Origin of the sequence: Marinobacter sp. M-5 (assembly GCF_032911545.1) — a bacterium.
GTDB classification, from domain to species: Bacteria; Pseudomonadota; Gammaproteobacteria; order Pseudomonadales; family Oleiphilaceae; genus Marinobacter; species Marinobacter goseongensis.
This window is the reverse complement of sequence record NZ_JAWJEK010000001.1, coordinates 1,324,596-1,439,938: the sequence shown is the minus strand read 5'-3', so window position 1 is coordinate 1,439,938 and position 115,343 is coordinate 1,324,596. Positions and strand designations below refer to the sequence as shown.

Here is a 115,343-nt window from a genome sequence, read left to right as displayed (position 1 = left end):
AGCGTGTGGCGCCACGCCGGTTCACCTTGATGACTGGCTCTCGGCACAGGCGACCCCGAACAAGCTGCCCAGGCTGTCTTTTGCGCTGACGTTTGATGATGGCTGGCGTGACAATTACCAGTACGCTTTTCCTGTGTTGAACGAAGAACAAGTGCCGGCCACGATCTTTCTGGTTACCCGCTTGCTGGATACCAACCGGACGTTCTGGCCAGAGCAGGTGCTGAAATTAATAATCTCCCAGCCCCTTCCCCCGGATGCTCCCGAGTACCAGTGGCTGACGCCTTTCCTTCCTGATCAGCAGCCCGATTCAGCGCCGCTGGACCTCGAACAGGCCGACGATGTGGTCAACAGACTCAAGGTACTCGACGACGCGGTGATCCTCGCGCACCTTGAACGGATGTCTGCACTCTCCGCCTCAAAACCGCGAAAACCTTTATCGCGGGTCATTTTGAACAGCGGCGAGCTGACCGAGATGGCCAGTAGCGGGTTGATTAGGTTTGGCGCGCACACTCAGCATCACTATCGCCTGAACAGAGTGGCCGAGCCTGCCGCACTGAGGCGCGAAATTGTGGATAGCCTCACCGACCTGGACCCACTGGGCGCAGAAGCGGTTCCGATCTTTTGTTACCCGAATGGCGACATCACCGGCCGGGGTGAGGAGCTGGTGGAACAACATTACAAAGCCGCCTGCACCACCAGAACCGGCTGGAATCCTGTCACCAGAAATCCCTTTGATTTGCGCCGTTTCAACCTGCATGACGGTAACAGCTTCAACAACCTCAGATTCCTGGCGTCTCTGGGTCGTGGCATTGTATGACCGACGTTCCATCACGCCCGAAGGTTGTGACCCACGTCATCTCCGGCGACCTGTGGGCCGGCGCAGAAATGCAAATCTATCAGTTGTGCAAAGGCCTGATTGAAGAGGCCACCGTCACACCCACGGCCGTTGTTTTCAACGAGGGGCTGTTGAGCGCGCGGTTACGTGACCTGGGCATGGCCGTTGATGTCGCCGATGAGACCCGCCTTGGTCCATTGCAGATCATCAAGGCCATCAGGCACCACTGCGAACACTACCATTCTCAGGTTGTGCATACTCACGGGTTCAAAGAGAACGTTCTTGGCATCATCGGGAAAGATCTCGCTGGGGTGCCCGTTTCCGTCCGAACCGTGCACGGCAACCCGGAAACGGGATTCTCTCTGACAACCCTGCACAAATGGCTCGTCAAACAGCTAGACCTGACGCTCGGGCGTTATCGCCAGAACCGGGTCATCGCCGTGTCAACGCAGCTGGAGCTGCGGCTAGAGCAGCTGTTTCCCGGGAAAGTCGAGAAGATATTCAATTTCGTTGACGTTGACGTCATTCGAACGCAATGGCCAAAACCGGGCCGGGAAAGAACTGGAGAATACTGTCTCGCCATCGTCGGTCGTCTGGTGCCGGTCAAAAGGGTCGACCTTTTCCTGGAAACAGTCGCACGGTTGAATGCTGAGGGCATCCCCTGCAAAGGCAAGGTCATCGGCACCGGACCAATGGAGTACAGCCTCAAACAGCACGCGCAATACCTGGGTATCGCTGAGCGTATTGATTTCACGGGCTTCCTGGACCCTGTCTCAGACGCACTGAGCGGTGTGGACATCTTACTGATGACCTCCGACCACGAGGGGCTCCCGATGACGCTGCTGGAGGCTCTGAGCCTGGAAATTCCGATTGTGGCCCACGACACCGGCGGCATTCCCGAGGTTCTGGACGACGGGCGCTGTGGCTGGCTGGTCGGGGACCACTCAGCACAGGGCTACGCCGGTTCGGTCCGCGAGGTTCTGAACGCACCCGAGGAGACCGCGCGAAAACTGGCAGCCGGCCTGAATCGTGTGCGCAGTGAATTCGCACTTAACAAGAATACCAGCAAATACGTCGAGCTTTACCAACGCTGAACTATCTTTATTACTGAGTCTGAATTGCACATGGATGACAGAGAAAAAAAGCACATGCCGAAAATTCTCATGCTTTCTGACATAACCGGCCTCGGGCCGGATTATCACGTGGGTGATGAAGCGATGGCCGAAGTGGCCATTGAACGACTGGGCAAGCTGGTCGGCAAGAACAATCTTATTCTCGGCTGCGCTGACCCGGACCGTGTTCCGGAGACCTATGGCATCCGCGCCTTTCCCTTTTACCACATCCCTGACCAGCAAATGCGGCGGTTGCTCTGGAAAAGACCACTTTCCTACTTCAAAGCCAAAGCCATGGCCCTTTATCAGGTGCTGCGGGCAGACAAGATCATTATCTGTGGCGGCGGCAACATGACCAGTGTGTGGCCCCACGTTCTTGAGTCCAGGCTGAGGCTTCTGAAGCTCGCGGCAATGCTGGGCAAAGAGTTTTACCTGGTGAGTCAGACCATCGGTCCCTACAACGACGCCCATCGCAAACACATCGACCGGATACTGCCCAAAGCCAAATGGATCGGGGTACGTGACCGAAACTTCTCCAATACCCAGGTCAGCGCACCGGTACATTTCGCACTGGACGACGCCTGCTACCTCGAAAAACAGCACAACGACGACACCCGTGCAATCAGTGCCAAACATCGCCCCTTTGCCTGTGTCTCAATGCGTAAATTCGGTCCCATGGATGATGACGAAGTTCTGCGAATCGCTGCAGCAATTGAGCGTGCCGTCAGCGCCCGTGATTGCAGCACCGTGTTTATCCCCCACCATGCACCGAGAGGCTCCGGCGGCGACATCAAGCTGGCGCACCACATCCGCCCACTCTGGCGGCAGAAACCCTTTGTACTGGTCGACCCGATTCCGCTGGCATCCTCACTCAAAGCGTTGACGGCAGACAGCCAGTTCGTGATCTCGATGCGCTACCACCAGCTTATATTCGCGTTATCTCTGGGTATCCCCGCGGTGGGTATCTATGTCGATGAGTACACCGAAGCCAAACTTCGCGGATCTTTTGAGGCCCTTGGTCTGGAGCCGCTGGTGACCTCCACGGCAGAGGTCGAACAGACGCTGGAAACCCTCGTTAATATAGCTCTGGAGTCACGAGATCAATTCGAGCGCGCGGCCAACAGGATTCAGGAAGAGGCCCGACGCGACAATGAACGGCCCTATCTGATGCTCGCCAACAGAGCCAGTTCAACCGAACTATAATTTTATCGTTGATGTACCAAAGGAAGGTAATCTGTGAGCGGAATGATGGTGTTGTTTCATTGCGAGTCCAACCCCGGTTATGCGGCGTCCAGCCATGAACACACGTTTCTGGAGGTTGCCAAACACTTCACCGGGGATATCCGGAAGATTCACTTCGCCTACGCCAACCTCGATCGAGGCATGACACCCTCATTGCCTGATACCCTGACCAATATCATCCAGCTGCGAACAAGGTGGTCCGAGCCTGACCGACTCAGCTGGGTTGAAGACTACATTCGGGATAACAACATCACGCGGCTTCTCGGGTTTGACCAACCGGTATCCATGCCCGTCTTTCAGGCCCTGCGGGCCGGCGGCATCAAGACCTTCGTGTCTTATTGGGGTGCCCCCATGAGCTCGGTGAACCGTGGTTTGAAACTCTGGCTGAAAAAACTGGAGGTCTCTGCAAGACGCCACGGGCCTGATCACTACGTTTTTCAGTCAGAAGGCATGCGCAATACGGCAGTGAATGGGCGAGGCATCCCCTCTGAGCGGACCTCCATCGTAAAAACCGGCATTGATACGGTCAAATACGCGCCCGAGGATGCCAAACGTTTCTATGCCCACGACTGCTTCGACATACCCCGAAACCGCAAGCTCATTGTATTTTCCGGGCACATGGAACGACGAAAAGGCGTTCATATCATTCTCAAAGCAGCGCACACTCTGGTGCGCGAGTTCGGGTACACAGATGCGCACTTTCTGATACTGGGCAATCGGCCAGGCGAGAAGGAGAACTTTTCCGAGTATCTGCGTGACGACGAGGTCAACCAATACATCACCTTCGGGGGCTATCGACAGGATGTCCCCACCTTGCTGAAAAGCTGTGCGGCAGGAATGATCGCATCGACCGAATGGGATTCATTCCCCATGTCGTCTCTCGAGATGGCGGCTACCGAACTGCCATTATTGGTATCGGACCTGCCAGGACTCAATGAGGCAGTGACAGAGAGCACCGGTAGAACATTCCCGGTCGGCGATCACTGCGCTGCCGCAGTTCAGTTGAAAGCGCTTCTCGACAATCCAGAGCTGATGGCGACTCTGGGGCATAACGCCCGCAAGCGAGTGGTCAGATACTACTCCCGATCCGCCCAGGCATCCGCGCTCGTCAAAGTGTTTGAAGCTCTGGAAGCCAGTGTGGAGTGCTCTTCGTGAGCCAGGCCGAACAGATGGTCAAGCATTCCAGCATATATGCTGTCGGCAACATTTCGCGACAGCTTGTCGGCTTTATCATGCTGCCAATCTACACCCATTATCTGACGCCTGCAGATTACGGCGTGATTGGTCTGTTGGTATTCCTGGTCAGCCTGTTCGAGATCATACTGGGCGGCCACATGTTCCAGGCGGTGCCGAAATTCTACCATCAGGAAGACGATCCCAAACGCAAAAACGCAGTTGTCTCCACAGCCTTTCTGGTTACCACCTGCTTCAGTGGTCTTGCGTGCCTATTGATGGCCAGCTTCTCGGAAGCCTTGTCCATGGCCACCTTCGGAGACGAACAGTATAGTATTTACATCGTCATATTCTCAGCTTTGATCCTGACCCACGCTCTCGAAATCTACTCACTGACCTATCTCAGAATACTGAAAAAACCCTGGACATTTTTCAATTTCAATATGGCCAAGCTCGCCTTACAGCTGGGACTCAACGTCTACACAATTGTCATACTGGGCTGGGGTTTGATGGGACTGGCATTGAGCAGCCTGCTTTCGTCCGTCATCATCTCGTTGATTCTGATCGCCTACACGCTCACTAAAACAGGACTGGCCCTGAGCAAAGACATCGCTATCAGAATTATCAAGTTCAGTTGGCCCTTGTGGATATCGGGTTTGATTGGGCTCTATATCGGATCTTCAAACAGGTATTTCATCAGAATATTCTCATCACTTGATGAGGTGGGTCTTTACGAACTCGCCATTAAGTTCGGTTCCATCGTCATGGTTCTGATCTGGAGCCCATTCTCCCAATACTGGCAAACCGAGCGATTTGCCATAGCAAAACAAGATAACCCCTACCCCGCATACTCTTTGGCATTCAGGATGATTACTGCTTTACTTCTGATCTCAGGAGTTGGCGTAAATCTCTTTTCGAGCAGCATTATCAATGTAATGTCAGCACCCTCGTTCTATCCCGCGGTCAACGCCGTGCCCTTTCTGGTTGTTGCGTGCACCTTTCAGAGCCTTACGATATTCAACAACTTCAGCTTCATGTTCACAAACAGAACTTTTGAGATCACCAAGAACAATATATTCACAGCTGGGGTGATTACAGCGTTCTACTTCGCACTCATCCCGGGCTTTGGTTTCGTGGGCGCTTCTGCGGCTTTTGCCGCTGGCTCTGTTGCACAGTACATCTACGCGCTTTATGCCGCTAACAGGGTCTATCCATTGAAAATCCCTCAGAAGCCTCTGATTCTGGGGCTGTTGATATTGTCTGTGGGAACCATTATTGACTTCACGTTCATTGAGGTTCAGTTCGGTTTTTCCAGCCTTGCGCTGAAACTGGCACTTTCGATAGCCGTTTCGATTCTGATTATTCTGGCGCTGTTTGACCGGGAGGAACTGCTGTCCTCACGGAAATACATAGCTGACATTTTTTCCAGGGTCGCTTCGTGACAGTACGCTTCGACGAATCCGTAAGTCGTGCCCACTACCGAATGGTTAACCCGTCACTGCATGATGACGAATGCCCTAGTGACTGGCAAAATACTCTCCATAGAGACCATGTTCATGCCCCCCGCGTTTGCATACCTATACGGCACATCAGCAATGACTGAGCCACTAGTTCCCGATAATGAAGTCGCTCGGCGGCCTCGGCTTGGAGGAACTGCTGGTCCCGTCAGGCGGAGCGTCGTAGACTTTGAAATCGTCTATGTAAATTCTGGTCGCCTGTGAAAATCCTGAGTTTGACCACCCCAGAATATACCCGCCATTGATTCGTCCTTGATTGTCCGGCTCCCAGAACGGGAAATCGAGCCCATGAAAAAGCTTATCGTTGATCCAGACCTCAGCTCTGCCATCGTTTTTTACGCCATCGGAGCCGGCACTGTAGTGGATCATGACTTTCGTCCATCTGCCCGTCTGAATTGCGTAATCTGATGAGCTGCCAATAAAATTCCGGGTATCGAAGTCATTCACTGGCCAATTATTCGCGCCGCTGGGAGTTTGTGTCGTGGACAAGAATCTTCGCATCAAAGAGCTGCCCCCGCCCTGCACAGCGGACTCCACCGTCAGCATTTGCTTTGGTGCTCCGTTGTAGTTGTACTGAAAGAATTTATTATTGGACGAGCTGGACTGGGAGCGGTGATTGTAGTTGTCGGGATACAGTATCCAGTATTCTACCCAAACGTCTGATACCGCTTTTCCAAATCGAAAACCAAGTTCCCTCCAGGAATCCTCACCGTCAGCATTAGGTCCGAAAACAAACATTGCGGAGTAACTACCGCTGTTACTCGTTGCATTGGATGCGGAAACGTTGGATGCACTCCACCTGAAGCTTGTTCCATCCCGCATTGAATTCTTTGAGAAATCTCCGGATTCAAAACCATCTTCAAACCACGGCGCCCCCTGGGCGATGCTTGCACCAAGCATCGATACAGCAATTAGAAACGATAGTATGTTCTTCATTTTGGTCACCACATTAGTTAAACAGTATGTTGATGAAACCATTCACATAAGTTATCCATTGGCCTCCTTATCCAAAACAAAGTTTGGCTTCAAGGACTGGTTGGCCCAGGGGAAAAGATAATTCTCCCACCGGAAAGTTCGAGATCTGTTTCTCAATCTGGCACTGCGTGCGAAAACATCCAGGACTCTTTGCCTGAACAAACTTCTCCAAGCATCTATAAGGCGCCTCAGGAGATACAATACCTGCAACGTGAAGACGTTGTTGTGATGAACACTCAGAAATCGCTTGTACTCCGCCTTGAGTTGATTTGCCAGTGGCATCAGAAGCAACTCGTCAACCGTTGTTGCGCTTTTGGTTTGTCCGAATAGCTCTCGCGGAATACCCGCTTCTTCTGCAATTCGCCGCGGCACTGGCCGGTCATAGTCCCCTCCCACAGACCAGGGCTGCATGGCGACATCTTCACTGAGTCGCTTGATATCCCCGATGTGACGTATTCCCCAGAAGGGGACCGGACAGTGGATAACGCCTTTCACCAGACGGTGTTCGCAGAAACCCAACCCCGTGGAGTCCTTTCGCTTCAGATAATCCTCTGGCACCTTACCCCCGCTCCTCGACCACACCATGTCACCGTTAAATCCGGTGAACATGACCGACGGGCCCGCGGGATAATTGAAAATCGAGAAGTTCATGTCCTGCAGGCTTCCATTCGCGGCCCAGTACCAGAGCTCATCGCGAAATTTTTTCCGGCAACTGGTGTATTCTTCGCACTCCAGCCCGATTCGTTCAGCAATCTGTGCCCCTGAATCTTCTCTCGGGATCAGACTTCGGGCCGAGACGATGGTGAATGCTTTTCGCGCACCGGCTTTCCTGGCCAATAGCGATGCGACCGGGCTGTCGTAACCCCTGGATATCGTACTCAGGACATTGATCGGACGGCTGCGGGCGGCATCAGATGCGTTCTGCCCTATCAAGGACGCCGTATCGAGCAAAAAACTGGAATAGCTTTCATAGGTGGGGAAAGCGGCAGTATGTTCCGTTTTTGGTACGACCGTCAGTGTACCGCCGCATAACTCAACATTCTCGAAGTAGTGTATCTGCAGTTGCCCCCTGCTGACGGGGTAGTGTTTCTGGTAGCCCCGCCCTTTCACAATTGTTTCGACAGCTTTCGCATAGCTATTGTCATCACACACCAGATCCACTTCCGCGATACTGAGCAAGCAAGGAAGGGAATTTGATACGGTCACCATGCCATTGTCGTTGTGACACCAGATTCGATCCACGGTAGAGCAAGAGCTGACGAACCGAACAACATCACCAACAATCCGGACACCGCTGCCGTAGAACAGCTCCGAAGCGTCAAACCCTTTTTCCTCAAAAGGCCCGGGCCAGACCCCCTCCACAACAAAATCCGGTCCGAACTCCACCAGCTCTCCGCACCAGACGCTAAGGACATCGGGTTTTTCCGATTCGAATTTGGCAACCCAGGCCAAGGCGGGGAACGCCCGCTCCGAGACGCACTCGATCTCTAGCTTCATTTGGACAAACTTCCTTTGTTGCAGTCCAGTCGATGATTTCAGATTAGCTCAAAAAACCAGCAAATTGAATCTGCGCGGCCTTATCTTCCAGCGAATAAATTGATACCGGCACGGCGCGCCGGCACACCCGGATCAGCGATGGATGAGATAGTCGAGTGTTGTCGCTTTAGAGACCATATCGAAAAAAGGGTACCTGTTTGATTCGTGGTCTATTATTACTGCGTCCACAAGCTTCTGGTGATCCCAGAGTGTGCCAGACAGCAAGGGCCCCAGACTCTCTACCCAGCCTTCATTAACGATTTCCCGGAAATTGTTCCAGCCAAAGCTTCGGTCACCATACCTCGAAAATCTCCGGTAAAGGGTTGCCATAGCGGGTGAACTCTCAACAAGCTTCCGAGTCGCTCGGGATACTTCCTGAACCAGGAGGGGTCTTTGGGCATTCGCTAATGTCGCCGCCATAGGGAAATCAAGAAGCTTCGGGTTCAGCTTCTTGATGATTTCCTTGTTGATCTTGTTATGCGCACGCCGAGAAAAAGGCATTGTGGGCGCTGCCGCCAACAGCTCCCGGTTCGTAAAAATATTGCGGAACCGGTTCCCTTGAGCGGCATTGGTCAACTGCCGGTTTATGTACTGCCCTCCACGATGCTCGGTGTAGAACCTTTCGAACATGGCCTGGGCATCCTCCATGCCTTGCTTCTCGTAGGAATGGAACAGAGCTTCCAGGCGCTGATTCGACTGCTCAACCAGGTCTCTGGATCGGAGGTCGTCAGCTAACTGACCCTCGACGAACCAGAAAACCCGGTAATTCGACATACGCAGGTATTTAAGAACCGTTTTCTGATCATGCAAATGAAGGGCGTTATCGAGGAACGCACCCGCTCCGACCATATGCATCAGTAAAGACACATGCTTCTTCTTGCCGGGGAGCATGTTAAGGGTTCCATAGTGCCCACCGAGAACCTCGCCAAAAGTGCCTGCGGTCATCAGCAGCCCGTGCTGCGCTGCGTGAGAACCGGCCGCATGCCAGTGGGTAAACATGGCGGATTCGTTGTTGCGCAAATAATCGGAAAACAGTGCCGCATTAAAGTCGGCAGGGTCAAAACCATGCTCCACAACCGGAAGACCACAGGCCGATGCTAAGTCCCTGACAATGGCGATCTCACGGCTTTGGAGATTGCCATGGGTGTAAAGCAATGGTTTCTTGTGTTCAAGAACTGCCAACAGCAGCCGGGAGTCCCACCCGCCTGACATCATGATCTGTGTGTTCCCGAAGCCCTCGGCCTCATCACGGAAAATATCAATCAGGTCATCAGTGTTTGCAGGGCCAGAGTCGCGCCAGAAGTTCTTCAACGGAAACCGGGATATCACAGGTGCGCTGTTTTCATAACTCAGTTTCAGGCCATGGTTGGCCTCGAGGCGGGAGACGCCGTCAAAAAGGGAGTAGGCACCGAATACGTATCCAAGACTCAGGAACTGGTAAAACGATGCCCAATCGACGTTGTGGCCCGAAAAACTCCGCAAAGAGTCTGAAATGAGCGGCTCCCCTGCTTTGGGGGAATTGTTCACATATACCGGGAAAGTCCCATAGCCATCATTGAAAATGTGAATGCGGTCATCCGCTGGGTTGGCCGCGATCAGAATGCCGCGGAACCCCCACAACTCGGTCAGATGACCCGAGTCAAGCAAATCCAGCACGCGCTTGAAGTCCGGTTCGGCATTTGCTTCCCCGTACCAGATGAACGTCCAGGCCCCCAGTTCTGTACGCGTCGCCACGCTGTCGTCAAAGCGAATCGTCCAGTGCGCACCCACATTGAACCCTGCGCTTACGGAGCTTCGCGTCTTCGTCTGTGTTGCAGTGCCGGCGTCCACTTCAATGGAAAATACAGCCATAACCCATTCCTTGTTATCTGGCTATAATCTATAGGCTCGTTTCAAAGTACTGCTTCTTCTTCATTTCATTGACGAAACGATCGATATAAAGCGTTGAGAAATCAATATCGTCGCCGAAATACCTCTGTAACTGCAGCTCAATATCCTTTTGATATTGCTGGTTCGTCTTGCCCTCGATGAAGATTTTTACCTTGCCTTGCGTGTGCTGAACCGCCTTGTAGTTGAGCAGTATGTTTTTCTCGAGGGCAAGGTTCTTGAACACATAATAGAACGTCAGCGCCGGATAGGTCTGTTGGTCGCCGACGACATTGGCACCTTTTCGGCCCAGAATGTTTTTCAGGACGGGATGATTACGGCCGCAGGGACAGGTCTCGTCGCTCAATGTCACCATGTCTCCCAACCGGTATCGGATGACGGGAAACGAATAGGACAAGAGGTTGGTCACCAGAAGCTCGCCATCATTGCTCTGCTCGAGAAGCACGTTCTCAATATTCACATGAATGCCCCCATAGGGGCATTCGAACGCAATCAGACCGGCCTCGGCTGCGCCATATTCACTGGTGATGTTTTTGCCGAACGCTGCTCTTGATTCAGGATGATAAGCATCCAGAATCATTTCCGATGTGCCCTTCACCATCTTGAGAGGCAGCGGGCCCAGTTCGAGCTCGTTAACGCATTTGGCCACCTCGTAAATCATGCTGGAGTAGCCAGAAATGAAGCTCGAGCTCTGCAGCCTGTGGCAGAACCTCCGTATTTCCGATTCGGAATACCTGAACAACCGGAACCGGTTTTGAATCCCGTCAAGAAGAGCAACTTTTTTCGCCTGTGAGGCGCCAATATTGTACCCCCACAAGTAACCGTTCTTGTCCCACGGCTTTACATCGTACCAATCGTAGGAGCGCATCAACGCCGCACGAATTGCCGAATCCCATCGTTCATTCCGGTAAAAAGCCAGAGCTTCTCCGGACGTTCCCGAGGTCTCAGCCAGACGGAGCTTCTCATTGAGCCCGCTGGTATGAATGGCTGAATTTTCCCGGATCAGGGTCGCCTTATCCATTTCTGGCAATACGCTGAGATCTGCTGCTCTCGAAAACCGGGATGGATCAAAGCCGGTCGCCCGAAAAACCTGCTGATAATAGGGCGAGTGCTCACCACAAAATCTCAGGAATTTCTCAGCACTAGCAAGCTGAATTGTCTCTAGTTCAGCCCTGGAGAGCCATTCCGTTGATTTCAGATAGTCGTACTGTTGGAATAACGTTGGATTGCGGACCTTCGCTCCCGCCTCAAACACGCGCCGAGCAAGCATTGAATTCATCAGGCACTCCTTTGCCGGTATACGGGCTCCATGACCAGTTCGTCCAACGCCTCTGCGTAGTGTCTTCCGATTCCGGTGTAACTGTAACGGTGTCTGATCAACTCGGGGCCCGCTTTACGCAGAGCGGCTTCTCGCGCCGGGTTATCAAGCAGCTCCAGCATGGCGTCTACGTAGTTTTCGGGCGTTTGCGCATAAATCACGTCCACACCATCCCGGACAGCAATTCCCTTGCAAGCAAACGGATCAGCGAGGATGCAGCATCCGCTTGCCAAAGCATCCAGAATCTTGAGTTTTGTACCGCCTCCGGTACGGATCGGGCACAGATAGAATCGGGCGCGCCATAGATAAGGCCGCACATCATCAACAAAGCCGTGCACGCGAAACTGCTCATCCGTTTCGGCCAGCTTCAGCATTGCTGGCGTCGGTCCACGCCCGATGATATCGACGCTTGTATCGGGAATACGCACTTTTATCAGGGGCCAGATGTCGTGGATAAAATACTCGACTGCCTCACGGTTCGGGTACCAGGAGAGGCCCCCGACAATCACAATGCTGTTCTCCGCCACCGCAACGGACCGATCAGGATAGAAATAGTTGATATCAACGCCATTGGGGACCGACAGAAAATTACCACCGCCAATCGCAGATTTCATCGCCTCGGCATCGTCATCAGAGCAGGTCAGATTCAACCGCGACCGATGGCAAAATCGACTTTCACTTCTCAGCAGTCGCGATGCCTCGTATCTGTAATAAAGGCGTTTTAACGGGCTAGACTCAGTGTCTGCGCGCGACGTCAGCATTGCCGACTCAAAATTGTGATGGTTCAGAACAACGGGCAACCCTTCAAACAGATCGAAATATACACAAAGACTTATAGTATCGATGTGAACAACATCGAAGCTACCTCCCGAAACCAGATCACTGATGAGCTCTCGGGCTTTTGTCGATTTCAGCCACTCCATGTTGTAGGCCCGCCCGCTCAGTAACGCCCTCAACGCTGTCTGGTAGCGCCCCATTGGCAAGCTGTCCTCTGGAATATCGAGGACATGCATTGACGCCACGCTTTTCAGCAATTCCTGTTTCGCAACACGGAGTGGATCGTCATGATCTGGGAGACTTGCTGCCAGAAAGCCTCTCTGATTAAAGGCCACCAGGGTTACGTCATGGTATCGGCCCAACTCCTTGACCATGTTGAATGTGCGTTGTAACACTCCACCTTTAGGGGGATAAGGGATGAGGTGAGACAGCCAGAGTACCTTCATGATCGTCCTTGTCTTCGCTTGTGACTGGCCCGGAAACTGTTGGTAAGGGCCACGATCAGCGCGAGATGTATCCATAGAAACGGGTAATAGGCAACCGTGACGAACTGACCTGCCACCACAAATCCGAGCAGTGATAAGTTCGCACAGCGGCCAATAAGCACCTGCCTGTCATCGCAGCCCTCAGCTTTGAAACGCCTCCCCAATCTGAATGCGACCAGCAGAAAGCCGGAGAACACTGCCAGTCCGAGTAAACCGGTGTCTGTGCCAATCTGTATAAAAATATTGTGGGGGAGCTCAGCCTTCCCCAGCAATACATCCTCCGGGTAGTAGCGCTCAAAGTAAGGCGCAAAATTGAAATATCCGACTCCCAGGACCGGGTTGTCCTGAATCATTTCCACACCGTTTTCCCAATACAACAAACGCTGCCTGGAGGTGCCATCCTGCCCCATGGTTTCAAACCGTTGCTTTTGCTCGTCAGGGAGAAAGCTCCAGATAAGAGCGATAGCCAGCCCAATTGAAATCAGGATTTTTGGTTTGAAGACATACCGGTAGTTCATCACCAACAACTGGCATACCAGCGCTAGCTGGCCTCCGCGTGAACTTGCCCCGAGTATCACCATAATTGCGGTAATCGGCATGAGTAACAGCGCCAGATACCACCATTTGCTAATGTAAGGTCGGACTGAATGAGCGAAGGCCCAGGCAATAGGCCAGAACACCAGCATCTGTATTGCGAGCTCCCCGGAGTTCTGGAAGAACCCCGGTGGCCCCATGAGCCCCCAGTCTGTAAACGCAAATCCCCTTTGTGCCCACGTCATCGCCAGCGACAAAGAGAGCTTGAAAGAGGCCAGCATGAATATACAGATGAAAATGAAAAATCTTCGCCGGGTATTTACGATATTTACGATAATAAAATAGATTATCACCCATAAATAATATCGGTCGAGATTTTCGAATGAGACATGGGGGAAATAAGCAAAATAACTCGAGATCAATATCAGGATAAGAAATAAAATCAAAAGAACATTAATGGGCGAAGATACCCATCGCACGGTTTTATCGGTAAAGCAGCCAAGGATTGCCCCGATAACGACCCATTGCGTCCATGGCAGGACATCGATTACCGGGTAGATCGACTGAGGGCGAACGTATTCCAGGAACAAGTACCCACACACCATCCAGAAAGCAAAACTTTCTCTTCTGAAATGGCGCCACACTGGACCGACCTTCAGAGAATAAAACTCCTCGTCTGTGATCTCTTTCCGCTTTCTAACCACAGATCCCCCGCACCGCTTCCATCACCCTCTGCTCACAACGCTCAAAAAATTCGTCGCAACAATTATAGGGATCATGAATGTAGGGGTTCGGATTCGGACAGTAATTACCCGCAAGAACAACGGGAAACCTGGCACCTGATTTTTCGCGGAAAAGAGCCAGATGAGACGGTTCCATGACAACAATGAAATCCGAGTCTCTGAATTGGAAATCCTGGATGTTGATCGTCTGGTGTTTGGCAAGAGACAGGCCTTGCGAACGGGCAAAATCCATTGCTCTGGGATCTGCGGGAAAGCCGTCACCGCATCCGAAACCGCATGATGCCGTTTCCCAGCCAAGACTTCGACCATAGACCTCCGCGAGAGGGCTGCGGCAGATGTTACCGTTGCAAATAAAAACGAGCCTGCGTTGTCGTTCAGGACGCTCCAGCGTAAACCGGCGATAGATACCAATTCGTGCCAACAACCAATAACCCAAATAACGAACGAATCCGTTTCGCGAGCCAAACCGCTCATAAACCAACCGGTTCAACGTCAAATCTCCCTTTGGTAGACAACTCATCCTGACTGCAGGCACGCGCATTTGCCCGATATTCAGTACTGAATCCCCGAGCTCCCCCGGAGTGGCCGTAAACACGTGTATTTTCCACGCTGTGATTTTAGTTCACTTTCATAGAATTTACTCTGCTTATACCGGATAATTGCGCCGTGCTCATCAAAAATGCGACAAATCAGGACGTTGCTATCAATGGATCACCGAATTCTGATACTTGACGGGAATCAACGGGCCGCTCTGGCCTCGGTCAGATCGCTTGGCTCAAAAGGACTCTGGGTAGCGGTTGGTGAGACATCCACTCCATCTCTTGCGGGTGTCTCACGATTCTGCAGCAAGCAACTGCGTTACGCCGACCCCTTTACCTCTCCCCGAGAGTTTTTCGAGAATGTCCTGCTTCAGATTCGCGAACTAGGAATCACTTTTTTGCTCCCGGTCACCGAAGCGACCACCTACGTCATTCTCCGGTACCGATCAGAACTACCAGACTCTGTCGTGCTCCCGTTCCCGGTTTCCGAGGCGGTTGAAAAGGTCGCTAACAAGAACGCCCTGTTCGGGCTCGCCCGCTCGCAGAACATTCCGATTCCTGAGACCGTGGCCTGTAATAGCGTAGACGACGGTTTGAGCGTCTTGGAGACCATTGACAACTTCCCCGTGGTGCTCAAACCATTCAAGTCAAGAATTCTCCGGGATGACGCCATAATCTCCTCTCAGGTAATCGTGGCGCACTCAAAAGAAGAGGCCCAAGCAGCGCTTCAGTCCCATTCTTTCTTCCGATTTCCGTTTACGATCCAATCTTTTGTAGAGGGATTCGGCCAGGGCGTCTTCGCTCTGTTCGACCACGGACAGCCTCGCTGTTATTTTGCACACCGAAGGCTGCGTGAAAAACCTCCTGGCGGCGGCGTCAGCGTCCTCAGCGAGTCATCTCAGGTTAACGAAACATTAAAGGCTTCCGCTGAAAAACTCCTTCATACTGTGGGCTGGCATGGTGTGGCGATGGTTGAATTCCGTGTGGCACAGGACGGCACGGGCTATTTGATGGAGATTAACCCCAGGTTTTGGGGGTCGTTGCAGTTAGCGATTGATTCCGGTGTCGACTTCCCCTGGCTCCTCTACCTGGTCAGTGTCGGCGAGCGACTGCCGGAAGTAAAATCGCACTACGGACAGCTTCGCTGGTTACTGGGAGACCTTGATCGTTTGTATCTGGTTATGAAGGCGCCGGGTACCGTCTATTCGGCAGCTGCGAAAATTCTCGAGATTCTGCGTTTTCTGAAGCCGGGGTTGCGGACAAGACATGAGGTGAATCGGCTTAACGACCTACGTCCGTTCTGGTTCGAGTTGAAGCACTACCTTCTTGCTCTCAGGAAGTGATAATTTAATGCAACAGCCCTATGTTATTGTGCTTGCAAGCGGTCTTAATGGCCTCGGGGCCGTTCGATCTGCGGCTCATGCCGAACTGCGGACCTACACCCTGTTAACCGGTCAAACAGATCTGAGCGCATACAGCCGCTTCAGTCAATATCGTTTTCTTCTCCCAAGCTCCCCCTCTCTGGATGACGTCCGACTGATCCTGGATAATCTTTATACAACAGAATCCGGCTCCGGGGTGTTGATCGCATGCTCCGACTACGCGGCGGAAATACTGGGAAAGCTGAAAAACGAGGGTTACAGCAAGCACCATTTGATGGTGCCCGGAGGAGAAACAACCGACATCCTCAATGATAAAAAGCTTGAATGTGAATTCATGGCAGGAGGTGCTATCCCTCTGCCAAGAACCTACTTCGATCTGGCGGATTGCTTACCTGAAACCTTCCCTCTGATTATCAAACCGCGAACCTTCCGGGAATACCAGTTGCTCGGCGCAAAAAATGAAATCGTTCATTCCCGCGCGGAGTTCGAAGTTTTTCAGAAACGCTTTAGCGGCCATTTGAATCGTTTTATTGCCCAGCAGGTTATTCCGGGCAACGATGACAACCTCTGGGTCTGCAACGTCACGTTCGATCAGAACCATCTAATGACGGCATGCTTCGTATTCAAACGATTGGGAACCATGCCCTCTCATTACGGCGTCACCTCGCTCGCCATGAGCCTTGAAAATCAGCAGTTACGCGCGATCTGCGAGAAAATCGGCGGAATCCTCAAATACACGGGGCCGGCCATGATTGAGTTCAAGCGGGATCCGACAACCAACCGTTATTATTACATCGAAACCAATCCCCGCCTTGGCATGTGCAACTGGTTCGATACGCGGTGTGGGGTCAACAACCTGCTGGCCTCTACCCACGCTGCATATGGCAACAACATTCAGGTCGGTCCGCAGAAGAACAATCACGTCTACTGGAACTTTTTCGGGGATCTGATCGCGCGATTGGAGAACCGCGAACGGCTGCTGCATATTCTTCAACTCTATTTCGGTCTGCTCAAACATCGAAGAGTTGGCGCGCTGTTTTACTGGAGGGACCCGCGTCCGGCGCTCCATTACTCCCTCGCTTCAATGAAAGAGATTCTTTACCGGGTCAGTAAAAAGTTAGCCGGTAACTCCGGCTGACGGAGCACCCTTCGGTTCAACGCCTCAAACCGATTCACGATCTGTAGGAATTCCGACAGCCTCTCAGGCAGAGAGAATCTGGACAATTCATAGGGGTTCTGCCCCTGCCTCACGTAATTCGGCACGGTATTGAACGCCATCCTGAAACCCGACTTCTTGAGCTCTGCCACGTCGTTCTTGTCGTAGTCCGAACGCCTTCCCGTGGGGTAGGCAAACACGTCCGGCCGGTATGCCAGTTCGGTTTCCACTCGCTCAAGGGACTGGTTGATCTCGGCTTGTTTTTCCGCCAGCGACAGCGTTGAAAGAATCCTGTGAGAACAGGTATGAGGATAGACCCCATGGCCCCGCGCCCTCAGTGACCGGGCGTCATCCCAGGACATGGGTTGATACTCCGGCGGAATGTCAGTCGGGAAAGCAACATCAAGCACGGGGTAGAGCTGGTTTCTGAGCCAGTCATACAGGTGTTCCTGGTCCTCACGCTTCAGTTGGTTCCTGAGCTCTCGCGCCGCTTGCCTCTGGGTTTTGTTCTCCAGATCAATGGGCTGTATCTGCCCGGATGGCAGGACTATGTCGGCGGATACTTTCGAAGTGTGAGCGATGACATAGTTGATCTGATCATCCCAGGGCCACAGCTTACTATCCAATAAATCGGTGATCACAAAGAAATTCAGCGGAAATCCGAATTCGTCAAAAATCTTTCCGGCCAGGTCGTGATGATCCCGGAATCCGTCATCAATGGTGAACATGACGGATTTATCGGGAATGCACTGATTCTGTTCAACGACCGCCAAAAGCTCAGTCATGGTCAGTACATGGTATTGGCGGTCACTCAGGTAGGTCAGATAACGGCGAAGTGTGTCCGCAGGCATGGCTCCGGCAAGCGCCGTTGGCCCTTCCGTTATCCTGTGGAGCATGAACACGGGCATTCGATTGGGGCAAAGCAGGCGGTAGATACCCGTCTCCCCGATCAGATTCGCAAGCCTTACGATGAACGACTTCAACGCAATCCCCCTTCCCTGTTTGCCACAACCTGACGATTGCTGTCCGCCTCCCGCCCGAAATCCTAATGGCCGGTGTATCTCTTGTAGAGTTTTTGATAGCCACTCAGCATGCTGTGCAGGCTGAACCGCGTTTGGGCAATGGCCCGGGCTACCTCGGTGACCCGGCTCCGCTCTGCAGGATCCATCAACTTTTCAATCGCGCTGGCAATCGCCGCTGAATCTTTCACCGGTATGAGAAACCCGGACTGGTTGTCCTCAAGGATTTCCTCAGGCCCTCCGCTGCGCGTTGCGATAACCGGCACGCCGGCCATCATGGCTTCCACTGTGGCTATCGAAAAACCTTCCGATACAGAGGGCAGAAGAAAAACATCCGCTTGTCTGAGTATATCTGCGACATCCTCTCTGAAGCCCAGCCAATGGATATTGGGTTGCCGCGGTGCCCGATCAATCTGTGCTTCCAGTTCATCAAACAATGCCTTTCGCTGGTGGCCAACCACGATGAAGTGGATGTCGGGCGCGTGCTCTGCAAGCCTGACTGCCGCATCGACCAGATACTGATACCCCTTTGCCGGGCGGATATTGCCAATGGAAACAACCAGCGTCGCCTGCTCAGACAGCCCCAACTCAGCTTTGAGAGCACCGGCACAGGGCGACAAAAACGGCTCCGGATCAACCCCATTGTAGATCAGTTCAAGCTTATGTGTCGGCAAACTACTGCGTTCCGCAAGTTCTCGCTGCAGTCGCCGTGATACACAGACAATCGCGGACGCTCCCCAGCCGATGATGGCAAATTTTGCCTTCAGGAATCGCTCCCGGGCAGCCACATCGACGGCGCCGTGGAAGGTCGCAATCATCGGTTTTCTGCAGATCAACGCCAGCAGGGCTCCATACACATTGGAGCCCAGAAGGTGGGCATGAATCAGAGAGACATCGTGGGCCCTGACGAGATCACGCATTGCCCTGATGTACGCGAGGTTAAAACTCCCTTTTGAATCGATAATGTGCGGCGTAATACCCAGGCTGCGAACTCTGTCAGCCACCCAGCCCTCACCACGCAGGACCACCAGGTTGCGGAAGTCACTCTTCTGCAATTCGCTTAACAGGCCGGTAAACACGGTTTCCGCCCCGCCCGGGCCGGTGGTGTCGATCAGGTGGAGTACGGTTTTCATCTTGGTCCCTGACATGGTGGATCTACCCTCTCATCCAGTAAAGGGCGCGGAACAACAGACTTTTTACCAACATCACCGAGATAAACTGGTAGTTCTCGGTGGCGAAACGTGACTTGTAATCTTCGTTTTTGCCTTCGCCCGCCAGAAAATCGAATTTAACCGTATCAGCGCGTTGGAAGGCCTCCTCAATGGCGTAGCCTAAATGAAGGGATCCGAGCGAGAGTTTCTTATGAAAATTCTCTTCAAAACCCGCCTGGATGTTGTACACCACGCCCTCATACCTCACGTTGTACAGCACCGACACAATCTGCCCATCACAGGTCAGTAATGACAGCATGGGCTGCCCGCCCTCACCCATGACCCGGGCCAGAAACTTCATGTGGAACTCGCGACTGCGGGCTGTCACACAATCTTTTTTCCAACGCGCACGATGGAACAGGTTCAGTGCATCGAAAAATGCCTCTGCACGATCTGGCCAGGCGTTATCAAGGCGAATCTCTCCCCGGGTTTCCAGCAACTTTCGACGATTGTAGAGTCGCAGGCGACTGCTGGCTCCCAGTGACCCCAGGTACGCCTCGAAGCGGCCATCGGTAGCGACCGCATAGCCTTCATCCGCGGCATTTATACGAAATGCCCACTTGTGGGTGGCCGCGATGGTTACAAGTGCTGACAGCTCTTCGGACCCACTGAGCAGATCACTGAACACCACCTCGCTCCACGGATTCTGTTCCAGAACAGCAACCATTTCGGACAGCAGGTCCTTACCACTGACCTCCGCCGGGCAGAACCGGTTGTATTCGGTTCTTGGCGTGCGCAAACTCCGATAGCTGGTGCCCACGAACTGCATTGAGCGGACCGGAAGAACGCCCTTCAGGCGGTAACGGGACTCGTACAGCCCGGAGGTTTGGCCATCCCATGGGCGTATCAGGCGTAGCCCCGGCTCATGGCCCCAGGTTTCCCACCACGCGCTCTGCCACGCCCTGGATTGGAAAACACTCATCAAGGCAAAACCCTGACAATACGGGGACCAACGCGATTCGCAAGCCAGACCGGCAAGCGCTTCCATGCAGCGATCAGCAACCGGAATTTGGGATTGCCGGGGTTGAGCGCCGGAAGTGTCTCCCCCGTCGGCAGGATGTACTCCCAATACAGTCTCTGCGGCTGAGCTCCCCACTGTTGCTTGAAGCGATAGGTGCCTGCGTCCTCACTGCAGCGGCCAAAATCGAAGATCTCATAACCTTTGTCCATGGCGAACTGAAGGATCCGCCAGTACAGGATCATATTCACCGCGGTATGGCTGTGAGACCGAAGCGTCGATGCCCAGGGAATCTCCATACGGTTGCGGTAACCGGTGAGAAATGCACACCCGACGGCCTGACCGTTCACCCGCGCAATAACCAGCCAGGCCTGGCCGCCCAACGCGCGAAGCAGATTCCGGAAAAACACCCGGCCATAGACCGGGGTTCCCAGGTCCCGCATGGTGATCGAAAACACCCGGTAAAACTCATCTAGAAGCTCTTCGCCACCAACGACTAACTCGGTCAGCTCCCGCTCACCACGGCGTATCTGTGCACGGAGCTTGGGCGGAAAGCTATGCCAGAGGTCATTCGGGTCATTGGGTAATGGCAGCCAGAATGTGACCTTATCTGTTCGCTGAGGCCGGCCGGACCCAGTATCCTGGCTGAATCGCAGCTCAACATGCCCGGCGCCCAGCTCTTTGCGCCGCGTCGCGGCGATCTCAATCAGCCGATCCGCCACCTCCGCATGATCGGCCAACACGCCGCCGTAGTTGAAATACGGCAGGGAAACCAGGAAGTTGCCGAAAAGCCGGCTCCGCAACTGCACGAGTGGCAATACCCCGACGATCCGGCCGGCGGCGTCTGATGCGCAAAGGTAGCTCGTTTTGTGGCCGAATGTTTCCTGAATACACGTGGTGACGCCCGGGCGGTGCCAGATCGACCCGGCAGGGTGGTCTGCAATATAGCGGTCGGCGAGGTGAAGACGGTCAGGGCCACACTCCGAGACCGTGAAAGGCTCACTCAAGGGCCTCTCAGCAATAATGCCGGGCATTGCCGGGGGCTGGGGTGTCCATCCTGGCCGGGGCATTTCGTTGTTCTGCTGACTCTTGATGCGCTTCTGAATCCGCTTGATCTCTTTGGCCACCCGCTGCATTTCAGAAATCAGGTCGTCCGGGCGCGTGTCCTGTTGTCGCGCCTCATCGATCTGACGGCCCAGCCGGCCTTTCAGTGCCTTGAGCTCACTGAGCCGCGCTTTGACGCCGTCCAGACTGGCAGCAGGTACATCCGTTTCCATTTCCCTTTCCTTAACTGGTCCTCAGACCGCTACTGCATCGGTTGAAATGGCAGTTCCGGCCAGCACGTCTGAAACCGACCCGAACCGGAAGTCTCCCAGCAGGCGTTCAAGGCGCCCCATGCACTTATCGAGGTTGTTGTAGTGCCGGAATCGCGAGAAAGCCTTCACTTTCAGCCGCGGCTGCTCTGTATCGATTTCCCAGGGATGAAGGTAAAAAATGAACGGTTGCCCTGCCTTGTTGATCTTTCCCAGCCCCCAACGACTGATTCCATAGGGGAATAGCCGGAAATAGCCGCCACCGGCAATGGGAAGCCGGTATTGCCCGATGGGACATGTAGACAACGGAAATTCGGTGAGGGTACCGCCGTTAGGTGTCTGCAGGAGATAAGGCTCGTGAGGCGTACCCGGCATACCGTAACGATCGTGATGCACCGGAAAGATTGAGGAATCCCAGGTGAACCCCTCCTCACAAAGAATATCGAGCGCCCATCGCGATTTTGACGTGATCGAGTAACTGGCTGCGCGGTAACCCGTCACCGCATTCCCGGTGATGTCTTCGAGCACCGTCTTCGATTTTCGCGTCTCTTCGCGAAACACCTCAGGCGTCTGGGTGTAGATCAGCTGATGACTGTATCCGTGGCTGGCAATCTCATGCCCGGCGTCGCGAATACGGCGAATCAGTGCCGGCGACCGCGCGGCAACCCAGCCCAGGGTAAAAAATGTGGCTTTGGTCTGGTGCTCGTCAAACAGTGCCAGCAGACGGTCTGTGTTTGCCTCCACGCGATATTCCATCGAAGACCAATCGTCCCGGTCGACGGCCTCGGCCAGGGCGGCAACCTGAAAATAGTCCTCCACATCGATAGTCAATGCATTCTGAATCTTGCGTGTCATGGCGCGGTTCCCTGCCTCGCGGATACGTCGGGTGGCTGGCCTAGCGGAACTGGTAGTTCAGGCCAAACGACACCCAGTTCTCGTCAAATTCCCTGGAGTCTATCTCGCTCTGGCGCTGTTCGTGGCCGATCCTGCCAGCAAAAACGAGTTGCCGGTTTAGCTGGTACTCAATTCCCGCATTCAGCCGAATGACACCGTCCCGGGTGTCATCGTCGGAGTAACTCAAGCTGTCAAAGGCGTACAAAAACGTCGCGGTCATCTGCGAGGTAACCGGACGGCGATAGTCTGCCACAAAGCCTGCGCGATCTTCCTCAAGCCCCACATCAATATAGTCCGAGCGACTGGCATAGGCGCCCAGCGCAAGTGTAGACCCCGCACTGAAGGTTTTCAGCAATTCGCCACGGACAAGCGACACTTCAACAGCACTGGTCTGCTCCAGATTGAATACAAACTCGCCAAAGCGTATGTCGAAGTCCGACGTCACATCCGTGAGCTCCCGGCTCGCCTCCAGCGTCAGCTCGGTGGTCGGGTTTATGGCCCGGACAAGTTCAAAGTTCCCGACAAACCCATCGGTCTCATCCGTTCGGCCATCTGCCACCGTTTCTATCTGACTGAAGCCCACAGCCCCCGCAAAACTGGTCGCCGCCCACGTTTTACTGAACGTGGCGGACAGGGTTTCACGGTCTATCTCGTCATCGGTATCCAATTCTGCCTGGTCAGCGGTAGCGCTCAAACCACCGGTAAAGGAGGGATCAAAAAAATGATTCCAGCTTACGGTACCAATATAACGCTCGCTGTCTGTCTCATCCGGTTCGTCATACTCCGTGTTCTCATATTCCGCCGCGAACACGACCTGGTCCACCGACCCGAGCCTCACGGTCCACTCTGGCCCGGTGCGAAACAGGTTCTTGCTTGTTCGATTGTCCGGATTGTTGCTGACCCGACTGTCCTGAACGACCTCACGCAGGTAGTTCTCAGCTCGCCAGAGCAATCCTCTACCGATTCGGCAGTCACCCAGAAAATCCATATCGCCGTAGGGCTCCGGATCGAAGGTGTCGTCAAGCCAATACACATACGCGATGCGGGCATCCAGGTCAGAATTGCATCGGCCCGGATCCGAGGTGTGCTGGATGCCAACACTGACCTCGGATTCCAGGTCTGATTCCTCCTCAAACGCCGATTTTCGGGCATTGTCGGTAAACCGGGATTCAAAACCCCCGAAAATCTTTACTGGCTTGGCCATAGCGGTCAAAGGAAGCAACACAACCAGACCGGCGCACAGCATCTGTTGCCAGACAACGTCTCGACGCATCCTCGAATTACCCATTGATCACTGCCCCCACGAACTTTTCTGAGCTGAAAGCAGACGCAGCCTGCTCAATCACTCCGGGTGTGGTTTGCCCATGGGGCACCACCAACATGGCGTAGTCACAGAGCTCCGAAAGAATGCGTGCATCCGGGGACTCTGTCACCGCAGCCGTATCCAGCACGATAAACCGGTCGGGGTATCGACGTCTGACGGCCTGAAGAAACTGCTTCATCCGAAACGACGTGAAGAACTCTGATGGCGTCTCGCGGCGACTGCCCGCCGGAATCAGACGGAGCCTCGGAATTCCTGTGGGGTAAAGAATGCGTGCAATGTCGTAATCGGGATCATCCAGAAAATCCGTCAAGCCTGTCTCCGGCATGATATCGAGCGTCGTGTGCAGTGATGGATCACGCAGATTGCAGTCAATCACCAGGGCTGTTTTTGCCTGATCAAATGCGAACGCCGCGGCCAGGTTCAACGCGACAAACGAGGTGCCAGCGCCGGGGGAGGCTCCGCTCACTACGATCGTGAAATTGTTCCCGCCTGCGACCTCCAGGAGTTTGGTCCTGAGATCCCGGAACCGGTTCACCATCTGTCGGTTACGGGACTCAGGGTAGATGATCCGCCGTTCATCCATATCATCCGCTGTCAGTCGTCGCGGTTCCTGCATCCGTACGATCTGTTTGCTGATGACATAGCGGTCCACGGCCCCCGGGCCCAACTCCAGGGAGCTGGGCACCAGCATTCTGGAATCCTCCCACTCCGAGTAAGGCACGCCATCTTTACTCAGTTCATTGTTTTTCTTAAGCCAGTAACTTTCGTCACCCTGTTCCGCCTCATTGCTGCGGGCGGTTAACTGGTCATCAACGCTGCCCTGAGGCTTTTCCGCTTTGTTATTTTGCTCAGTCATCCGATCACCCCCATGATGGCCGCAACCACCAGTGCCAGATACGTGACAACTGCAACCACAGCGCAAAGACCGACTACAGAGGTAACTCGCCTGTCACGGCGTTGTTCAAATGGCGTTTTAACGTGTGGCAGCTCAACCAGTACCGGAAAATCGAACTCTTCCTCCAGCTGCTCCCTTGCCCGGATTCGCGGATCCACCTGGAGCAACCCCGCCGCCAAACCGAAAGGCGCGAGCGCTCCGAGTAACAGGCCCGCAGCCGCGAACACCGGGAAACCAGGGCCGGAGGCGCTAAGCGGGTACTGGGCGTTTTCATTGATCCGATAGCTCAGGCCCTGGCCTTCCACGTCAAGGTGCATCGATACCCGCGCCCGCTCACGACGTTTCAGCAGATCGTCATATATCTGCTTGTTGACTTCCATGTCTCGCGTCAAATCCGAGTACTCGGCTTTATTGTCCTGAATCCGCTCCATCCGCCTTGTCTGCTCGGCCAGTAATTGCGAGAACGAATTGATGCGGGTGTTGATTGTCTGAATATTCGCTCTCGTTCGCGACAATTCAGATTGGAGTTCCTGGTATACGGGATTGGAAACCTCCTCTCCCTCGGCCAGTCGAACCGGTTCATCGCCCTGATTTGCAATCGCCCGCTCTCTCTGCCTTCTCAATTCCTGAATCTGCTCACGCAGAATCACGATATCCGGATAGGTATCGTGGTAACGAAGGCGAAGATTATCCAACTGCTCTTGCAGTGAATTGATTCTCGATTGATAAGCATCTGCCGAACGGCCTTGTACGATCATTGGATTGACGCGATTCAGCTCGCTCTCAAGGGATCGCTCACGAGTCTGAAGTTCGGACCTTTCCAGTTCTGCCAGTTCCAGCTGACTTCTCAGGTTTGCCATCCGGTTGTTGGCTTCAGATTCGGTGCCGTCGACGTTCTCCGAAAGAAAGTCCTTGAGACGCGCCTCAACTTCCGCCAGCTGGTTTTCATATCCCTTGACCTGGTTGTTGATAAAGTCGTAGGCGCTGCGGCTTTCCGAACGTTTTCGCTGATTGGTTTCTTCGATAAATAGCTGGCCCATGCGCTGCGCCACGTGGAAGGCACGGGCCGGAGACTCTGCACTGAACCCGATAGAAAAATAACTCTCCCCGCGGGGCGCAACGGAAAGGTTGCTGCGCAGATAATAGATGCGCCCTTCTAGCCGGGCGGGTTCCACCGTGCCAGCGCCTTCGCCAAAGATCTTCTCGTCCTTCGCAATTTTTTCAATTACGCTCCGACTCCAGAGCAGCTCTTTCGCGGAGGACGCCCGTTTGTTGATCTCCGTGGTAACAGCACTCCCCTCCATCAGGGGTTGGATGATGTTCTGGTCATCAATGAAAATGATGGTTTCTGACTCGTATTTGTAGGGCCAGACAAACCCCGCAGCAAGAACGCCAAAACTCACAACGACGAACAGCAAAAACGCAAACCACTTTCTCGCGCGGACTTCCCTGAGTATCTCGGCAGGCAGATCTGATAAGGGCAGTGCCATGGCGCTCTCCCACTAGACTTGATCGGTGAATCGTATCGACGAAGGATCAGAAACTTCTTTCCGGGACGCTCAAGATGTCACCGGGTCGGATCGCGTAGTTTGTGCGCACATCGCCATCATTCAGGATGTCTTCGAGACGAATCGGAATGGCGACGACATCACCGTCAATTTTCCGATACAGCATGGCGTTGTTGAGCGAAGCGAAGGGCGTGGCCCCCCCTGCGCCGAGGACCACGTCGAGCACAGTCATACCGGCACGATGGGGCACCGACATAGGCTGTTGCACTGCGCCGGTTACCCGAACCCGGTCGTTGTACTCGTGGCTGCCCATAGACGTCACTACGACGCTGACATTGGGTTCCCGGATGTATCTGGCCAGCTGTTCCTCGATATCGTTGGCCAAATCCGTCGGCGTTCGCCCACTGGCCTGCACGTCGCCGATCAGCGGAACAGAAATCATTCCATCGGGACGAACCGGAACACTGACGCTCAGATCCTCATTTCTCCATACGGAAACCTGAACCACATCGGTGGCGCCCAGCACATACCGATCGACACTGGTGGACGTGTTCATGCTCAACGCACGCCGGACATCTTCGTCAGATGAGGGGCCACCGGCACAGCCAGCAATAAGTGCTAACGAGGCAAACAGCAGAGTGAGCCCTGGGAGGGTGTACATCCTTGACATTGTGAAACCTCTCTACAAGTCCATGCTTCATTCCATGTTTCGGGAAAAGCCGCCCCGAAACTACCTTGATCCTTTTTTAAACAATACCACTTCGACTGTTTGAATTATAATCAACAAATCCAGCAACAAACTCTGATTCTTGATGTAATAAAGGTCATAACGAAGTTTCTCGCGAGTGTCTTCTTCGTTGTCGGCGTAGGCGAAGCAGAGTTGCGCCCAGCCAGTCAAACCGGGCTTTACCCTGTGGCGCTCACTGTAGAAGGGAATTTTGGCGGATAACTGTTCTACAAACACCGGTCTTTCCGGACGCGGGCCAACAAACGCCATGGTTCCGTTGAGAACGTTGAATATCTGCGGCAGTTCATCGATTCGAACCTTGCGGATGAAGTCGCCAACCCTCGTCACGCGGCTATCATTCTGTTGGGCCCAGACTGCGCCATTCTTCTCTGCATCGGTGACCATTGAGCGGAATTTGTGGACGCTGAAGATACGACCGTTGAGCCCTACCCGCTCCTGACTGTAAAAGACCGGAGCCTTGAGACCGTCCTCGATCTTGATCGCAATGACCGTCAGCACCATTAAAGGCAGGCCCACCAGAAGCAGAATGCCCGCTGCAACGATATCCAGAAGGCGTTTTCCGTAACCGGAAACCGAAGACACCGTAAACCCGTCAGAGAACACCAGCCAGCCACGAGTCACCATCTCAAGGGCTACTTTTCTCGATTCCCGCTCATAAAAGCTGGCGCCATCGACAATGCGCACGCCTTCCATCTTGCATTCCAGAAGGTCTTCCATGGGCAGTCCCTTGCGCCGGTCATCAACTGCGACCACGATTTCCCGCACGGGATGACGCAGTATGTGGCGATGAAGACTGGCAAGCCGGAGTAACAGAGATTCGTCGCGTATCTGGACCGGCTCATCCGGAAGCGGCACAAAACCGGTGATAATGAACCCTTTTCGGTTAAACGGCGTTTTCAGGTCTTCCAGCAGTTGCCGGGCTTTGGCACCGGCGCCAAGCACCAGCACCTTGCGCTTGAACGCATCCTTTCCGGCAATGCCGAAGAAAATCCAACGGGAGATTCCCAACAGGAAAAGCCCGAATACCGACGCCGACGTCAGGATGTCGCTGAACCCCAGATACCAAAGCCATTCATTGCCAAGCAGAAAAATAAACGCAGACGCCGGCACGCCAATGATCAGGGAAAAGATGGTCCGCAACATCATGCCGGACATGCCCTCTTCCAGACGCGACTGATGAACGCCCAGGGCAATCATCACCACAAGGTTCGCCATACCGAACGCGATGGCTGAGGGAAGCAGATACTGGATGTTATCGAGAAAGAAGGAAACTTCGCCAAAATGCCGGAAAAAAACGGCGACACAGAAGCTGAAGGCCAACACAACCAAGTCGATAAGGCCCAGTATCACGAAAGGAACGTGAATGTAGTGCCGGAACAATCTGACGTGGGCCACGCCAACTCCTTTTGTTGCTCACTGTAAAAGCGCCTGCGCATCCGATGCGACAGAACTGACAATGAACAAAGTTTACTGCATTTTTACAATACTGCAACGAACTGTTAACGACTTTGACAATTTGCTACGTAAAGTTTGTTGACACCCCGGAACCATATCTAATCCCGGGGTGACATGGTCAGGCTGACTTGCTTCTGCGCGTCATACCGAAGCCCAGCAGACCGAGCCCAAACAGGGCCAGCGTGCCCGGTTCAGGAACAGCCTTGACGTCCGAAATGCCCACAATCAGATCGTTATAGTCGAAGTCGCCATCGATCAGGTCTTCAAAGCCCACGATCAGGGAACTTCCGTAAAAAGCAGTATTCTGGCTCGCTGTTACGTCGAAGATACGTGTCATATCCACGCCGCCGTTAAGACCGGCGTCAGAGTAAAAAACGTTGTCGCCACGCTGAAGATAAAAGCCGAAAGAGGCACCGATGTTTGCCCTACCGTATAAGGTCTCCGCGGTGCCGGCACCCAGATCAAACTCTACCTGGCGACCACCGGACGCATCGCCGCCGGAAAACACCTGCAGCATCTGACTGGCATCCTGTGCGTCATAGATGCCGAAGCTGTTGACGTTGGCAAACCCGGCAAATTCGAAAAGCAGGAAGGCACCCGCTGAATCCTGGGTACCATCGGTGTCGTGAAGGGTGGCGAAGATTGCGCCGTTATCGTAGAAATCGCCCTCTCCGAGTGTGTCGTTGAATACCGGATTGCCGGAATCGGTTTTCAGATCGAACACACTCATTGGCGCGGCATGCGCCATGGAGAAGGTTCCAGCCAGCAATCCTGCGACCAGAAGGTTTGGAGTCATTTTCATGTTACTGCTCCTGTGTAACTTGACTTTATGATCGTACAAGCGACAGGTAGCAAACAGTTTGCCAACTATTTTTGTTCTTATTTAACAATTAGTTATTTGTCTTCATTTATGAATGTGTAAATTTAGTCGACAAGCCCGGGCACGCGCACCCACCCCTCCATCAGAATTCGTGCACTGCGGCTCATGATAGCTTTGGTGGCTGTCCACTCACCATCCAGCTCTTGCGCTTCCGCGCCGACCCGCAGAGTTCCAGACGGGTGGCCGAACGTCACCTGGGTGCGGTTTCCGCCTCCGGCTGCCTGATTCACCAACGTTCCCGGAACCGCCGAGGCGGTTGCTATAGCAACGGCTGCGGTCCCCATCATGGCGTGGTGCAGTTTACCCATGGACAAGGCCCTGACCAGAACGTCCACGTCTCCCACGCCGATGGATTTGCCACTGGAGGACAGATAATCCGAGGGCCTGGCTACAAACGCCACTTTCGGCGTGTGTTGGCGGTTGGCCGCTTCCTCTGTGCTCTTGATCAACCCCATCCGCACCGCACCGTGTGCGCGAATGGATTCGAATTTCGCCAGAGCGTCAGCATCGGAATTGATGTCTTCCTGCAGTTCGGTGCCTTTGTAGCCGATATCCTCGGCGTTAACGAAGATAGTCGGAATACCGGCATTGATCATGGTCGCTTTCAGTGTGCCCACGCCCGGCACCTCCAGATCGTCCACCAGGTTACCGGTGGGGAACATGGAGCCTTCACCATCGGCGGGATCCATGAACTCAACCTGAACCTCCGCCGCCGGAAAGGTCACACCGTCAAGTTCGAAATCACCGGTTTCCTGAACCTCTCCATCTGTTATCGGCACATGGGCGACAATGGTCTTGCGAATATTGGCCTGCCAGATCCGGACCGTGCAGATGCCGTTTTGCGGAATTCGGTCTTTGGCCACGAAACCGCCGTTGATGGCAAACGCACCGACGGCCGCCGTCAGGTTGCCACAGTTGCCGCTCCAGTCGACAAAGGGCTTGTCGATAGACACCTGACCGAACAGGTAGTCCACATCGTGATCCGGTTGGGTCGGCGCCGCCAGAATGACCGTTTTACTGGTGCTGGAGGTCGCCCCTCCCATGCCGTCAATCTGCTTCTGGTAGGGATCCGGGCTGCCGATGACTCGCAGCAGGAACTTGTCCCGGGGCTCGCCCGGGACCTGCGCCTCGTCTGGCAGATCCTGCAACCGGAAGAAAACCCCCTTGCTGGTGCCGCCACGCATATAGGTGGCGGGCACGCGGATTTGTGCGGGATGGGTCATGCTGCACCTTCCGATTGCAGGAAGTCCTCAGCAAAACGCTGCAGCACACCGCCGGCACTGTAGATGGACACTTCCTCGGCGGTATCCAGGCGACAGATCACGGGTACCTGCTCGGTACTGCCGTTCTTGCGATGGATCACCAGAGTCAGTTCGGCGCGGGGCGCCGGAGTGCCCTCGACATCGTAGGTTTCGGTGCCATCGAGGGCCAGAGTCTGGCGGGTGGTCCCTTCCTCGAACTGCAGCGGCATCACCCCCATACCGATCAGGTTGGTGCGGTGAATCCGCTCGAAGCCCTCAGCGACAATGGCCTCCACACCGGCCAGCGCAACACCTTTGGCTGCCCAGTCACGGGATGAGCCCTGACCGTAGTCCGCACCGGCGATAATGATCAGCGGTTGCTTGCGCTCCATGTAGGTTTCGATGGCTTCCCACATGCGGGTCACCTTGCCCTCTGGCTCAATCCGGGCCAGTGAGCCCTGCTTCACATTGCCCTCGTCATCCCGCACCATTTCGTTGAACAGTTTAGGGTTGGCGAAAGTAGCACGCTGGGCGGTCAGGTGGTCACCCCGGTGGGTGGCGTAGGAGTTAAAGTCCACCTCGGGCACACCCATCTTGTGCAGGTACTCGCCCGCCGCGCTGTTCATCATGATCGCGTTGGACGGCGACAGGTGGTCGGTGGTGATGTTGTCCGGCAGAATCGCCAGCGGGCGCATGCCTTTCAGGGTTTTTTCACCCACCATGCCACCTTCCCAGTAGGGCGGGCGGCGAATGTAGGTGCTCTGCGGCCGCCAGTCGTATAATGGGTTGGTGTTGGTCTGGGCATCCCGGGTGACATCAAACATCGGAATGTAGGTACTGCGGAACTGTTCCGGTTTGACGCTGGCTTTCACGATCGCATCGATTTCCGCATCGTCGGGCCAGATGTCTTTCAGGGTGACCGGGTTGCCATCCTTGTCGTGACCCAGAACATCCTTCTCGATATCAAAACGAATCGTGCCGGCAATCGCGTAGGCAACAACGAGGGGCGGTGACGCCAGGAACGCCTGCTTGGCGTAGGGGTGAATCCGGCCATCGAAGTTACGGTTTCCGGACAGCACGGCGGTGGCGTAGAGATCCCGGTCGATAATTTCCTTCTCGATCACCGGATCCAGCGCACCGCTCATGCCGTTACAGGTGGTGCAGGCAAACGCCACGACGCCGAAGCCCAGCTGTTCCAGCTCGGACATCAGTTGGGCTTCTTCAAGATACATTTTTACGGTTTTCGAGCCCGGCGCCAGAGAGGTTTTCACCCAGGGCTTGCGGGTCAGACCCAGCTTGTTGGCGTTGCGGGCAATCAGACCGGCTGCCACCATATTGCGGGGGTTACTGGTGTTGGTACAGCTGGTGATGGCGGCAATGATGCATGCGCCATCCGGCATCTTGCCCTCTTCCTGCTCCCAGGCACCGGCAATGCCGCGCTCAGCCAGTTCCGACGTCGGCAAATGCGCGTGGGGGTTCGACGGACCCGCGAGGGTGCGATGAACGCTGGAGAGGTCAAACTTCAGTATCCGCTCGTATTCCGCGCTCCTCATGCCGTCTGACCACAACCCCGCCTCCTTGGCGTAGGTTTCCACCAGCGCGACCTGGTCGTCTTCACGGCCGGTCAGCTTCAGGTAATCGATGGTCTGACCGTCGATGTAGAACATCGCCGCCGTCGCACCGTACTCCGGTGTCATATTGGAGATGGTGGCACGATCGCCCACGGTCAGGCTGTCAGCACCCTCGCCGTAGAACTCGAGATAGGCCCCAACCACCTTTTCCTTGCGCAGGAATTCGGTAATGGCCAGAACCATGTCGGTGCCGGTGATGCCCGGTTGCAGTTTTCCGGTGAGCTCAACGCCCACGATGTCGGGCAGGCGCATCATCGACGCACGGCCAAGCATCACGCTCTCGGCTTCAAGGCCACCCACGCCCACAGAGATAACACCCAGGGCATCGACCATCGGAGTGTGGCTGTCCGTGCCCACACAGGTGTCCGGAAACGCTACCCGCTTGCCTTCGCCATCGGGCCGGTTCTGAACCACCGGGGACATCTTCTCCAGATTGATCTGGTGCATGATGCCGTTGCCCGGCGGGATCACATCCACATTCTTGAAGGCCGTTTTGGTCCAGTTGATAAAATGGAAACGGTCGTCATTGCGGCGATCCTCGATGGCGCGGTTTTTCTCGAACGCATCCGGATCAAAGCCCGGGGCCTCGACGGCCAGCGAGTGATCGACGATCAGCTGCGTGGGCACCACCGGGTTGACCTTGGCAGGATCACCGCCTTTCTCGGCAATGGCATCACGCAGGCCGGCAAGGTCCACCAACGCGGTCTGACCCAGAATATCGTGGCAGACCACACGGGCGGGATACCATGGAAAATCCAGATCCCGCTTACGCTCAATCAGCTGTTTAAGGGAATCCGTCAGCGCCTCGGGGGCACAGCGGCGAACCAGCTGCTCTGCCAGAATCTTGGACGTGTACGGAAGCTTGTCATAGGCGCCGGGCTGGATGTCTTCCACTGCCTGGCGCGTATCGAAGTAGTCCAGGTCAGTGCCCGGAAGTGCCTTACGGTAATCGGTATTCATTATGTACTCCCTCAGCGCTTGTCAATCGGCAACCATTCCGCGTGTTCCGGGCCGGTGTAATCGGCACTCGGGCGAATAATGCGATTGTTCTCACGCTGTTCTTTAACGTGGGCGGTCCAACCGGATACCCGCGACATCACAAAGATCGGGGTAAACAGCTCCGTCGGGATGCCCATGAAATGGTAGGCAGAGGCGTGGAAGAAATCGGCGTTACAGAACAACTTCTTCTCGCGCCACATCACCGCTTCGCAGCGCTCGGATACCGGATAAAGCACAGTGTCTCCCACTTCGTCCGCCAGTTTCTTGGACCAGTGCTTGATGATGGCGTTCCGCGGATCCGATTCCTTATAGATCGCGTGACCAAAGCCCATGATTTTTTCCTTGCGTTCCAGCATACCCATCAGGCCCGCTTCCGCTTCATCTGCCGTCTGGAAACGCTGGATCAGTGCCATAGCGGCCTCGTTGGCACCCCCATGCAGCGGGCCCCGCAGGGAGCCTATCGCGCCTGTCACACAGCTGTGGATATCCGACAGCGTGGATGCACAGACCCGAGCGGTGAACGTGGAGGCGTTGAACTCGTGCTCGGCGTAAAGAATCAGCGACACGTTCATCACCCGCTCATGCAGTTCACTGGGCTTCTTGCCGTGCAGCAGCTCCAGGAAGTGACCGCCGATGGAGTCCACATCACTCTCGGTTTCCAGGCGAACACCCTCATGGGCAAAGCGGTACCAGTAGGTGATGATGGACGGGAACACCGCCAGCATGCGATCGATCTTGTCGTCCTGCTCGCTGAAATCCTGCTCGGTTTCCAGGTTGCCCAGCATGGAACAACCGGTGCGCATGACATCCATCGGGTGCGCGTCTTTGGGAATCTGCTCAAGCACGGTTTTCAGCGCTGCAGGCAAGCCGCGCAGGCTCTGAAGCTTTTTCTTGTAGGCGTCGAGCTCCTGACGGTTCGGCAACTTGCCGCGCAATAACAGATACGCCACTTCCTCGAACTGGGCATTTTCCGCCAGCTCGGCAATGTCATAGCCACGATACGTCAGGCCAGCGCCGGATTTGCCCACGGTGCACAGTGCGGTTACACCCGCTACCTGGCCGCGAAGACCTGCACCACTCAGTTGTTTTGCTTCAGCCATTGGTCTTTCTCCCCTCATCTTGTTTCGGTTGTCGGATGACGCCTGCGGCCAATCCGACCTGCTTGTCCGGTCTGTTACTTCGCAGCCTGGATCAGGCGCAGCCTTAATCCAACCAACGGTTTAATCCTTTTTCTGCTGGAACAGCTGGTCCAGCTTCTGTTCGAAATCGTGGTAGTTCAGGAAATCGTAGAGCTCCATGCGGGTCTGCATGAGATCAACGACGTCTTTCTGGTCGCCTTTCTCCAGAATGTTCTCGTACACCATCAGTGCCGCCTTGTTCATCGCGCGGAAGGCGCTCAATGGGTACAGCACCATGTCAGCACCCGCGTCCGCCAGCTCTTTGCGGTTATACAGCGGTGTTGCGCCGAATTCGGTGATGTTGGCAAGAATCGGCACATCCAGCGCATCGGCAAACGCCTGATAGTGCTCCAGCTCGGTCACCGCCTCGGCGAAGATGCCATCGGCGCCGGCCGCTACGCAGGCTCTGGCGCGCTCAATCGCCGCTTCCAGGCCTTCTTTCTGGAACGCATCGGTGCGGGCCATGATGAAAAAGTCGTCGTCTTCACGAGCGTCCACAGCGGCTTTAATACGGTCAACCATTTCCTCCTGGGAAACGATTTCCTTGTTCGGTCGGTGGCCACAGCGTTTCTGTGCCACCTGGTCTTCGATATGAACGGCAGCCGCACCCGCCTGCTCCATCTGCTGAATAGTGCGGGCGATGTTGAAAGCACCACCCCAACCGGTATCAATATCCACCAGCAATGGCACATCGGTGGCGGCGGTAATACGGCGGACGTCTTCAACCACGTCGTTCAGTGAGGTCATCCCGAGGTCTGGCAGACCATAGGAGGCGTTTGCGACGCCACCGCCAGACAGATAAATGGCCTGGTGCCCTACCCGCTCGGCCATCATGGCTGAATAGGCGTTGATGGTACCGACAATCTGTAATGGCGCGTTGTCTTTCAGGGCCTTGCGGAAGCGGGCGCCCGGGCTGAGTTTTCTGGACATGGTGTTGGGCCTCTCTGTCTGTTGGAATATTCATTGCCGGATGTCGCGTGGTGCAAATCCAGCCTACGGAATCAGATGGTCAAGCCGCCCTCGGCGATCTTTCGCTCAATATTACGGCGGGCGGCATTAATGTGGCGCTTCATCAGGAACTCGGCCAGTTCACCGTCCCGTTGCGCGATCGCTTCTACAATGCGACGGTGCTCACCCAGTGCCATGTGCGGCCGGCCAGAGGCCGTGCTGAGCCGGTAACGATACATTCGGACCATATAGTAAAGATCACCAAGCAGCATTTGCGCGAGTTTGGCGTTGCGGCTTCCAGTGGCAATGCGGTGATGAAAATCGTAATCCCCTTCGGCCTGATAGTAGGCCTGCCCGTGAGCCTGTTCGATGATGGCTTCGTGTGCGTCGAGGGTGGTATGGAGAGCGGTGATTTCATCGTCGGTCATGCGTTCTGCGGCCTGGCGTGCTGCCAGTCCTTCCATCACCTCACGGATGCGGTACAACTCCATGAGTTCGTCGGTGCTGACTGACACCACTTTGACACCGGCGTGAGGCCTGCGAACCAGCAAGCCACGGGACTCAAGCCGACCGAGGGCTTCACGCAGAGGGCCGCGAGTCAGGCTGAAGCGGGAACAGAGTTCCACCTCACCAATTTTCTCACCGGGTGCGAGATCCCCTTTCACGATCGCTGTTTGCAGACAATCGAAAGCCTCATCGGCACGGGTATAGGTTTGAATTACGGCTTCAGGCATTTTTTGTCAACAATTATGACTTTAATTGCCGGAAATCTACGCCTGACCGATCTTTTTGTCAACAATCCATTCGAGGCCGCACCACTGATTGTCAACACCAGATAGCGTTTCAACGCGTGCTCGCACTCAATGCGGAACTAGAAAAGCTCTCGCTCCTCTTCCGGAGGCGGCGTGTATTGGTAGAGCCAGGTCTCTGTCAGCACTTGGTCTCCCAGCTTCAGTTGCAAACGCAGATCGATGGGCTCCAACGAGTCATCCGGCACCAGATCAAACATTGCCCGGTACCCACTGCCAGAGGCGAGGGGCCGCGCAGAAGAAATCTCGGTCCTGCCACGGTTGGCGGTGATCACCGGTTCGACCTCTGCATCCGCGGAAAGCATGGCCAGCGCCCCGCCTGCGAAGTCCACTGCAAATCGCCAGGAAAAATACTGCCTTTTCTGGCCCACCACGCCTCCAAGCCCGGTTCGTGTGGCCCTGACGGTTGCAAGTTCCGTTGGCCGGTTGGGTGGCTCCGCCCCCCAGGTCAGGGTGTAGGCGTACAGATATTCCTGACCGGGCTCCAATGGCTTTTCCGGCTTCCAGAAGGCGACGATGTTATCGAACGTTTCATCCAGGGTGGGGATTTCCACCAGCAGCACACTGCCAACGCCCCAAGGGCCCTCAGGCTCGACCCAGGCACTGGGTCTCAGATCATAGAACACACCGTCGTCCTGATAATGGGCAAACTCCCGATCTCGCTGCAGTAAACCGAAACCTCCGGGGTTATTGTCGACAAAGCTGTTGACCCGGACAAAGCGCGGATTAACCAACGGCCGCCAGAGCCATTCGCCCTGCCCGTTCAGCACCGCCAGGCCGTCCGAATCATGGATTTCCGGGCGCCAGTCGTAGGCCATACGACGATCATTTTCGCCGGTCTGATACATGCTGGTGAGCGGCGCAATACCCACCCTTTCCATGGGTCTGCGGGGATACAGTGCGACATCCACCCTCATTACCATGTTGCGCCCGGGATTCATCGTAAACGCATAGGCTCCGGTTGTGCTCGGAGAATCCAGAAGGGCATACACCACCAGTTGATCGCTGCCGTCGGCTGGCTTTTCAAGCCAGAACGCCGTGAATTCTGGAAACTCCTCCGCCCCTTCAAGCCCGGTATTGATCGCCAGCCCACGGGCTGAAAGCCCGTACTGTCGGTCAGAACCCACAGCGCGGAAATAGCTGGCACCCAGAAAAGCGGCCAGATCGCGTTTATCATCGGTATGGAAGTGCACGCGAAAGCCCGCGTAACCCAGGTCATTCGGCAAGCGACCCAGCGGCTGCTCGCCCTCATAACGGAAATATTCCGGCTGATAGGGCAACTCCCGGGCGCGTCCGTTGCGGACCTCGTGAATGCGCACCGGCGACTCGAAATACAGCCCCAGATGGAACAACTGAACGCGAAAGGCGCTGTCCTCGCCATGCCAGAGCGCCTTTTCCGGGCGGAAACGAATGGCTTGGTAGTCATCCCAGGACAGCGATGCCAAAGCACGGGGTAAATCCCCTTTCGCCGACTGCCAGCCTTCTCTGGCACGGGCGCGGGCGTGTCCCTTGAGCCAGCTGTAACTGAATGGCTGAGTGTCTCCGGCCTCATCCGCCTTAACCGAACGGTTCAGCATCAGGGCGGAGAGTGGCAAAGCGTAGGCCCCCGCAACGGTTGCCAGCGCCTTGATCAGATCCCGTCTGTTCATCATACGCTCCTCGGTTTTCTGCGGCGGCTTAACCGCGCTATACGCTCTCCCCAGAAACTGTCTGTCGGCGCCTGCCAGGCGAGGTGGTGCAGCTCGGCGACCGAGGTCCGGTCCCGAAACAACTGGCTCAATTCGGCGCGCGACAGGGCAGCTGGCCCCTCGCTGGCGCACCGTGCGACCAGTGGCTCAAGCAATTCCGCCCGCTTCCTGAGACGATCATTGCGCGCCAGCGCCTGGTGAAGACGATTCAGCTTCGGTCGCACCACGGCAGCCTCGACGGCGGTAAGCGCCGGAGGAGCATCAGGCTCACTCCGGGCCTGGCGGGCATCATCCAGAACCCGCACCGGGGCAAGTTCTTCCGGGATCAGCAGTAAACCCGTTCTGCGCTGCGCTCGGCCGGCACCGACTCGACTCAGCAAAACCGATGTGGGCGCCGCCATAACCAATGGAATGGCCACCGGCAGAGACCACAGAAAGAACATCGGGTCCAGGCTCCAGGCATAGGCTGACCAGCCCGCGCCAACCATCATGCCGGGAAACTGGGTCACGAAGGCCTCCCGCCAGGTGGTTTCCTGTGTACGATTCTGGCCCGCCCAGGTCAGGGAAATATTCAACAAGGCGCCCAGTACGTAACGGCTATGGGCCATCATCCGCACCGGTGCCAGCAGCACGGACACCAGAATCTCCGCAAGCACGCTGATAATCAGGCGCAGGAAACCGCCAAACTGCCGGGCTGTGCCATGGATAATGGCATCGGCAACGGCCAGAAACTTTGGAAAAAACAACAGCGAAAGCGTACTCAGCGCCAGGCCCAGAGCCCACTCCGGACGCCACTCCGGCCAGAGCGGAAACAATCCCTGATGCCCCTCCGGAAAGTAGTCGATACTGGCCACCGTCATCTGCACCGCCTCCACCGTGGTCAGAATCAGGAACGCCAGCCACAACGGTGAAGCCATGTAGGCCATGACACCATTCAATAGCGCCATCCGGTGGGCCAGGCGCAGCCGGCGACCGAAGAGCAGAATCCAGAGGTGCTGAAGGTTGCCCCTGGACCAGCGATTGTCGCGGGCAAGCTCATCGGACAGGGTTGGCGGAGACTCCTCGAAACTGTCACCGAGCCCCGGTTCCAGCCAGACCTCATAGCCGGCCCGGCCCATGTAGGCCGCCTCCACAAAATCGTGGCTCATGATGGGACCGCGAAACAGCCCGAGCCCCCGCAGCTTGCGCAGCCCGCAATGAGCCATGAACGGTTTTATGCGAATGATGGCGTTGTGGCCCCAGAATGCAGCGTCGCCCATCTGGATAGCGGCAAGCCCGGCCGCAAACAGGTTGGAATAGAGGCGATTTGAAAACTGCTGCACCCGGGCAAACAGGGATTCGGCGTTGATCACGGTGGGGGCCGTCTGCAGGATACCAACGTTAGGCTCTCGCTCCATTAGACGCACCATACGCGTAATGGTGGCTGCGCTGAGCAGGCTGTCGGCATCCAGAACCACCATGTAGCGATAGCGCCGGCCCCAACGCCTGAGAAAATCCGCCACATTCCCGCTTTTGAAATTCAGATTGACCCGCCGGCGACGATAGAAAAGCCGCCCCTCGGCGCCCAGCTCCTGACACAGCCGATGCCAGGTAGCCTGCTCCTCCAGCCAGACATTCGGATCGCGGCTGTCTGAGAGTATGTGAAAGTCAAAATGATCGAGTTGACCGGAGCGCGCCAGGTCCTGGTACACCGCTTTCAGACCGTTGAGTGTCCAGTGCACCGGCTCATGGTAGACCGGCATGATGATGGCGGTTCTGGCCAGGGGTGTGGATTCCAGCTCGTTCTCACCATGCCGCTTGAGCAGGCTGTAGCGATCACCGCCGGCCAGCCTCATCACAAAACCGAGGATAGCGGTCCAGAAACCGACCGCAATCCAGGTATAGAGCAGCGCAAACACCACCAACAGCGCCAGCTCCACCAGCGTGCCGCCGTGGTATGGCAGTATCCAGAGCAGAAAATAGCTGGCCATAAGCGTTTGCCCGACCACCAACACTGTCAGCAGCAGGCGCCTGAGTGTCGCGACGCCTCGCCAGCTACCGAAGTGCCGCCGAGACCGAATATCCTCTGAGCCTGCCGGGTCAGTCATAACCGATGTGTCCCCGCGCCAGTGGAGGATTGGCAGCCGGAATGGAATCGGCCGGGCGCTGGAAATGTTCGTAAATCCGACCAACACAGCGGGCCGGAAGGTCTGGCCCGGCGCTCTCAGCCAACACGGATTCCACCAGGCATAGCGCTTGTCGGCAAGTGTCAGCTGTGAGCGCGACACCATCGTCTGCCAGATAGGCCAACACCTGCTCCAGCGCCTGCTGACACAGAATCTCCGGCGCCGCGACACCGCCGCTCATGACCCGGGTCTTCCATTTCTGACAGCCTCCGACAGCGAATAGGTCCACACTTCTGTCAGTGGCTTCTCATCCAGCAGCAACTGGCCACGAAATACCGGGTTATCACCAGTGCCCGGTCGCACCAGCATCGACAGGCGCCAGCTTTTGTCTGCCTCCACGTACTCAACAAAGTGCTCGATTATTTCGGCATCGTCACTGTTGCTGCCCTTGCTAACGCTGCTGGTGACAGCAGCGTCCGGCCTCAGCGTATCCAGAGGCCCGTGCGCAAAATCCACGATGATCCGGTAGGCATTCTCAACGGCCCCACCACCGGTGCGGTTACCATCGCCCACAAAGGTTTTCACCGCGCGCCCGGTGTCCTGGCCGGCCACGGCCGGTCCACCAAAGCTGAGGGTGTAGGCCAGCGTGTGCTGGTCGCCTGCCGTCGTACTTCCGCCCGGTTTCCAGAACGCAACGATGTTGTCGTTGGTTTCGGAGTCGGTGGGTATCTCAACCAGAACCACCTCGCCTTCCGCCCACCCGTTGCGCGGTGCGACCCAGGCGCTGGGGCGCTGATCGTAGCGAGCCTCGGCGTCCTCAAAGTCGCTGAAAATCGTATCCCGCTGAATAAGCCCGAAGCCACCCAGGCGGTCAACCTGCAAATAGGTGAGAATAAGATGGGACGGGTTCACCAGAGGGCGCCACAACCACTCGTCTACGCCCTGGTCGTGAATCAGCAGGCCATCGGAATCATGAACCTGGGGCCGCCATTCTCCGGCAGGCCGCCCGGTATTTTCGCCGTAATAGAACATGGACGTGAGCGGTGCCAGGCCCGGCTGCTCTACCGCTTCACGAAAAAACAGCTCGGCAGTGACATCGATGCGGGTGGTTGAGCCCGGGTGGATATCAAACTGGTAGGCGCCAGCAACGCTGGGGCCATTCAACAGCCCATACACCCGCATACGCTTGCTTCCGCCTCCGGGTCGCTCCAGCCAGAAGTCCACAAACGACGGCACCTCCTCCCCGGAGGGCAGACCCGTATCCAGTGCGATTCCCCTGGCGGAAAGCCCGAACCGATGGTCAGCACCGACACCACGGAAATAACTGGCTCCGGCAAAGACCAGAAACTGGTTCTGCTCGGATTCTCCGGTGAGGGGAAACGTCAGCTTGAACCCTGCATGGCCAAGATCCGCAGGCACACGCTTTGCCATCTCGGCGGTGGGGTAGTTGTAAGACGCCTTGTTGAACGGCACCGGCTGAACGCCGTTGTCGTCAATCTGATGGATTTGCACAGTGTGGGTATAAACGTTGCCGGGAGGGACCATCATTACCTGAAAAAGTGACCCACCTCCACGCCAGAGACTGTCCTCCGGGTTGAACCGGATCGACTGATAGTCGGGATAATCCAGATCTCGCAGAAATTCCGGCGCTTCAGGTGGCGGTGCGTAATCGCCAGCAGCCAGTGCCTTCGCCTTTTCGACGACCTGAGAGAATTCGAACGCCTGAGCCGGTGTGGCTGATAACAGGCACAGCAGTAGCAGCAACGGAAGTAATCTTGAGCCCGACTCCATGGCGTTCTGCTCCCATTAATGATCCCCTGATCACTAATGTAGCATCTGCAGCCAACGGATTCTCAAGTGACAACTTGGTAAGGCTTGGACGGTGAAAGGCTGGGCACCCTGGTTGGGTCAGATGCCCATGGACAGCGAAAAGCGCACGTCCGGGTGATCCGGCATGGTCATCACCGTGGTGGAGGCCCGGATCATCCGCCCCACGCTGACGTTGGCGGTGAAGGCCCTGCCCTGCATCTTCAGCGACACCTGTCCCGCGCTGGCGATGCCGTGGCGGTCCGCCTGGACGGCCGAATACGGAACCCAGCCCTGCAGCAAAGAAACGTTCAGACTCGACAGCACACCGTCCGTGAAAGGCATGTGCCAGAGCGGGCTGACGGTATCAAAGCGAAGCCAGCCACCACGGACCGCCGCCACCGATTGACCATTGAACCCGGTGAGCATGGAAGGGCCGGCTACGGTCAGGTATTCCGATACCGGCAAATCTTCATTGGCAAACTGATACCGGCCATTGACCCGCCACGTCCATTGGTACAATGCCTGCTCGACAGACGCGGACATGGCCACTTTATAGAACTGCCCGGCGTCCGAGGTGTTGTGATCCAGTGGGTAATCGGTTGCGGAGCGTTCACGGCCGCTGAGTGCGTGGATGCGGGTGCTGGCAAACAGACCGCCAGGCAATTCGTGGCCACCCCTGGCTTCAAGTCCCAGTGAGGACAACTCGTAACGGGATTCAGACACCCGTTCGTCTTCCTCGAATGACACATGATTACGCCCGCGGTGCCTGACAAGACCATCAAAGTCCATACCGAACTGTGAAAACAATGAGCGGCTGGCGCCGAAACCCAGCACACGGGATTCTCCCCCGGCGTTAAAGCGTTGCGAACCGCTGCTGACCGCATGGTCGTAACGGGAACTGCCCGCCTCAACCTCCAACTGACTTGAACCGGCCGGAAACTGATAGCGGATGGAGGCGGCACTGGAATCGGTATCATCCTTGTAGGACCGGGAATCGCGGAATTTGAAACCGATCGCATCCCGCTGACCGATCAGGCTGTCTGCCGACAGGCCCAGTGCACCATCACGGCCGTCGCTGCTCAAGTCCGTTTTTCCAGAGAATTTCAATCGTGATCGCAGCCAGTGCTCCCGCTCCTCACGGTATGCGTCCACACCAACCCTGGACGGGTCGGTGTCAGGCTGCCAACCATTACGCGACCAGGTGCCACCGTCGGCGGCCTGGATGGGCTGAATGACTGCGCACCACAACAGTGCGATTAACAAGTGAAATTTCAATTTACACAGTCCTGCCATGGAACGGCGGCTACAGCGCTAACGAAATGCCGGCGAATCTGAATTATTTTTCATGGGGGAATGTATGGCATCACGGCGTAGAAATCCACCGGCCGTTGCCAAAATTTACAAACAGAATATGACGCAAATACAGTCAGTTACAATGTTATTTAAAAGTTTTTTCTATAGAAATCAAGCGCCAGCACTGGAATCTGCAGAGTTCCCTGTTTTACCAATCTCTACATTTCCGAACCCGAGCCTCCATTTAGGCCAACAACTTGGTTACACTTGGCACACTTCGTGACTGACCTTTCACATCAAGCCGAGCATCGCAGCAGAAATAAGGACCAACGTTATGATCAAAAAGTGCCTCTTTCCGGTTGCCGGGTACGGAACCCGCTTCCTGCCGGCAACCAAGGCAATGCCCAAGGAGATTCTGCCGGTGGTGAACAAACCACTCGTTCAATACGGCGTGGAAGAAGCGGCTGACGCGGGAATACACGAGTTCGGTTTTGTCACAGGTCGCGGCAAGCGGGCCATCGAAGATCACTTCGACATCAGTTACGAGTTGGAGCATCAGATCGCCGGCTCAGGAAAAGAGGGACTGCTGACGTCCATCCGCGAGCTGATCGAAAACAATTCGTTTGCGTTCACCCGCCAGAACGAAATGAAGGGCTTAGGCCATGCCATTCTTACCGGCCGGAATCTGGTCGGCGACAATCCCTTCGCTGTGGTACTGGCGGACGATTTCTGTGTTGAAGATGGCACCGGTGAAGGTGTGCTCACCCAGATGGTCAAGCTCTATAACCAGTTCCGCTGCTCCATCGTAGCCATCGAAGAGGTGCCTTCGGATGAAACCCACAAATACGGGGTTATCGCCGGTGAATCGATGAAAGATGGCCTGTACCGCATCACCGACATGGTGGAAAAACCCGCGCCGGAAGACGCCCCCAGTAATCTGGCGATCATCGGCCGCTACATACTGACACCGGACATTTTCGACATCATCGAGCGCACGCCGCCAGGCAAGAACGGCGAAGTCCAGATCACCGATGCCCTGCTCGAGCAAGCCAAAAACGGTTGTGTGCTGGCGTATAAATTCAAGGGACGACGGTTTGATTGCGGAAGCATCGACGGCTTCGTGGAAGCCACCAATTACGTGTACGAGAACATCTACAAGCAAGGCAAGTAAGGCAAGGGCCGGTTCACCGGCCCAGAATCTGCAGGATCATGCGCCGGTTTTCAGTGGATGCTTTGCGGAACCGGCGCAGCAATTCGCCCTCCTCTTCCGAGATCTGAACGCGGTTCAACTCCTTTTCCAGCTCCGCCAGGGCGACGCCGAGGTCATCGCTGTTACTGAATGCCAGACCGGGTAGCTGCAACTGACCAGTGTCACTGGCCGCATCCAGATCCAGAAAATGTTCAAGCGGCGTATCGGTGCGGACACAGAGATCAAGCAGCTCGGTGACACCGGGATAGCTGCGCTGTTTCACATCAGCCGCTTCCCAGCTGGCCACGCGCGGCTCATCGACGCCACACACGCGAGCCACATCTTCCCGGGACAAATGCCCTCTTTCGCGAATCTGCCGCAGGCGTCGATGAAAGGATTGCAGGTACCGCATAGCGCTTTGCCTCAGCCTGGTCAGCACTGGTTGGCCCGAGGAGACCCGTCCGGGTGTCCCGCAATAAAGCCATGAAAGTGAATCAATCTGGAAATGTAACGTACATATAGCTTTATACACAATCTGCCTATACTGAATCCATCGGCAACGGACGAATACGCTATGGCTGCCCGACTACTCGATACACACTCTGCCTGGCATCTGGTGCTGGATGCAGTCAACCGCACCAATGTGACACTCTCATTGCCGGACGATGACGCGCCATCACTGGAGCTCAATGGCAGCCACTGGCGGCTGTTGAGACCGGCGACTGAAAGTGCCAGCAACCTGCTGAAGATTTTTCTACCCCTGTGTCGACCATTGGCGGCCGCCTCAGGCTGCCGTGTGGTCGGCCAACTGGGCCAGAGTCTCGACGGTCGTATTGCCACTGTCACCGGTGCATCCCGTTTCATCAATGGTGAAGATGGCATAACCCATCTACATCGCATCCGTGCAGTATCCGATGCTGTGATCGTTGGCGCGGGCACGGCCACAACTGACAACCCGCGTCTGACTGTCCGGAAAACATCCGGGGCCAACCCGGTGCGCGTGGTGATCGACCGTCAATGCCGGGTCCCACAGGATCATCACCTGTTCACTGACGGCGAAGCCCCGACACTGAGGCTGACCGCTGGCGATTACTGCCCCCCGGAGTCGCAGGCCGCTGCGGCCCGAATGCTCGAGCAATCCGGTCCTGTGGAGGTGCCCTGCCTTGGCGACGCCCACGCAGACACACCCGCGGCGCCGGCTATCATACTGCGGGTGCTGTCTGATTTCGGTCTCAGGAAGGTGTTCGTCGAGGGTGGCGGGGTGACGGTATCCGCTTTTCTCAATGCCGGTTTGCTCGACCGTCTGCATGTGATGGTTGCCCCGATGATCATCGGCAGTGGCCGGCCGGCATTCTCACTGCCGGAGATCGATCTGTTATCCGATGCCCTTCGCCCGCGAGCACAACTGGTCAACCTGGGTTCCGACATGCTTTTTGATCTTGATTTCAGCGAGCAGTTGCCGCCGAACTGAAGATAAACACCGCGCCCGGCAAGCTGGACAGCAACACCAGCAGACCATAACCGATACTCAGCGCAACGCCCTGCTCGGCAGGCAAGCCGGCAAGGGGCCAGAGAACCGCTGCAGCGCCCTCCCGGACCCCCCAACCGGCGACGGTGACCGGAATCACCATACTGAGCAGCAGACCGCTGCACAGGGCGAGCAGCATCAACAGCGAGCCGTCCTCAACCAGATAGCCCGCGCCGAATGCAAGAACCGCGAACACACCAAGATAACTGCTCACCACCAGCAATGATGAAACAAGCTGAATCAGCCACACTGGCCAACACAACAGGGCAGCACGGACGTCTCCTGCGAGTTGGCGTCCGTAGCGCAACAGGCGGGTGCGAAAAATCAGTACGGCCGCCGCTAACATTGCAAGGCAAAGCGCCAGAGCAAACAGCAGGCGGGAGGCGTCCATCGCTCCGGCCCCTGTCGGGGTAGCGCCCGGGCGCCCCTCTACCTCCCCGCCGAAAACGAACGCAGCCGCCATCAGCAGAGCGGCCAGGGCGACCAACACCACCTGACCCGATAATCGCTCGATGACCACTGCATGAACCGATGCGAGGCGAGAGGCCGCGTCGAGACTGTGCCGCCACGCGCGGTTCACATCCCCCAACACACCGCCCGGCAGGACCTGATTCAGAAATGTAGCGAGGTAGTATTCCTTGACCGCGACGCCCAGCGGCAGCTGAAGGTTCAGGCATCGGGCGGTAAAACGCCAGCGCCAAGCGGACACCAACACCTGCACCACAGTGAGCCCAAGCGCCGGCACCAAAATCCAGAGCTGGAACCGTTCAAGCTCCGCCATCAGGTCAGGCGCATCCAGCCACCACAGCAGCCCTAGCAGCAACAATGCCGTCGCTGCCCAACGCCACAGCGGGCCAGACCGGGAGACCTGTTCAGCCACGTCTTGCCCCGGGTGGGAGGGCCAGCAGGTCCCGGTGACCGACGAAGACAGCGAGCTCACCCCGCCCGGCCTGTTGTCGCCGATCATTCCGCCATCCCCTGATACGCTCCGCCATCGCTGGCGCCTGTTCGGTTGCCGCAGCGCACCAACCGTCCATCAGGGCGATCTGAAGTTCCGCGTCTCCCCCCTCCAGTTGCCATGGGCTGTGGCCGGTTGATATCCGATAACCGTGAGTCTCCAGCAGTTGCTGCAATACCGTTGTGGCGCCCGGCCCCAGCGCTGCACCTGCGCCCTTGTTGCCATGCTGGTGCTCATTCACCAACTCCCGTATCAGACCATCGTCGGGGTGCTCCGGAGCAAGGTTGAAATGACCATCGTAACTGAGCACCACGAACACTGCCGCGTTTCGCTCAACTGCTGCGACGACCAATGCCTCCAGCCAGTCTCGGGACACCAGGTCAATCAACGCTGAGGCGGAAATAACTTCGGCATCCATCGGCAGGTGCTGCGCCAATGTCTCCGGCGTCAGGTCCGCAATCACAGGCGTCAGGGGCACGTTCAGGGACGCGAGTCGTGCCTCGGCAATTCTCATCAGCTCGGCATCCTGATCCAACAGGGTCCAGTGCTGAGGCACCCCGATGCGTGGTGACAGATACCGGGCATTCGAGCCGCCACCACTGCCGAGATCGGCAATGGCTATCGGCGCCCGGGCGTGATCGGCCCGGTAAAGCCGGGTCATCCAGCCCGTCAGTTGCTCGGTCAGGGCGCGATCACGGGCGCGGTGATCTGCCGGTTCGCGCAACGCCAGCCAGTCGGCATCGAACAGGGTGGCATCACGCTCACCGATTAGCTCCGCCAAGGCCTGCGTAAAAGCCTCGGCTGTATGTTCCCAGGTCTGCACACCGCCTGGAGCAGCCTCCAGGTCCCTTCTGAGAGCGCCCAGCCGTGCCGGCTGAGCGAGCAGTTCATTCAGCACGCCCGCCAAAGCATCGGTATCGCCGGCTGGATAGGTCCGGACTCCGGGCGCGCCCGCCACGCGGGACAACGCGCCCCCATCGGACGTGACCACGGGCAGGCCTGCCGCCAACGCTTCATCGATGGCCATGCCATAGCCCTCGTACAGCGAGGGGAAAACAAAAAGATCCGCATGCCGATAGGCTTCCTCAACCGCACGGCTGTCAAGTTCCCCCGCGACCGTTATCCGGCCCTGCAATCCTCGCGATGCAACGGCCTCAACCACCCGGGCGCCGTATTCTGCATCCCGCTGGTCTGAACCAATCAGTGTGCAATGCCACGGTGATCGGGTCAGCCCAGCCAGAGCTTCCACCAGTTGAAGCTGCGCCTTGCGGGGCGACAAGTGGGCCACACAGAGCAATTCCAGGGTTGCCGAATCGCTCTCCGTTTCACTGGCCGCCCCCGGGTGATCGGTCGGTAGCGCGTCCACACCGGGCCGAGCCACCCTGACCCGATTTACAGGCACACCAAAATCCGCCAATCGGGCAGCGGTGTAGTCGCTGGTTGCAACAACGCCGCGCACGGCAGCCAAAGCCCGTTGCTCACTGCGGAAAAACCAGGCCTGCTGGTCCGGCTCCAGGCCGGTTTCGTCCGCCAGCGGGTGGTGAACCAGCGCAACAAGGGTCAATCGTTCAGCATGGCGCTCAATGACCTCCGGCATGCCACCCATGGTCAAACCGTCCAGGATCACCATTGCCCCATCGGCCAGCCCTGCCAGTTGTTCGTCAACCGCCGCCAGTGCCTTAGCGTCTGGATAGGGGAACTGCCCGTCTACCCCGATGACCCGGGCTCGGTGCCCGGCTTCATTCAACGCGCTGACCACTCTGCCAACGTAGCGGTAACCGCCGGTATTCTGGTCCGGATTCCCCGGCACAAGAACGGTTAGCACAGCCTGGCCATCACAGGCTGCCATGAAAGCTCGCCCAGGCCAGATGCGATTCTCCCAGGGTTACTTTCATTCCAGTCAGGCCTGCGCCCGTGCTGCCCAGATGTCCCGCTTTGACCGCCGCGGCCAGCCGCTCGAACACCTGGCGAGCCATGAACTCGGTGGTGGTATTGCGGCCACGGAATGCCTCAATGTCGTCAAGGTTTTTCATGTTGAAATCTGCCAGCACCTGCTTGAGCACCTCCGACGCCAGGCCGATATCCACGATCAGGTCGTCGCTGTCCAGTTCCGGTCGCTCAAACGTGACATCCACGACATAAGTGGCGCCATGGAGCGCCTGGGCGGGCCCGAAGATTTCGCCCCGAAAGCTGTGGGCAATCATCATATGATCTCTGACGGTCAGGCTGAACATAAACGCAAAAACCTCTTTAAGGGAGTCTAGGGCTGAACATTGTAGGGATGTTTCAGATATAACGTATACGATGGCAAAGCTCATCGGTGGTACTGGCCAACGTCGCCATGGTCTGAGGCAGATCCTCAAACCGGCTTTCGCCGGTAATCAGGACGTCCAGCGTGGCATTGTCCAACAAAGACAGCGCCAGCTTCAGGCGATCCGGGTACGCCCAGCGGGGACGCTGGATCGGGCTTATCTGTCCGACCTGACTGGAGATCAGGGCCAGACGCCTGGAGTGAAATGCGCCGCCCAGAGGAACAGACACCGCTTGGGTGCCGAACCAGCTCATCTCGATAATGCGCCCTTCCATACCCGCGAGGGATAACGCCGTGTTCAGACCGTCCGGGTGGCCGCTGGTGTGAAACACAAGGTCGTGATCATCGCGCTGAGCACGGGTTTCAAACGGCAACCCCAGAGCCTTGGCCACCGTTGACCGGGCCGGATTGATATCGATGGCGGTTACCCGCGTGCCCGGAATCCGGCTGGCCAGCCAGGCCACCAGAAAGCCGACCACCCCAAGCCCCACCACTGCGATTCGGTCACCGACACGGGGCGCTGCGTCCCACAATCCGTTGATGGCGGTTTCCATATTTGCCGCCAGTACCGCTCGTTCCGGCGGTACGCCATCCGGCAACGGCATCACCGCCGTCGCCGGAAGTCGGAACCGGCGCTGATGGGGAAACAGAGAGAACACGGTTCGCCCTGTCAGAGTCTTGTCACCCGCCGTGACCCGGCCGACATTGCAGTAGCCATACTTCACCGGATATGGAAACTCTCCCTCCTGGAAGGGCGCACGCATGCGCTGGTACTCGTCCGGAGGCACATGACCGGAAAAAATCAGTGATTCAGTGCCCCGGCTCACGCCGGAATACAGGGTTTCCACCTCAACCACCGGCTGCGCCGCTTCTGACGCCATCAGCGCCGCGGCCGTGCCAATGTCAGTGGGTCGAATCGCGCCCCGGTCCGCCCCGGTTATCCAGAACGCTTCTGTGGACGAGTCATGGGCCACTCCCGATTCATCGCAGGCTTCGGATACTTCTGAGTCAGAACGGGACATAATGCCTCCTTGCGTCGGGGGTTTTCACAGTCGGACAGAGGTCTGTTTCAAACCGCCGGCCGTAGGGAACTAAACACAGTCTCAGCAACTATAGTTGAGAAAGGTCTGTTGAAATACGTCGAGGTTACGGCATGGATTCCCCTTTTCACTCCGAACAGATTGGCTGGCCGACGTATCTGGATATTGTCTGGGCGGGCATGGTTACCGCCGCGCTCGTGCTCGGGGCCGGGGTTATCGCTCAAACCGGCCCGGTACTGCATATCATCGCCGCTGCTCTGTTCAGCTCCATGGCAGGCCTGTTGCTCCGCTTCTGGCCTGCCGGCCGTGACTTCGGCTGGGCTAATCGGGCAACGCTGTTGCGCGGAAGCCTGGTTATTACCCTGATCAGCCTGGCGCCCTTCGCCGACGTGCTGGGCCTGTGGCTGTGGCTCTACGGCGTGCTTTGCCTGCTGGCACTGATACTGGACGGTGTAGACGGTGCCATTGCTCGGAAGACACAGTCCCAAACCGCCTTCGGCGCCCGCTTTGACATGGAACTGGACGCACTCTTCATTCTCGGTCTGTGTATCACGGTTATCGCGCTGGACAAGGCAGGGTGGTGGGTTCTGCTGCTCGGACTGATGCGCTATGCGTTCGTCATAGCGGGTCATTTACTGCCCTTTCTGAACGATCCGCTTCCCGACAGTTTTCGCCGTAAAACCGTCTGCGTCTGGCAGGTTGCCACGCTGATGGTTGCCGTACTCCCACCCGCAAGCCCCGGATTTGCGACCTGGACCCTGGCCGCTGCACTGATCCTGCTCGTGTATTCCTTCGCGACGGACATGCACTGGCTTTATCAAAGGAGAACACCGATATGAAAGCCAACCTTGCTCATGCTGCTCTGTTTTCGGCACTGCTGACGGCGGCGACAACGCCGGTGCTGGCCGAACCGGAAAAATTCGTGGTAGACGACGAACACTTCTCCATGGCATTTGAAGTCATGCACATTGGCTATGCCCCGGTGATCGGAATGTTCCGTGACATTGAGGGCCGCTTCGAATTCGATGAAACGGCCAATGAACTCAGTTCCGGCACCCTGATTTTCCGCAGCGACAGCGTGTTCACCAACCACGACAAACGCGACGAACATCTGCGCAAGCCGGATTTCCTCGACAGCAAAAAGTACCCGGAGGTCACATTCGAGCTGACCGATTTTGAAACCACTGGCGAGAACACCGGCACGGTGACCGGGGATCTCACCATGCTCGGCAAGACCCGCCCTGTGGACGTCAATGTCACGCTCAACAAATCCGACAAATACCCGATCGGACACAAAGACTACACGCTTGGAATCAGTGCCGAAGCCACTATCAAACGCAGCGACTGGGGCATGACCTACGGTCTGGATCCTGACCTTGTCGGCGATGAAGTAAAACTGAGGTTTGGCTTCGAGGCGATCAAGGATTCCAGCTTCTTCTAGCCTTCATGACCATCCTCCCGGGCCTGAAACATGCTGTAACATATTCAGGCCCTTTTCTGCCTATCGCGACACCCCGCCGATATGTCGACTCCGGCCTACAACACCCGCGACCAGTGACCGCACATAGCCCCGGATATCATCGGGTGTATCACGGCTCATGAATGAGCCGCTGCCGCAAACACGTCACCGTGCGGAACTTTCTTTTTTAGTTCGCAAACTATACATTGTTTGCTTTCTCCTTTTCGTCTGCTCACCGGTCAAGCGGAACACCGATGTCCAACGCACACAAATCCGACCTTTTTCTGATCATTGTGACCCTGCTGGCGGCGATCAGCTGGATGTTCTCCAAAGAGGCCGTCCTTTTGATGCCTCCCCTGCTGTTCATGGCTGCGCGGTTTTTGCTTGCCGGCGGGCTACTGACGCTGGTGTCCTACCGCTCACTCAGGCGCCTGTCCGCCGATCAGCTGCGACGCAGCGTCGGCGTCGGGTTGGTGTTCGGTACCGCCATGAGCTGCTGGATCATGGGTCTGTTCCATGGCACTCACGTTGGCGAGGGCGCCTTTCTGACCAGCCTCGGGGTGGTCATCGTGCCAATCATTGCCCGAGTGATCTTCAAGGAACCCCAACCGGCAAGCACCTGGATTGCCATTCCCATTGCCGTAGCCGGCCTCGCGCTGCTGTCACTCAAAAACGGATTCCGCCCGGAACTCGGTCAGCTGTTCTTCGTGATGGCCGCGTTCATCTTTGCCTTGTACTTTACTCTGAACACCCGCGCCGCCAACCAACGGACGGTCATCAACCGCCGCGGTGAATCGGTCGAAAAACATCGGGTTCCCGCCCTGCCTCTGACCGCCATCGCGCTGATCACCGTTGGCGTGCTGACGCTGATCGAGTCCTCTCTGCTGGAGTCCTGGACACTAATGGCCGATGCGTTTTCGCCGATTCTGGTTTGGTGGATTTTCGCTAGCGCGGCCATCGGTACCGCTGGACGGTTCCTGCTGCAGACCTACGCCCAGAGCCTGTCAGCCAATAGCCATGGCGTCGTCATTCTGGTGCTGGAGCCGGTGTGGGTCGCCCTGTTTGCCGCTGGCTGGTTCTCCGAAACCATGGTTGCCTCACAACTCGCCGGTTGCGGGCTGATTTTTGCTGCCTTGCTGGTCAATCGCTGGGGGGTGATCAGCAAGGCACTGAAAGGCTGGCTGCGCCACCGAAAGCCCGTATAAAAGTGGTTGACCCGCACAGCCGGAATCAGTATATTTCGTCCCCGTTGCAGAGACAGGACCATAGCTCAGTTGGTTAGAGCGCTACCTTGACATGGTAGAGGTCCCCAGTTCGAATCTGGGTGGTCCTACCACTTTCCCAAAAGATAAGTGAACTCTGCACTCGCCTTCTTGACACTTCTCTTAATTATTGCCCTTGTTTGTAGCCCGCTGCATTCTTCAAGAGCACTTGTCATGAGCAAGGTGGTTCTTTTGACGCTGAACGTTGCTGATAGCTCCGACAGACTTACCCGCCTTACACCCTGACTAGAGACCCAGATCACTCAGGCTGGGGTGATCATCTGGCCGGCGCCCCTGAGGCCAAAGAAACTTCCGTTCCGACTTTTTAATGGCCAGATCGTTGATACTGGCATGCCGCGCAGCCATCAGACCTTGTTCGTCGAACTCCCAGTTTTCATTACCATATGACCTGAACCACTGGCCGCTGTCATCGCACCACTCATAAGCGAAACGCACAGCAATGCGGCTGCCCTCAAATGCCCACAGCTCCTTGATCAGCCGGTACTCATGCTCTCTCTGCCATTTGCGGGTCAGAAAGGCTTCGATCTCCGCACGGCCGCGGGGGAACTCGGATCGGTTTCGCCACTGGCTGTCGGGGGAATAAGCCATGGCCACTTTGGCCGGGTTACGACCGTTCCAGCCGTCTTCCGCCATACGGACTTTCTGCCTGGCCGTCTCTTCGGTAAAGGGTGGGAATGGTGGTCTCGATTCGTCAGCTGCACTCATGTTGATTCTCCTGTTAAGGGTCCAATGTGAGGTTTCAAAGAGGATCGGAAACCCAAGAGACCTAGCAAGCGAAGTGCCAACCACCACATCGGCATACAGCATCGGCAAAGTTACGCCCCCGGTTTCAACCCCATGCGTTTGATCCTCGATGCCAGAGTCGTTGGCTTGATACCCAGCAATGCCGCAGCACCGTCCTCACCAAACAGTTTCCACCCGCATTGATCGAGCGCTGCCAGCATATTGCGGCGAACCCGCTCCTGCATTTCATCATCTGGCAGGACATCGGTGCCATCCACAGTGTCCGGCTCTGCAACCCGCTGTTCGCCCTTGCTGGCCAGCGGCAGGTCAAGATTGAGGCGGCCGTTGCGGGCCGTAATCACCGCTCGTTCCACCACATTCTGCAGCTCGCGGATATTACCCGGCCAGCCGTACGCCCGGAGCTGGCGTAAATCCCCCTGGCGAAGTTTGAGTTCGGGCTTGCCCAGTTTCTGCAGCGTCTGATCCAGCAGGTATTGGGCCAGCAGCACAATATCATCGCCCCGCTCCCGCAGCGGCGGCGAGTGGATCGGGAAAACGTTCAGGCGGAAAAACAGATCCTCCCGGAAGCGGTTATTTTCGATTTCCTGACGCAGATCCTTGTTGGTCGCCGCCACCACACGCACGTCAACGTTGCGGGTCTTCTCTTCACCGACCCGCTCGAGCTGGCCTTCCTGCAGCACCCGAAGCAGTTTCCCCTGCAGCTCCATAGGGATTTCCGCCACTTCGTCCAGAAACAGGGTGCCTCCGTTTGCCAGTTCGAAGCGCCCGATCCGGTCACGCATGGCGCCGGTAAAGGCACCCCGAATGTGGCCAAAAAATTCGCTCTCGAACAACTCGTGGGGAATGGCTGCGCAGTTCACCCGAATCATGGGTTTGGCGTGCCGTGGACTGGCTTCATGAATGGCCCTGGCGATCAGCTCCTTGCCCGTTCCCGACTCGCCGGTGATCAGGACGTTGGCCTCCGTCTGTGCCACCAGCTCAATCTGCTGGAAGATGTGTTTCACCACCCCGCTTTCGCCCAGAATGCCGTGGTACCTCTGCTCGACCAGGAATTCCTGCTGGAGATAGGCATTCTCATCCTCCAGCCGCTCTTTCAGCTCTTCAAGCTCGTTGAGGGCATCCCGCAGCTGGGTTTCCGTTCTCAGGCGCTCGCTGATGTCACGGAACACCACCACGGCACCAATAATGCTCCGGTCGGAAATGATGGGCGTGCTGGTAAATTCCACCGGAAAAGGCGAGCCGTCGTGCTTCCAGAAGACTTCCTGAATCCCCTCGTGCACCACGCCGTCGCGAATGGCCGCGTAGATGGGACATTCCTCTACCGGATAATGACGACCATCCTCCCGGGTGTGGTGATGCACATAATGGATGTTCTGACCCAGCACGTCGTTGTCGGTGCGGCCCAGCAGCCGCTGGGCCGCCGGGTTGATAAAGGTGCACAGGCCGTTGGTATCCACGCAATAGATGCCGTCACCCACCGAGGTCAGCATCAGCAGGTTATCCCGCTCATCCTCGTGGAATATGGACTGCAGATGCTTCCATTCCAGAAGTCCGCCACGAACGATCTTGTCCGCCGCCTCCCGGTCGCGAAACAGGTCTTCTGAGGACATATCCCTGATCGACACCACCAGGTACTCGCGATTCTTGATCACGGTGCGCGCGCCGGACAGTTCCACCGGGATACGCTCGTCGCTACTGAGACGGCAAGAAATGCGGCTGCTACGGGCTTTGCCCTGGGTCAGAACCTGCTCGGTGAACACAATGAGCTGGCCCAGCTCTCGACCGTGGATGGCGGTAATAGGCATTTTCAGAAGTTCAGCGCGACTGAAACCCAACAGTTCTGTAGCGGCGATATTGCAATCAATGTACTGATTCTCACGCGGGTCCAGCAGCATCAGCGGTTCGGGACACTGCTCGAAGGCGGCGTTGCGCATCCAGTACGCCAGCCTTCCCCATTCATCGTCGGAGTCCTGAAAATCGAGCATCGTCTATTCCCCAGCAGTCATCGAACCACTCATTTGCGTATTATATTACTACGCAATTGCGTTTCACTACGCAAATGCAGATACGAGGCACGACGCCAGTCGGTTCTCGATTTCAACTTTCAAATCCGGACTCTGAACTCTAAGCGATTGTTCTAAATGTGAGTTCCGCGCTTCCATTCAACCTCAAACCCCAGGCAACCCAAAGTTGGTACGGCGCTCGCAATCTCCCTTCCAGGTGTCCCGAACAGGCGTTGCCCTGACGGCTGCCAGATGCAAGCTTCGACAACTAATCGAGAGAGATGTAAATCATGCCTACCGTGAACCAACCCCATCATCAAGACGGCGACTTCCTGGTTGATTATGAAGAGAAGGTCTTTGAAGACGTCCAGGCCGAGCCAGGCGCCAAGGCCCTGGTGACCTTTCACACCATCGCCTTCGAGGGCTCCATTGGACTGGTGAACCTGTTGCAGGCCAAGCGTCTGCTGCGCAAAGGTTTCGAGACCAAGATTCTGCTTTACGGCCCGGGAGTCCAGCTGGGCGTTCAGCGCGGCTTCCCCAAGCTGGGCGACGAAGCGTTTCCCGGCCACCTTGCCTGCAACAATCAGTTAAAAGCGTTTATGGAAGAAGGCGGCGAAGTCTACGCCTGCCGCTTTGCCCTTCAGGCGCTATACGGCCAGACCGAGAAGGCATTGATCGAGGGCATCCGCCCCATCAATCCCCTCGACGTGATGGACCTCCAGTTGCTGATGGCGAAGGAAAAAGCCTTTGTGGTTCACACCTGGACGTCCTGATCCCCAGAGCGGGAAAAGAGACAACCACATCATTCAGTAAAGATTAATAGGGTTCACCATGAGTCATGTTATTGCCGCCGCAGTTCAGTGCAGTCCGGTGCTCTACTCCCGGGAAGGAACCGTGGACAAAATCTGTTCATGGATTGAAGACCTTGGCCGGCAAGGCGTCGAACTGGCGGTCTTTGCCGAGACTCTGGTGCCCTACTACCCCTATTTTTCCTTCATTCAACCGCCCTTGGCCATGGGGCCCCAGCATCTCCAACTGATGCAGGAGGCCGTCACGGTTCCCTCCGCCACCACGGCGCAATTGGGCGCCGCCGCGCGCGCCGCCGGAATGGTGGTGTCCGTCGGTGTGAATGAACGGGACAACGGTACGCTCTACAACACCCAGCTGCTGTTCGATGCCGACGGCACCCTGGTTCAGCGCCGCCGCAAGATCACCCCCACTTACCATGAACGGATGGTCTGGGGGCAGGGTGACGGCTCCGGGCTAAACGCAGTCGACAGCCGGGTGGGCCGGATCGGCTCGCTGGCCTGCTGGGAACATTACAACCCACTGGCCCGCTACGCGCTGATGGCCGACCACGAGCAGATCCACGTGGGTATGTTTCCGGGCTCTCTGGTCGGCGAGATTTTCGCCGAACAGATCGAAGTCACCATCCGCCATCATGCCCTCGAGTCCGGCTGTTTTGTGGTCAATGCCACCAGCTGGCTGTCACCAGAGCAGCAACAGCAGATCGTGAAAGATACCGGCGGCTCTCTCAAGGGCATCAGTGGCGGTTGCTTTACCGCCATTGTGTCCCCCGAAGGCAAATTGCTGGGCACGCCGCTGCGCAGCGACTCCGGTGAAGGCGCCTGCATTGCCGAACTGGATATGAGTCTCATCGACAAACGCAAACGGATGATGGATTCCGTCGGGCATTACAGCCGTCCGGAATTGCTCAGCCTGCTGATCGACCGCACCGCTACCAGCCACACCCATCCCATGGGCGAGCATCACACACCCCCCGTTTCACCAGCCGGGGACGAACGCGAGGCAGAGCCTTTCGACACCGCCAAAGCAGCCAATGGCCAGTAACAGGAGCCGATCATGAGCATCAAAGAAAACCTGCTGACCCAGATACAGGCCCGAGGCGTGCAATGGTCAGACCCTGCCAACCCGGGACTGGCTCGCATCGGGGGTGCCGGCCCAACCGATCACAAAGCCTTCAACTTTGGCGGCCAGACCTCAATGATCCCTATCTTCAGCGATCAGATCACCGGCTCGCCTTTCTCTGCAAGGCCGGGCGTCGAGGCGGAAGAAATACTGATCTATGAGAACGACACCCTGATTGGCAAAACCTCCTCGCCGGGCAAGCCGCGCTTCTACGATCTGACCACCGCCGACGGCATTCCCTACGAGCAGATCGCCACCCTGCACAGCAACAATGTGCTGGCAACCACGGTTCTGCAGACCTGCGTGCGTTACCGCAATCGGGCGACCTCCTGTCAGTTCTGCGCCATTGAAGAATCCCTGGCCGCCGGCCGCACCATCGCGCACAAAACTCCGGAGCAACTGGCGGAAGTGGCGGAAGCTGCGGTAAGGCTCGACGGTATTGAACAGATGATCATGACCACCGGCACCCCCAAGACCATCGATCGCGGCGCCGCGGTGCTGACCGAATCGGCGGCGGCCGTGCGTGCGCGGGTGGAGATCCCCATTCAGGCCCAGTGCGAACCCCCGGATGAGGATATCTGGTTCCCGCGCCTGAAAAACGCCGGCGTCGATGCCCTTGGCATGCATCTCGAAGCCGTGTCCGACCGGGTGCGCAAGGCCATCATGCCGGGCAAGGCTAGCGTTCCGCTGAGCCGTTACATGTCCGCCTTTGAAGCCGCCGTTGAGGTCTTTGGCAGGGGCAACGTCAGCACCTACATCCTTGCCGGACTGGGAGACACCGAAGAGGAGATTCTGTCGATGGCGATGACGCTGATCGATATGGGCGTCTATCCCTTTGTGGTGCCTTTTGTTCCGGTCGCCGGAACACCGCTGGCGCACTACCCCATGCCCGACCCGGCCATGCTCGACCGCCTGTTTCAGGTGCTGGGCCCGGAACTGGTCCGTAAAGGCATAACGTCAGACAGCCTCAAAGCAGGCTGCGCCAAATGTGGCGCCTGCTCATCCCTGAAGAGCTACGAACACGAGCCCGCAACCGACGGTCAGGTGGTCTCTTATGCCTAACCGCCAGTACGCCATTGATAACAGTGCGTTCGATGCCTATCGCTCGCCGACCACTCGGGTGCAGACCGCCATGACCTCCTGGCAGAAGCAGCGATATTTCGCCCTGCGCCGTCAGGTCTTTGCCCGGGAACAGCAGATCCTCAGCGATCAGGAGCAGGATGGTGAGGATTTTCGTGCCATCCCGATCATTGCCCTGGCGACCAGTTGCGGCATGACCGACGACGTGGTGGGCGCGGTGCGGATTTTTCGGGTGACCGACAGCACTGAGCAGGATCTCTGGTTTGGTGGCCGCCTCTGTGTCGCCGCCGAATATCGACGTTACCAGTCCATCGGCAAGGGTCTGGTCAATGAAGCCGTGAGCCGGGCACTGGATCTGGGATGCCAACGCTTTCTGGCTCACGTTCAGATTCAGAACGAGGCCTATTTTCAGGCCCTGCACTGGCAGACTCTCGACCAGATCACCGTTGCAGGCCGACCCCATGCCCTGATGCAGGCCGATCTATCTGCCTACCCATTCATGGAGCGAAAACAATGAGGGCCGCGGCGATGCCAATGGCAGGCATGGACTGGAAAGACAGCCAGCAACAGGCCCTCGATACCCTGGTGAATGAGCTGCGGGAGCTGCCTGAAATCAGAGCCAAGGAGGCCATCCGCTGGGCTGCGGCGCTCAATCATGATGGCGAGCTGCCGTCCCTGGAGCAGCGCTATGCCATGCCCGGCGATGATTGCGCTGCCTTCAAGTCAGGCTCCGGCTATCAGCTGCTGGCCATGGAAGGCATGTTGCCGGCCTTTGTTCGCCAGGACCCCAGGGCCGCCGGTTGGTCTTCGGTAATGGTCAACGTCAGTGATATCGCAGCCATGGGCGGACGGCCGACAGCCATCGTCAACGCCTACTGGCACAATAACGATGAGGACAGCCAGACCCTGCTGCACCACATGCGCCGGGCCTGCGACACCTTTGGCATCGCCTTCGCGGGCGGACACAGCAGCATCGACGCCGGCTATACCCCGGGCCTTGCCGTTGCCATCACCGGCCACGCCAACGCCCTGCTGTCCTGCCATCATCTGAAACCCGGCCAGCGCCTGTTCATGTTGACGGACCTGACCGGGAGCTGGCACGGCGAACTGCCCTATTGGGCCTGCGTTCGTGGCAAGTCACCAGAACAGCTCCGTGCCCAGTGGGAAGTGCCCGCTCTGCTGGCTGAAACAGGGCTGGTTGCCGCCGCCAAAGACATCAGCAACGGCGGTATTCTCGGGACCCTGATCATGATGCTGGAGCTGACCGGTTGCGGCGCGTCCATTGATCTCAGCGCCATTCCCCGACCACGGGGCGAACTGCTGCGCTGGCTCCGGGCGTTCCAGAGTTACGGATTCCTGCTCAGCATCGAACCGGACCGGGTCTCCGCCCTACTTCGCTATTTCCAGAACAGCCATCTGACCTGCCAGCCCATCGGCACCGTGACCGACAGCGGCAAGATCTTTCTCGACCACGCGGGCAGTCAGGCCGAATTCTGGGATCTTCAACATCAACCCTTGACCCACATGGGGGCGTCCAATGCCCAGCGTTAACTTCAAGATCGTCTGGCCCGACGGTGACGTCGGTGTCTACTATTCACCGTCCACCGTGATTCGAGACCATTTGCAGTCCGGGTCCTATCCCCAGGACGGGTTTCGCCGCCTCTGCACAACCGCCTTGAACGCGGCTTCGGAACGGGTTCGCCAGCGTTTTGGTTACGCCTGCACCGCCGCCAACGCGGAGCTGGAAAAGATATCGGACAAACTGGATGAGCTGCAGGCCAGACACATCCATGGTCCGGTTCAGCTTGCCGCCATGGACACCGAAGGCCGCAATCTGGGGGCGGGCAAACCGGCCCATTACAGCGCCATGGTTATCGGCGCGGGCCAGGCCGGGTTGGCGATGAGTTACCAGTTGAAAACCGCGGGCATTGACCACCTGGTGCTGGAAGCCTCCGGCGAAATTGCCCACGCCTGGCGCCACGAACGCTGGGACAGCTTCTGCCTGGTGACTCCCAACTGGCAGTGTCAGCTTCCCGGCTTTCCCTATCAGGGAGACGACCCCGATGGTTTCATGGTGAAAGAAGACATCATCGAGTATCTGGAAAGCTATTACGCCTTTTTCAAACCGCCGGTGGTGTTCCACTCGCCGGTTACCGAGCTCAAGCGGGAACAGGGTGTGTATCACATCCGCAGCGGTGAACGGCGATACACCTGTGACCAGGTGATTATCTGCTGTGGCGGCTATCACGAGCCCCGGATTCCGCCAGCGGCCGACGCCCTGCCACCCACCATCAAACAGATCCATTCCCGGGACTACCGGAATCAGGACCAGTTGCCGGAAGGCGAAGTGCTGGTGGTTGGCAGCGCCCAGTCCGGCAGCCAGATCGCCGAGGACCTGCACTTGGCGGGCCGGCAGGTTCATCTATGCGTGGGTAAGGCACCGAGGGTCCATCGCCGCTACCGCGGCAAGGATGTGGTCAAGTGGCTTGATGACATGAATTACTATGCGACCACCATTGAAGAGCACCCGGACGGCGCCAACGCCCCCCACGCCACCAACCATTACGTCACCGGGCGTGACGGTGGCCGCGACATCAATCTGCGGATCTTCGCCGAGCAGGGCATGAAACTTTATGGCCGCCTGAAACAGGCCAGCCGGGACTCCCTGAGCTTCCATGACGATCTGGCCGCCAATCTCGACCATGCCGATGAGGTCGCCGCACGTATCGCCGCCAGCATCGAAACCTACATTCAACAGCAGGGCATCGACGCCCCGGCGGACGATAACCTGAACAGCGACTATCTGCCCCCCGAGGTCACCCAACTCGATCTCAAGGACGTCAACATTACCTCGGTGGTCTGGGCCACCGGATTCCACCTGAATTACGACTGGATCCAGCTACCGGTACTGAACGACGAGGGATTTCCACTGCAGAAGCGGGGCATCAGCCCGGAGCCCGGACTGTACTTTCTGGGCCTGAACTGGATGCATACCTGGGGATCAGGGCGCTTCTATCACGTTGGCCAGGACGCCGAGTTTCTGGCCCGGGCGATCCGCAAGCGCCACCGTTCGGTCGGCGGCGCCGCCTGTGTGTGAGGCCACGTGCCTCGATAGACTCCGGGAGAGCAGAAAATCATTGGTCCTGCGCCACTACGATCAACTCGTCGAGATCAAAGCCCTCCGCCCTGGCGCGCGCCCTGAACGCCTCAAGAGCGTCATTACTGACCTCGGGCGTGCGCGAGAGAAACCACAGGTACTCACGGTTGTAGCCGGTCACGTAGGCGTAGGAATAGTCCTCCTGTTCCAGTTCGAATACCACATAGGAGGCATAAAAGGGTCCGAAAAACGAGACTTTCAGGTGCGCGGTGCTGTCGTCACCCACAAACACCGCACGCCCATCCGCCTGTTCCCACTCACCTTCCTCACTGTTGTAGCCACGGTTAGTGACCTTGATACTGCCATCTGCGTTACGGCTGTACTCCGCCCGAACGTTACTAAGGCCGCGCTCGAAGGAATGATCCAGCCTGGCAATTTCGTACCAGGTGCCGAGGTACCGATCCGCATCAAAACCGCGAACCGGTTCAATGCCCTCCGGCACGCTGGTGCAGCCCGCCAGCAAACTCATCAATGCCACTAACGCCCACGTTCTCATATCCCTGCTCCCTGAATTTGCACCCACAAAGAATATTAACCCACGAATCCCGCAGGAGTGGGCGTACCCATCAGTAACTACGGGTATACTGCCCGTATTCGATCAGCCACTTCCCTACCCGGAACCGAAAACCCTATGCGCACGATTGTAGACATTACCCTGAAAACGCCCCAGACCGCCGTAGATGCACTCAGTGAGGCAACCGGGTTGTCCAGGATGCGCATCAAGGACGCGATGGCCAAGGGCGCCTGTCGCTGGACCAACAAAGGCAAACAGGTGCGCTTGCGGAAGGCGAAGCGGGAAGTGAAAGCCGGCACCCGGCTGCAACTGTTTTACGATGACATCGTACTGGCGCGCAAGGCCGAGCCGGCAGAACTGCTGACCGACTTCGGCCAGTACAGCGTGTGGTTCAAGCCGCACGGATTGCTGGCCCAGGGATCACAGTGGGGCGATCATTGCAGCCTGTTGCGCGAGGCGGAGGTGCGACTGGCAAAGCCCTGTTTTCTCGTTCACCGGCTGGATGCAGACGCCGCGGGGCTGATGCTGATCGCCCACGACAGCAAAGCTGCCGCAGCGCTGTCAGATCTGTTCGCCGGACGAGCGCTGCGCAAGCTTTACCACGCACGGGTCAACGGTCATCTCGAGGCCAACGCGATGTGCATCAATGCGCCGGTGGAAGACAAGGAAGCGATCAGCCATGTCACTACCCTGACCCACGATCCGGACAGCAACACGACGGTAGTGGAGGTGACCATTGAAACTGGCCGCAAACACCAGATCCGTCGCCACCTCGCCGGACTGAACCACCCGATTACAGGTGACCGGCTCTACGGCACCGCGGCTGCGGTGCCCCTGCAGCTGGTGGCCGCAGAGCTTGAGTTCACCTGCCCGCTGAGCCGAAAAAAACGTCAACTTAATCTGCCAGCTTCTCTGAACAGCGTTTTGCCGAGAGCCTGATCGTAAAAAAGGCCAGCAGTCGCTGGCCTTTTTCGTCTGGTGTGTCGACTACACCTTGTAAAAATCCCGATACCAGTCGACGAAGTTGGCAATGCCCTCGTCTACCGTTGTGGATGGCTTGTAACCCACGTCTTTGATCAGATCGTCCACATTGGCATAGGTGGCCGGCACATCACCCGGCTGCAACGGCAACAGGTTTTTATCCGCCTTCTTGCCTACCCGCTCTTCGATAATCTCAATAAAGCGCGACAGCTCCACCGGATTGTTACTGCCGATGTTGTAGATTCGGTACGGTCCCTTGCTGGTGCCCGGGTCCGGCTGCACACCACTCCAGTCCTCGTTGGGCTCGGCGACATGGTCGAGCGTGCGAATGACACCTTCGACGATGTCGTCAATGTAGGTGAAATCCCGCTTGTGGTGGCCATGATTAAAGACGTCAATCGGCTCGCCCGCCAGAATCTTCCTGGTGAAGATAAACAGAGCCATATCCGGGCGACCCCAGGGGCCATAGACCGTGAAGAAGCGCAGCCCCGTTGTCGGCAGGTTATACAGATGGCTGTAAGTATGCGCCATCAGCTCATTGGCTTTCTTGGAGGCGGCGTAGAGGCTCAGTGGATGATCCACGTTGTCATGCACCGAGAACGGCATGGCTTCGTTAGCGCCGTACACGGAGCTGCTGGAGGCATACACCAGGTGCTTGACGTCGTTATGACGGCAGCCCTCGAGGATATTCATGAACCCGACAAGGTTCGCCTCCACATAGGCATGGGGGTTCTCAAGGGAATAACGAACCCCCGCCTGCGCTGCCAGATGCACTACCCGCTCCGGTTTGTGTTCACGGAACAGCGCTTCCATCACCTCACGGTCAGCCACGTCCTCGCGAACTTCGGTGAAACCCGGCTTGCCAGTCAGGCGCGCAAGGCGGGCTTCCTTCAGGCTCACGTCGTAATAGTCGTTGACGTTATCCACGCCGATCACTTCGTCACCGCGATCCAGCAGGCGGTGAGCAAGGTGCGAGCCGATGAACCCGGCGGTTCCCGTTACCAGGATTTTCAAGGTATCTCTCCCTGTCAGAATCGAAGGCCGGCGCTCACAAAGGGGCCACCGAGGTCGATATCCAACTCGTCGTCGCCATCTTCGTAGTCGATGGCAATTTGGCGGTAGCCGGCTCGCAGTTGCAACAACGCAACCTCGAACTGACCATATGCGTTGTAGTCGTAGACTGAGTCACCGTCGAAGCTGATCACATTGGCTTCGCCACCCACGGAAACGCCGGTAAACGGCAGGTCAAAGCGGGCAGCCAGATAGCCCATCGGGATAACAGCGTCCACTTCTGTTCGACTGACGGCGGTTCCGAGAACCTCCTGCACGGTCAGCTCACCGTCAAGATCACGGGCGGTAATACCCAGATCCAGATTCACCCAGTTATCCAGCACTTCGTAATAGAGCGTCAGATCCAGCTGCGTGAGCTCGAGGGAAGAATCGACTTCGCCCTGGACGCCATCGAATCCGGCAAGCGACACTTCGCCACGCCCGTCCTGCTCGATTTTCGTGTAGTTCAGCCGCACGTTCGGCAGCAAGGGGACCGGATGCTCAATATAGGCGCTCAGATTGGCGTTGGAGTCGCTGCTCAGGTCCAGATCGTTATCCACATCGACCGCATCGCCGCCGTTGCGGACGTCGCCGGAAAGGTCCGAATCCCAGTAACTCACGTTGGCACCGAGACCGATAACATCGGCGTGAGCCACAGGCGCTGCCAGAGCAGCGGTGCCGCCCAGGGCAAGGATCAGTTTACGCATATAACACCCATTCGTTATTGTGTGGTTATCGTCGGTCAGTCGAACTGAATGCCCAGACGGCGACCAACTTCCTCATAGGTTTCAATCACATCACCCAATCCCTGGCGGAAACGGTCCTTGTCCATCTTCTTGCGGGTTTCCTTGTCCCAGATCCGGCAACCGTCAGGGCTGAACTCATCACCCAGAACGATATCTCCACCGGAACGGCCGAACTCCAGTTTGTAGTCCACCAGCAGCATGCCGGCGTCGTCAAACAAAGCCTTCAATACATCGTTCACCTTATAGGTGAGCTCTTTCATCCGCTCGAGTTCGTCAGCGCTGGCCCAACCGAAGCTTACCGCAAGGGACTCATTGACCATCGGGTCGTGCAGGGCGTCGTTCTTGAGAAACAGCTCGTAGGTTGGCGGAGTCAGATTCTGCCCTTCCTCGACGCCCAGCCTGCGGCAAAGGCTGCCGGCGGAGACATTACGAACCACGCACTCCACCGGGATCATATCCAGTTTCTTCACCAGTGACTCGGTCGGCGACAGCAGCCCCTCAAAGTGCGTCGGCACACCAGCGGCCTCCAGCTTTTCCATGACAAAGGCATTAAAACGGTTATTGACCATGCCTTTGCGGTTCAACTGCTCTTTTTTCTCGCCATCGAACGCAGAAGTATCGTCACGGAATACCAGCACAAACCGCTCGGGATCGTCCGTACGGTAAACAGATTTTGCCTTGCCGGCGTACAGTTCTTCGCGCTTTTCCATTTCAGGTCTCCGGAGATGCCCGGCCCGCAGCCGGCACCTGGTAATTAGTAAAGATATTCGAACAATTCCGAGAGCAGCTCTGGAGAACGGTTGTCGCCGTCGTAGCCTTCGGCTCGCGATGCCGTCACTACCAACACGCCGTCCTGCTCTTCAAGGTTCAGATCAAAGGTGTGCTTCGGCTCATCTTCATCGGCAAACCAGCTGAACCAGCCAGGATCCCGTTCCGACTCGCTGCGGAAATCCACATTGAACCAGCCAGCACTGCGGTTCAGGTCGACGACCGGAATCTCCGCTTCATTCAATGCTCGGCTGACTTCAGACCAGCCCCGACCGTAGTCCAGGTCCAGCTCAATAGACACCGGCTGGTCATTCTCGGAGTTCAGTCGTACCAGTGGCTCACTGACCATACCAAGAGCTGCCCGGGAATAGGACTTGCTTTCCTCGCGACCTTTGAGAAACACCCCCATGTCTGTGAGCAGTTTCTTGCTCGTATCGAGGTCGCCCCGGGAAGGTGCGGAGCCCGTCTGCCACGCCAGCAGCTGATCCGGGTTACTGTCCACTTCGTTCACCCGCAATTGCACCTCGGTGGTCTTGCGGCGCACGCCCGGAGCGACGCGGGCCTGCACCACCAGCAGTTGCTCTGAGGCGCCGGGATCGCTATCCAGCTCCATCAGTGTTCGTGCGCGTTTGCTGAAGTTGACCAGTTCACTTTGCAGGAGCCCAAGTTGCGGGCTGTCATGGGCGACACCGAAGCCACGGTCATTCAGATAGGACGAAACCGCGGGCCAGACCCTGCCGGGTACGTCATTGATCAACAGCCACATCTGGCCATCGAGCTCTTCCACGACGTAGTTCTCCTCGAGAATCTCCGAGGTCATATCGGGCGGCGTGGGAATGGCGTCGCGATACATCTTGCCAGAGTCGGCGGTGGTCACCTCCCGAACCGGCATAACCTGGCCGAAACGGGCGTCGTCCGCCTGTTCCGGCAGGCGCAGGGGCTCGCCCTCACTGGCGTTGACGTAACGCTCGGAACGGTCCTCAAGAAGACTGCATCCGCCGACGCTAAGGAGCACGGCCAGACCGGTCATCCTCGCTGCCGTGCCCATCACGTTTTTACTTGCTGTCCTGAACAGGAACACCATCAGGCTACTCCAGAGTTTTGGTGGTACGGAATGCTCAGAGTACACCTGAGGCCTTGAGGGCATCTTCGACTTCACCGTGAAACTTGTCGCTCAGCGGGGTCAGCGGCAGGCGTATGCCCTCACCGATCTTGCCCATCCGCTGTAACGCCCACTTTACGGGAATGGGGTTAGCTTCGAGGAACAACTTGCGGTTGAGCGGCATCAGCAACTCGTTAAGCCGTGCCGTTTCATCCCGATCACCGGCAATCGCTGCTTTACAGAGCAGGGCCATTGCCTTCGGCGCTACATTTGCGGTTACCGAGACATTGCCCTTGGCTCCGGCCAACATCAGGTCGGCCGCTGTCGCATCGTCACCGGAATAGACGGCGAGGCGCCCCTGCACCGCTTCTATCAGTTCGGTACCCCGTGGAATATTACCGGTGGCGTCCTTGATGCCGATGATATTGGGGATGTCTGCCAGGCGCTCAACTGTCTCGTTGAGCATGTCGCAGGCTGTACGGCCCGGGACGTTGTACAGCATCTGGTTCATACCCGGAACGGCTTCGGCGATTGCCTTGAAATGACGGTACAGGCCTTCCTGGGTCGGCTTGTTGTAATAGGGCACAACCAGCAGACAGGCGTCGGCGCCGAGCTTGTGCGCCTCAGTGGTCAGTTCGATGGCTTCCCGGGTGCTGTTGCCACCGGTTCCGGCAATGACCGGGATACGGCCGTTGACCCGTTTTATGATGTGACCGATGACGCGGCAATGCTCCTTGGGGTCCAGTGTCGCGGATTCACCGGTGGTGCCCACGGCAACAATACCGTCGGTGCCGTTTTCAAGATGAAAGTCCACCAGCTTGTCCAGATCCTCCCAGTGAATGTCACCATCGGGATGCATGGGTGTGACCAGTGCGACAAGGCTACCCGTAATCATAAAAGCTCCGTCCGAATAAAACCGATATGGTAATGTTGGGTGCGTACTGACACAAGGGAATTAAAGGCGATGTCATGCCCGTATCCATCAGCCCTGCTCAACCCTTTCCTGAGTGGAGCTATCCTTCACCGGCCACGCCGAAAACACGGCCTTCAGCATGGTGGCCAACGGAATGGCAAAGAATACGCCCCATAACCCCCAGATGCCCCCGAAAAACAGCACCGCCACGATAATGGCCACCGGGTGCAGGTTGTTCACCTCGGAAAATAGCACCGGCACCAGCACGTTGCCATCCAAGGCCTGAATAATGCCGTAAACCACCATCACCCAGATGAAGTGCGAACCCCAGCCAAACGCAAACAGTGCGATCATGGCCACGGGAATGGTCACCACGGCCGCACCGATGTAGGGAATCACCACACTCAGACCGACAAGCAAGGCCAGCAGCGCCGCATAAGGCATTCCCAGCACCTTGAAGGCGATGTAAGTGACACCTCCCACAATCAGGATTTCAACCGCTTTGCCGCGGACATAGTTGGCACATTGCAGGTTCACCTCATGCCAGATTCTGAGCATCATCGGACGCTGCGGAGGCAGCAGGCGCGCGACCGAGGTCAGCAGCAGGTTACGATCCTTGAGAAAAAAGAACACCAGAATCGGCACCAGCACCATGTAGATCAGCAGCGCCACCAGATCCGGAATACTTGAAAGGGAAAAAGACACCAGCCATTGGGTCAGATGTCCCGCTTCGGTGCTGATTTGACGGTAGATGGTACTGACCGCTTCCATGGATATCAGCGTCGGGTATTGCTGGGGCAGCAGCTCCATATAGGATTGCAACTCACGGATAATCCGGGGAGCCTCACCGGCCAGCGAGGTCACCTGGGACCACAGAAGCGGCAGTAAACCAAAAATGAACCCGACCAGAATGCCCAGGAACACCAGAAAAACGCCAATGATGGAAACAAGCTCAGGCACGCCCGTTCTTGTTAGCTTGGTGACCAGACCCTGCAGGATAAATGCAATGATGACCGAAGCAATTGCCGGCGCCAGCATGGCGCCAAACAGAATGACAAATACCGTGCCAGTGACCAGAAGCAGAAAAAGAATGACGGCTTCGTCATCTGAAAAGTATTTGTGGGCAAGACCGCGTAAAATTCTGACCATGTACATCTCCGTGGAAACACGGTGTGGGAACGTTAGTGCTTGAACATCGGCGGCGCTGCCGTCAGTCGCCGCACCTTATTACGAACCGGAAGCGGCCTCCGGCCTCCTCGGAACTCACCAGCTGATGGCGGGAAAGTTTCAGGAACGCAGGAATGTCGCGTGCAGAGCCGGAATCGGTAGCGATCACTTCAAGCTCATCACCCGGCGACAGGCTGTTGAGTTCGAGTTTGGTTTTCAACAAGGGCATCGGGCATCGTAACCCGGATGCGTCCAGAATTTTCTGAGCCATGAAAGGTCAACACCTTGCAGAACCTGTATAAACGAGGCGGCATTATGACGGCACTGCCCCCTGATTGCACCTCAATCGTATTTAATGAAGGGTACTAGAACTTTTAATGGCAAAATGCTGTCCTATCAAGCGATTTGGCAATGGATTTCAGACACTGATGCTTACCTTCTCCTTTCACCACACACCGACCCGGGCATGGCTGGTGCGGGCGCTGATGCTTGTGATCGCCGCACTGCCGATAACCGGGGCCCAGGCCCAGGACAGTACGCTACCGTCCATCGGGGGAGCGGGCGGCGGCCTGATCTCGGAGCAGCAGGAGGCAGAAATCGGTCGCCAGGTCATGGTTTCCATTCGCCGGTCCGCGCCCCAGATATCCGACCCTCTGGTCTATGACTACCTGCACGATGTGATCTACCGCCTGGTGCCCTCGGCCCCCCTGAAAAACCGCGACCTGACACTGGCGATTATCGATAGCCCGGACATCAACGCCTTCGCGGTGCCTGGCAGCATTGTCGGCATTAACGGCGGCCTCGTACTGAACGCCCGCAGCGAGCAGCAGTTCGCTTCCGTGCTGGCCCACGAGCTGGCCCACCTGAGCCAACGGCATTTCGCGCGCCGGATGGAGCAACAGGAAACCAGCGCCCCGCTGGCCATCGCCGGGGTGCTTGCCGGCATCGTGCTGTCTGCCGTCACTCAGTCTGAGATCGGCATTGCTGCGATTGCCGGCACCCAGGCGCTCTCGATCCAGAACATGCTCGCCTACAGCCGCGCCCACGAGCAGGAGGCAGACCGGGTCGGCATGGACATTCTGGCTGACGCCGGCATGGATCCACGGGGCATGCCTGAAATGTTTGAAATCATGATGAGGCAGAACCGCCTGCAGGGAAACCGGGTCCCTGAGTACCTTTCGACCCACCCTCTTACCCAGAGCCGCGTCTCCGATACGCGCAACCGCGCAGAGCAGTACCCGGTTCGGGACGTTCAGGACACACAGGAATACCACCTGATACGGTCCCGGCTGCAGGTTCACTACGCCCGCTCCGGCAAAGTCGCGGTGGATACCTTCCAGGACTACCTGAATCGTTCGGACACCGAAAAAACCGATGCCATACGGTATGGCCTGGCCGCCGCTCACCTGCGCAACGGCGACCCCGGTAGTGCCATCGCCGTGCTGGAGAGGCTGCTGGAAAATAATCCCGGGCGCATTACCTATGTGGTGACGTTGGCTGAAGCCCTGATCACACAGGGCAACCTGGACGAGGCCCGGAGCCGATTAAAACACGCGCTCGAACGCAATCCGGGAAATTATCCGATCACCTATCGGCTGGCGGAGGTGGAAACTGCTGAGGGCAACGGCGAGGCAGCCGCCGACTATCTGAAGCGACTGACCCGGGAACGTCCGAATCAAGAGACTCTGTGGAGCCTGCTCGCCGAGGCAGAGGGCATGGCACGGAATATCGTCGGTGTGCATCGGGCTCGGGCGGAGTATGAGGCGCTGATGGGAAATCTGGAAGCAGCCCAGCGACAGCTTCGCCAGGCGCAGGAAAAGCTGCCGGCCGGGGCACCCATGCGCCAGATTGTGACCGAACGCCTGACCGAGATTACCGAACAGTTGATTGCCCGGCGCAGCTAGCCGGATCAGGCGTTGCCGGCAGCCTGCAGATTCATCCCCGCCGTGAAATCCAGCATTCGCGTCAGTGGTTTTAGGGCCTGCTCACGGAGGTTGTCTCCCACCAGCACTTCCTGGTCTCCGTGCTCAAGCACATGGAGCAGGTTTTCTAGCCCATTCATTGCCATCCAGGGGCAATGAGCACAACTTCGGCAGGTTGCTCCGTTACCCGCAGTCGGCGCCTCAATCAGCGTTTTGTTCGGAGCCAGCTGCTGCATCTTATAGAAAATGCCGTTATCGGTGGCAACGATAAACTGCTGGTTAGGCAACGTCTGAACCGCATGGATAAGCTGTGAAGTGGATCCCACCACATCGGCCATTTCCACAACGGCATCCGGAGATTCCGGATGGACCAGCACGGCGGCATCCGGGTAGATCGCTTTCAGATCTTCGAGACCGCGATACTTGAATTCCTCATGCACAATGCACGACCCATCCCACAACAACACATCGGCGCCCGTGGTTTTCTGCACATAATGGCCCAGGTGCTTGTCTGGCGCCCAGAGGATCTTCTCGCCCCTGGCATCGAGTGATTCCACGATGGCCTGAGCACAGCTGGAGGTGACAACCCAGTCGGCTCTCGCCTTCACCGCGGCTGAGGTATTGGCATACACCACCACAGTGCGGTCCGGATGCTGATCGCAGAACTCCGCGAACTCATCCGCCGGACACCCGATGTCGAGCGAACAGGTAGCTTCCAGAGTAGGCATCAGCACCCGCTTTTCCGGGTTGAGGATTTTCGCGGTCTCACCCATGAAGCGCACACCCGCCACCACAACGGTCGTCGCCGGATGCTGATTACCGAATCGGGCCATCTCGAGAGAGTCAGCGACGCAACCGCCGGTTTCCTCAGCCAGACGCTGGATTTCCGGGTCGGTGTAGTAATGCGCGACCAACACCGCATCCTGCTCTTTCAACGCCTGACGGATGCGAGCTTCGAGCCGGGCTTTCTCGTCATCGCTTAACGGTTTCGGTTCAGCCTGGTGCGCCAGATGCTCTTGAACCAGAATGCGGTCTTCGGCTTGTGTCATTACTGCGTCTCTGTGTTTCAGTGGCCATCGGAGTATATCATTGGGTGCGTGCGGGCAAAAAAAAAGAGCCCGAAGGCTCTTTTTCAGATCAGAAGCATGACGCTTCGTCTCGTATTGGTGGGTCGTGAAGGATTCGAACCTTCGACCAATTGGTTAAAAGCCAACTGCTCTACCAACTGAGCTAACGACCCATAACAGGATCAAGCACCGCAACCGCTCAGCCAGCTGCCATACTTTCAATTTGGTGGGTCGTGAAGGATTCGAACCTTCGACCAATTGGTTAAAAGCCAACTGCTCTACCAACTGAGCTAACGACCCAAACGAGGCGCATATAGTAATGATTTTTGGGCGCTGATCAACCCCTTTTGTTCGGGTTTCTCAACATTCTTTCAAGACTGGTTATTAACTGTCCGCTGAATCGAGATACTTTTGCGCCAGTTTGGCCGCGTTCGACTCCGGATAGTTGCGCACCACCGATTCCATGCGACTTTTCGCTTCGTTTTTCTCGCCTAAACGGTCAAGGGCAACGCCCAGTTTGTAGACCGCGTCCGGAGCCTTGCGATGGTCGGCATAACGGGTCGCCACAATGGTAAAGGCCTGCTTGGCCTGCTCAAGCTGCGGCTTGACCAGATACACCTCGCCCAGCCAGTAATAGGCATTCACCGACAGATCCCCCTCCGGGTACTTGTCGACGAAATCGTAAATCCGGTTGATGGCTTCGTCGTACTTCTTGTCTTTATGAATCAGGTCCTGAATCTGCTCGTACGCCTTGCGCTCGTCCGCTTGCGGCTGACGGTAGACCTTGGCGGCGGGCCGCTCCACGCTGGCAGAATCCGATGCTGCGCCCTGTTCGGCGGAGCTTGTTGCAGACGACGCTTTTTCCGAGAGTTCCAGAATCCGCTGATCAAGATCAATGTACCGGTCTCTCGACTGGCGGGTCAGTCGATCAATCAGGTTACGCTGTTCCTCGACTTCTCCCTGAAGCCGGCGAACCTCACCCTGCAATTGTTGGATCATGTAAAACAGCTCGGCGTTGGCCTGGCTGTTCCCGGCATTTTTTCGGGCTTCAGACGCGCTGTCCTGAAACACCGGAGTGGCAGATTGCGCCAGCGCGCCTCCCACTGGCGCAAACGCCAGCGAGAGGGCAACTGTCGCCATGAGCGTGTGTCTCATGGGGGGTCCTGTTGCTGTTTAGCTGTTACTCGAAAACGAGTTCAACACGGCGATTCTGGGCCAAGGCACTTTCATCAGAGCCCATCACAGCCGGCTTTTCTTCACCATAGCTTACGGTTTCCATTTGTCCGCGGGAAGCACCGTTCACGATCAGGAACCGCTCAACTGCGTTGGCTCGTCGCTCGCCCAGCGCCAGGTTGTATTCCTTGGTGCCACGCTCATCCGCATGACCCTCGAGACGAACCTGCTGGTTGGGGTTGTTTTCGAGGTAGCGGGCATGGGCGACCAGCACTTCCCGTGCTTCCGGCTTGATTTCCGCCGTATCAAAGTCGAAGTAGAAGGTGGTGATGTTGCGCATCGCTTCCTGTTCCGCCCGCTCCTCGCGTTCACGGAGCTCTTCGTCGGTCAGGTCAGACGAGGACACACCATCACGGTCGCCGCCGCCGTATACGGTGCTGCCACCATCCTGATCCACCGCCTCGACGTCGGAGCCATAAGCGCCGTCTTCCATGGTATCCCCGGTGGAGCTACAGCCGGCAACCAGGCCAAGGGAAAGTACCATTGCAAATGCTTTCTGATGAGCTGTGATCTTCATAACGTTTCCTTCCTATTGGTTTACTGCTTTCAGATGAATTAACGCAGAATCGGCGACCAGGCCGGCTCTCTCACATCGCCTTCGGACGCCGGCAGGCTGTAGGCTGCCCCGCCGTCCGCCGAAATAACGGTCAATACACTGTTTCCACTCTGCTTGGTCGCGTAAATCAGCATGCGGCCGTTCGGTGCCACGCTTGGAGACTCGTCAGATTCGGTGCGGGTGAGGACCGTTTCCTCTCCGCTTTTGAGATTTGTCCGCGCGATGTGAAACGCCCTGTCACGCTGATGCACGTAATACACGTACTTGCCTTCGTTATCCGGCCGCGGTCGCGCGTTGTAGCGACTGCCAAATGTGATACGGCGGGGATCTGCGTTCTCACTGGACTTGTGGTAGATCTGCGGGCCACCGGACCGGTCTGAGGTAAAAAAGAACCCGTTGCCGGTGTGATCCCAGCTTGCCTCGGTATCTATGGACCAGTGATTGGTCAGTCGCTTGAGATTCTTGCTGGCGATGTCCATACGGTAAATCTCGGCGTTGCCATCTTTGGACAGCGTCAACAACAGCGAGCGGCCATCGTCTGACCACGCTGGCGCCGAGTTGAGCCCCCGAAACTCGGCAATGCGGGTCCGGTTACCAGAGGCCAGCTCATGAATGAACACCGCGGGGCGCCCGGTCTCGAACGATACGTAAGCCAGCTTTTCACCATCCGGCGACCAGGCGGGCGACAGAATGGGCTCTTTGCCCTCCAGCCGGACCCGAGCGCGCTTACCATCCACGTCACTGACCTGCAGGCGGTAGCGAGGCTCTCCGCTGGCACGATCCAGGGTGACGTACGCCAGCTTAGTGGAAAACGCCCCCGGCACCCCGGTGATGGCCTCATAGACCTTGTCGCTGATGTGATGCGCCAGCGTGCGCATGTTGTTTGCGCTCGCACTGGCCGAAGACCCCAGAATGCGCTCCTCGCGATTGACATCAAACAGCTCGTAGCGGGCCTCAACACGGTCTCCACTGCGGCTGAGCTGCCCCACCACCACGTAACGCTGCCCCAGCAGTCGCCAATCGCGGAAATACATTTCGGAACGTTGTGAGGGCAGACTCAGCATTTTTTCCGGCGCGAGCGTGCTGAATTCGCCGCTCATGGTCAGGTCGTCCTGAACGATGCTGCTGACCTTGTCACCGGAGGGAATACCACCACTCTCGGCAAAGGGCACCACCGCAACAGGAATCGCCGCATCAGCACCTTCCGTGATTCGGATGGTGAGCTCGGCCGACGCCTGGCCGCTGCCCAGCAATGCCCACAGAAAGAGGACACACACCAGCTGGCATGCGTAGCGGATGCGCGATGTTTTTCCGGGTATTCTGGTCCGATTCGTCATCAGCTTTCCCATTTTCCTTATTGCAACCGCCGTGGATTGAATTCGATTGTAAACTGGCGGAAGTAGCGTTCAAACGTGTCCCGATCATCCGGAATCGGATAACGACTGAGCGATTTGACTGCCCCGAGGGCAGAATTGTCAAAAGCCGTATTACCGCTGCTGCTCACCAGTTTGACGGCCTGCAGTTCACCGGTCGGCAGCAAGGTGATCTGCAATCTTGCCGTCATGTCCTCGGTGGCAGATGACGGGGGATACCAGGCCTGGCTCAGCCGCTCGCGGATCAGTGCCTGGTACTTCTCACTCTCCGACATCATCCGCGCTTCCCGGGCTTTGGCTGCAGCCGCTTCCTGCCGTCGCCGCGCCTCAGCTTGCTGCGCCCGATCCGCCTCTTCCGCCAGCGCTTCGAGCTGCTGCTCACGCAGGCGCCGTTCCGCCTCTTTGCGCTTCTGCTCAGCTTCACGGCGAGCCTGCTCTTCACGCTCCCGTTTCTCGGCTTCTTCCCGTTTCCGACGTTCCTCTTCCTGCTTGCGGCGCTCTTCTTCGGCCTGTCGGGCCTCTTCCTGACGCCGCTTCTCCTCTTCCGCCCGCTGCCGCTCGCGTTCCTTTGCCTCAGCCTCGGCCCTCTGGCGTGCGGCCTCTTCCTCGCGGGCTTTCTGCTCTTCACGCTTCCGTAGCGCTTCAGCCTCTTGCTGCTTGCGCTCTTTTTCCTGTTCTATCCGCCGCGCTTCTTCCCTGGCCTTCTCTTCTTCTGCCGCGCGGCGCTCAGCCGCTTCCCGACGCTGCTGCTCTTCCTGATCACGCCGCCGCTCCTCGTCTCGATCCGGCTGCTCCCGCTCTTCAACCACCGGGCTTGGCTCTGGCTGTTGCTGAGTAATGAGCCGCGCGGCAATGCTCTGCGGCTGCGGCTCATCCCGAGGCGTACTCCAGGACCACCCGGTCAGAGCCACCACCACAATGAGACCGTGCAGAAGCAGTGACAAGGCAACGGGAGATTTCCAGGGTTGCTGCCCGGTACGGGTTACATCACGATCCTGACCTGTCACAAAAACCTGCCCGCTTTATGCTCAGTTTTCGGTGGATGGTGCTTCGGTGATCAAGCCGATGCTGGTGGCGCCGGCACCCTGCAACTCAGCCATCAGCCGAACAACTGTGCCGTACTCGACGTGCTCGTCACCACGCACCAGCACTTCCCTGGCACTGCCGACGGACAAAATTTTCGCCACCTGTGTCCGAACCTCACCCAGAGACATGGGATCGCTGTCTTCGTCGCCCACTTCCAGAAAGTAGGCACCGTTAGAATCAACCGAGACAATGATCGACTCCACGTCCTTGTCGGACTGGATGGGATCCGAGGCGGTTTCCGGCAGATCGACTTTGACACCCTGCGTCAACATCGGCGCCGTCACCATAAAAATAATCAGCAGTACCAGCATCACGTCGATGTAGGGCACCACGTTGATTTCCGACATTGGCTTCCGGCGGTTCGCCGGCATCATTCCCATGCCTTTCATGCCTTGTCTCCCCTGGCCGCTCTACGCAGACTGCCCGCTGTCATGCGGCGGATGACTGCTCGCTGTTATGCACACGGCGATGCAGGATGCTTGAGAATTCGTCTGCGAAAGTTTCATAGTTCTTCAGCAACGCATCCGACATGGCAGAGAACCGGTTGTAGGCGATCACTGCTGGTATGGCCGCAAACAGGCCCATCGCGGTCGCGATCAGCGCCTCGGAGATCCCCGGTGCGACAGTAGCCAGAGTTGCCTGCTGCACCTGAGCCAGACCACGGAAGGAGTTCATGATGCCCCATACTGTACCAAACAGGCCGATGTATGGACTGGTGGAGCCCACCGTTGCCAGAAACGGCAGCGACGCTTCAAGGCGCTCCTGCTCTCGGGAGAACGCAACCCGCATGGCCCGCTGAGTGCCCTCCATAACCGCATCGGCATCCCGGCTCTGCTGGCGCAGGCGGGAGAATTCCTTGAAACCGGCACGGAACAGGGACTCCATGCCTGAAAAAGGCGTGGGGTCGCTGTTCACTTCCCGGTACAACTGCCCCAGATCCATGCCGGACCAGAACCGCTCCTCGAACGCGAGCTGTGCCTGACGGGCCTTACGGAAAACCTGAAAACGCTGAAAAATGAGCGCCCAGGACACCACGGAAGCCAGAACCAGTAACAGCATGACCAGCTGTACCAGCACCCCCGCGTTAGCGATGAGATACCAAACAGAAACTTCTGACTCCACCTTCTACTCCTGGCTTGTTCCGGTTTACAGTTGGTTGTCGTGAACCCGTTCCAGCAGTTCACGCATGTTGTCCGGCAGCCTCCTCGGCCGCCCACTATCCAACGCCACACAGGCTACCCGCACATCGGCGGACGCCAGCAACACAGCCTCGTCTGCCGATTGGACGTTCCTGAACACCCGCTGGCGAAAATCCATCCACACCCGCCCGAAACCCACCGGCTCAGCGGTGACCAGCAATTCATCATCCAGCTTCGCCGGCACGGCATAGTGAATCGTCAGGCGCTGGACCACATAACTGATGTTGTCGGCCAACCCGGCCCTCAGACCGATTCCACAGGCCCGCACCCATTCCGTTCGGGCGCGCTCCATGTAGTGTAGATACCTGGCATGAAATACGATGCCTCCGGCATCCGTGTCTTCGATGTACACCCTGACCGGCAGCTGGAACGGTTCGGCGAAGTCCTGCTCAGTCAAACAGATCCTCCTTTCCTGAGCGTGCCGGCACCGCGCCAAAATGCTCGTAGGCACTGGAGGTCACCATCCGCCCCCGCGGCGTCCGTACCATGAACCCCTGCTGAATAAGAAAGGGCTCCAGCACGTCTTCAATGGTGCCTCGCTCCTCGCTGATGGCCGCCGCCAGACTTTCCACGCCGACCGGACCACCATCAAATTTCTCGATCATTGCCAGCAGCAACCGGCGGTCCATGTGATCGAAGCCTTGGTCGTCCACCTTCAGCATGTTCAGTGCCCGATCCGCAATACTGTCACTGATGCGACCATCCGCTTTCACTTCGGCATAGTCACGCACCCGCCGGAGCAGGCGATTAGCAATTCGTGGCGTGCCCCGCGAGCGCCGGGCAATTTCATAGGCACCCCCCTCGTCGATGGCCACGGAGGAGAGCCGCGCAGACCGCAGAATAATATGGGTCAGATCAGCCGTGTTGTAAAACTCCAGGCGCTGGACAATACCGAAGCGATCTCTCAACGGCGAAGTCAGCAACCCCGCTCTCGTGGTCGCCCCCACCAGGGTGAAGGGCGGCAGGTCCAACTTGATAGAGCGGGCGGCGGGTCCCTCACCAATCATGATATCCAGCTGGTAATCTTCCATCGCCGGGTAGAGCACCTCCTCTACCGCCGCACTAAGGCGGTGAATCTCGTCGATGAAGAGCACATCGCCCTCCTCCAGATTCGTCAGCATGGCTGCCAGGTCGCCTGCCTTCTCCAGCACCGGGCCCGACGTTGTCTTGATCGCGACACCCATCTCGTTGGCGATGATGTTGGCCAACGTGGTTTTCCCCAAACCCGGCGGCCCGAAAATCAGTACGTGGTCCAGTGCCTCTTCCCGCCCCCTCGCGGCGGAGATGAAGATATCCATCTGCTCTCGCACCGCAGGCTGGCCGACGTACTCAGATAACAACGTTGGCCGGATGGCACGATCCTGCACCTCTTCGTATTGCCCACCCTGGGCTGAAATCAGTCGATCAGACTCAATCATCGCGTTACCCGGGCTCTCAACCCCACTAAAAACCCCAACTTCATGGCTGTACAGTGTTTTCGGGATCAAGGAACCCCAATTGTACAAACGCCTCTGTGGCTGTCACGTTACGCTCTATACAGATTCGGCGCCAGACAGGTCGTAAGTTACGTCAGATTCATCCGGCAGGAATCATATTGCGCAACGCAAGACGGATCAGGTTTTCCGATGACATGCCCTCTTCCGCCACCTTACCGATCGCCCTGGTGGCCTCCTGAGGCTTGTAACCGAGGGCAATCAGAGCAGCTTCGGCCTCATCCCGCGGGGCATGGCTTGAAGCCGGCACAACGGCTCCAACACCCCTGTCTCCTGTCGCTGCCGACGACAGGGGCACAAACTGCCCCTCAAGTTGCCCTATCCGATCTGTCATTTCAATAAGCAGGCGTTCCGCCGTTTTTTTACCCACACCAGGCAGTTTGACCAGCGAATTGGCGTCACGGGCTTCGACACAACGGATGAATTGATGGGCATCGAGCCCTGACAGGATCCCGACCGCCAGTTTTGGCCCAACGCCGTTAACGCGGATCAACAAGCGGAACAAATCGCGATCCAGCCGCGACGCGAACCCATACAGGCTCTGGGCATCTTCGCGGACCGCGAAGTGAGTGTGCAGGGCGATTTCCTCTCCCGGTTCCGGGAGGTGGAAAAAGGTGGTGAACGGAATATCCACTTCGTAACCCAGCCCGGCGCACTCAACCAGCGCCTGACCCGGTGACTTTTCCACAAGTGTGCCTCGAATTCGGCCTATCAACGGGTTACTCCTTTGGCGCGACAGCGCCGGTTATTGTTGTCGGACCCGACCGTTGCGAACTTTTCCGCCGGCGGAGAGCCGGGCCACGCTCTGGCTCATATGGGCATGACACAAGGCAATGGCGAGCGCGTCTGCGGCATCTGCCTGGGGTTTGCGGGAGAGAGAAAGAAGTGCCTGCACCATGTGCTGGACCTGAGACTTATCGGCGCCGCCCTTGCCTACCACGGCCTGCTTGACCTGGCGGGCAGAATACTCGTGCACCGGTAATCCGCTGTTGGCAGCGCTGACAATGGCAGCGCCCCTTGCTTGACCAAGCTTGAGTGCGGAGTCCGGATTACGGGCCATGAAGACCTGCTCGATGGCAAATTCTTGCGGGCGGTATTCCCCGATCAATGTGGCAAGACCGTGAAAGATCGCTTGCAGGCGCTCCGCCATGGGCTTTTCACCCATGCGGATGCAACCGCTGTCGATGTACTCAATGTGGCGCCCTTCCGCCCGGATGATACCGTACCCGGTGATTCGGGACCCCGGATCTACGCCCAGAATGATCGCCACATCAGCTTCCTTGGTTGGACTAGCTTTCTGCCGGGTTGCTCCCGGCCTCGCTGGTGTCCGCCTTGTTACCTTCGATCACCTTGTTAACGGGCTTACGCAGACGGATGTGCAGCTCTCGCAGTTGCTTCTCGTCCACCTCACCAGGAGCCTGGGTCATCAGGCAAGTGGCACTCTGGGTTTTCGGGAAGGCAATTACGTCGCGGATGGACGTGGCGCCGGTCATCAGCATCACCAGCCGATCCAGACCAAAGGCCAGACCACCGTGGGGTGGGCAACCAAACTTCAGGGCATCGAGCAGGAAACCAAACTTGGCGCGGGCTTCCTCCTCTCCAATACCGAGAATACGGAAAACCGCTTGCTGCATGTTCTCGTCGTGGATACGAATCGAACCACCGCCCAGTTCAGTGCCGTTAAGCACCATATCGTAGGCGCGGGACAACGCTGTAGCCGGATTTTCGGCCAACTCTTCCGCGGTGCAGGAAGGCGCAGTGAAGGGGTGGTGGATCGCGGTCAGGCCACCGTCAGAGGTTTCCTCGAACATCGGGAAATCCACTACCCACATCGGTGCCCATTCGGCGGTGAGCATGTTCAGATCGTGACCCACCTTGATCCGCAAGGCACCCAGGGCTTCGTTGACCACGCTGGTCTTGTCGGCACCAAAGAAGACAATGTCGCCGTCTTCCGCACCTACGCGCTCGATAATGGCCATGGCGACGTCGTCGCCAAGGAACTTGATGATCGGTGACTGCAGGCCTTCGACGCCTTTGGCCACATCATTGACCTTGACGTACGCCAGACCTTTGGCGCCATAGATGCCAACAAATTTGGTGTAGTCATCGATTTGCTTGCGGGACAGATCGCCACCCTTGGGCACACGCAGGGCGGCCACACGGCCTTTAGGATCATTGGCCGGGCCGGCAAACACCTTGAAATCCACGCTTGCCACCAGATCGCCCACATCGAGCAGTTCCAGCGGAATCCGCAGGTCGGGCTTGTCACTTCCGTAGCGCTGCATGGCTTCGGCGTAAGGCATGCGGGGGAATTCCGGCAGGTCAACGTTCAGCACGTCCTTGAACAGAGAGCGAATCATACCCTCATTCAATGACATCAAAGATTCCTCATCAATGAACGACGCTTCGATATCTACCTGGGTAAACTCGGGCTGGCGGTCCGCACGCAGATCCTCATCCCGAAAACACTTGGCAATCTGATAGTAACGATCAACCCCGGACACCATCAGCAACTGCTTGAAAAGCTGAGGCGATTGCGGCAGCGCGAAAAACGAACCTTCATGGGTCCGGCTGGGCACCAGATAATCCCGTGCGCCCTCCGGCGTGGCCCGGGTCAGAATCGGGGTTTCCACATCCATGAAGCCATTGCCATCAAGGTAGTTACGGATATAGCTGGTGACACGAGAGCGGAATCGCAGGCGATTCAGCATTTCCGGACGACGCAGGTCTACGAAGCGGTACTTGAGGCGCACATCCTCACCCACATCGACGTGCTCATCCAGCGGGAACGGAGGAGTCGCGGCGGCATTAAGAATGCTCAGTTCCTTGCCCAGCAACTCGACCTGGCCGGTGGGCATGTTGCTATTCTCAGTGCCGGCAGGCCGACGACGAACACGGCCAGTCACTTTCACAACGAACTCACTGCGAACCTTTTCCGCCAGGGCAAAGCTCTCAGGGGTGTCGGGGTCAACGACGACCTGGGACATACCATCCCGGTCCCGCAGGTCCAGAAAGATCACGCCACCGTGATCGCGACGACGATGGACCCAACCGCAAAGCGTTACTTCCTGATCAATGTGAGATTCGTTGATACCACCGCAATAATGACTGCGCATACCGGTTCCCGTTGTTTCAGATGTGTGCATAAATGTGTGCAAAATATGGATTTGGCGGACACTACTGGAAAAGCCGCCCATTATAAACACAATACGCGCGAAAATCAGGCTCCAATCACGGTGGGTGACGCCTTGAGGACGGACCGATAGAATGGTGCGTTATTACAGCAATCGGAGTCGTTGTTTTGTCGTCCCGTGCCGAGCAGAAACTGAAAACACGTCGCGCCCTCATGGACGCTGCCCTGGCCCAGCTCAGCGCTGACCGTGGGTTTGGCAGCCTGAGCCTGAGGGAAGTTGCGCGGGAGGCGGGCATCGCCCCAACTTCCTTTTACCGTCATTTCGCCGAGCTGGACGAGCTCGGACTGGCACTGGTGGACGAGGGGGGCGTCGCGCTACGTCAGTTAATGCGCCATGCCAGAAAGCGCATCGCAAGGGACGGCAGCGCCATCAGCACCTCCGTTGAAACCTTCATGGAGTACCTCAGCAATAATGCCAACCTCTTCCGCCTCATGTTGCGCGAGCGTACCGGGGTATCCAAGCCCTTTCGGACTGCCATCCGTGCTGAAATCGATCATTTCGTAACCGAGTTGGCAGACGATTTGCGTCGCTTCGCCGACGAGCAGAAACGACCACTGTCCGATGCCAGGGTGGTGGCAGAAGCCATGGTAACACTGGTTTTCAACCAGGGCGCCGAGGCGCTGGATGCCATTCCGAAAGAACGGGAAGAACTGAAAGTAAAAATCAAAACCGAATTGCGGATGATTCTGGTCGGCTCGCAAGCCCTCGCGGCTCATGGGAAAACACCAAAAATCTGAGCATGAGAGAAGGTTGCGAATTATTTGGAACCTTTGCGACTTAACAACCGTTTGATAGATGGGATAGAGACTATCCTATTGTTGAGTCATTGCCTCCAGACGGCAATTTACGCCCGCCATAAGGCGGGCTTTTTTGTGCGACAGTCAGATGGCAAATTTCGTTCTGCCGCCAAACTGGTAGTCCTTTGGCAACGACGCGGCCGTGGCGGCTGCGCGCTGCGCGTCAACCTGGTGTCGACGCAGATAGTTCTCGATCTTGATCACACGGGCGCGACAGGCCTCTTCGATGTCCGGGCAACCGGCGTATTCCAGCTTGACCCCTGCCCGCACACCGCTGTCCACTTCCTGCACATAGCGAATATTGCCCGGCACGAAGCTGATCGCGACGTCATCATTGAGGTCGCGGCCGTGGTGCTTGCGAGCCAGAGACACCCGAATGTTCTGCTCAGGCTCTAAGCAGTCTTCCGGAAGAATCAGCGCCACTCCGTCACGATCGAAGTCGAGCACCGCGCACTCGCTGATCAGCTCCGAGGTGGACTCCGAGTAAACCCTGGCCGAGAGCAAGCCAATGGCAAGGTGCCGGTAATTGATGATATCCGCCTCTTGTGGAGATTCCTGGGCAGGTGCGCTAACAAGGGAAAGATTCGCCATGGGTTCATTCTCTGTATTTATGTATTTTTTTGTGATCTGCGTCACAGTTTTTGTAAGTACACGAAGGTATACACCGCGGGTTCCGGAAAATACCTATATACAGAGTGCGAAGGGCGACTTTTGGCCCAGAGAGTCAGAATACCCATGCAGAACAGGCCACCAATACAAAAAACCTACGCTGCGTTCAAAGCGCGCGAGTGGCGTAACGGGTCAGATAAGAGAGGAAATGACCGGATCGAGCTTCGAGCGCACCAATACCAGCTCCACGTCACTGTAGGGAACGGGCGCCTGCTTGCCCCACACCGGTGCTGGCCAGGCCGGATCACCGTCAAAGCGGACAATATGGTGCAGGTGTAATTGCGGCACCATATTGCCGAGCGCCGCCACATTGATCTTGTCACCGGAAAACAGTGCCATCATCTGGCGGCTCAGCGCCGAAGACTCCAGCAATAACCGTTGCTGCGCCTCGACATCGAGCTCATAGATTTCGCGGATCGCCGGTACCGCCGGCACCAGGATTACCCAGGGCCAGGTGCGATCGTTCATCAGCCGCACCTCGCACAGGCGGGTGTAACCAAGGCCGATGGTGTCCGCCGCAAGACGTGGGTGCAGCTGAAAGTCCCGGTGCTCGGTCATTTCAGTCAAACTGGAACTGGTTGCGGCCACGGCCGATGGCGTAGTAAATCAGGCCATGGCGTGCCAGCATGTCCGGCTCATACAGGTTGCGGCCGTCGAACACCACCGACTCCCGGAGTGCACTGGCAATCCCTCCGAAGTCCGGCGAGCGGAACTCTTTCCATTCGGTGCAGATGGCAAGCACGTCCGCCCCTTTCAGCGCCTGCTCTTTGGTCCCGCACAAACTGAGGCCGGACTGCTCAGCGTACAGTCGCTGGGTCTCTTCCATCGCTTCCGGATCAAACGCCTGAACCGATGCCCCGGCTTTCCAGAGATCCTCCATCAACGTGCGGGAAGACGCCTCACGCATGTCGTCGGTGTTGGGTTTGAAAGCAAGCCCCCACAGCGCCACCACCTTGCCCTGCAGATTTCCATTGAAATAGTGACTGATCTTGTCGTAGAGCACGTGCTTCTGGGCGTAGTTGACCGCCTCTACGGCATTCAACAGGCGCGCGTCGTAATCGCAGTCCCGTGCAGTGCGTGCCAGAGCCTGGACGTCTTTCGGGAAACAGGAGCCGCCGTAGCCACAGCCGGGGTAAATAAAATGATAGCCAATTCGCGGGTCTGACCCTATACCACGGCGCACCGCTTCGATGTCGGCTCCGAGGCGTTCAGCCAGATTGGCGATTTCATTCATGAAGCTGATCTTGGTAGCGAGCATGGAGTTGGCTGCGTACTTGGTCAGCTCCGCAGAACGGATATCCATGAAAATCATGCGGTCGTGGCTGCGATTGAAAGGATAATAGACCTCACGCAACATGTCCGCAGCCTTGTCGCTGTCGGTACCCACCACAATGCGGTCCGGCTTCATGAAGTCGTTAATCGCCGCCCCTTCCTTGAGAAATTCGGGGTTGGAAACCACGTCGAACTCCAACTCCAGGCCGCGACGGTCCAGCTCGGCACGCACGGCAGCCTTGACCTTGTCTCCGGTTCCCACGGGCACCGTGGACTTGTCCACCACCACCTTATAGCCTTCCATGTGCTCACCAATGGAGCGCGCAACGGCGGTAACGTATTGCAGATCCGCGGAGCCGTCCTCATCCGGCGGGGTGCCTACCGCGATGAACTGAAGTACACCATGTTGAACCGCTTGCGCGGTGTCTGTAGTGAATGAAAGCCGGCCGGCTTCCACCGTGTGCTTGACGATGCTGTCGAGTCCCGGCTCATAAATGGGTATGTGGCCGTTCTTCAGTTTGGCGATCTTGGCCTGGTCAACGTCCATGCATAATACGTCATGGCCCACATCCGCCAGGCAGGCGCCGGTGACCAGCCCAACGTATCCGGTACCAAAAATCGTAATCTTCATCCGTTCAATCCCGCGTGTGTAACGTTAAAAAATTAAAAGGGTCAGGCGTTGTCGCTGGCCCGACGGTGTTGCCAGAGTTTTTCCCAGGCGAGCGCAGTATCCACGATGGTGTCGAGATCATCGTAATCCGGTTGCCAGCCGAGCACCTCTTTGATGCGCCCGTTGTCGGCCATCAGCGCCGCCGGATCCCCTGCCCGGCGCCCGACTTCCTCGACCGGGAAATCCACGCCGGAGAGGCGCTTGACCACGTCAATCACCTCGCGCACGGTAAACCCGCTGCCATAACCGCAATTAAGCACCTTCGATTCACCACCGCCGGCCATGTGATTCAGCGCCATCACATGTGCCTTGGCCAGATCCTCGACATGAATGTAGTCGCGGACACAGGTACCATCACGGGTGTCGTAATCGGTTCCGAACACGCTCATACCGTCCCGTTGCCCGGTCGCGCATTCGCAAGCCACCTTGATCAGATGAGTGGCTTCCGGGGTCGCCTGGCCCAAGAGCCCATCCGGATTGGCCCCAGCCACATTAAAGTAACGCAAAATGACGTAATTCAGCGATGTGGCGGCCGCCAGATCCATGATCATGCGTTCACTCATCATCTTCGAGGCGCCATAGGGGTTGATCGGCACCAATGGCATATCCTCGGTCAGCACGGCTTCATCCGGCATACCATAGACCGCAGCGGTCGACGAAAACACCATGTAAGGAACCTGGTGCTCCGCGATGGCCTTTAGCAAATTCAGGGTGTTACGAGTATTATTGCGATAGTACTTGAGCGGATTGGCCACCGACTCGGGAACTACAATGTTGGCGGCGAAGTGCAGAACCGCGTCGAAGCGGTAACGGGCGAACACGTCGGCAATGGCCGCTTCATCGGCCAGGTCGCCAACCACCAGCTCGCCGCAGGTCACGGCCCAGCGATAACCCGTCGACAGATTATCAAAAACCACAATGGAGTGCCCGGCAGCACCAAGCTGACGAACAACGTGACTGCCAATATAACCGGCGCCGCCGGTGACCAATACGTTCATGACTCGCTGCTACCCTTGACTGAATTTTGTTGCTGTAATTGCCTCTGGCGCCGGATTTCGGCACGCCGGCTGCTGAAAAATTCACTGAGGATGGCACTGCACCGTTGCTCAAGAACACCACCTTTACGCTCAACCTGCCAGTTAAAATGCGGCTCGTCCAGTGTTCGCCGGGCCGATTCCACGGCTCCGGCCTTGGGTTCCGCGGCACCGTAAACCAACCGGCTGATGCGGCTGTGCACAATCGCGCCAACACACATAGTGCAGGGCTCCAGAGTAACGTACAGGGTAGCGCCGGATAAGCGATAGTTCCCGACACGCCGGGCGGCATCCCGCAACGCACGGATTTCAGCATGAGCCGTTGGATCGCAGCCACTGATCGGAGCATTGAAGCCCGCCCCTGTTTCAACGCCATCCAGCACAACCACCGCACCGACCGGCACCTCGCCCCGAGCGGCCGCTTCAGCGGCGAGCGTCAGGGCGCGGGTCATCCAATGTTCGTCTTCATTGGAACGATCGGTCATGGGTGATTCAGCCGGCGCTTATTCCCACTCAATGGTGGCGGGAGGCTTGGAGGACACGTCGTAGGTAACCCGCGATACACCAGTAATTTCGTTGATGATCCGGTTTGAAACCGTTTCCAGCAGATCGTAAGGCAGGTGGGCCCAACGGGCGGTCATGAAATCGATGGTCTCAACCGCGCGCAATGCAATCACATACTCGTAACGGCGGGCATCCCCCACCACACCGACGGATTTGACCGGAAGAAACACGGCGAAGGCCTGACTGGTCTTGTGGTAGAAATCCGCACGGTGCAGCTCCTCGAGGAAGATGGCGTCGGCACTGCGGAGGATTTCCGCATACTCTTTCTTGACCTCACCGAGAATGCGCACACCCAGGCCCGGCCCCGGGAACGGATGGCGATACACCATATCGTAAGGCAGGCCCAGTTCGAGGCCGATACGGCGGACTTCATCCTTGAACAATTCCCGCAATGGCTCGACCAGCTTCATCTTCATGGTCTCAGGAAGGCCACCCACGTTATGGTGAGACTTGATCACATGGGCCTTGCCGGTTTTGGAGGCCGCTGATTCAATCACGTCCGGGTAGATGGTGCCCTGCGCCAGCCAGTTGACGTCGCGGATACTGGCAGCCTCTTCATCGAACACGTCAATAAAGGTGTTGCCGATGATCTTGCGCTTCTTTTCCGGATCCGCCTCACCCTTCAGCTTGGACAGAAACAGATCTTCCGCGTCGACACGGATGACCTTTACGCCCATGTTGCTGGCGAACATGTCCATCACCTGATCACCCTCGTGCAGGCGCAGCAGGCCATTGTCCACGAACACACAGGTCAGCTGATCGCCAATCGCCTTGTGCAGCAATGCCGCGGTCACCGACGAGTCCACGCCGCCAGACAACCCCAGCAGAACCTTGTCGCTACCCACCTGCTCACGAATCTGCTGAACGGCATCATCCACGATCTTGGCTGGAGTCCACAGTGCCTCACAGCCACTGATGTCCAGCACGAAATGCTCCAGAATGCGCTTGCCCTGCAGGGTGTGGGTCACCTCCGGATGGAACTGAACCCCATACAGGTGCCGCTGACGATCCTGCATGGCAGCGATGGGCGCGCTCTCGGTGGACGCCAGGAGCTCGAACCCTTCGGGCAGCACCACAACCTTGTCGCCATGGCTCATCCACACATCGAGCAACGAATCGCCTGTTGCCGTCAGGTGGTCAGTGATGCCCTGCAGCAGCGGGCCGGCCGCGCGAATCTTGACCTGGGCATAGCCGAACTCCCGCTTCTCCGAGCTGGCAACCCGACCGCCAAGTTGCTCTGCCATGGTTTGCATGCCATAGCAGATGCCAAGCACCGGGATACCCCGATCAAACAGCCCCTCTGGCGCCCGGGGACCACCGAGCTGGGTTACGGATTCCGGACCGCCAGCAAGGATAATGCCTTTGGGATTGAACGCTTCGAGCTCTTCATCGGTGATGTCAAAGGCCCTGATCTCACAATAGACCCCGATTTCACGAACGCGGCGCGCGATCAACTGGGTGTACTGGGAGCCAAAATCGAGAATCAGAATGCGGTGGTCGTGAATGTTCTGGGCCATGGAGTCCTCGGATCAGAAATAATAAGCGCGGCTCAGACCCTGAGCCGCGCCCGGAACGGCAGTACTTAACCGATACGGTAGTTGGGTGCTTCCTTGGTGATGGTCACGTCGTGCACGTGACTCTCACGCATACCCGCGTTGGTAATGCGGGCAAATTGCGGTTTGGTGCGCATCTCTTCCATAGTGGCACTGCCGGTGTAGCCCATGGAGGCTCTCAGTCCACCCATCAGCTGATGCACGATATTGCGCATCGGGCCCTTGCAGGCGACACGGCCTTCGATACCTTCGGGAACCAACTTTTCAATGCCCTTACTGGCATCCTGGAAATAGCGGTCACTGGAGCCTTGCCCCATGGCACCAATAGATCCCATACCACGGTACGCCTTGTAACTGCGCCCCTGGAACAGCTCGACCTCACCCGGTGCCTCATCGGTACCCGCCAGCAGGCTGCCAATCATCACGCTGTGAGCGCCAGCGGCGATGGCTTTGGCAATGTCCCCGGAGAAACGCACACCGCCATCCGCAATCACCGGCACGCCACGATCTTTAAGGGCCGCCGCGACATTAGACACGGCGGAAATCTGTGGTACACCAATACCGGCCACGATACGGGTGGTGCAAATGGAGCCCGGACCAATACCCACTTTGACCGCATCAGCTCCGGCCTCGGCCAGCGCAATCGCCGCGTCGGCCGTGGCGATGTTACCACCGATCACCTGAACCTCCGGGAAGCTTTCCTTCACCCAGCGCACGCGATCAATAACACCTCTGGAGTGGCCATGGGCGGTGTCCACAACGATCACATCAACACCCGCTTCCGCCAGCGCCGCAATACGAGCTTCAGTATCGCCACCCGTGCTGACCGCTGCGCCGACGCGGAGGCGGCCCTGCTCATCCTTACAAGCCAGTGGGTAATCCTTGGCTTTCTGGATATCTTTAACGGTAATCAGCCCCTTTAGCTCGAACTCTTCATTCACCACCAGCACCTTCTCGATGCGGTGGCGATGCAGCAATTCTTTGACGTCATCCAGGCTAGCGCCTTCCCGAACCGTCACCAGCTTGTCCTTCGGGGTCATGATGTCAGAGACCGGCGTGTCCATGCGGCTCTCGAACCGAATGTCACGGCCGGTCACAATACCGACCAGATCGCGCCCGTCTACCACCGGCAGGCCGGAGATGTTGTTGGCCATGGTGATATCCACCAGCTCTCGCACCGTGGTGCCAGGGGTGACAGTGATGGGATCTTTCACCACACCACTCTCGAATTTCTTGACCTTGCGAACCGCCGCCGCCTGTTGCTCGACGCTCATGTTTTTATGCATGATTCCGATGCCGCCTTCCTGTGCCATGGCGATAGCCAGCTCCGCCTCTGTCACGGTGTCCATGGCTGATGAAAGCAGCGGAACGTTGAGGGTAATGCCCTTGGTCAGTTGGGTTTGCAGACTGACCTGGTGAGGAAGAACTTCCGAGTATCCTGGGATCAGCAGAACATCGTCGAATGTGAGGGCTTCTTCGGCAATTCGCAGCATTGGGATCCGCCTTTTGATCGTGCTAAGTTGGGAATTCACATGCCGTACCCGGCGTGGCCTGGCAGTGCGAGAACCTTAATCGATCTATTATAAATGGGCGTGGGTTTACAGTAAACCGCAGCGGTTTTAAGGTTCAATTGCATCTTTTTGAAATTCCGCTATTTTTGCTCTTCACTTTTCGGCTATTGCGTATGTTTAACCCGGGAGTCAGACGTTGAACACCCCTTTTCAGGATTCACGCCCACGGGCACTGAGCGTCAGTGAACTGAACCATCAGGCAAAACACCTGCTGGAAACCAGCTTTATGCAAGTGTGGGTCGAGGGGGAGATGTCCGGTTTTTCCCGCCCGTCATCCGGGCACTGGTATTTTTCCCTGAAGGACCGCAAGTGCCAGGTACGCTGCGCCATGTTCAAAGGGTTCAACCAACGCATCCGCGAACTGCCCAGGGAGGGTGACCAGATTCGCATCCGTGGCAAGGTCACCCTGTACGAGAATCGCGGCGATTTCCAGATTATTGTCGAGCATCTCGAGCCGGCAGGCCTGGGCGCCCTGCAACAGGCTTTCGAGGAACTCAAACGCAAGCTTGCCGAGGAGGGCCTGTTTGAGGTTGGCCGCAAGAAACCGCTGCCAACCGCACCGCGGCACATTGGCGTAGTCACCTCCCCCACCGGGGCTGCCATTCACGATATTCTGACCGTACTGGCAAGACGATGCCCCGCCATACCGGTAACGCTCTACCCCACCGCCGTCCAGGGCAAGCCCGCCACGGCGGACATCGTTCGCGCCATTGAACAGGCCCAGGCTCACGGCGTCGCTGACGTGCTGATTATTGGTCGCGGAGGCGGATCGCTGGAGGACCTGTGGTGCTTCAACGAGGAGGCCGTTGCCCGCGCCATCGCCGATTGCCGCATCCCGACCGTCAGTGCCGTTGGTCACGAGGTGGATGTGACGATTGCGGATTTCGTTGCCGACCTGCGCGCACCCACGCCCTCGGCCGCTGCCGAGAAAGTGTCGCCGGACCAGCGGGAATGGGTCAGGCAGGTGGACGAAAAGTACAGCCGCCTCACCCATGGCGTCCGCCGGGCGCTGCAACGAATGCAAACCCAGACCGGCCATCTGGCGGCGCGGCTGCGTGATCCAAGACGACAACTGATGGACAGGGCCCAGCGCCTGGATGAGCTGGATGTCCGGCTTGGCCAGGCCCTCCAGCAGGCGCTGCAGCAACGCACGGTGCGTGCCGGACACCTGGTCCAACGCCTCCGCACCCAATCCCCGCGCCGCCAACTGGACCACCATCACGACCTGCTCGCCCGCTTGCAGGACAAACTACAGACCGGGATTCGTCGGCGCCTTGACCGGCACCATGACCGGCTCAGCCACACCGGCCAGACCCTGCAGTTGGTCAGCCCGCTGGCGACCCTGGGACGTGGATACGCCATAGCCCGCCGCCAAAGCGATGGCCTGATACTCCGTGATGCAGCCGACGTCAGCCCGGGAGACGCCATCAACACCCGTCTCGGCAGAGGTGATATCACCGCCACCGTGATCTCGGTCAATTCAGCGGATGAATAATCCGCCTGCAGGCGCTGACTAAGCCTATGGTCTAGTAGTCCTTCCCCTCAAAGTGCCTACAGTTATGGGCAGCACTGGAAAACAACAACAGGAACACGAGGTGGATGGCATGGATTACAACTCCGAGTTCAGGCGATCGATCGACAGACCGGACGAGTTCTGGCGAGAGCAAGCTGCGAACATTGACTGGATCAAGTCACCGGAAACCATCTGGCAGGCCACAGATAATGGCCACGGTGTCTGGTTTCCGGACGGGGAACTCAACACCAGCGACGTCGCGCTGGATGCCAATATTCGTGCCGGCCGCGGCGATCAGGCGGCATTGATCTACGACTCACCGGTCACCAACACCACCCGCACCTACACCTACACCGAACTCACCCGGCAAGTCGCCCTTTTTGCCGGGGTCCTCAAGGATCGCGGTATCTCAAAGGGCGACCGGGTGATCATCTACATGCCCATGGTGCCGGAAGCGGTGATCGCCATGCTGGGTTGCGCCCGAATAGGCGCTATTCACTCGGTAGTGTTCGGCGGATTTGCCGCCCACGAGCTGGCGGTGCGTATTGACGACGCGAAGCCCAAGGCAGTCATTACCGCCTCCTGCGGAATTGAAGTCGCCCGAGTTATCGAATACAAGCCGTTGGTCGACAAAGCCATCGAACAGGCCAGCCATAAACCCGAGTTCTGTATTCTCTACCAGCGCCCGCAAGTGAAAGCATCGATGCAGAACGGACGCGATTTCGACTGGCAGGATCTGATGGCCAGCGCCAGCCCCACCGACCCGGTGCCGGTCAGGTCCACCGATCCGCTGTACGTTCTGTATACCTCCGGCACCACCGGAAAACCCAAGGGCGTGGTGCGGGACAACGGCGGTCATGCCGTCGCGCTTCGCTACAGCATGCAACTGGTCTATGACGCCAAACCCGGCGATGTGTATTGGGCCGCCTCCGATGTCGGCTGGGTCGTCGGCCACAGCTACATTGTGTACGCGCCGCTGTTTGCCGGCTGCACCACTATTCTCTACGAGGGCAAGCCGGTCAAAACCCCGGATGCGGGCGCGTTCTGGCGGGTGGTTCAGGACCACGGGGTCAACATGCTGTTTACCGCACCGACAGCCTTCCGCGCCGTGCGCAAAGAAGATCCCGAGGCGGATCAGCTCACACGTTACGACATCAGCTCGCTGAAACGACTGTTCCTGGCCGGCGAACGGCTTGATCCCGCCACCTATGAGTGGCTCAAGGAGCAGACCGGCCTGCCCGTGCTCGACCACTGGTGGCAAACCGAGACCGGCTGGGCTATTTGCTGCAACCCGGTTGGCATCGAGATGATGGCCACCCGACCCGGCTCCGCCACAGTGCCCTCTCCCGGCTTCAACGTTCAGGTTGTGGACCTGGAGGGCAGCCAGGTCCCGGCCGGGGAGCAGGGCCAGATTGCCGTCAAACTGCCCTTACCACCCGGCTGCATGACAACCGTCTGGGGCGACGACGAGCGCTTCCGCAAAACCTACCTCGACCCGATCAAGGGGTTTTACACCTCCGGCGACGGCGGGTTCATTGACGACGATGGCTATGTGTTTGTTATGGGGCGCACTGACGACGTCATTAACGTCGCCGGACATCGCCTGTCTACCGGAGAGATGGAGGAAGTCGTGGCCTCTCACCCGGCAGTGGCAGAGTGCTGTGTGGTGGGTGCCCGGGATGAAATGAAAGGGCAGATTCCGGTCGGCCTGGTGCTGATCAAGGACAGCGCCACCATCGATCACGATGAGCTCGAGGAAGAGCTGGTCGAGATGGTGCGTGAAAAAATCGGCGCTATCGCGTGTTTCCGGCGTGCCATGGTGGTTGAGCGCTTGCCTAAAACACGCTCCGGCAAGATCCTGCGCCGCATCATCCGCCAGATTGCCGATGGCGAGGACTACAAGGTGCCCAGCACCATCGATGACCCGGCCATTCTGGAGGATATCAGCAAACAGTTCGGACGCTAACGGAGCCAACCACAAAACCGGTTAGCCTTGCGGTTAAAATGCCAGGCTACCCGGTGACATTTTTATGACAAGCCGTTGTTTTTGAAGCTTAAAAAACCAACAACAAAGTCATTAAAAAAGCGTTGACGCCCCCAAAACTCGGTCTATACTGAAATTGCTGTGAAAATACAGCGTTATTTGGTGAAAGTGCTCCAACGTCCTGCCGCAGTGCTCTTCGTTGCTCCTTCCTCAGTACGCTTGGATTTCTCAGCACCGGTTAATCCCAGGGAAAACCGAAGGTCCCGTGAGGGCAAAATCTCAGGAATACAGGAAAGATCAATGTCTGATACTAAAACCGGCTCCGTCAAGTGGTTCAACGAATCCAAAGGCTTTGGCTTCATCGCTCAGGATGGTGGCAGTGACGTATTCGTCCACTACAGTGCAATCAACTCCAGCGGTTTCCGTACACTGACCGAAGGTCAGCAGGTACAGTTTACCGTTACGCAGGGTCCGAAAGGTCCCCAGGCGGAAAACGTTACCCCGGTCTGAGGTAACGCTCCCGCTTTTGCCCCTCACGGGCAACAGCTCACAAAAAAGCCGGCTTGCGCCGGCTTTTTTGTGCCTGGCTGATCTGAATCAGGCTTCGCCGGCTTCCACCGCCGGCTGCGCAACCGGCGCTGTTGCGACCTGGGCAACCGCCGAGAAAAGCGCCTGCAAGGTTGCCGACGTGGTGTCCTCAGCCAGAGCAGCCGCGCTGCAATGGAATCCATCAACGGTCAGGCGGATACAGGCCAACGCATTGGCTTTAGTGCCCTCACCCAGGGCAAATTCATCGTAGGCCTCGACAGCAATCCGCACGCCACAGGAGGCCTCCAGCGCGGCCGATACCGCCTCAACCGCGCCAAGCCCCAGGCCTTCAAGGCGCACCGGATGCTCATCGCTACCCAGACTGACAGAGGCCTTCACGCCATTGTCGTCGCGATGCAAATCATAGGACTTCAGCGCCCAGGGGGCGTGCACCTTCAGATAGCGATCCTCGAACAGGCGGTGAATAGTCAGGGAGTCGATTTCCCCGCCGTTGATCTCGGCCTCACCCTGAACCACCTTGCTGAATTCGATCTGCAGCCAGCGCGGCAGGCTGATGTTGTAGTCGCGCTCCAGCACATAGGCGACACCGCCTTTCCCGGACTGGCTGTTGATACGCACCACTTCCTCATAACGGCGCCCCAGATCCCGCGGGTCAATCGGCAAATAGGCCACGTTCCACAGGTCACCGTCCTGGCGCCGGGCCAGACATTTACGGATGGCGTCCTGGTGACTGCCTGAAAAGGCCGTGAAGACCAGCTCACCGGCGTAGGGATGGCGGGGATGAGTCGAGATTTCGGTACAGGCTTCCACAACCTCGGTAACCTCCGCCATGCCGGAAAGGTCCAGAGTCGGATCGACACCCTGGGAATACAAGTTCATGGCCATGGTGACCAGGTCCATGTTTCCGGTGCGTTCGCCGTTACCCATCAGGGTGCCCTCCACCCGGTCGGCGCCCGCCATGACCGCAAGCTCGGCAGCGGCCACCGCGCACCCACGATCGTTATGGGTGTGCACACTGATACGGAAATGCTCGCGGTAGCGGACCCGATCACAAATCCATTCGATCTGATCGGCGAATACGTTCGGCGTCGCCATTTCCACCGTTGCCGGCAGGTTTATCACCACCGGCTGCCCCTGGTCCGGGCGCCAGACGTCATTGACCGCGTCAATCACTTCAGCGGCAAAATCCAGTTCCGTGCCGGTGAAGCTCTCCGGTGAATACTGAAACGTCCATCGGGTTTCCGGATGCCTGGCGGCAATATCACGCACCAGTTCAGCGCCTTTCACGGCAATGTCACGGATACCGGCGCGATCAAGCCCGAACACCTGCTCGCGCTGGACGGTGGACGTCGAGTTGTATACATGAACAATGGCTTGCCGCGCACCCTGCAACGCCTCGTAGGTGCGCTCGATGAGCTCCGCTCGCGCCTGGGTCAGCACCTGAATGGTGACGTCCTCGGGAATCCGGTTTTCCTCGATCAGCTTGCGACAGAAATCGAAATCCGGCTGGCTGGCAGCGGGAAATCCAATCTCGATTTCCTTGAAGCCGAGCTTCACCAGCAAATCGAACAGACGTTGCTTCTGGGCAACGGACATGGGTTTCACCAACGCCTGATTGCCATCCCTGAGGTCAACAGCGCACCAGTCGGGCGCTTTGTCGATGATCTGATCAGGCCAGCGGCGATTCTTCTTGGCGACGGGTTTGAATGCAACGTATTTGCGGTGATCGAATGCCATGTCAGTCCGGTCCTTGCGAATTGCGGAAGTCTGTCAACGTATGAACCACAGGATAACGCTGACTCCGGGACAAATGATTGCTATTTTTCTGTTTTGCCCTACCATTTAGGCAGTTTTTACCCCATACAACAACGGTAAAGCAATTTTATGCTAAATAATAACGCAGCACTTGTGAGAATCGACAAAACCGATCGGAGAATCCTCGAGGAATTGCAGACCGACGGCGCCCTCACCAATCAGGAACTGGCAGACAAGGTCGGCCTGTCGCCCTCCCCCTGCCTGCGTCGGGTTCGCGCTCTGGAGGAGGCCGGCGTCATTATCCGCAAAGTCACCATCCTCGATCACAAGAAGCTGGGACTATCCCTGACCGCCATCATTCTGATCGGGATGGACCGGCACACACCCGAGCGATTTTCCGCGTTCGAGGAGCAGGTGGCGGAATACCCGGAGGTGCAGGAGTGCTATTTGATCACGGGGCAGGATGCAGACTACATGCTGAAGGTCGTGGTGCCGGATATGGACCACTACCATCACTTTCTGCTCAATCGCATCACCCGGATCCAGGGCGTGAGTGGTGTCCACTCCAGTTTTGTGCTGCGTCGAGTGATTGATAATACCGCGTTGCCGCTTGGGTACCTGTCATGACGCCTGTGGAGTTTCAGCCCACCAGCGACTGCACATACGCTGTCATCATACTCTTGAGCTCACGGACCAGGTTCTTTGCCTGATCTTCCGGAAGGGTCACGGCCAGCCTAAGGATGCTGCCGGCGGTGCGGGGCAGCATCAGACTGGCCGTCCAGCGTTTATCCTTATCCAAGTGCGGAAACTCGACCGCCAGGCGGGCGTCCAGGTCCCGGGCGTGGCTGTACAGCTCTCTCAGATCCAGATGCCGCAGCTCGGGCATGGCTTCCACTCCGCTCCAGATCGCCGAGTAGGCCGGTTCCGTGCGATAGAATTCGTAGAACAGATCGATCAACACATCCACCGCATCGGCAAGACTGGTCTCACCGAGGCGGTCACGCAGGGCCGACTCCACTTTCTCGACGTGGCGCTCCGCTATCGCTTTTACAATCGCTGTCTTGTTCGGGAAGTAACGATAAAGGGAGGCCAACGACATATCAGACTGACGCGCGATGGCCGACATGCTGGTGGCATCGACTCCGACGTCGTGGAAAATAGCGGTGGCATGCTGGAGAATGGTTTCCACCCGCTCACGGCTGCGAGCCTGAACCGGCCTCCGCCGCGGCGTGACATTCAGCGCTGAATCTGTGTTCTCTGAGCTCATAAGCCAGCTACACCCACTCGATCTGTACCTTGTGTGACAGGCTCCGTACAATAACCACCAATGTACGATAAATAAAGGGCCGGGCGCGCCAATCGCAGCCTAGCCACTAGCCTAAGAACCTTGACAACCTCATACGGAAGACACAATGCGAGCAAGCCGTTTCCTGATTGCCACCCTGAAAGAAACACCCGCCGATGCGGAGGTCATCAGCCATCAGCTGATGCTTCGGTCAGGGATGATTCGCAAGCTTGCCTCAGGGCTCTATACATGGCTGCCCATGGGGCTGCGAACCCTTCGCAAGGTTGAGCGGATCGTACGGCAGGAAATGGACAAGAGCGGTGCCCAGGAGCTGCTGATGCCAGCGGTCCAGCCCGCCGAACTGTGGCAGGAATCCGGGCGCTGGGAACAGTACGGTGGCGAACTGTTGCGAATGAACGACCGCCATGGTCGCGAATTCTGCTTCGGACCGACCCACGAGGAGGTGATCACCGATCTCATCCGCAATGAGCTGAAAAGCTACAAAGAGCTGCCAGCCAACTTTTACCAGATCCAGACCAAATTCCGCGACGAACGTCGTCCCCGCTTTGGCGTCATGCGCGCCCGTGAATTTCTGATGAAGGATGCCTACTCCTTCCACGTCAACGCGGAGTCGTTAAACGACACCTATCAAACCATGCATCAAACCTATTGCGCCATTTTCGATCGGGTCGGCCTTGATTACCGGCCGGTTCAGGCGGACTCCGGGGCGATTGGCGGCAACGCTTCCCACGAATTCCATGTACTGGCCTCGTCCGGCGAGGACGACATTGTGTTCAGCACCGACAGTGACTACGCCGCTAACATAGAAAAAGCGGAAGCGGTGGCTCCGGCGGGCGAGCGACCCAGACCCACCGAGGAACTGAAGGAAATTGCCACACCGGATCAGCGCACCATTGATGCCATTGCGCAATTCCTCGACATCGATGCGGCACGCACCGTCAAAACCCTGCTGGTCAAGGGCGAGGCCGACGACGATGGCAAGGCGGGGCTGGTCGCCCTGATCCTGCGTGGCGATCACACCCTCAACGACATCAAGGCCGAAAAGCTGGCCGGCATCGCCGAGCCGCTGACCATGGCAAGCGATGACGAAATCGAACAGGCCATCGGCTGCAAGCCCGGCTCCATTGGTCCGGTCAAACTGCCGGTGCCGGTGATCGTCGATCGCGCAGCGGCCCATCTGGCGGATTTTGTCTGCGGTGCCAACCGGGACGGTTACCACCTGACCGGCGTGAATTGGGGCCGCGATGCCGCCGCAGATCGGATCGAGGATCTCCGCAATGTGGTCGAGGGTGACCCGAGCCCGGACGGCAAAGGTAGCCTGGAAATTCGCCGCGGCATTGAGGTAGGCCATATCTTCAAGCTGGGTAACAAGTACAGCACCGCCATGAACGCCACGGTGCTGGATGAAAACGGCAAGAGCGTGATTCTGGAGATGGGCTGCTACGGCATCGGTGTGTCGCGCATCGTGGCCGCGGCGATTGAGCAGAACCACGACGACAAGGGCATTATCTGGCCCGACGCCATTGCCCCGTTCGAAGTGGCCATCGTTACCCTGAATGCCCACAAATCCCCGGACGTGGCGGCAGCCGGTGAGCGGCTGTACGATCAACTGCGCCAGGCCGGGTTCGATGTGCTGCTGGACGACCGTAACGAGCGCCCGGGCGTGAAATTTGCGGATATGGAACTGATCGGCATTCCCCACCGCTTCGTGGTGTCCGACCGTGGCCTGGCCGCGGGCACGCTGGAATACAAGGGTCGTCAGGATGCGGACAAACAGGACGTGGCGGTCGATGAGTTCCTGCCGTTCTTGCTGAAAGCCTCACCCCGCAACGGGCTCTAGGTCGGGTCTGCGGTACCGGGGCTCAAGCCCCGGATGCCTTCCGGGCCGGGATCACTCCCGGCTCACGCTCCAGCTGGACGCCAAAGCGCGCGTCCACGTCCCTCTGAATACGGTCTGCCAGTGCCAGCACGTCGGCACCACTTCCTCCGGAATGATTGATCAGCACCAGAGCCTGGCGGTTGTGAACACCCACCCGCTCATCCCGAAACCCTTTCCAGCCACACTGGTCGATCAGCCAGGCCGCCGCGAGTTTTGCTGTTTCGCGCCCGGGATAACCCGGCATGTCCGGGTTATCGGCTTTCAGAGCTTCCCACTGGGCCAGCGAAACCACCGGGTTCTTGAAAAAGCTGCCGGCATTGGGCATCTGTTGCGGGTCGGGCAGCTTGCGACGGCGAACCGCCATCACTGCCTGCGCAACGTCCAGCGGGGTAAGCTCGTCCGTCTTCTGCGCCTCAAAGTAGTCCCGTAAATCGGCATAGCCCAGCGCCAGCGGCTGCGAGCGGCTCAAACGCAGACGCAGCTCCACGATCACGTAGCGGCCTGGCTGATGCTTGAACAGGCTGTCTCTGTAAGCAAAGTCGCAGTCCTCGTTGGCCAGAACCTGCCAGTCTCCGGTGTCGCGGTCCAGTACCGTAACACTGACCAGTGAATCCCGCAGTTCCACTCCGTAGGCGCCAATGTTCTGTACCGGCGCCGCACCCGCCGTGCCGGGAATCAGCGCAAGGTTCTCGATACCACGGTAGCCGGCCGCCGCTGCGTACAGCACTGCATCGTGCCAGTTTTCCCCTGCCCCGAGGGCCAACACGGCGGAGTCACCCTCCACCTGCTCCCAACGGCGGCCGGTGAGGGCCATGTGCAGCACCAACCCGTCAAAGTCGCCCGCAAACACCAGATTGCTGCCACCACCCAGGATCAGCGTTTCCAGCCCCTCCCGGTCGGCGAACGCAAGGAGAGCCGCCAACTGGTCATCGGAATTCACATCCGCGTACCAGCGTGCACTGGCATCAATGGCAAGGCTGTTGAGGGTTCGCAGGCTGACGTTTTCACGGATTTCAGCAGGCTTGTTCACGCCAGGCGCTCCCGGATTCGGGCCAGCAGCCCCTCGCTGGCCTCTGCGATGAGATCCAGCACCGCCTCGAAACCGTCGTCACCGCCGTAGTAGGGGTCCGGCACCTCATCGTTGGGGCTGCTTCCATACGCCAGGAAAAGTTCCGGTTCAGTGCCTCCGACCTGTCGCCATACGTCACGGACGTCCGCCAGGTTCTGCCGATCCATCACCAGAACCACATCGAACTGGGCCAGGTCGGCGGCCCGGAATTGCCGCGCCCGCAACCCGGAGATATCTATACCGCGCTGCCGCGCTTTCGCCACCGCGCGCTTATCAGGGGCCTTGCCCACATGCCAACCTCCGGTACCGCAGGAGTCAATCTGGATATCGGCCTCAAGTCCCGCGCGGGCGACAACCTCACGGAAAACACCCTCCGCACTGGGCGAGCGGCAGATATTGCCAAGGCAGACGAACAACACGTTGATCGGTTTGCGTGCACTCACGGCTGGCTCGCCTCCATCCACTGTCGCAGTCGTTGCAGGTCGGCCTCGGTATCAACACCAGCCGGGGGGCGTTCCAGGGCTTCTTCAACGTGAATATGAGCACCGTTGTAGAGGGCACGCAGCTGTTCCAGCGATTCCGTCACCTCAGTAGGCGCAGGTGACCAGCCAACAAAATCCGTCAGTAAACGCACGCGATAGCCATATATTCCGATATGACGGAAATAGCTCACGCCGGCAGGTAAAGGTGCATCTCCGGACGGCCAATGATCCTGGCCCCAGCTATCACGGGCCCAGGGGATGGGCGCCCGGCTGAAATAGTGCGCCATGCCCTGATGATCCGCGACCACCTTGACCACATTGGGATTGAACACACTGGCCAGATCCGTAATCTTTTCACACAGGGTCGCGATGGCAGCGTGGGGAAAACGCTCAAGATTATCGGCCACCTGGTTGATCAGTGCGGGAGGGATCAGGGGCTCATCGCCCTGAACGTTGACAACCCGGTCGTCAGCTTTGAAACCGAGCGTGCGGGCAACCTCTTCCAGCCGGTCGGTGCCACTGGCGTGATCGGGCGAGGTCATCACCACTTCCGCACCGAAGGCCCGGCAAACGGATTCGATGCGTTCATCATCGGTCGCAATAACCACACGGCTGGCGGCACTCTCACCGGCGCGCTCATAGACATGGCGGATCATCGGTTTGCCGGCAATGTCGGCCAGCGGCTTGCCCGGCAGGCGGGTAGACGCGTAGCGGGCGGGAATCACCACGGTAAAGGACATGACACTCCCCTATCAGCGTTTATCGAGGCGTTCATCCGTTGACAGCGTACGCGCTTCCGTCGCCAGCATGACCGGGATGCCCTCACGGATGGGGAACGCCATCGCGTCCTGGTAGCAAATCAACTCGGTTTTTTCCTGATTCAGTTTCAGGTCACCCTTGCACACAGGACAGGCCAGCATGGCCACCAGCTTTTTATCCATATCAGGTTCTCTCGGTTTCGTGATGATGTAGCAGCGAGGCGCATTCCCGCACGCGATCCAGGAATGCCACCGTAAATTCTTCCGGCAGAGTTGCAGTGACCGACAACACCCAGGCGTTATCACCTGCAATGTCCCGGCATTTGACCGCATCCTTGGCGGTCATGACCAGCCGCCGGGTGCTTCCGGTGTCCAGGTCCGAGGCCTGGAATCTGTGATGATCGGCAAATGCCCGCCCGGACACCTGCGCACCCAGCGCTTCCAGTGTAGCGAAAAAACGCCCGGGATTACCGATGCCCGCCACCGCCTGCACCGGCTCCCCGCGCAAGCTGTCCAGTGGCGCAGCCTTGCCGGTCTTCAGGTGTCGAAGCCCGGTCGGCTCCAACACCATGGTGAATTGCCGGGGGTGCTCCAGATCGTCCAGCCACCCCCCGTTGGTCACCACAAAGTCCACACCGGACAAACGCTCCAGTGGCTCCCTCAGCGGGCCCACCGGAATGCCTGCGCCGTTGCCCAGGCCGCGCGCGCCGTCGAACACGGCCAGCTCGATATCTCTGGGCAAGGCGTAATGCTGTAGCCCGTCATCACAGATCAATACGTCGCCCAGCTGTTGTTTCAGCGCCCACAGTGCCCCGCGTTTGCGCTGCGGATCCACCACTACCGGGCAGCCGGTTTCCAGACGCAACATGACCGGCTCGTCTCCGGCCTGTTCGGTGGAGGTGCTTTCATCAACACTCAGGGGGTAGGCATCGGAACGACCGCCGTAGCCGCGGCTCAGGATCACCGGCCGCCAGCCCTGCTCCCGCAGCAGCGAGACCAGTCGCGCCGTCAACGGGGATTTGCCGGTTCCCCCTGCGGTGAGGTTGCCAACCACGATCACCGGCACCGGAAGCGCTGCATCTTTCTCGCGCCAGGCCTTGCGGCGGCGACTTTCAGCAACCATCCGATAGAGCCAGGCCAGCGGATACAGCAGCCACAGCGGCCGCCCGGTGCCATACCAAAGGCGGTCAATCAGTGTGGTCATGCGTGCTCGCTGAACTGCAGCTGATGCAACTGCGCGTAGGCACCGCCGGTGGCCAGCAGTTCATCGTGACGACCGGACTCGATGATCCGACCAGCCTCCATGACCAGAATGCGGTCGGCTTTCTCGATGGTCGACAATCGATGCGCAATGACCAGGGTGGTTCGCCCCTGCATCACGGTTTCAAGCGCTTCCTGGATGTGGCGCTCCGACTCCGTGTCCAGTGCCGACGTGGCTTCGTCAAGAATCAGAATCGGTGCGTTCTTGAGCAACGCTCGTGCAATAGCCAGTCGCTGGCGCTGGCCGCCAGAGAGCATCACGCCGTTATCACCGATCATGGTGTCGAGCCCTTCCGGCATGCGATCAATGAACTCCAGGGCATGGGCTTTTGCCGCCGCCTCGCGGATTTCCTCGCGCGTACAATGGCGCAAGGCACCGTAGGCGATGTTGGCTGCAATGGTGTCGTTGAACAACACCACGTTCTGGGTCACCAGGGCAATCTGGGTCCGCAGCGCCCGCAGACCGAAGTCCTTCAGCGAATGCCCGTCGATGCGAATATCGCCCCCGGTATATTCATAAAATCGGGGCAGCAGGCTGACCATGGTGGACTTTCCGCTGCCGGAGCGACCAACGAGGGCAACGCTCTGCCCGGCGGGGATGTCCAGTGAGATCGACTGCAGGACGTTATCCAGCTGATCACGGTAGCGGAACGAGACGTCGGCAAAAGTAATATCGCCATTGACCCGCTCCGGGCGATAGGTGCCGTTATCGTGTTCGGGCTCTTCGTCCATAGTACTGAACACATCGTGGGCGGCAGCAACCCCCTTCTGAATCTTGGCGTGCACTGAGGTCACCTGACGAATCGGCTTGGCCATGGTGGTTGCCGCCGTGATGAAGGCGATCAGCTGGCCGGTGCTCATCTCACCACGAATCTCGGGTGCCAGCATGGTCCACACCAGTGCCGCGATGGCCACAGCCACCAGCACCTGAATCACCGGAATGCTGATGGCCTGGGTAGACGCCATTTTCAGGCTTTGTTTCAGGTTCTTTTCACTAACATCACGGAATCGCTCGCGCTCATAGTCCTCGCCACCGAAGGTGCGAACCACCCGGTAACCGGAGATGGATTCCGAGGCCACGTGGGTGATGTCCCCCATGGATCCCTGAATACGTTTGCTGATCTTGCGAAAACGCTTGCTGGCATAACTGACCACGAGGCCGATGAGGGGACCCACGGCCACAAACACCAGCGTCAGTTTCCAGTTGGTGTAGAGCATGAACCCCAGCAAGCCCAGGATGGTCAGGCCTTCCCGCAGCGTGATGGTCACGGCGTTGGTGGTGGCCTCGGCAACCTGTTCCACGTTGAAGGTCAGCTTGGACACCAGACGCCCGGATGCGTTGTCATCGAAATAGCGCGACGGCAGGCTCAGTAAACGATCAAACACCTGATTTCTCAGGGCATTGATCACCTGCCGCCCGACGTAGCTGATGAAGTACTGGCTTAGAAACGTGCCCACGCCACGGAACGCGAAAACCCCGACAATGAGCAGGGTCAACAGGATCCGGTTCTCCTCGGTGGGGTTTTCAATGGCGAGAATCACGTACTCCATGGCGGCAGCCATACCTGTGGACGCAGCGGCATAGATTACGTTGCCCAGCACCGCCAGTGAAAACGCCAGCCAGAATGGCTTTACGTAGGCGAGCAGGCGTTTGTAGGTGGCCCAGTTGGAGGTCGAGGGCGCCTCGGTGTCGGTGCCCGGTACAGATTCACTCACTGGCCGTCAGCCTCCCGCTCGGTGGTGATGCTCAGTTTGGCAAAGCCCAATCGGCCAGCCACATCCATCGCGCGCACCACAAACTCGTGGGGCGTCCTGGCGTCGGCAGTGATTACGTAAGGCAGGGAGTTGTCACCGTCCGCGAGCTCACTGACCGCTCGCTCAAGGGTTTCCCGACGGTTGTTCACGAGAGTGCGTTGATTGAGGATGTACTGCCCCTCGGCGTTGATCACCACATCAATTTCCCGCACCTCGGTTTCGGCGCGGGCCTCAGCGCTGGCCTGCGGCAACTCGACCTGCAGGTGACTCTCGCGGGTAAAGGTGGTGGACACCATGAAGAAGATTAACAGCAGGAACACCACATCGATCAGTGGCGTCAGGTCAACTCCGACTTCCTGGCTTCTCTGGCGCTTGAACTTCACGACGTTCAGGCTCCTTCCACATCAATTTCTCGGTCGCCATGGACGACTTCAACCAACTTGATGGCTTCCTGCTCCATACCCACCACCAACTCATCCACGCGGCGGATAAAATAGCGGTGACAGATCAGCGCAGGGATGGCCACACTCAGACCGGCAGCGGTGGTGATCAATGCCTCGGAAATGCCGCCCGCAAGGTTGCCCGCATTGCCAACGCCGGCCAGCTGGATTTCCGCAAACACCTTGATCATACCGATAACCGTGCCCAGCAGGCCCAGCAATGGGGTGATGGTGGCAACGGTACCCAAAGGATTGAGGAAGCGCTCGAGGTCGTGAATGACCTGACTGGCCTCATGCTCAATGCTTTCTTTCATGATTTCACGGCCATGCTTGGCGTTCATCAGACCGCCCGCGAGGATACGGCCCATGGGAGACGAGCCCTGCAGGGCTTTCAGCTTCCGGCCATTCAGCTCTTTTTTCTTGATCCAGCGCCACAGCTCATTGATGGTCTGGGGTGGCGCCACTCGGGAAGCTCGCAGCGTCCAGAAACGCTCGAGAATTATGGCAAGCGCCAGGATGGAACAGGCAACAATTGGCACCATCAAAATGCCACCGGCTTTCAACAGCTCGAACACGCTTGGTCTCCCTGATTGTTAACAAGCCGCGCTACTTTAGCATAGCTGCTGCTTCAGGCCACACCCGTTGTGTCACGGTATTTTACATTGCTCACCAATCCGTTATGGGACCACGAATCCAGAATGGTGCAGTGTCTCTTTGCTGGCCAACGCGAACGCCGGTGTCGTCCAGCACCAGGCGCACAGCGCCGGAATAGGCGGTGTTCAGTTGCTGCCTGCCCGCCGCATGATAGCGATCCACGACGGCCGGGTGCGGATGACCGAAGCGATGCCGGTAACCCGCACTGTAGATTACCCAATCCGGCGCCAACGCTTCCACCCAGGACGCCGTTGACGAGGTGTTGCTGCCATGATGCGGAGCCACCACAATTCGTGCCGTCGGCTCGATCGTCCGGCTTCGGCTCAGGCTGGGCGCCGCTGTCATCGCCCGCTCGATCGCGGCAGTGATATCACCGGGCAGGATGACCTGAAAGCGACGTCCAGGATCCATGGCGATGACCACACACGAACGGTCATTGGAGTTGTCAGACTGGTCGGCATCAATGCCCTGCCAGAACTGAACCCGGACACCCGCGATGGTTCGCGGCGGCGAGGAATTGCAGGATGCTGGTACCGGTCCGCCGTAGCCACCGTCCAGGGCCTGCAGACGCTCCGGCTCGCCGCTAATCACCTCGCCCACGGGGTAGGATGCGAACAGTGCAGGCAGGCCACCGGCATGATCACTGTCTGCATGGCTGACCACCAGGGTGTCAATCTTGCGAATACCGAGGCGTCTGAAGTTGGGGATCAACACAGACTCCACCGATGAAAACACGCCGGGGACCGCCGGCCCGGTATCGTAGAGCAGCACCTTGTCGTGGTGCCGGATCAATACCGACAAGCCCTGCCCCACGTCCCAGACCCGAATCTCTGCCTGCTCCACCCAGGGATTGGCCAGAGGCTCACGAATCGACGATGCGCCCAGCAGCAGTGCACCAGCGAACAGCAATACCACCCGCAAGCGTGGTGCGGGCACCATCAGCACCAGCAAAACCGCAATGGCTATGATGACCGCCAACCCCGCATCGGCTCTGCTGACCGGCAATTCCAGCGAGGCCAGCCACCTCAGCACCCGCCAGAGCACCTCCAACGCCCCGTCAAAGATAAGAAGTACGGCGTCCCGGCTCACGGGCAAACACCATATCAGTGCAGTGCCAGCCATCAGCAACGGCATGACTACGAACGACACCCAGGGAATGGCGAAAAGGTTGGCCAACAAACCGGAATAGGGCTGCCCCTGACCAAGCACCGACAGGATTGGCCACAAACCGACAAACACCGCCGCCTGCGACAGTGCCAGAGCCGCGAGCCAGGTAGGCGGAGCCAGCCGCCCGGTAAATACCAGAACCAGCACCGACACCGCTCCGAACGACAGCCAGAATCCCTGATCCAGGGGCGCGAAGGGGTCTGTGAGCACCACCAGGAACAGGGCGAGAGCCAGCCCGTGCCAGGCTGATACCTGACGGCCCTTCAGCCAGATCCAGCCGGCCACCAGCGCCATGATCAGCGCCCTACGCGTCGGCACGGTAAAGCCCGCAGCAAGTGCATAAAGCAGACAGGCAATGGCAACCACGCCGAGCACCAGATAGCGCTGGCGCTGCGGAGCCGGATGACCGGCCGGAAGAGCGGTGATCAAGCGCCTCGCCAGGAAACCTGCGCCGATGGCGACCAGGCCAAGGTGCAAGCCGGAGATGGCCACCAGATGGATGGTGCCGGTCGCCTTGAGCACGGCCCAGTGCTCGGCAGTCATGTCGCCACGGTGCCCTATCAGCAGCGACGCCAGCAGCGGATAGTGTTCAGCCTCCCCCATCACGGACGCCAGCGAATCAGCCAGATCCAGCCGCCACGCCATGTATTGGCAATGCACTCTGCAGGGTACCGCCGGGGCTTCTGCCACGTCGCGGACGGTCCCCGTCGCGCGGAAACCTTTCCTGAACAACCAGGTCTCATATCGGAAACCGGCAGGATTCACCGCCCCGTGCGGCTTTTTGAGCACCACATCAAGCCTCAGGCGATGACCCGGAAGGCGCTTTTCACCGTCGCCGTACCAGGCCAGACGAACCGTCTCGGGCAATTCCCCCGCGGTGTCGACGGAGCGGTCACGCTGGTGCCAATGGGTGATACAGAAACTGAAACGCAAGCTGTGGAAGCTGCCATGAACGGGGATGTTGCAAAGGTAGCCCGAAACTGACACCACCTGCCCCTCCAGCGACGCCGGTAGCGTATGCTGCAATCGATCCGAGACATGCCATGATGCCCAGGCGCCACCGGCAAGCACGCAAAGAAGGAGAACCGCCAACCGGGCCTGTCGCTGCACGCGGAGTGCCGAAAAGACCAGCGGGAACGCAGCCGCAATCAGCCACGGCAGAGGTGGCAACATCGGGAACGTATAAAGTAAGATAACGCCGCAGGCAAATGCGGCAAGATTTCCGGACAATCCTTGTCCTCCTGATTTTCCAGAGCGCCGGTACCTTTCCACGCCCCGGGGCGTTCAATCTGAACAGGCAGATCTTCCAGATGCCAAAGAAGTTCATGAAACGATACTTACCAACGCCGGAGAAAATCCGCGCGATGAAATCGCTGCAGTTCCTGGGCGACATCCTTCATGAGCCCAACCTCTGGCACATCAACCGTCACAGCGTGTCCCGCGCCTTTCTGGTCGGCATTTTCCTGTGCCTTATTCCCATGCCATTCCAGATGTTGGCGGCCGCATTCTTTGCCATCTGGTTTAACGCCAACCTGCCCTTGTCCACCGTGCTGGTATGGATCAGCAATCCTCTGACCATGCCCCCGATGTTCTACTTCAATTACAAAGTCGGCGCCTGGCTTCTGGACCGCCCGGTACTGAAATTTGAATTCCAGGCGTCCTGGTCGTGGATCAGCGAGCGCATTCTCGACGTTGGCATTCCGCTCTACCTCGGATCCCTGATTGTGGCAACCCTCGCGGCCTGTATGGCCTACCTCACTATCCAGTTCCTCTGGCGGCGAAAGGTGCGCACTGACTGGCAGGAGCGCAGGCTGCTCCGGCGCCGGAATCGCTAGCGCTCGGTCAGCAGCCTTCCCTGCTCCAGACGCAGTACACGCCCGAGGCTGCGGGCCATGCCCATATCGTGGGTCACCATCACAAAAGCAATACCCAGCCGGTCTCTCAGGGCTTCAATTAACTGCTTGACCCCCTCACCGGTATGCTCATCAAGATTCCCTGTAGGTTCATCCATCAACACGCATTCCGGTTCATTGACCAGAGCCCGCGCAATAGCCACCCGCTGCCTCTCGCCGCCGGAGAGCTCGCCGGGCTTATGGGTCAGTCGTTGGCTTAAACCGACCTCACCCAGCACGGCCCGGGCCTTTGCCTCCGCAGCTTTCACCGCCATGCCGCCGAGCGCACAGGGCATCATGACGTTTTCCAGGGCGGTAAACTCCGGCAGGAGGTGGTGGAACTGGTACACAAAGCCGAGATGGCGGTTACGGAACCGTGCCCGGCCCGCCTCACTCATGGCGTGAATGTCCTGATTACAGATCGAAATATGCCCGGATGACGGGCGATCCAGACCGCCCAACAGGTTCAGCAGTGTGGTTTTTCCGGCACCACTGCTGCCAACGATCGCTACTGTTTCACCTGCCGAAACCCGCAGGGAGATGTCGGAGAAGATTGTCAGCTTTTCCGGGCCCTCGTTGTAGGTGCGAGTCACCTCGCGGCAATCAATCACCAATGCAGTATCGGCGGCGAATTCGGTGTTGTCATTCATAGCGCAGGGCCTCCGCCGGGTCGACTCGTGATGCCCGCCAGGCGGGGTAGATAGTAGCCAGCAAGCTCATGGCCAGACCGGCACCGCTGATGATGAACACGTCCTGCCATTGCAACTGGGAAGGCAGGTAGCTGATAAAGTACACATCCGCACTCAGGAACTGATGCCCCAGGGCGCTCTCCAGCCAGGAAATGAAGGCGCTGATGTTGAGCGCACCGAAGACCCCCAACGCCGTGCCAACCAGCGTACCGAATATGCCAATCACACCGCCCTGGATGATGAATATGCGCATGATGCGACCCGGTGTCGCGCCCATGGTGCGCAGAATCGCAATATCCGCCGTTTTGTCGGTGACCACCATCACCAGGGTCGACACGATGTTGAACGCAGCCACTGCCACAATGAACATCAGCAGCAGGCCGATCATGGTCTTCTCCATACGGATAGCCTGGAAAAGGTTGCCATGGGTACGAGTCCAGTCCGAGATGTAATAGCGGCCATCCAGGCTTCTCGCAGCCTGCTCTGCCACCCGCGGCGCCGCGAACAGGTCATCCACCAGCAGGCGAACCCCCTGGGCCTGGCCGTTGGTTCGCATCAGTTTCGACGCATCGTCCATATGAACCAGCGTGTAGTTGCCGTCCAGCTCCGCGCCGACACTGAACACACCTCTTACCGTAAATCGCTTGAGACGCGGCAGCACGCCCGCCGGGGTGACCGACGCTTCCGGCAGAACCACAGTCACCTTGTCGCCGAGCTGTAACCGCAGGCTGGACGCCATGGTACGACCGATAATAATGCCGAAATCACCGGATTTCAGATCGTCCAGATCCCCCTCGATCATGTGGTTCTCGATGATCGAGACGTCACGCTCCTGGTCCGGCAATATGCCATTGAGCAGAACGCCGCGAACGTCGCCGCCACCTGTCACCATGCCCTGCCCCTGGATAAAGGGGGCGGCGGCAAGCACCCGCGGGTGTTCCTCGACCCGGCGCACGATGCTTTCCCAATCACGGATATTGTCGGAGCCCTCGATTACCGCGTGAGGCACCATGCCAAGAATGCGCTGCTTCAGCTCGCGGTCGAAGCCGTTCATCACCGACAACACGATTATAAGCACGGCGACACCGAGCATCAGCCCGATCATCGACGTCAGAGAGATGAAAGATATGAAGTGATTGCGCCGTTTCGCAGCGGTATACCGCAAGCCGACGTAGAGCGATAAAGGTTTGAACATGAGAAGAGGTGCCTGTTGCTACCTTCGGGTCATTCGGATTTCCATCCACTGCGTGAACGGAAACTGCTAAACTTTTCTACATAAACACAAAACGCTGCGCTGATTCGGAGCCGCAATGCCTTCACGATCTTCCGACGCTATCGCCTCACCACCGCCCGACGCCGGGGATCGTCGCGATTTCTTTCGGATCGAGGACCATATTGGTCTTGAACTCCGCCAGATAGTCGGCCGGGCCGAGGAAGGCGACCGCTCGTTCAGCGGTGATCACCTGGGCAGCCTTCGGGCGGAATTAAAGCGCCTTGACCAGGATGTGCGTGCACAGCTCGCCACGCTCGCGGAGCGTGACCGCCTGCTGGCTTCCCTGATCAAGTCACTGAACGGAAAGCTCGATATACTGGCGCGCATTATGGCCTTTGAGCAAAATCCGTTGCAACCGGAGGACTGGCAGGATGTCACCCTCAGCGAGGGCGGCGTTGCCTTTTGTTGTGAGCACAACGCCTGGAGCGAGGGCGATTTGCTGGCGGTGCGGATGACACTTCCCCCGGAACTGTTTCAGGCGCAAGCCGTGGCCCGGGTCATCCACATCGTGGGCGACGCCACGGGCAGCGCACGGGTTCACACCGAATTTACCGATATCCACGACAGTGACCGCCAGCAGATTGCCAAGCATGTGATGCGGTGGCAGATCCGCCAACGACAAAAAGGATAAACTGGCGAAATGGTGTGACTTTCATTCGCATTTTTCGGATATTACGTTTTATTCATGTCCTCAGGGACGCTCAGCACACATCGACACCCAGCTCCAAGGGAGACCCCTACCGATGACAAACATCGCTCCAAGCCTGATCGGCGCCGCCATTCTGACCGCGTTCCTCGGCTTTTTGCCCGTCAACCCGGCTCTGGCTGACGAAATGACCATTCCCGTGGGCAGCCAGGGAGAGCGCTCCCAGACCGATCTGCCACGCACCGGCATGAGTGAAGAGAGCGTGCGTAATGCCTGGGGCACACCTCGTGAAATTCGCGGTCCGGTCGGCAAACCCCCGATTTCCCAGTGGCACTATGATGGCTTTGTCGTCTATTTCGAAGGCGACCGGGTGCTGCACGCAGTATTGAACCCGAATCGTTAGGCAAGAGACACTCCGACCTTCGCGCGGCGCTATCAGCGCCCGCGCAATTTCCTTCATCCATACCCTGACGCAACGTCGTTCGTTGGTTAGAATGGCGATTTTCTGCAAGTAGGTGGCTATAAATTGACGACCACACGAGTGTTACCCGCCGAATGGGCTCCTCAAAGCGCGGTCATGCTGACCTGGCCCCACGCCGGTACCGACTGGTCCGACATTCTTGATGATGTGGAGCCGGTTTTCATGGCGATCGCCCAAGCCGTGCTGGCCAGGGAAAACCTGATCATCAGCTGCGAGCATGTGGTGAGATTACAGGATCTTGAACGGGAACTGGCAGCGTTTGCCCGGACCGAGGAGCTACCCGGTCGGGTGATCGCCATACCCGCTCCGGCAAACGATACCTGGGCCCGTGACCATGGCCCGATCACGGTCGTGACCGGTGATGGACCGCAACTCCTTAATTTCCGTTTCAACGCCTGGGGCGGCAAATTCCCCTGGGAAAAAGACGATGCGCTCAACCAACACCTTTACAACGCTGGCAGTTTTGGTGGCACCCCCATGTCCGCTGTTGATTGCATTCTTGAAGGTGGCTCCATCGAATCCGATGGTGCCGGCACAGTAATGACCACCAGTGAATGCCTGCTGACACCGAGCCGCAACCCGTCCCTGGATCGGGGTGCCATCGAGAACCTGTTGACCGAGACGCTCGGGGCCAGACGCGTCCTGTGGCTCAATCACGGTTTTCTCGCCGGCGATGACACAGACAGCCACATTGACACTCTCGCCCGCTTTTGCGCGGAAGATCACATCTGCTACGTCACCTGCCCCGACCCGACTGACGAGCATTACCGTGCGCTTGCAGCCATGGAGGAGGAGCTGCAACAGTTTCGTCAGGCTGATGGCCGCCCTTATAAGCTCACACCATTGCCATGGCCCGACGCCATCCATGATGACGAGGGGCACCGGTTGCCGGCAACCTACGCCAACTTCCTGATCATCAACGGCGCGGTTCTGCTGCCGGTTTATGACGTGCCGCAGGACGCCGAAGCGATCGAGGTCCTGAAAGGCCTGTTTCCGGAGCGGACCATTGTTCCGATCAACTGCCGCCCTCTGATCCACCAGCACGGCAGCCTGCACTGTGTGACCATGCAGTTCCCAGCGGGAGCGGTTACGCCATGACCCGACCCAACACCCCCGCCGGATCTGCGTTGAGGGTTGCGGCAGTCCAGCAAGTCTGCAGCGACGACAAGGCCAGCAGCCTCGCCACCAGCGAACGGCTGGTGCGCGAAGCCGCCGCTGAAGGTGCGCAACTGGTCGTTCTTCAGGAGCTGCACGCCACCCTGTATTTCTGCCAGACCGAGGACACCTCGGTTTTCGAGCTTGCCGAACCCATCCCGGGGCCAACCAGCGCCGCGCTGGGCGCTCTGGCCGCAGAGCTTGGCATTGTGTTGGTGGGGTCCATTTTCGAGCGTCGCATGAACGGCGTCTACCACAATACCGCCGTGGTATTCGAGCGGGATGGCAGCATCGCCGGCCTTTACCGCAAGATGCACATACCGGACGACCCGGGCTTCTACGAGAAGTTCTATTTCACCCCCGGAGACGCCCGCTGCAATTCCGGTGACAGCGGGTTCACCCCCATCGATACCTCCGTGGGCAGGCTCGGGGTGCTTGTGTGCTGGGATCAGTGGTACCCGGAGGCTGCCCGTCTTATGGCGCTGGCAGGCGCGGAGGTCCTGATATACCCGACAGCCATTGGCTGGGACATCACCGACGACCCGGCCGAGCAAGCACGTCAACTGGAGGCCTGGGTTACCGTCCAGCGCGGCCATGCGGTCGCTAACAACCTGCCGATCATCGCACCGAACCGTATCGGCACCGAGCCGGACCCCTCGGGTCAGTCCGACGGTATCCGGTTCTGGGGCAACAGCTTTATCGCCGGCCCACAGGGCGAATTCCTGGCACGGGCCGATGACCGCTCGGAGACCGTGCTTCACGCCGCCATCGATCGCAACCGCAGCGAATCGATCCGGCGCATCTGGCCGTACTTCAGAGACCGGCGCATCGACGCCTACGGCGACATTCTCAAACGAGTACGGGACTGATCCGGGCATGAAAAAACTGATCGACAGCGTTGTCAGCGAACTCAACACCATCCTTCTGGGCAAAGAGCAACAGGTGCGACTTGCCCTTTGCGGTCTGCTGGCACGGGGGCACCTGTTGATTGAAGACATTCCCGGCATGGGCAAGACCACACTGTCTCATGCGCTGGCACGGATCATGGGGCTGAGTTATCAGCGCATCCAGTTCACCAACGACCTGCTGCCGGCCGACGTCCTGGGGTACTCGATGTACGACAAAGAGGCGGGATCGCTGGTTTTCCATAAAGGCCCGATCTTTGCCCAGGTGGTGCTGGCGGACGAGATCAACCGCGCCTCACCACGCACCCAGAGCGCACTGTTGGAGGCCATGGAAGAACGGCAGGTTTCCATTGAGGGTGAGACCCGCCCGCTGCCACATCCGTTTTTCGTCATCGCTACCCAGAATCCCATTGAGCAGGGGGGCACCTATCCGCTGCCGGAATCCCAACTGGACCGGTTCCTGATGCGGCTCCACCTGGGCTATCCGGATCCCAAAGCCGAGCGGGAATTGCTCGAGGGTGAGGACCGCCGTGCCCTGACGGACAAATTAGATACTCTGCTGAGCCAGGAGGACCTTGAATCCCTGCAGGAATCCGTCGGACGCGTAACCACCAGCCCGGCGCTGCTCGACTACGTCCAGCGCCTGCTGGAACAGAGCCGCCGCATGCCCGGGTTGCTGTATGGCCTGTCACCCCGGGCCGGGCTCGGCCTGGTTCGTGCCGCCCGAGCCTGGGCGCTGATGGACGGCCGCCACCACGTGTTGCCCGATGACATCCAGGCGGTATTTCCCGCAGTTGCAGAGCACCGGCTGAAACAGGGAGAATCGGGTAAAAGCAAAGAAAGAATCAGGCAACTTCTTGCTTCAGTGTCGGTCATTGAGTAGGCCGGTCATTGAGCAGATAGCAACGCTCAATGAACGGAATTGGCCGAAATAAATGGCACATCTTTTCTTTCATGGTAGCCTTCAGCACTTTCACTGACCGATTCATTGGCAGCATTCAAAGTAGTGTTTTCAGATTTTGACGAGAGATCCAGCATGAGCGAAACCAAGCATTCCCGACTGATTATCCTTGGCTCCGGCCCCGCCGGTTACACCGCTGCCGTGTATGCCGCCCGCGCAAACCTCAAGCCAACCCTGATCACCGGCATCGAAGTGGGCGGGCAACTTACCACCACAACCGACGTCGACAACTGGCCTGGCGACAACGACGGGGTTCAGGGTCCGGAACTGATGCAGCGCATGCTCAAGCACGCCGAGCGTTTCGAAACCAACATTGTGTATGACACCATCAACGAAGCCGATCTACGGAGCCGGCCCTTCCGCCTGAAGGGCGACGGCGGCGAATACACCTGCGACGCCCTGATCATTTCCACCGGCGCTTCGGCCATGTACCTGGGCCTGGAGTCGGAAGAGAAATTCAAGGGCCAGGGTGTATCAG

At 57.8% G+C, this 115,343-nt stretch carries 108 protein-coding genes and 3 tRNA genes (2 of these 111 cut by a window edge); 34 read left to right on the top strand and 77 right to left on the bottom strand.

Annotation, left to right across the window (positions count from 1 at the left end):
* The 5 genes in view from R0125_RS06640 to R0125_RS06620 are tightly spaced (at most 42 nt apart) and all read left to right on the top strand, a layout consistent with a single transcriptional unit that may run on beyond the window.
* Positions 1 to 817 carry the 3' portion of a polysaccharide deacetylase family protein gene (locus R0125_RS06640; protein ID WP_317237603.1) on the top strand. It extends 209 nt beyond the left edge of the window, so the window shows 817 of its 1,026 coding nt (coding positions 210-1,026); its start codon lies off the left edge, out of view; the stop codon is at positions 815 to 817.
* Positions 814 to 1,929: a glycosyltransferase family 4 protein gene (locus R0125_RS06635; RefSeq protein ID WP_317237602.1), complete on the top strand. Its 1,116-nt coding sequence runs from the start codon at positions 814 to 816 to the stop codon at positions 1,927 to 1,929. The genes R0125_RS06640 and R0125_RS06635 overlap by 4 nt, the downstream gene beginning before the upstream one ends.
* 30 nt (positions 1,930 to 1,959) lie before the next feature.
* Positions 1,960 to 3,150: a polysaccharide pyruvyl transferase family protein gene (locus R0125_RS06630; protein ID WP_317237601.1), complete on the top strand. Its 1,191-nt coding sequence runs from the start codon at positions 1,960 to 1,962 to the stop codon at positions 3,148 to 3,150.
* A 42-nt stretch (positions 3,151 to 3,192) separates the two neighbouring features.
* The gene (locus R0125_RS06625; RefSeq protein ID WP_317237968.1) at positions 3,193 to 4,344 is read left to right on the top strand and encodes a glycosyltransferase family 4 protein; all 1,152 of its coding nucleotides are present in this window, start codon (positions 3,193 to 3,195) and stop codon (positions 4,342 to 4,344) included.
* Entirely contained in the window at positions 4,341 to 5,804 is a 1,464-nt protein-coding gene (locus R0125_RS06620) for a lipopolysaccharide biosynthesis protein (RefSeq protein ID WP_317237600.1), read from the top strand. Before R0125_RS06625 ends, R0125_RS06620 begins: the two co-directional genes overlap by 4 nt.
* A 165-nt stretch (positions 5,805 to 5,969) precedes the next feature.
* Here R0125_RS06620 and R0125_RS06615 read toward each other — a convergent pair whose 3' ends face one another.
* The 7 genes from R0125_RS06615 to R0125_RS06585 form a co-directional block, all read right to left on the bottom strand.
* On the bottom strand, positions 5,970 to 6,857 hold the full coding sequence (locus R0125_RS06615; protein ID WP_317237599.1) for a hypothetical protein: 888 nt from the start codon (positions 6,855 to 6,857) through the stop codon (positions 5,970 to 5,972).
* Positions 6,858 to 6,866: 9 nt separating this feature from the next.
* Entirely contained in the window at positions 6,867 to 8,351 is a 1,485-nt protein-coding gene (locus R0125_RS06610) for a hypothetical protein (RefSeq protein WP_317237598.1), read from the bottom strand.
* A gap of 132 nt (positions 8,352 to 8,483) precedes the next feature.
* On the bottom strand, positions 8,484 to 10,241 hold the full coding sequence (locus R0125_RS06605) for an asparagine synthase-related protein (protein ID WP_317237597.1): 1,758 nt from the start codon (positions 10,239 to 10,241) through the stop codon (positions 8,484 to 8,486).
* 28 nt (positions 10,242 to 10,269) lie between these two features.
* Positions 10,270 to 11,556, bottom strand: a complete 1,287-nt coding sequence (locus R0125_RS06600; protein WP_317237596.1) for a hypothetical protein — start codon at positions 11,554 to 11,556, stop codon at positions 10,270 to 10,272.
* Entirely contained in the window at positions 11,556 to 12,818 is a 1,263-nt protein-coding gene (locus tag R0125_RS06595) for a glycosyltransferase family 4 protein (protein WP_317237595.1), read from the bottom strand. Before R0125_RS06595 ends, R0125_RS06600 begins: the two co-directional genes overlap by 1 nt.
* Positions 12,815 to 14,095 (bottom strand): O-antigen ligase family protein, encoded by a 1,281-nt coding sequence (locus R0125_RS06590; protein ID WP_317237594.1) that lies wholly within the window; start codon positions 14,093 to 14,095, stop codon positions 12,815 to 12,817. The genes R0125_RS06595 and R0125_RS06590 overlap by 4 nt, the downstream gene beginning before the upstream one ends.
* Entirely contained in the window at positions 14,088 to 14,624 is a 537-nt protein-coding gene (locus R0125_RS06585) for a hypothetical protein (protein ID WP_317237593.1), read from the bottom strand. The genes R0125_RS06590 and R0125_RS06585 overlap by 8 nt, the downstream gene beginning before the upstream one ends.
* 216 nt (positions 14,625 to 14,840) lie before the next feature.
* On the opposite strand from R0125_RS06585, the gene R0125_RS06580 reads away from it, so the two are divergent.
* Both R0125_RS06580 and R0125_RS06575 read left to right on the top strand, forming a co-directional pair.
* Positions 14,841 to 16,016: an ATP-grasp domain-containing protein gene (locus R0125_RS06580; protein WP_317237592.1), complete on the top strand. Its 1,176-nt coding sequence runs from the start codon at positions 14,841 to 14,843 to the stop codon at positions 16,014 to 16,016.
* A gap of 7 nt (positions 16,017 to 16,023) precedes the next feature.
* A complete protein-coding gene (locus R0125_RS06575) occupies positions 16,024 to 17,193 on the top strand; it encodes a hypothetical protein (RefSeq protein WP_317237591.1) in 1,170 nt (389 codons plus the stop codon).
* Here R0125_RS06575 and R0125_RS06570 read toward each other — a convergent pair.
* The 21 genes from R0125_RS06570 to R0125_RS06470 all read right to left on the bottom strand — a co-directional run bounded on the left by R0125_RS06570 (position 17,154) and on the right by R0125_RS06470 (position 43,099).
* Positions 17,154 to 18,194: a polysaccharide deacetylase family protein gene (locus R0125_RS06570; RefSeq protein ID WP_317237590.1), complete on the bottom strand. Its 1,041-nt coding sequence runs from the start codon at positions 18,192 to 18,194 to the stop codon at positions 17,154 to 17,156. The genes R0125_RS06575 and R0125_RS06570 overlap by 40 nt on opposite strands.
* Positions 18,195 to 18,256: 62 nt before the next feature.
* Entirely contained in the window at positions 18,257 to 19,363 is a 1,107-nt protein-coding gene (locus tag R0125_RS06565) for a glycosyltransferase family 4 protein (protein WP_317237589.1), read from the bottom strand.
* Positions 19,364 to 19,385: 22 nt separating this feature from the next.
* Positions 19,386 to 20,363: a GNAT family N-acetyltransferase gene (locus tag R0125_RS06560; protein WP_317237588.1), complete on the bottom strand. Its 978-nt coding sequence runs from the start codon at positions 20,361 to 20,363 to the stop codon at positions 19,386 to 19,388.
* On the bottom strand, positions 20,363 to 21,676 hold the full coding sequence (locus R0125_RS06555; protein WP_317237587.1) for a FemAB family XrtA/PEP-CTERM system-associated protein: 1,314 nt from the start codon (positions 21,674 to 21,676) through the stop codon (positions 20,363 to 20,365). Before R0125_RS06555 ends, R0125_RS06560 begins: the two co-directional genes overlap by 1 nt.
* Before the next feature lie 21 nt (positions 21,677 to 21,697).
* Positions 21,698 to 22,567, bottom strand: coding sequence for an XrtA system polysaccharide deacetylase (locus R0125_RS06550; protein ID WP_317237586.1), 870 nt, complete (start codon positions 22,565 to 22,567; stop codon positions 21,698 to 21,700).
* A 40-nt stretch (positions 22,568 to 22,607) separates the two neighbouring features.
* Complete coding sequence (locus tag R0125_RS06545) at positions 22,608 to 23,879, bottom strand: outer membrane beta-barrel protein (RefSeq protein ID WP_317237585.1); 1,272 nt, start codon at positions 23,877 to 23,879, stop codon at positions 22,608 to 22,610.
* 7 nt (positions 23,880 to 23,886) lie between these two features.
* The gene (locus R0125_RS06540; RefSeq protein WP_317237584.1) at positions 23,887 to 24,786 is read right to left on the bottom strand and encodes a polysaccharide biosynthesis protein; all 900 of its coding nucleotides are present in this window, start codon (positions 24,784 to 24,786) and stop codon (positions 23,887 to 23,889) included.
* Positions 24,783 to 26,315, bottom strand: coding sequence for an XrtA system polysaccharide chain length determinant (locus tag R0125_RS06535; protein ID WP_317237583.1), 1,533 nt, complete (start codon positions 26,313 to 26,315; stop codon positions 24,783 to 24,785). The genes R0125_RS06540 and R0125_RS06535 overlap by 4 nt, the downstream gene beginning before the upstream one ends.
* A 46-nt stretch (positions 26,316 to 26,361) precedes the next feature.
* Positions 26,362 to 26,889: an XrtA/PEP-CTERM system exopolysaccharide export protein gene (locus tag R0125_RS06530; protein WP_317237582.1), complete on the bottom strand. Its 528-nt coding sequence runs from the start codon at positions 26,887 to 26,889 to the stop codon at positions 26,362 to 26,364.
* 174 nt (positions 26,890 to 27,063) lie between these two features.
* Positions 27,064 to 28,476 (bottom strand): TIGR03013 family XrtA/PEP-CTERM system glycosyltransferase, encoded by a 1,413-nt coding sequence (locus R0125_RS06525; RefSeq protein ID WP_317237581.1) that lies wholly within the window; start codon positions 28,474 to 28,476, stop codon positions 27,064 to 27,066.
* A gap of 178 nt (positions 28,477 to 28,654) precedes the next feature.
* The gene (locus R0125_RS06520) at positions 28,655 to 29,338 is read right to left on the bottom strand and encodes a PEP-CTERM sorting domain-containing protein (protein WP_317237580.1); all 684 of its coding nucleotides are present in this window, start codon (positions 29,336 to 29,338) and stop codon (positions 28,655 to 28,657) included.
* Between the two features lie 122 nt (positions 29,339 to 29,460).
* On the bottom strand, positions 29,461 to 30,639 hold the full coding sequence (gene prpF, locus R0125_RS06515; protein ID WP_317237579.1) for a 2-methylaconitate cis-trans isomerase PrpF: 1,179 nt from the start codon (positions 30,637 to 30,639) through the stop codon (positions 29,461 to 29,463).
* Entirely contained in the window at positions 30,636 to 33,248 is a 2,613-nt protein-coding gene (gene acnD, locus R0125_RS06510; protein ID WP_317237578.1) for a Fe/S-dependent 2-methylisocitrate dehydratase AcnD, read from the bottom strand. The genes prpF and acnD overlap by 4 nt, the downstream gene beginning before the upstream one ends.
* Before the next feature lie 11 nt (positions 33,249 to 33,259).
* Positions 33,260 to 34,387 carry a 2-methylcitrate synthase gene (gene prpC / locus R0125_RS06505; protein WP_317237577.1) on the bottom strand — a complete coding sequence of 376 codons (1,128 nt, stop codon included), beginning with the start codon at positions 34,385 to 34,387 and terminating at the stop codon, positions 33,260 to 33,262.
* A gap of 120 nt (positions 34,388 to 34,507) precedes the next feature.
* Positions 34,508 to 35,395 (bottom strand): methylisocitrate lyase, encoded by an 888-nt coding sequence (prpB, locus tag R0125_RS06500; RefSeq protein WP_317237576.1) that lies wholly within the window; start codon positions 35,393 to 35,395, stop codon positions 34,508 to 34,510.
* Positions 35,396 to 35,466: 71 nt separating this feature from the next.
* A complete protein-coding gene (locus R0125_RS06495; protein ID WP_317237575.1) occupies positions 35,467 to 36,147 on the bottom strand; it encodes a GntR family transcriptional regulator in 681 nt (226 codons plus the stop codon).
* Between the two features lie 137 nt (positions 36,148 to 36,284).
* Positions 36,285 to 37,871, bottom strand: a complete 1,587-nt coding sequence (locus R0125_RS06490) for a glucan biosynthesis protein (protein WP_317237574.1) — start codon at positions 37,869 to 37,871, stop codon at positions 36,285 to 36,287.
* Entirely contained in the window at positions 37,871 to 39,997 is a 2,127-nt protein-coding gene (gene mdoH / locus R0125_RS06485) for a glucans biosynthesis glucosyltransferase MdoH (protein WP_317237573.1), read from the bottom strand. The genes R0125_RS06490 and mdoH overlap by 1 nt, the downstream gene beginning before the upstream one ends.
* Positions 39,990 to 40,256, bottom strand: coding sequence for a hypothetical protein (locus tag R0125_RS06480; protein ID WP_317237572.1), 267 nt, complete (start codon positions 40,254 to 40,256; stop codon positions 39,990 to 39,992). The genes mdoH and R0125_RS06480 overlap by 8 nt, the downstream gene beginning before the upstream one ends.
* Entirely contained in the window at positions 40,253 to 41,806 is a 1,554-nt protein-coding gene (locus R0125_RS06475; RefSeq protein WP_317237571.1) for a glucan biosynthesis protein G, read from the bottom strand. The genes R0125_RS06480 and R0125_RS06475 overlap by 4 nt, the downstream gene beginning before the upstream one ends.
* 117 nt (positions 41,807 to 41,923) lie before the next feature.
* Positions 41,924 to 43,099, bottom strand: coding sequence for a ShlB/FhaC/HecB family hemolysin secretion/activation protein (locus R0125_RS06470; RefSeq protein ID WP_317237569.1), 1,176 nt, complete (start codon positions 43,097 to 43,099; stop codon positions 41,924 to 41,926).
* Positions 43,100 to 43,451: 352 nt separating this feature from the next.
* Here R0125_RS06470 and galU point away from each other — a divergent pair, with 352 nt between their 5' ends.
* Entirely contained in the window at positions 43,452 to 44,288 is an 837-nt protein-coding gene (gene galU / locus R0125_RS06465) for a UTP--glucose-1-phosphate uridylyltransferase GalU (RefSeq protein ID WP_317237568.1), read from the top strand.
* A 13-nt stretch (positions 44,289 to 44,301) separates the two neighbouring features.
* Here galU and R0125_RS06460 read toward each other — a convergent pair whose 3' ends face one another.
* A complete protein-coding gene (locus tag R0125_RS06460) occupies positions 44,302 to 44,718 on the bottom strand; it encodes a helix-turn-helix transcriptional regulator (protein ID WP_317237567.1) in 417 nt (138 codons plus the stop codon).
* 162 nt (positions 44,719 to 44,880) lie between these two features.
* Here R0125_RS06460 and R0125_RS06455 point away from each other — a divergent pair, with 162 nt between their 5' ends.
* Positions 44,881 to 45,777, top strand: a complete 897-nt coding sequence (locus tag R0125_RS06455) for a RibD family protein (protein WP_317237566.1) — start codon at positions 44,881 to 44,883, stop codon at positions 45,775 to 45,777.
* Here R0125_RS06455 and R0125_RS06450 read toward each other — a convergent pair.
* The 4 genes from R0125_RS06450 to R0125_RS06435 are packed head-to-tail and all read right to left on the bottom strand — an operon-like array spanning position 45,752 to position 50,125.
* Positions 45,752 to 46,714: a lysylphosphatidylglycerol synthase transmembrane domain-containing protein gene (locus R0125_RS06450; protein WP_317237565.1), complete on the bottom strand. Its 963-nt coding sequence runs from the start codon at positions 46,712 to 46,714 to the stop codon at positions 45,752 to 45,754. The genes R0125_RS06455 and R0125_RS06450 overlap by 26 nt on opposite strands.
* On the bottom strand, positions 46,707 to 48,641 hold the full coding sequence (locus R0125_RS06445; protein WP_317237564.1) for a glycosyltransferase: 1,935 nt from the start codon (positions 48,639 to 48,641) through the stop codon (positions 46,707 to 46,709). Before R0125_RS06445 ends, R0125_RS06450 begins: the two co-directional genes overlap by 8 nt.
* Positions 48,628 to 49,026: a 6-carboxytetrahydropterin synthase gene (locus R0125_RS06440; RefSeq protein ID WP_317237563.1), complete on the bottom strand. Its 399-nt coding sequence runs from the start codon at positions 49,024 to 49,026 to the stop codon at positions 48,628 to 48,630. Before R0125_RS06440 ends, R0125_RS06445 begins: the two co-directional genes overlap by 14 nt.
* Positions 49,027 to 49,078: 52 nt before the next feature.
* A complete protein-coding gene (locus tag R0125_RS06435) occupies positions 49,079 to 50,125 on the bottom strand; it encodes a zinc-binding alcohol dehydrogenase (protein ID WP_317237562.1) in 1,047 nt (348 codons plus the stop codon).
* Between the two features lie 131 nt (positions 50,126 to 50,256).
* On the opposite strand from R0125_RS06435, the gene R0125_RS06430 reads away from it, so the two are divergent.
* The 4 genes from R0125_RS06430 to R0125_RS06415 all read left to right on the top strand — a co-directional run bounded on the left by R0125_RS06430 (position 50,257) and on the right by R0125_RS06415 (position 52,938).
* Entirely contained in the window at positions 50,257 to 50,982 is a 726-nt protein-coding gene (locus tag R0125_RS06430; protein WP_317237561.1) for a CDP-alcohol phosphatidyltransferase family protein, read from the top strand.
* Complete coding sequence (locus R0125_RS06425; protein WP_317237560.1) at positions 50,979 to 51,584, top strand: YceI family protein; 606 nt, start codon at positions 50,979 to 50,981, stop codon at positions 51,582 to 51,584. Before R0125_RS06430 ends, R0125_RS06425 begins: the two co-directional genes overlap by 4 nt.
* 272 nt (positions 51,585 to 51,856) lie before the next feature.
* Positions 51,857 to 52,807, top strand: coding sequence for a DMT family transporter (locus tag R0125_RS06420; protein WP_317237559.1), 951 nt, complete (start codon positions 51,857 to 51,859; stop codon positions 52,805 to 52,807).
* Positions 52,808 to 52,861: 54 nt separating this feature from the next.
* A tRNA-Val gene (locus R0125_RS06415) sits at positions 52,862 to 52,938 on the top strand.
* A 172-nt stretch (positions 52,939 to 53,110) separates the two neighbouring features.
* Here R0125_RS06415 and R0125_RS06410 read toward each other — a convergent pair.
* Together R0125_RS06410 and R0125_RS06405 are read right to left on the bottom strand one after the other, a co-directional pair.
* Entirely contained in the window at positions 53,111 to 53,590 is a 480-nt protein-coding gene (locus R0125_RS06410) for a nuclear transport factor 2 family protein (protein ID WP_317237558.1), read from the bottom strand.
* A 110-nt stretch (positions 53,591 to 53,700) separates the two neighbouring features.
* Positions 53,701 to 55,614 carry a sigma 54-interacting transcriptional regulator gene (locus R0125_RS06405; RefSeq protein ID WP_317237557.1) on the bottom strand — a complete coding sequence of 638 codons (1,914 nt, stop codon included), beginning with the start codon at positions 55,612 to 55,614 and terminating at the stop codon, positions 53,701 to 53,703.
* 308 nt (positions 55,615 to 55,922) lie between these two features.
* On the opposite strand from R0125_RS06405, the gene R0125_RS06400 reads away from it, so the two are divergent.
* The 6 genes from R0125_RS06400 to R0125_RS06375 are packed head-to-tail and all read left to right on the top strand — an operon-like array spanning position 55,923 to position 61,738.
* Positions 55,923 to 56,405: an MSMEG_0572/Sll0783 family nitrogen starvation response protein gene (locus R0125_RS06400; protein ID WP_317237555.1), complete on the top strand. Its 483-nt coding sequence runs from the start codon at positions 55,923 to 55,925 to the stop codon at positions 56,403 to 56,405.
* A 58-nt stretch (positions 56,406 to 56,463) separates the two neighbouring features.
* Entirely contained in the window at positions 56,464 to 57,483 is a 1,020-nt protein-coding gene (locus R0125_RS06395; protein ID WP_317237554.1) for a Nit6803 family nitrilase, read from the top strand.
* Positions 57,484 to 57,495: 12 nt separating this feature from the next.
* Positions 57,496 to 58,623 (top strand): MSMEG_0568 family radical SAM protein, encoded by a 1,128-nt coding sequence (locus R0125_RS06390; RefSeq protein WP_317237553.1) that lies wholly within the window; start codon positions 57,496 to 57,498, stop codon positions 58,621 to 58,623.
* Entirely contained in the window at positions 58,616 to 59,158 is a 543-nt protein-coding gene (locus R0125_RS06385; protein ID WP_317237552.1) for an MSMEG_0567/Sll0786 family nitrogen starvation N-acetyltransferase, read from the top strand. Before R0125_RS06390 ends, R0125_RS06385 begins: the two co-directional genes overlap by 8 nt.
* Positions 59,159 to 59,175: 17 nt before the next feature.
* Positions 59,176 to 60,192 carry a sll0787 family AIR synthase-like protein gene (locus tag R0125_RS06380; RefSeq protein WP_317237551.1) on the top strand — a complete coding sequence of 339 codons (1,017 nt, stop codon included), beginning with the start codon at positions 59,176 to 59,178 and terminating at the stop codon, positions 60,190 to 60,192.
* Positions 60,179 to 61,738: an MSMEG_0569 family flavin-dependent oxidoreductase gene (locus tag R0125_RS06375; protein WP_317237550.1), complete on the top strand. Its 1,560-nt coding sequence runs from the start codon at positions 60,179 to 60,181 to the stop codon at positions 61,736 to 61,738. The genes R0125_RS06380 and R0125_RS06375 overlap by 14 nt, the downstream gene beginning before the upstream one ends.
* A 37-nt stretch (positions 61,739 to 61,775) precedes the next feature.
* Here R0125_RS06375 and R0125_RS06370 read toward each other — a convergent pair whose 3' ends face one another.
* Entirely contained in the window at positions 61,776 to 62,294 is a 519-nt protein-coding gene (locus R0125_RS06370) for a lipocalin family protein (protein WP_317237549.1), read from the bottom strand.
* A 135-nt stretch (positions 62,295 to 62,429) separates the two neighbouring features.
* Between R0125_RS06370 and R0125_RS06365 the strand changes: the two genes are divergently transcribed.
* Positions 62,430 to 63,251, top strand: a complete 822-nt coding sequence (locus R0125_RS06365; RefSeq protein ID WP_317237547.1) for an RluA family pseudouridine synthase — start codon at positions 62,430 to 62,432, stop codon at positions 63,249 to 63,251.
* Positions 63,252 to 63,299: 48 nt separating this feature from the next.
* Here R0125_RS06365 and R0125_RS06360 read toward each other — a convergent pair whose 3' ends face one another.
* The 7 genes from R0125_RS06360 to R0125_RS06330 form a co-directional block, all read right to left on the bottom strand.
* The gene (locus tag R0125_RS06360) at positions 63,300 to 64,307 is read right to left on the bottom strand and encodes an NAD-dependent epimerase (protein WP_317237546.1); all 1,008 of its coding nucleotides are present in this window, start codon (positions 64,305 to 64,307) and stop codon (positions 63,300 to 63,302) included.
* A 14-nt stretch (positions 64,308 to 64,321) separates the two neighbouring features.
* Complete coding sequence (locus tag R0125_RS06355) at positions 64,322 to 65,050, bottom strand: TIGR04219 family outer membrane beta-barrel protein (RefSeq protein ID WP_317237545.1); 729 nt, start codon at positions 65,048 to 65,050, stop codon at positions 64,322 to 64,324.
* A gap of 35 nt (positions 65,051 to 65,085) precedes the next feature.
* Complete coding sequence (purC, locus tag R0125_RS06350; RefSeq protein WP_317237544.1) at positions 65,086 to 65,799, bottom strand: phosphoribosylaminoimidazolesuccinocarboxamide synthase; 714 nt, start codon at positions 65,797 to 65,799, stop codon at positions 65,086 to 65,088.
* 44 nt (positions 65,800 to 65,843) lie between these two features.
* Complete coding sequence (bamC, locus tag R0125_RS06345) at positions 65,844 to 66,941, bottom strand: outer membrane protein assembly factor BamC (RefSeq protein WP_317237543.1); 1,098 nt, start codon at positions 66,939 to 66,941, stop codon at positions 65,844 to 65,846.
* Between the two features lie 34 nt (positions 66,942 to 66,975).
* Positions 66,976 to 67,854: a 4-hydroxy-tetrahydrodipicolinate synthase gene (gene dapA, locus R0125_RS06340; RefSeq protein WP_317237542.1), complete on the bottom strand. Its 879-nt coding sequence runs from the start codon at positions 67,852 to 67,854 to the stop codon at positions 66,976 to 66,978.
* An 87-nt stretch (positions 67,855 to 67,941) separates the two neighbouring features.
* Entirely contained in the window at positions 67,942 to 69,021 is a 1,080-nt protein-coding gene (locus R0125_RS06335) for an AI-2E family transporter (protein ID WP_317237541.1), read from the bottom strand.
* A 61-nt stretch (positions 69,022 to 69,082) separates the two neighbouring features.
* Positions 69,083 to 69,310 (bottom strand): sulfurtransferase TusA family protein, encoded by a 228-nt coding sequence (locus tag R0125_RS06330; protein ID WP_317237540.1) that lies wholly within the window; start codon positions 69,308 to 69,310, stop codon positions 69,083 to 69,085.
* Between the two features lie 214 nt (positions 69,311 to 69,524).
* Here R0125_RS06330 and R0125_RS06325 point away from each other — a divergent pair, with 214 nt between their 5' ends.
* Entirely contained in the window at positions 69,525 to 70,943 is a 1,419-nt protein-coding gene (locus R0125_RS06325) for a M48 family metalloprotease (RefSeq protein ID WP_317237967.1), read from the top strand.
* Positions 70,944 to 70,948: 5 nt separating this feature from the next.
* Here the strand turns inward: R0125_RS06325 and nadA are convergent, their stop codons facing one another.
* From nadA to aspS, 14 genes are all read right to left on the bottom strand, one after another.
* A complete protein-coding gene (gene nadA / locus R0125_RS06320) occupies positions 70,949 to 72,010 on the bottom strand; it encodes a quinolinate synthase NadA (protein WP_248181035.1) in 1,062 nt (353 codons plus the stop codon).
* A 115-nt stretch (positions 72,011 to 72,125) separates the two neighbouring features.
* Positions 72,126 to 72,201 (bottom strand) — tRNA-Lys (locus tag R0125_RS06315).
* A gap of 51 nt (positions 72,202 to 72,252) precedes the next feature.
* Positions 72,253 to 72,328: transfer RNA gene (locus R0125_RS06310), tRNA-Lys, on the bottom strand.
* Between the two features lie 84 nt (positions 72,329 to 72,412).
* Complete coding sequence (gene ybgF / locus R0125_RS06305) at positions 72,413 to 73,183, bottom strand: tol-pal system protein YbgF (protein WP_317237539.1); 771 nt, start codon at positions 73,181 to 73,183, stop codon at positions 72,413 to 72,415.
* A 25-nt stretch (positions 73,184 to 73,208) separates the two neighbouring features.
* Positions 73,209 to 73,778 (bottom strand): peptidoglycan-associated lipoprotein Pal, encoded by a 570-nt coding sequence (gene pal, locus R0125_RS06300; RefSeq protein ID WP_248181024.1) that lies wholly within the window; start codon positions 73,776 to 73,778, stop codon positions 73,209 to 73,211.
* A gap of 38 nt (positions 73,779 to 73,816) precedes the next feature.
* A complete protein-coding gene (tolB, locus tag R0125_RS06295; RefSeq protein WP_317237538.1) occupies positions 73,817 to 75,154 on the bottom strand; it encodes a Tol-Pal system beta propeller repeat protein TolB in 1,338 nt (445 codons plus the stop codon).
* Positions 75,155 to 75,171: 17 nt separating this feature from the next.
* Complete coding sequence (gene tolA, locus R0125_RS06290) at positions 75,172 to 76,134, bottom strand: cell envelope integrity protein TolA (RefSeq protein ID WP_317237537.1); 963 nt, start codon at positions 76,132 to 76,134, stop codon at positions 75,172 to 75,174.
* A gap of 84 nt (positions 76,135 to 76,218) precedes the next feature.
* Positions 76,219 to 76,665, bottom strand: a complete 447-nt coding sequence (tolR, locus tag R0125_RS06285; RefSeq protein WP_317237536.1) for a protein TolR — start codon at positions 76,663 to 76,665, stop codon at positions 76,219 to 76,221.
* Positions 76,666 to 76,705: 40 nt separating this feature from the next.
* Positions 76,706 to 77,398 (bottom strand): protein TolQ, encoded by a 693-nt coding sequence (gene tolQ, locus R0125_RS06280; protein WP_317237535.1) that lies wholly within the window; start codon positions 77,396 to 77,398, stop codon positions 76,706 to 76,708.
* Between the two features lie 24 nt (positions 77,399 to 77,422).
* Entirely contained in the window at positions 77,423 to 77,872 is a 450-nt protein-coding gene (locus R0125_RS06275) for a YbgC/FadM family acyl-CoA thioesterase (protein ID WP_248181020.1), read from the bottom strand.
* Positions 77,865 to 78,893, bottom strand: coding sequence for a Holliday junction branch migration DNA helicase RuvB (gene ruvB / locus R0125_RS06270; protein WP_248181019.1), 1,029 nt, complete (start codon positions 78,891 to 78,893; stop codon positions 77,865 to 77,867). Before ruvB ends, R0125_RS06275 begins: the two co-directional genes overlap by 8 nt.
* A 157-nt stretch (positions 78,894 to 79,050) precedes the next feature.
* Positions 79,051 to 79,683, bottom strand: coding sequence for a Holliday junction branch migration protein RuvA (gene ruvA, locus R0125_RS06265; protein WP_317237533.1), 633 nt, complete (start codon positions 79,681 to 79,683; stop codon positions 79,051 to 79,053).
* Positions 79,684 to 79,713: 30 nt separating this feature from the next.
* Complete coding sequence (gene ruvC, locus R0125_RS06260) at positions 79,714 to 80,238, bottom strand: crossover junction endodeoxyribonuclease RuvC (protein WP_248181017.1); 525 nt, start codon at positions 80,236 to 80,238, stop codon at positions 79,714 to 79,716.
* Positions 80,239 to 80,257: 19 nt separating this feature from the next.
* On the bottom strand, positions 80,258 to 82,084 hold the full coding sequence (aspS, locus tag R0125_RS06255; RefSeq protein WP_317237532.1) for an aspartate--tRNA ligase: 1,827 nt from the start codon (positions 82,082 to 82,084) through the stop codon (positions 80,258 to 80,260).
* 185 nt (positions 82,085 to 82,269) lie between these two features.
* On the opposite strand from aspS, the gene fabR reads away from it, so the two are divergent.
* A complete protein-coding gene (gene fabR, locus R0125_RS06250) occupies positions 82,270 to 82,899 on the top strand; it encodes an HTH-type transcriptional repressor FabR (RefSeq protein ID WP_317237531.1) in 630 nt (209 codons plus the stop codon).
* A 144-nt stretch (positions 82,900 to 83,043) separates the two neighbouring features.
* Here the strand turns inward: fabR and R0125_RS06245 are convergent, their stop codons facing one another.
* The 7 genes from R0125_RS06245 to guaB form a co-directional block, all read right to left on the bottom strand.
* Positions 83,044 to 83,550 carry a hypothetical protein gene (locus R0125_RS06245; RefSeq protein ID WP_248181014.1) on the bottom strand — a complete coding sequence of 169 codons (507 nt, stop codon included), beginning with the start codon at positions 83,548 to 83,550 and terminating at the stop codon, positions 83,044 to 83,046.
* A 210-nt stretch (positions 83,551 to 83,760) separates the two neighbouring features.
* Positions 83,761 to 84,186 carry an HIT family protein gene (locus R0125_RS06240; RefSeq protein ID WP_317237529.1) on the bottom strand — a complete coding sequence of 142 codons (426 nt, stop codon included), beginning with the start codon at positions 84,184 to 84,186 and terminating at the stop codon, positions 83,761 to 83,763.
* Between the two features lies 1 nt (position 84,187).
* Positions 84,188 to 85,531, bottom strand: coding sequence for a UDP-glucose/GDP-mannose dehydrogenase family protein (locus R0125_RS06235; protein WP_317237528.1), 1,344 nt, complete (start codon positions 85,529 to 85,531; stop codon positions 84,188 to 84,190).
* A 41-nt stretch (positions 85,532 to 85,572) separates the two neighbouring features.
* Entirely contained in the window at positions 85,573 to 86,568 is a 996-nt protein-coding gene (gene galE, locus R0125_RS06230) for a UDP-glucose 4-epimerase GalE (RefSeq protein WP_317237527.1), read from the bottom strand.
* Positions 86,565 to 87,089, bottom strand: coding sequence for a tRNA adenosine(34) deaminase TadA (tadA, locus tag R0125_RS06225; RefSeq protein ID WP_317237526.1), 525 nt, complete (start codon positions 87,087 to 87,089; stop codon positions 86,565 to 86,567). The genes galE and tadA overlap by 4 nt, the downstream gene beginning before the upstream one ends.
* Before the next feature lie 18 nt (positions 87,090 to 87,107).
* Positions 87,108 to 88,685 (bottom strand): glutamine-hydrolyzing GMP synthase, encoded by a 1,578-nt coding sequence (gene guaA / locus R0125_RS06220; protein WP_248181010.1) that lies wholly within the window; start codon positions 88,683 to 88,685, stop codon positions 87,108 to 87,110.
* A 65-nt stretch (positions 88,686 to 88,750) separates the two neighbouring features.
* On the bottom strand, positions 88,751 to 90,214 hold the full coding sequence (gene guaB, locus R0125_RS06215) for an IMP dehydrogenase (RefSeq protein ID WP_248181009.1): 1,464 nt from the start codon (positions 90,212 to 90,214) through the stop codon (positions 88,751 to 88,753).
* Between the two features lie 214 nt (positions 90,215 to 90,428).
* On the opposite strand from guaB, the gene xseA reads away from it, so the two are divergent.
* From xseA to R0125_RS06200, 3 genes are all read left to right on the top strand, one after another.
* On the top strand, positions 90,429 to 91,787 hold the full coding sequence (gene xseA / locus R0125_RS06210; RefSeq protein ID WP_317237525.1) for an exodeoxyribonuclease VII large subunit: 1,359 nt from the start codon (positions 90,429 to 90,431) through the stop codon (positions 91,785 to 91,787).
* 64 nt (positions 91,788 to 91,851) lie between these two features.
* Positions 91,852 to 93,771 carry an acetate--CoA ligase gene (locus R0125_RS06205; protein ID WP_317237524.1) on the top strand — a complete coding sequence of 640 codons (1,920 nt, stop codon included), beginning with the start codon at positions 91,852 to 91,854 and terminating at the stop codon, positions 93,769 to 93,771.
* A 318-nt stretch (positions 93,772 to 94,089) separates the two neighbouring features.
* Positions 94,090 to 94,299: a cold-shock protein gene (locus tag R0125_RS06200; RefSeq protein WP_248181007.1), complete on the top strand. Its 210-nt coding sequence runs from the start codon at positions 94,090 to 94,092 to the stop codon at positions 94,297 to 94,299.
* An 87-nt stretch (positions 94,300 to 94,386) separates the two neighbouring features.
* On the opposite strand, the gene leuA is transcribed toward R0125_RS06200, so the two are convergent.
* Positions 94,387 to 96,075 carry a 2-isopropylmalate synthase gene (gene leuA / locus R0125_RS06195; protein WP_317237523.1) on the bottom strand — a complete coding sequence of 563 codons (1,689 nt, stop codon included), beginning with the start codon at positions 96,073 to 96,075 and terminating at the stop codon, positions 94,387 to 94,389.
* Positions 96,076 to 96,222: 147 nt separating this feature from the next.
* On the opposite strand from leuA, the gene R0125_RS06190 reads away from it, so the two are divergent.
* Positions 96,223 to 96,720 (top strand): Lrp/AsnC family transcriptional regulator, encoded by a 498-nt coding sequence (locus R0125_RS06190; protein WP_317237522.1) that lies wholly within the window; start codon positions 96,223 to 96,225, stop codon positions 96,718 to 96,720.
* 13 nt (positions 96,721 to 96,733) lie between these two features.
* Here the strand turns inward: R0125_RS06190 and R0125_RS06185 are convergent, their stop codons facing one another.
* Positions 96,734 to 97,360, bottom strand: coding sequence for a TetR/AcrR family transcriptional regulator (locus tag R0125_RS06185; protein ID WP_317237521.1), 627 nt, complete (start codon positions 97,358 to 97,360; stop codon positions 96,734 to 96,736).
* Between the two features lie 145 nt (positions 97,361 to 97,505).
* Here R0125_RS06185 and R0125_RS06180 point away from each other — a divergent pair, with 145 nt between their 5' ends.
* Positions 97,506 to 99,239 carry a proline--tRNA ligase gene (locus tag R0125_RS06180; protein ID WP_317237520.1) on the top strand — a complete coding sequence of 578 codons (1,734 nt, stop codon included), beginning with the start codon at positions 97,506 to 97,508 and terminating at the stop codon, positions 99,237 to 99,239.
* 22 nt (positions 99,240 to 99,261) lie between these two features.
* Here R0125_RS06180 and murB read toward each other — a convergent pair whose 3' ends face one another.
* From murB to R0125_RS06135, 9 genes are all read right to left on the bottom strand, one after another.
* Positions 99,262 to 100,308 (bottom strand): UDP-N-acetylmuramate dehydrogenase, encoded by a 1,047-nt coding sequence (gene murB, locus R0125_RS06175; RefSeq protein ID WP_317237519.1) that lies wholly within the window; start codon positions 100,306 to 100,308, stop codon positions 99,262 to 99,264.
* Positions 100,305 to 100,790, bottom strand: a complete 486-nt coding sequence (locus tag R0125_RS06170; RefSeq protein WP_317237517.1) for a low molecular weight protein-tyrosine-phosphatase — start codon at positions 100,788 to 100,790, stop codon at positions 100,305 to 100,307. Before R0125_RS06170 ends, murB begins: the two co-directional genes overlap by 4 nt.
* Positions 100,787 to 101,569 (bottom strand): 3-deoxy-manno-octulosonate cytidylyltransferase, encoded by a 783-nt coding sequence (gene kdsB, locus R0125_RS06165; protein ID WP_317237515.1) that lies wholly within the window; start codon positions 101,567 to 101,569, stop codon positions 100,787 to 100,789. The genes R0125_RS06170 and kdsB overlap by 4 nt, the downstream gene beginning before the upstream one ends.
* Positions 101,570 to 101,581: 12 nt before the next feature.
* The gene (locus R0125_RS06160) at positions 101,582 to 101,770 is read right to left on the bottom strand and encodes a Trm112 family protein (protein ID WP_248180999.1); all 189 of its coding nucleotides are present in this window, start codon (positions 101,768 to 101,770) and stop codon (positions 101,582 to 101,584) included.
* A gap of 1 nt (position 101,771) precedes the next feature.
* A complete protein-coding gene (lpxK, locus tag R0125_RS06155) occupies positions 101,772 to 102,791 on the bottom strand; it encodes a tetraacyldisaccharide 4'-kinase (protein ID WP_248180998.1) in 1,020 nt (339 codons plus the stop codon).
* The gene (gene msbA, locus R0125_RS06150) at positions 102,788 to 104,563 is read right to left on the bottom strand and encodes a lipid A export permease/ATP-binding protein MsbA (RefSeq protein ID WP_248180997.1); all 1,776 of its coding nucleotides are present in this window, start codon (positions 104,561 to 104,563) and stop codon (positions 102,788 to 102,790) included. The genes lpxK and msbA overlap by 4 nt, the downstream gene beginning before the upstream one ends.
* Positions 104,560 to 104,985 (bottom strand): ExbD/TolR family protein, encoded by a 426-nt coding sequence (locus tag R0125_RS06145; RefSeq protein WP_248180996.1) that lies wholly within the window; start codon positions 104,983 to 104,985, stop codon positions 104,560 to 104,562. Before R0125_RS06145 ends, msbA begins: the two co-directional genes overlap by 4 nt.
* Positions 104,986 to 104,990: 5 nt before the next feature.
* Positions 104,991 to 105,617 carry a MotA/TolQ/ExbB proton channel family protein gene (locus R0125_RS06140; RefSeq protein ID WP_248180995.1) on the bottom strand — a complete coding sequence of 209 codons (627 nt, stop codon included), beginning with the start codon at positions 105,615 to 105,617 and terminating at the stop codon, positions 104,991 to 104,993.
* A 91-nt stretch (positions 105,618 to 105,708) separates the two neighbouring features.
* Entirely contained in the window at positions 105,709 to 108,093 is a 2,385-nt protein-coding gene (locus R0125_RS06135; RefSeq protein ID WP_317237514.1) for a DNA internalization-related competence protein ComEC/Rec2, read from the bottom strand.
* Positions 108,094 to 108,173: 80 nt separating this feature from the next.
* On the opposite strand from R0125_RS06135, the gene R0125_RS06130 reads away from it, so the two are divergent.
* The gene (locus R0125_RS06130) at positions 108,174 to 108,698 is read left to right on the top strand and encodes a DUF2062 domain-containing protein (protein WP_248180993.1); all 525 of its coding nucleotides are present in this window, start codon (positions 108,174 to 108,176) and stop codon (positions 108,696 to 108,698) included.
* Here R0125_RS06130 and R0125_RS06125 read toward each other — a convergent pair.
* Positions 108,695 to 109,405, bottom strand: coding sequence for an ABC transporter ATP-binding protein (locus R0125_RS06125; protein WP_248180992.1), 711 nt, complete (start codon positions 109,403 to 109,405; stop codon positions 108,695 to 108,697). The genes R0125_RS06130 and R0125_RS06125 overlap by 4 nt on opposite strands.
* Positions 109,398 to 110,639: a lipoprotein-releasing ABC transporter permease subunit gene (locus tag R0125_RS06120; protein ID WP_317237513.1), complete on the bottom strand. Its 1,242-nt coding sequence runs from the start codon at positions 110,637 to 110,639 to the stop codon at positions 109,398 to 109,400. The genes R0125_RS06125 and R0125_RS06120 overlap by 8 nt, the downstream gene beginning before the upstream one ends.
* A 115-nt stretch (positions 110,640 to 110,754) precedes the next feature.
* On the opposite strand from R0125_RS06120, the gene R0125_RS06115 reads away from it, so the two are divergent.
* The 6 genes from R0125_RS06115 to trxB all read left to right on the top strand — a co-directional run.
* Positions 110,755 to 111,348, top strand: coding sequence for a PilZ domain-containing protein (locus R0125_RS06115; protein ID WP_317237512.1), 594 nt, complete (start codon positions 110,755 to 110,757; stop codon positions 111,346 to 111,348).
* 112 nt (positions 111,349 to 111,460) lie between these two features.
* The gene (locus R0125_RS06110) at positions 111,461 to 111,766 is read left to right on the top strand and encodes a hypothetical protein (RefSeq protein WP_317237511.1); all 306 of its coding nucleotides are present in this window, start codon (positions 111,461 to 111,463) and stop codon (positions 111,764 to 111,766) included.
* A gap of 123 nt (positions 111,767 to 111,889) precedes the next feature.
* Positions 111,890 to 112,942: an agmatine deiminase family protein gene (locus R0125_RS06105; RefSeq protein WP_317237510.1), complete on the top strand. Its 1,053-nt coding sequence runs from the start codon at positions 111,890 to 111,892 to the stop codon at positions 112,940 to 112,942.
* Positions 112,939 to 113,868, top strand: coding sequence for a carbon-nitrogen hydrolase (locus tag R0125_RS06100; protein WP_317237509.1), 930 nt, complete (start codon positions 112,939 to 112,941; stop codon positions 113,866 to 113,868). The genes R0125_RS06105 and R0125_RS06100 overlap by 4 nt, the downstream gene beginning before the upstream one ends.
* 7 nt (positions 113,869 to 113,875) lie before the next feature.
* The gene (locus R0125_RS06095; protein ID WP_317237508.1) at positions 113,876 to 114,787 is read left to right on the top strand and encodes an AAA family ATPase; all 912 of its coding nucleotides are present in this window, start codon (positions 113,876 to 113,878) and stop codon (positions 114,785 to 114,787) included.
* Between the two features lie 153 nt (positions 114,788 to 114,940).
* Positions 114,941 to 115,343, top strand: the 5' portion of a protein-coding gene (gene trxB, locus R0125_RS06090) for a thioredoxin-disulfide reductase (protein WP_317237507.1). 551 nt of this gene lie beyond the right edge of the window; 403 of the gene's 954 nt are visible here — the first part of the coding sequence; the start codon lies at positions 114,941 to 114,943; its stop codon lies off the right edge, out of view.

What these genes read in the sequence shown, in the direction of transcription:
- R0125_RS06235 (WP_317237528.1), bottom strand. Translation starts at nt 85,531, where the DNA reads ATGAAGATTACGATTTTTGGTACCGGATACGTTGGGCTGGTCACCGGC.
- R0125_RS06605 (WP_317237597.1), bottom strand. Translation starts at nt 10,241, where the DNA reads ATGGCTGTATTTTCCATTGAAGTGGACGCCGGCACTGCAACACAGACG.
- R0125_RS06095 (WP_317237508.1), top strand. Translation starts at nt 113,876, where the DNA reads ATGAAAAAACTGATCGACAGCGTTGTCAGCGAACTCAACACCATCCTT.
- R0125_RS06615 (WP_317237599.1), bottom strand. Translation starts at nt 6,857, where the DNA reads ATGGTTTCATCAACATACTGTTTAACTAATGTGGTGACCAAAATGAAG.
- leuA (WP_317237523.1), bottom strand. Translation starts at nt 96,075, where the DNA reads ATGGCATTCGATCACCGCAAATACGTTGCATTCAAACCCGTCGCCAAG.
- R0125_RS06180 (WP_317237520.1), top strand. Translation starts at nt 97,506, where the DNA reads ATGCGAGCAAGCCGTTTCCTGATTGCCACCCTGAAAGAAACACCCGCC.
- R0125_RS06185 (WP_317237521.1), bottom strand. Translation starts at nt 97,360, where the DNA reads ATGAGCTCAGAGAACACAGATTCAGCGCTGAATGTCACGCCGCGGCGG.
- R0125_RS06395 (WP_317237554.1), top strand. Translation starts at nt 56,464, where the DNA reads ATGAGTCATGTTATTGCCGCCGCAGTTCAGTGCAGTCCGGTGCTCTAC.
- galU (WP_317237568.1), top strand. Translation starts at nt 43,452, where the DNA reads ATGATCAAAAAGTGCCTCTTTCCGGTTGCCGGGTACGGAACCCGCTTC.
- R0125_RS06575 (WP_317237591.1), top strand. Translation starts at nt 16,024, where the DNA reads ATGCAACAGCCCTATGTTATTGTGCTTGCAAGCGGTCTTAATGGCCTC.
- R0125_RS06245 (WP_248181014.1), bottom strand. Translation starts at nt 83,550, where the DNA reads ATGGCGAATCTTTCCCTTGTTAGCGCACCTGCCCAGGAATCTCCACAA.
- guaB (WP_248181009.1), bottom strand. Translation starts at nt 90,214, where the DNA reads ATGCTGCGAATTGCCGAAGAAGCCCTCACATTCGACGATGTTCTGCTG.
- tolR (WP_317237536.1), bottom strand. Translation starts at nt 76,665, where the DNA reads ATGAAAGGCATGGGAATGATGCCGGCGAACCGCCGGAAGCCAATGTCG.
- R0125_RS06120 (WP_317237513.1), bottom strand. Translation starts at nt 110,639, where the DNA reads ATGTTCAAACCTTTATCGCTCTACGTCGGCTTGCGGTATACCGCTGCG.
- R0125_RS06630 (WP_317237601.1), top strand. Translation starts at nt 1,960, where the DNA reads ATGGATGACAGAGAAAAAAAGCACATGCCGAAAATTCTCATGCTTTCT.
- acnD (WP_317237578.1), bottom strand. Translation starts at nt 33,248, where the DNA reads ATGAATACCGATTACCGTAAGGCACTTCCGGGCACTGACCTGGACTAC.
- aspS (WP_317237532.1), bottom strand. Translation starts at nt 82,084, where the DNA reads ATGCGCAGTCATTATTGCGGTGGTATCAACGAATCTCACATTGATCAG.
- R0125_RS06555 (WP_317237587.1), bottom strand. Translation starts at nt 21,676, where the DNA reads ATGGAAACGGATGTACCTGCTGCCAGTCTGGACGGCGTCAAAGCGCGG.
- kdsB (WP_317237515.1), bottom strand. Translation starts at nt 101,569, where the DNA reads ATGTCCTTTACCGTGGTGATTCCCGCCCGCTACGCGTCTACCCGCCTG.
- R0125_RS06445 (WP_317237564.1), bottom strand. Translation starts at nt 48,641, where the DNA reads ATGGCAGCCTGTGATGGCCAGGCTGTGCTAACCGTTCTTGTGCCGGGG.
- R0125_RS06115 (WP_317237512.1), top strand. Translation starts at nt 110,755, where the DNA reads ATGCCTTCACGATCTTCCGACGCTATCGCCTCACCACCGCCCGACGCC.
- R0125_RS06240 (WP_317237529.1), bottom strand. Translation starts at nt 84,186, where the DNA reads ATGACCGAGCACCGGGACTTTCAGCTGCACCCACGTCTTGCGGCGGAC.
- prpB (WP_317237576.1), bottom strand. Translation starts at nt 35,395, where the DNA reads ATGTCCAGAAAACTCAGCCCGGGCGCCCGCTTCCGCAAGGCCCTGAAA.
- R0125_RS06390 (WP_317237553.1), top strand. Translation starts at nt 57,496, where the DNA reads ATGAGCATCAAAGAAAACCTGCTGACCCAGATACAGGCCCGAGGCGTG.
- galE (WP_317237527.1), bottom strand. Translation starts at nt 86,568, where the DNA reads ATGAACGTATTGGTCACCGGCGGCGCCGGTTATATTGGCAGTCACGTT.
- R0125_RS06205 (WP_317237524.1), top strand. Translation starts at nt 91,852, where the DNA reads ATGGGCAGCACTGGAAAACAACAACAGGAACACGAGGTGGATGGCATG.
- R0125_RS06490 (WP_317237574.1), bottom strand. Translation starts at nt 37,871, where the DNA reads ATGAACAGACGGGATCTGATCAAGGCGCTGGCAACCGTTGCGGGGGCC.
- tolB (WP_317237538.1), bottom strand. Translation starts at nt 75,154, where the DNA reads ATGACGAATCGGACCAGAATACCCGGAAAAACATCGCGCATCCGCTAC.
- R0125_RS06600 (WP_317237596.1), bottom strand. Translation starts at nt 11,556, where the DNA reads ATGAATTCAATGCTTGCTCGGCGCGTGTTTGAGGCGGGAGCGAAGGTC.
- R0125_RS06495 (WP_317237575.1), bottom strand. Translation starts at nt 36,147, where the DNA reads ATGCCTGAAGCCGTAATTCAAACCTATACCCGTGCCGATGAGGCTTTC.
- ybgF (WP_317237539.1), bottom strand. Translation starts at nt 73,183, where the DNA reads ATGAGACACACGCTCATGGCGACAGTTGCCCTCTCGCTGGCGTTTGCG.
- R0125_RS06370 (WP_317237549.1), bottom strand. Translation starts at nt 62,294, where the DNA reads ATGAGAACGTGGGCGTTAGTGGCATTGATGAGTTTGCTGGCGGGCTGC.
- R0125_RS06480 (WP_317237572.1), bottom strand. Translation starts at nt 40,256, where the DNA reads ATGAGCGGCGGTGTCGCGGCGCCGGAGATTCTGTGTCAGCAGGCGCTG.
- R0125_RS06385 (WP_317237552.1), top strand. Translation starts at nt 58,616, where the DNA reads ATGCCTAACCGCCAGTACGCCATTGATAACAGTGCGTTCGATGCCTAT.
- R0125_RS06625 (WP_317237968.1), top strand. Translation starts at nt 3,193, where the DNA reads ATGATGGTGTTGTTTCATTGCGAGTCCAACCCCGGTTATGCGGCGTCC.
- lpxK (WP_248180998.1), bottom strand. Translation starts at nt 102,791, where the DNA reads ATGACCACACTGATTGACCGCCTTTGGTATGGCACCGGGCGGCCGCTG.
- R0125_RS06545 (WP_317237585.1), bottom strand. Translation starts at nt 23,879, where the DNA reads ATGCGTCGAGACGTTGTCTGGCAACAGATGCTGTGCGCCGGTCTGGTT.
- prpF (WP_317237579.1), bottom strand. Translation starts at nt 30,639, where the DNA reads ATGACCCATCCCGCACAAATCCGCGTGCCCGCCACCTATATGCGTGGC.
- bamC (WP_317237543.1), bottom strand. Translation starts at nt 66,941, where the DNA reads ATGGTGTTCCTGTTCAGGACAGCAAGTAAAAACGTGATGGGCACGGCA.
- R0125_RS06560 (WP_317237588.1), bottom strand. Translation starts at nt 20,363, where the DNA reads ATGAGTGTTTTCCAATCCAGGGCGTGGCAGAGCGCGTGGTGGGAAACC.
- R0125_RS06540 (WP_317237584.1), bottom strand. Translation starts at nt 24,786, where the DNA reads ATGACTGAGCAAAATAACAAAGCGGAAAAGCCTCAGGGCAGCGTTGAT.
- R0125_RS06535 (WP_317237583.1), bottom strand. Translation starts at nt 26,315, where the DNA reads ATGGCACTGCCCTTATCAGATCTGCCTGCCGAGATACTCAGGGAAGTC.
- prpC (WP_317237577.1), bottom strand. Translation starts at nt 34,387, where the DNA reads ATGGCTGAAGCAAAACAACTGAGTGGTGCAGGTCTTCGCGGCCAGGTA.
- R0125_RS06420 (WP_317237559.1), top strand. Translation starts at nt 51,857, where the DNA reads ATGTCCAACGCACACAAATCCGACCTTTTTCTGATCATTGTGACCCTG.
- R0125_RS06375 (WP_317237550.1), top strand. Translation starts at nt 60,179, where the DNA reads ATGCCCAGCGTTAACTTCAAGATCGTCTGGCCCGACGGTGACGTCGGT.
- R0125_RS06355 (WP_317237545.1), bottom strand. Translation starts at nt 65,050, where the DNA reads ATGCGTAAACTGATCCTTGCCCTGGGCGGCACCGCTGCTCTGGCAGCG.
- R0125_RS06580 (WP_317237592.1), top strand. Translation starts at nt 14,841, where the DNA reads ATGGATCACCGAATTCTGATACTTGACGGGAATCAACGGGCCGCTCTG.
- R0125_RS06110 (WP_317237511.1), top strand. Translation starts at nt 111,461, where the DNA reads ATGACAAACATCGCTCCAAGCCTGATCGGCGCCGCCATTCTGACCGCG.
- R0125_RS06440 (WP_317237563.1), bottom strand. Translation starts at nt 49,026, where the DNA reads ATGTTCAGCCTGACCGTCAGAGATCATATGATGATTGCCCACAGCTTT.
- R0125_RS06130 (WP_248180993.1), top strand. Translation starts at nt 108,174, where the DNA reads ATGCCAAAGAAGTTCATGAAACGATACTTACCAACGCCGGAGAAAATC.
- tadA (WP_317237526.1), bottom strand. Translation starts at nt 87,089, where the DNA reads ATGACCGATCGTTCCAATGAAGACGAACATTGGATGACCCGCGCCCTG.
- R0125_RS06520 (WP_317237580.1), bottom strand. Translation starts at nt 29,338, where the DNA reads ATGAAAATGACTCCAAACCTTCTGGTCGCAGGATTGCTGGCTGGAACC.
- R0125_RS06410 (WP_317237558.1), bottom strand. Translation starts at nt 53,590, where the DNA reads ATGAGTGCAGCTGACGAATCGAGACCACCATTCCCACCCTTTACCGAA.
- R0125_RS06430 (WP_317237561.1), top strand. Translation starts at nt 50,257, where the DNA reads ATGGATTCCCCTTTTCACTCCGAACAGATTGGCTGGCCGACGTATCTG.
- ruvB (WP_248181019.1), bottom strand. Translation starts at nt 78,893, where the DNA reads ATGATTGAGTCTGATCGACTGATTTCAGCCCAGGGTGGGCAATACGAA.
- pal (WP_248181024.1), bottom strand. Translation starts at nt 73,778, where the DNA reads ATGAAGATCACAGCTCATCAGAAAGCATTTGCAATGGTACTTTCCCTT.
- R0125_RS06190 (WP_317237522.1), top strand. Translation starts at nt 96,223, where the DNA reads ATGCTAAATAATAACGCAGCACTTGTGAGAATCGACAAAACCGATCGG.
- mdoH (WP_317237573.1), bottom strand. Translation starts at nt 39,997, where the DNA reads ATGACTGACCCGGCAGGCTCAGAGGATATTCGGTCTCGGCGGCACTTC.
- R0125_RS06550 (WP_317237586.1), bottom strand. Translation starts at nt 22,567, where the DNA reads ATGACACGCAAGATTCAGAATGCATTGACTATCGATGTGGAGGACTAT.
- R0125_RS06530 (WP_317237582.1), bottom strand. Translation starts at nt 26,889, where the DNA reads ATGAACACGTCCACCAGTGTCGATCGGTATGTGCTGGGCGCCACCGAT.
- nadA (WP_248181035.1), bottom strand. Translation starts at nt 72,010, where the DNA reads ATGACACAAGCCGAAGACCGCATTCTGGTTCAAGAGCATCTGGCGCAC.
- R0125_RS06475 (WP_317237571.1), bottom strand. Translation starts at nt 41,806, where the DNA reads ATGGAGTCGGGCTCAAGATTACTTCCGTTGCTGCTACTGCTGTGCCTG.
- R0125_RS06460 (WP_317237567.1), bottom strand. Translation starts at nt 44,718, where the DNA reads ATGCGGTACCTGCAATCCTTTCATCGACGCCTGCGGCAGATTCGCGAA.
- R0125_RS06200 (WP_248181007.1), top strand. Translation starts at nt 94,090, where the DNA reads ATGTCTGATACTAAAACCGGCTCCGTCAAGTGGTTCAACGAATCCAAA.
- R0125_RS06405 (WP_317237557.1), bottom strand. Translation starts at nt 55,614, where the DNA reads ATGCTCGATTTTCAGGACTCCGACGATGAATGGGGAAGGCTGGCGTAC.
- R0125_RS06455 (WP_317237566.1), top strand. Translation starts at nt 44,881, where the DNA reads ATGGCTGCCCGACTACTCGATACACACTCTGCCTGGCATCTGGTGCTG.
- R0125_RS06635 (WP_317237602.1), top strand. Translation starts at nt 814, where the DNA reads ATGACCGACGTTCCATCACGCCCGAAGGTTGTGACCCACGTCATCTCC.
- R0125_RS06565 (WP_317237589.1), bottom strand. Translation starts at nt 19,363, where the DNA reads ATGAAAACCGTACTCCACCTGATCGACACCACCGGCCCGGGCGGGGCG.
- R0125_RS06100 (WP_317237509.1), top strand. Translation starts at nt 112,939, where the DNA reads ATGACCCGACCCAACACCCCCGCCGGATCTGCGTTGAGGGTTGCGGCA.
- R0125_RS06325 (WP_317237967.1), top strand. Translation starts at nt 69,525, where the DNA reads ATGCTTGTGATCGCCGCACTGCCGATAACCGGGGCCCAGGCCCAGGAC.
- R0125_RS06330 (WP_317237540.1), bottom strand. Translation starts at nt 69,310, where the DNA reads ATGGCTCAGAAAATTCTGGACGCATCCGGGTTACGATGCCCGATGCCC.
- R0125_RS06160 (WP_248180999.1), bottom strand. Translation starts at nt 101,770, where the DNA reads ATGGATAAAAAGCTGGTGGCCATGCTGGCCTGTCCTGTGTGCAAGGGT.
- purC (WP_317237544.1), bottom strand. Translation starts at nt 65,799, where the DNA reads ATGGAAAAGCGCGAAGAACTGTACGCCGGCAAGGCAAAATCTGTTTAC.
- guaA (WP_248181010.1), bottom strand. Translation starts at nt 88,685, where the DNA reads ATGGCCCAGAACATTCACGACCACCGCATTCTGATTCTCGATTTTGGC.
- R0125_RS06400 (WP_317237555.1), top strand. Translation starts at nt 55,923, where the DNA reads ATGCCTACCGTGAACCAACCCCATCATCAAGACGGCGACTTCCTGGTT.
- R0125_RS06125 (WP_248180992.1), bottom strand. Translation starts at nt 109,405, where the DNA reads ATGAATGACAACACCGAATTCGCCGCCGATACTGCATTGGTGATTGAT.
- R0125_RS06380 (WP_317237551.1), top strand. Translation starts at nt 59,176, where the DNA reads ATGGCAGGCATGGACTGGAAAGACAGCCAGCAACAGGCCCTCGATACC.
- R0125_RS06610 (WP_317237598.1), bottom strand. Translation starts at nt 8,351, where the DNA reads ATGAAGCTAGAGATCGAGTGCGTCTCGGAGCGGGCGTTCCCCGCCTTG.
- R0125_RS06595 (WP_317237595.1), bottom strand. Translation starts at nt 12,818, where the DNA reads ATGAAGGTACTCTGGCTGTCTCACCTCATCCCTTATCCCCCTAAAGGT.
- R0125_RS06335 (WP_317237541.1), bottom strand. Translation starts at nt 69,021, where the DNA reads ATGGTCAGAATTTTACGCGGTCTTGCCCACAAATACTTTTCAGATGAC.
- dapA (WP_317237542.1), bottom strand. Translation starts at nt 67,854, where the DNA reads ATGATTACGGGTAGCCTTGTCGCACTGGTCACACCCATGCATCCCGAT.
- R0125_RS06425 (WP_317237560.1), top strand. Translation starts at nt 50,979, where the DNA reads ATGAAAGCCAACCTTGCTCATGCTGCTCTGTTTTCGGCACTGCTGACG.
- R0125_RS06365 (WP_317237547.1), top strand. Translation starts at nt 62,430, where the DNA reads ATGCGCACGATTGTAGACATTACCCTGAAAACGCCCCAGACCGCCGTA.
- R0125_RS06435 (WP_317237562.1), bottom strand. Translation starts at nt 50,125, where the DNA reads ATGTCCCGTTCTGACTCAGAAGTATCCGAAGCCTGCGATGAATCGGGA.